Raw genomic sequence first — 115,343 nt, forward strand, 5'->3', positions numbered from 1 at the left:
CCTTCCTGGAGCCGAGGCCGCAGCAGGCCTTGAAGCCCTGGCCGCCGGTGGTACTGCCGGACGTGAAGACGGCGCGGCCTTCCTCTGCCCACCGGTACTGGCTACCGCACGCCCCAGCTTGAAGAAGGCCACTTCCTGGCGAAGCTCCTCGGCCTGCTCTTCAAGTGTTCGGCTCGCAGCCGCCGCTTCTTCAACAAGCGCGGCATTTTGCTGCGTGCCCTGGTCCATCTGTGAAACAGCCTGATTCACCTGGTCGATACCGGTCGACTGTTCCTGACTTGCATGGGTAATCTCGGCCACGATGCCGCTGACCTGCTTGACGCTGGCGACGATGTCCGCCAGCGTGTCGCCGGACAGGCTGACCAGTTTGGAGCCTGACTCGACACGCACCACACTTTCCTCGACCAGCCCTGTAATTTCCTTGGCGGCCTTGGCGCTGCGCTGCGCCAGATTCCGGACTTCCGAAGCCACTACTGCAAACCCACGACCCTGTTCGCCGGCCCGTGCTGCTTCAACGGCAGCATTCAGTGCCAACAGATTGGTCTGAAACGCAATTTCATCAATCAGACCGATAATATCGGCAATCTTCTTACTGGAGGCGTTGATCTCCTCCATCGCCTGAACGGCCTTGCCAACCACTTCACCGCCATGCACTGCCTTTTCACTGACACTGGCTGCCAGTTGATTGGCCTGCTGAGCGTTATCGGCGTTCTGACGTACCGTCGATGTCATCTCCTCCATGGAGGCCGCCGTCTGCTCAAGACTGGCAGCCTGCTCCTGGGTACGACGACTCAAATCGTCATTACCGGAGGCAATTTCCTTCGCTGCCACCTGCACGGACTCGGAGTTACTGTGCATGCGCGTTACTACCGCAGAAAGGCGCTGCTGCATCGCATGCAGGCCACGCAGCATGTCGCCAAACTCGTCAGCACGACGCGTATCAATGTCGTTGTCCAGCTCACCCTCGGCAATGGAGGCCGCCAGTTCGCGTGCTTTCAACAAGGGGGCAATGACCGAACGAATGGTCCAGAGACCGACGATTGCCGTGGAAACAGCCGCCACGACGATGGCCAGCCAGATAACCCACTGCTCAGTATTCGAACGTGCCATGGAATTGGCGTAAAAGGTGGCGGACTGATCGTTCTGAATGGCCAGAAGCTGGTTGCTGATGTCGCGGGCTTCATGAAAGCTGGCCCTCACGTCACTGACGTACAGATCTCGAGCCTGGTCATAATTGGAGGCGCGAATGGCCGCGAGCATCCGCTCAAGTCCTGCGGACATCGCATCATAGGTATTGATGAAGCGTATGGCGACCTCACGCTCCTCACCCGATGACACCATGGCCGGATAATATGCGGCCAGGCTGGTATTGACCGCATCCTGGGAGGCCTGCACCGCCTTGAGGATCTCCGCCGACTGAGCATCATCCCTGAGGGTGGTCATGCTCAGTGACTTGCCGCGAATTTCGGACAATTCACTCTTGATGGTGCCCAGAGACTGGGTGGCAATCAGGTTGTTCTTGTAGACCCGTTCAAGGTCACCGTTGGCTTCGTGAATGCCATAGGCACCAAAAAGGCCAAGAGCAACCACGACGACCACGCCACTGCCGAAGGCACCAATGAGACGATATCTTACGCTCTTGAATCGATCCGCAACTGTCATGTTCGTTTAATCCATGCTTGGGAGTTGTTGATACCCTGCAGGGATGCTGCCCCGATCCATGGGCGCCATCCGACAGTATTAACCGCCTTTCCGGTATCGGCACTCGCTTGAAAAAATTAAACGCCTGACAATAAAAAGGGGCCCTGTCAGGCCCCGATACCCATCAGATTCAGGAAATGGCACGTTATACGCGGCTTCCGGTCGGAACCACGACACGGCGCCCTGCAGTGGCAGCTCCCAGCCAGTACTCGGAAAACAGCCCGTAACACCCGGCCGCCAGCAACCCGCCAATGAAGACGGAAAAGTGACGAAGATCACCCAGTGCCGGTATGAAATTAATGATGATCGTAACGACTCCAGCGACCAGAAGAGCTTTAACCGCTTCGAAGTTGACCCCCCCCTGGAAGTAATAGGCGCCCTGACTGTCATCAATGAACAACGCGTTCACATCGACCTTCTGACGCTTCAGCAGGTAGTAATCCAGCAATACAATGCCGTAGATCGGGCCAATGAGGGCCGCCAGCAGATCGACGGTGTAATGGATGATGTCCGGATTATTGAACAGGTTCCAGGGCGTAATGAATATCGAGCCGATGGCCGCAATCATGCCCCCGGTCCGCCAGCTGATACGCTGCGGTGCGACGTGAGCAAAGTCGAATGCCGGTGACACGAAGTTGGCCACGATATTAATGCCAACGGTGGCAATGATGAATGTCAGCACACCCAGTGCCGCAGCCGTTGCATTATCGATGCGAGCCACCGTCTCTACCGGATCGCTGATCATCTCGCCAAACACGGCGGGGGTTCCGGATACCACCACGATCGTAATGACCGAGAACAGCAGGAAATTGACTGGCAGGCCCCAGAAATTGCCGCGCCGAACGTCTGCCTCACTGCGGCAATACCGCGAAAAGTCGCCAAAATTGAGGGTTGGTCCTGAAAAGTAACCTGCTACCAGCGCCGCAGCGACCACCATCTGCCACACCGCATCCATTCCGCTCAACTCTTTGCTGCCGATCGAAAAGCTGATGTTGCTCCAGCCAGCCTTGTACACAATCCAGCCAGCCAGCAGAAACATGACCGCATAGACCGCAGGCCCGGCCCAGTCGATAAACCGCTTGATGGCATGCATGCCATGCCAGAACACCAGCGCCTGAAGCACCCACATGATTGAAAACCCGATCCAGCCCAGCAGCGACAGCCCCAGAAAATACTGCCCGGCCAGAGGTTCAAGCGATGGAACCCAACGCAACAACACCAGAACCAGTGCGCTGGAGGCCAGGTAGGTCTGAATGCCATACCACACGACAGCAATCAGGCCACGGATGACAGCTGGCACATTGGCACCCCTGATGCCAAAGGACAGGCGACATACCACAGGAAAGGGCACACCGGTACGCTGACTGGGACGCGCCATCAGATTGGCAACCACCTGGACGATGCCGATGCCTACCAGCAGGGATACGAGCACCTGCCAGCCGGCCAGACCCAGCGCGAACAGACTGGCGGCGAACACGTAGCCCCCCACGCTGTGCACATCAGACATCCAGAAGGCGAAAATATTATAGGCCGTCCACTTCTGCCGAACCGGCCCCAGATCGTCGTTGTAAAGCGTCGGACTCCAGTCACGCGTGTTGTAATTGTTATCCATGCTGCGGCTCCAAAGCGGTGAGAACACAAGGTGTGGTCCTTTTGTATACAAAAGGCGTGCCAACCCGATGCTCAAGGCGCTATTTCCGCATCATTCAAATACACCAGGGGCCATGTCAGTCTTGTCGATGCCCCTGAACAGCGCATGAATGCCACGCCCTGCACTTATCGTGTGCAGGAAATGACATTTATTGTATACAAAACAGCGCGCACTCTGTCGACACACACCTGGCACGCTTCCTGCTTAAATAACAGCATGGCTTACTAAAAGAGCGCATCACATGACCCAGGCACACCAACGTCATCTATTCGACTCCACTCGAATACAGCAGCTACTCCCTGACGACACCGTCTATGTCAGCCTGTGGCAGGCCATCATCGGTCAACGACTCCGGCCCGGCGCCCGGCTGCCGGAAGATGCGCTGGCACGGGCACTTTCAACCAGTCGGACCGGCATTCGCCGTGCCCTGCAGCGCCTGAGTCTGGAAGGACTCATCGTACTGGCGCCACACCGAGGTGCTCGCGTGGCCAGCCCTACCCCGGCAGAAGCCAGAGAGATATTCGAAGCGCGGCGCATCATTGAATGCGGCCTGATACCGGCCGTGGTTCGTCATACCACCGCCACCGATACCCAGCGCCTTGAAGCCCTAGTCCACCAGGAAAAGCGCGCCATTGCTACGGGGAATCGCATGGAGGCCATTCGCCTGTCCGGAGAATTTCATATTCGATTGTTCACACCGGCCGACAACACCCTCTTACTGGAATCACTGGCACAGCTTGTGTCGCGCACATCCCTGTTGATCGCACTTTACCCTCCAGCCAATACCCATCCCTGCCACTGTCAGCATGATGAATTGATCACGCTGATCACTGAGGGCGAAGCAGACCAGGCGACCCGATGGATGCAGCATCACCTTGAAGCACTTGAGCAGGGGCTCGAAATGACACCCCGCGATACCGACCTGCCCGACTTCGAAACGCTCTTCAGTACGAAACCATCATCAAGGAACGCATCATGAACTGGCATATTGCCAACCCCAACACCGGCCAGGCGATGAGCGACCTGCTGGTCACCACCCTCACTCACCGCTTTCCTGCGCTGGATATCGAGGTCACAACCTCGCCCTGCGGCCCGGCTTCACTTGAAGGGCATGCAGATGAAGCCCTTGCCGTGCCAGGTCTTTTAACCCGCATCATCGAAGCCGAACACCACCACCCAGGGTGTCGTGGTCATGTCATTGCCTGCTTCGGTGATCCCGGTATTGCCGCCGCCCGAGAGGTTGCCCGGCGGCCGGTCATCGGCATGGCAGAAGCCGCCATGGCCAGCGCCCGGCTGATCGGCGAACGCTTCTCAATCATTACCACACTGGCACGCACTGTACCGCTGGCACGACGGCTGGTACGTGAATATGGCCATGCGCAACACTGTGGTGGCATCCATGCCAGCGGCATCAACGTGCTGGACCTGGATAGCGATTCGGCCTTTCAACGCGTACTGGAAGATAGTGAACAGTTATTGAGCGCCGACCAGAGCGATGTCCTGATTCTGGGCTGTGCCGGCATGGCTCCCTGGGCGCCCGGATTACAGGAACGACTTGGCCGCCCTGTCGTTGATGGCGTAAGCGCCGGTCTACAGCTGCTGGTTCACCTTGATCAACTGGACCTTTCACCTGCCAAGCAGCACGATCGCGCCCTGCCGATCGACAAGCCGGTCATCGGCCCGCATTCACACCTTTATGCCAGACTTCACGAGGACACCCGTTCATGAATACCCACTACCCGCGCGACCTCAGGGGATATGGCGAGCACCCCATTGATCCGCAGTGGCCGGGCAACGCCCGTATCGCAGTCCAGTTCGTGCTCAATCATGAGGAAGGCGGAGAAAACAATGTCCTGCATGGTGATGATGCCAGCGAAGTCTTTCTGTCGGACATCATTGGCGCCACCGCCTATCCCGATCGCCACATGAGCATGGAATCACTGTATGAATATGGCACCCGGGCCGGAGTATGGCGCGTATTGCGGGAATTTGACCGTCGGGGCTGGCCTTTGACCGTCTTTGGTGTGGCCATGGCACTTGAACGCTATCCGGAAATGGCCGACGCCTTTTTAAGCCGCGGCCACGAAATCGCCTGTCATGGCTGGCGCTGGATTCATTATCAGGACATGCCCATCGACCAGGAACGGGAACACATGGCACGCGCGGTCGAGATTTTCAGACGATTGACCGGGGCCGCGCCAGCCGGCTGGTATACCGGCCGCGACAGTCCTCGTACCCGCCAGCTGGTGGTCGAGCACGGCGGCTTTACCTACGACTCGGATTATTACGGTGACGACCTGCCCTTCTGGACCCGCGTACAATGCCACGATGGTACGACCAAACCTCACCTCGTAGTGCCTTATACCCTCGATACCAATGACATGCGCTTTGCCACGCCGCAGGGGTTTCATAATGGCGATCAGTTCTTTCATTACCTGAAGGATGCGTTCGATGTTCTGTACGAGGAAGGTAAACAGCATCCAAAAATGCTGTCCATCGGGCTTCACAGCCGCCTGATCGGCCGACCTGGCCGCTTCCGCGGTCTGCAGCGCTTCATGGATCATGTGGCCGCTCATGACAGGGTCTGGGTAACGCGCCGCATCGATATTGCAGAGCACTGGAAGACCCATCACCCGGTCGGTGAATAGCACTCAAGCCTCTCATTAAAAACGCCGCAACTGCGGCGTTTTTAATGATAAAACGAGATGGCAGCGCAGACCGTCACCCCGTTGTTTCTTCAAATGCTGCCAACAGTGCCCGATCATGCCCGGGAGGCGCCAGCATAGAAACGCCCCACGGGCAGCCGTCATCCTCAAGCCAGGGCTGCGCCAGTACCGGTGCCCCCCATAATCCGCCCAGCGCAGTCATGCCCATCAATCGCTCGCGATAATCGGCCAGCGATTCGGCAGGTGTAGTCAGGCGGGGCGCAGCGCCCGGTGCCGAGGGCAGGCAGATCAGCCTGCGCCCTCCGTCATTCCAGCGAATCAACCGGCGTATGATGGCCAGACGCTGATGCTCGGCTTCAGCCTCGGCAGTAGCGTCCAGCTCGGCGCTCCAGTCAAAACGTGCCTGAATATCCGGGGCAAAGGTGGGCCGGGTCCGGGTAATCCAGTCACCATGCTCACGCCACAGCGACCGCCCCTGCAGTATTCTGAACGTGGCACTGGCTGATTTCACAACCGACAGGGGCAGTGTTTCCACACTCACGTTTTCCACATGCCGTGTCAGCCGGGAAGTTATCCGGTCAAATGCCCCCGCCGGCATTCCCTCGGGACGCAGCACGGTCACACCGCTGAATGTCACATCAGCCTGCGCCGGCAGCAGCACATCCGCGACCGCAGCGAGGGTTTTCATATCCCGCGTCAGCCATCCCACCGTGTCAAACCGGGGCGCAAGGCGGACCATCCCGGCAGTGCTGATGGCGCCCCAGCTGGGGCGCAGGCCATAAAGACCGCAATAGCTGGCCGGCACGCGAATGGAGCCTCCTGTATCGGTTCCCAGTCCGATATCGGCCTCCCCCCGGGCCACAGCCACTGCAGATCCCGAGCTTGAGCCGCCGGGCAATCGGTCCGGAGCTGACGGATTGGTAGGCGTGCCGTAATGGATATTGGCCCCGTTCAGGCTATAGGCCAGCTCATCGGTCAGGGTCTTGCCGGTGAGATGACACCCGGCGTTCAAAAGCGTCGCGATTACCGGAGAACTGGACTGCGGTACAGGGTGCGTGGCCAGCCAGTCCGGATTGCCGGCACCGGTAGGCAGCCCCTTTACATCAAACAGGTCCTTGACCGCCAAACGCTGGTAGTCGAGCGGACCGCTACCGGTGGGCGGACGAATGCTGCGGGGGGTAACCCAGAAGGAAGACGTTGTCATGCACTACATCCTGATCATGTTGTTGTTATTGATAACAGGGAGGCTACGGCCGACACTGAGCCTCCGGTGAGGCTATGACAATTCGTCAAGCTGTTCGAAATGATGCGATAACCGTGCCATTCGCTGGCGGCCGGATTTCAAATGTTCATGCAGCACGGCACTGGCCAGGATATTGACCAGACTCATCGCTGCGGCATAGCTGTCAAAGGCGGAGATACTGTCCAGCGGACAAATGACAGACCAGTCCGCATGCTGTCGGGCTGATGTGGCCGTACCATCGGCGATCAGCAGAACCGAACAGGGCAGCGTATGCAGATGCGCCATCAGCCGATCAAATGACGTGACCCGGCGTCTGAATCCCACGACCACGACCACATCGCGGTCGCCAAGCGAGGCCAGCTCCTCGGCCAGCGTCTGACCCGGCTGGGGTAACACATGGACCTGACCGCGCACCTGCAGCAACTGCTGCCGCAGGTGCAGGGCCACCGGGTAGCTGTTGCGGAACCCCATGACCACCACGTTATCCGCGGTCGACACGGCCTGAGCAATCGCTCCCAGGGTGTCCGGATCAAGAGCATCCAGCATGGCCTTCACATTGGCCTGCTCACGTTCGAAATGACGATGGAAGGCCTGCGCAGTGTGTCCGGGCTCGGTCACCAGTGGCACCCCCAGATTACGCAATTCACGCGCGTGCTCGCGCACCTCCTGAAAATGGGCGAATCCCAGCCGCTTGAACAGTCTCGTCACCGTGGCCTTTGACACACCGGTCAGGCGTGCCAGGTCTGCTGCACTGTAGATGGCGAAGTCATCAAAGTGGGCCAGAATAAAATCTGCAACACGCCGCTCGTGGGAGGGCAAATCCTGGTAGTAGGCCTCAATGCGTTGTCCGATATGCTGCGTCATAGTCGAGAAATCAAGGGTCTGAGCGCAGCCGGAACATCGTCTATCGGCGCCGGCTGCCGGCTGCTCAACTGGGCACGAATGCCTTCAATGTGATCACGACCGAGCTGGTAAACCCTATCGGCGTCATCGACAATCAGCGCCTCCAGCAGAAGTTGATGATCTTCCTCCATATAGCATGACGCCGGCCCGTGTGTCCGAAACAATACGACCAGTGCCGATACATGCACCAGTACGCGCATCAATGCATCGCCCAGCGGCCGATTCGGGCAGCGACGCGCCAGCATTTCGTGAAACTCTCTGGAGCACTGGGTCCGAATCATGTCGTGCCCCTGATAATGGGCGCGACGCTCGGTGTCCAGCAGGTCCTTCAGGACCTGGCGGTTTACAGGTGTCAGCGTGCCACTCAGCAGGGCAAGGGCTTCCCTGTCGAGCGTTGACCAGATGGTAAAGACATCATCCAGCTCCTCTTCGGTGGTCGTACGCACCTGAGCGCTGCGATGCGCCGCCCGCGTGACCAGCGCCAGCTCTTCCAGATGGATCAATACCTGCTGAATCACCGTACGCGAACAGCCATACAGCATGGCCAGCTCCTTTTCCCGCAGCACTGTGCCCGGGGTCAGACGGTGCCGCGCCATCGCATCCCTTAAATGCTCGGCGATGCGATCAACCTCGGTCATTTGCGTCGTTATCAACGGGGTCATGTATGCACTCCCTGAGCCGCCAGCATGGGCAGGTGATCCGTAATGGTTCCAGACGGCGGGATCAAATCACAACCTCGCAGGATCATCGCACACAGAAAATCCGCGGCCGCATCAAAATCTTCGGCACTCTGGGCCTCCTTGCCGGTGACGCCCAGAATCTGAACTTCAAAATCCGCATAGTGCTGTGTCGAGGCCCAGATCAGAAAGATCAATCGAACAGGATCCATGCGACGCAACCGCCCCTGATCCATCCAGACCGCCAGCACCTCAGCCTTGTCTGCCATCCAGGCACGGCCGACGCTGCCGAGGTAATCCTGCAGGAACGGAGCCCCCTGAAGCATTTCCGTGGCAAAAAGCCGTGAGGCCTGTGGGTGCAGCCTGGCCTGTTCGATCTTGGCTCTAATGAACCGACTCAGCACCTCGGCCGGGTCATCCTCGACACGTATATCGTCAATCTGCTCGTTCCAGCGTTGCATGGTGCGTGCCAAAAGGGCCTTGTACAGCACCAGCTTGGATGAAAAATAATAAAGAATGTTGGATTTCGGCAACCCGGCCTCTTCGGCGATCAGCCGCACACTGGTGCCACGAAAGCCGTGGCGGGCAAAGCAGCCCTCGGCCACGTCAAGAATCAGTTGTTCATTGGCAAGGCGCGTTTTCGCCCTGGATGTTCCCTGCTCATCGGACCCTGCTGTCATGCGCATGTCGCCTGAAATAATGATGCATCGGTCAGTATGCATACCGTGTCGTCAGTTATTTTCATGTACTACCAGAAAATATCGATATATTAAACTCTGTACAGTTGGTCAGCTTTTTGCATTGTAATGTCTATACCAATGTCGCGGGCTTGCAGATCAGTGCACCACGACCGATAGCTGAGGGCACGCCATGCTGAGTTTCACACTGAATGATCACCCGGTGCAGTGCAAGTCACCTGCACCGGAAACGAGCGCACTCACTTTACTGCGCACCACACTGGGGCAATGTGGCACCAAGGAAGGATGTGCCAGCGGCGATTGTGGCGCCTGCACCATTACCATTACCTCTCCGGAAGCACCCAGGCGATATAAAAGTGTCAATGCCTGCATTCTGCCTGCCCACCAGCTGGCCGGCTGTCACGTCACGACAGTGGAAGGACTGGCGAAAGAAACACAGTTGCACCCGGTTCAACAGGCCATGGTCGAACACCACGCCAGCCAGTGCGGCTTCTGTACGCCGGGTATCGTCATGTCACTTTATGCCCTGTACGAAAATCGGCAGGAAGTGGATATGGTGGACGACTCGCATCTGGACCATCACATTGAACAGGCTTTATCCGGCAATCTGTGTCGCTGCACCGGGTATCGTCCCATTCGTGACGCCGCGCGCGCCGTCATGACCACGCCATCAGGACCGCGTCCTGCACAGGACAAGGCCCCTGTCCCGCCCGCCGTGTCCACGGCACGGGACTACCTGCTGCCGACCAGCCTGAGTGACCTGCACGCCTGCCTGGCACGCCACCCGGACGCGCCGCTTGTTGCCGGGGGCACTGACCTGATGGTGGAAGCCAATGCCCGACTACGCACGTTCGACACCCTGATCGACCTGACCCGCCTTCCCGAGCTGAAACAAATCATGCCCCTCCAGGAAGGCTGGTATATCGGCGGGGGCGTCACCTTCGAGGCCCTGTTGCCGCTGGCGGAGAAGCACTACCCGGCACTGGCCGAGCTTCTGTATCGCCTGGGGTCGCGACAGATTCGGGAACAGGCCACCGTCGGTGGCAATATCGCCAATGCCTCCCCGATTGGCGATACGCCCCCCATCTGGCTTGCACTGAATGCCGAGCTGATTCTGGATGGCTTGTCCGGGGAACGGCGCCTGCCGCTGGATGAGTTCTTTACCGGCTACCGCACGACCGTGCTGGGCGCCGGAAACTACATCAAGGCACTGATTTTACCCAGCCTTGCCAGGCATCAGGCCCTGTGGGTCTGGAAACTGTCAAAACGACGCGATGACGATATTTCTGCGGTACTGATGGCCGCCAGCGCCACCGTTACGGGTGACCGCCTTGATCATGTACGCATTGCCTTTGGTGGCATGGCCGCCACCCCAGCCCGCGCGCCGGCACTCGAACAGGTTCTGGAAGGTCACCAACTGACAGCCGCGCGGCTGGCAATGGCCAGAAAGGCTCTGGCAGAGGAATTCACGCCACTGGATGATGTACGCGCCTCCAGTACCTATCGCCGTATCGCCGCAGGCAACCTGATCGAACGACTTTACTGGCACCTGAACGCCGTGCCCGGCCACAAGGAGCTGACTCATGCGTAAACTGATCCCGGCACCCGCGCCGCTTCCCTCCGACGCTGCCACACGACACAGCGCCCCCCACGACAGCGCCGTGGCGCATGTTACCGGGCGCGCCATTTACGTGGATGACCTGCCCGCCCATGCTCGCATGGGGTATCTGGCCGTTGGATTGAGTCCGCATGCTCATGCGCGACTGGATGGACTGACCCTTGACGCGGTGCGCCAGAGCCCGGGGGTCATCGACGTCATCACCGCCGCTGACATCCCGGGCCGCAACGAAGTCGGTGCCGTATACCCCGGCGATCCGCTGCTGGCCGAGAGGGAGCTGCGTTACGCCGGACAGCCGGTCTTTGCCGTGGTCGCAACGGATCTGGTCAGTGCACGCCGAGCTGTCGACAAGGCCGTGATCCATGCCACGCCCCTTCCAGCCTCGCTGGATGCCGTCGAGGCCATTGCTCAGGGACTGACTGTTCTGCCGGTACACCATCACGAGCGTGCCACGCCTCTGGACCGCGGTAGCGCGATGAAAAACAACACCCAGACTCGTGAAGCCCCCGGGGAAGCGCCCGCCGCCAGTCACTGTGTCAGTGGCACTCTTTCCATCGGTGGTCAGGAGCACTTTTATCTGGAAGGTCAGATCGCTCAGGCAGAAGCACTTGATGATGATGGCATTCGCATCCTGACCTCCAGCCAGCACCCCAGCGAAGTACAAAAGCTGGTCGCCGAAGTGCTGGACCGGCCACTTCACAGCATTGTTGCAGAAGTGCGCCGCATGGGCGGTGGCTTTGGTGGCAAGGAAAGCCAGGCCGCAGCCCTCGGCGCCATGGCCGCGCTGGCCGCCGCTCGCAATCACTGCACGGTGCGCTTTCGCCTGCCCCGGCGCGACGACATGCTGATGACCGGCAAGCGTCACCCCTTCGAAACGCACTACGAGGTCACTACCGACGACCGCGGGATTCTACGAGACACCACCATTTCATTGATTGGCAACTGCGGTCACTCGCCGGACCTGTCCGAAGGAGTGGTCGATCGGGCCATGTTCCACGCCGACAATGCCTATTACCTGGGAAATGCCAGGGTGACCGGGCACCGGGCCATGACACACACGGCGTCCAATACGGCCTTTCGAGGATTTGGTGGCCCGCAGGGCATGATGCCGATCGAAGCCGCCATGGATGATATTGCCCGGCGGCTCGGGCTTGATCCTCTGGATGTTCGCAAGCGCAACCTTTATACCGACCAGAAAGACGAGACCCACTACGGCCAGAGACTGGACCAGCACCTGATCGGCCCGCTGATTGATCAACTGGAGAAACAAAGCGACTACCGACACAGACGCCAGGCCATTACGGCCTTTAACCAAGAAAACCCGATCATCAAACGGGGGCTGGCGCTGACCCCCGTCAAGTTCGGCATTTCGTTTACCGCTCAGCACCTGAACCAGGCCGGAGCACTACTGGCGATCTATACCGATGGCAGTGTACTGATCAACCACGGCGGCACCGAAATGGGCCAGGGCCTGCATACCAAGGTATGCCAGATCGTGGCGCGGGTATTTGATATCCCACTGGGACGGGTACGCATCAGCGCGACGCGTACCGACAAGGTTCCCAATACGTCGCCGACCGCTGCGTCATCAGGGGCAGACCTCAATGGCATGGCCGCCCGGGACGCCGCACTCACCCTGCGAGCACGGTTACTGGATCTGGCCGCCGAACAATACCGCCAGCCCCGCGACAGCCTGACCTTCAGCGACGGCCAGCTGATCGCCGATGGCTGGTCGATGCCCTGGGAAGAACTGATTCAGGCGGCCTATCTCAAACGAGTTCCCCTGTCCGCGACCGGATTCTACTCCACCCCGACCATTCACTATGACAAGACCACCGGCAAGGGCCATCCCTTTTTCTACTATGCCTATGGTGCGGCCGTATCAGAGGTGGAAATCGATACCCTGACCGGTGAGCACCGGCTGCGGCGCGTCGATATCCTGCATGATGTGGGAGACAGCCTGAACCCGGCCATTGATCGCGGCCAGATCGAAGGCGGCTTCATTCAGGGGGCCGGCTGGCTGACCACGGAAGAACTCAAGTGGGATGACAAGGGCACCCTGCTGACCACCGGGCCGGCCACCTACAAGATCCCGGCCTACAGTGATGCCCCGCCGGTATTCAATGTGGCGCTACTGGAAGGCCATCCGTGTTCGCAGGCCACCATCTACCGCTCCAAGGCAGTCGGTGAGCCGCCCTTCATGCTGGCCCTGTCGGTGTGGTCCGCCCTGCGAGATGCCCTGTCGAGCCTGACCAATTACACCACCAGCCCGGCCCTGGATGTCCCCGCCACGCCGGAAAGAATCCTGCTGGCCGTCGAGGCCATCAAGTCCGCCAGCACACCGGCCGCGTGCCCGGAAGGGGCCGACCATGGATGAGCTTGCAACCATGACCACCTGGTACGATGCCCTCGCCTGGTGCAAGCGCACCGGCGTACCGCACGTGCTGTGCACGCTGGTCTCGAGTGCCGGCTCGACACCGCGCGAACCCGGTGCCGGTATGCTCGTGACACACGACCAGATCATCGACACACTGGGCGGGGGGCAGTTTGAGCATCAGTTGATCGCTCTGGCGCGAAAGCAACTGGTCACGGGCGATGCCCACATGCAGCTTGAGCGCTTTCCCCTGGGCGTACGCTCGGGCCAGTGCTGTGGCGGCCATGTCAGCGTTCTGGTCACGACAGACCCGGGGGCCACATCGCGACTGGCCCTGTTCGGCGCCGGTCATGTGGCCACGGCACTTGAACGCCTGCTGGCCCCCCTGGACTGGCGCATCGACTGGTATGATAGCCGCCCGCTGCCCGGACATGTCGGCAGCTCGCCTCGAACCCGTTGTCATTTCGAGCACGACACCCTGGCCACCGCCGAGTGCCTGCAGCCCGGCACTCATGCACTGGTCATGACCCATGACCATCATGAGGATGAAGCGCTGATCCAGCGGCTGGCGACGCATGGCACCCTGGCTTCCGTTGGCATGATTGGCTCGGCAACCAAATGGGCCAGGTTTCGTCATCGACTTCTGGCAGGCGGCACCACCGAGCAGCAGCTGAATCAGGTAAGGTGCCCGATCGGTCTGCCCGGCATCGGAGGCAAGCGGCCTCATGAAATTGCCATCGCTGTCGCAGCAGAGCTTCTGACGCTTGCTCCGGTAGCGGCGCCCTCCGTGCTGCGAGGCCTGGACGGGCCGGCATTGACACATCTTGAACAGATTACCGAACCATCATGATCACGGCCTGCCGAAGCGGGCCCTTATGTGGACCACCATCATGACCCATGAAGCACCTGTTGTTTTACGCGGCCCTGTATTGCACTTTACCGCCGACCCGGGCGAGGATATTACCCCTGCACCTGGCAGTGTCGAGTATCTGGATGATGGCGTACTCGTCATCGAAAACGGCCGCGTAACCCGCCTCGGGGCGGCAGAGGCCCTGTTAAGCGAGCTTCCGGAAAACATTACTCTTTACCACTATCCGGACAAGTTGATCATGCCGGGGTTCATCGACCCCCACCTGCATTTCAGCCAGCTCGATATCATTGCCTCCTACGGCCGGCAGTTGCTGGACTGGCTTAACGAGTACACCTTCCCGGAAGAGATGCGCTTCAGCGACCCTGCCTATGCCACGCACATGGCAGAGGATTTCATGGACGAAATGCTGCGGTATGGCACCACTACGGCGCTGGTCTTCTGTACCAGCCACCCCCATTCGGCTGACGCCCTGTTTGAAGCGGCTCGCCGACGGGGCTGCCGGATGCTGGCCGGCAAGGTCATGATGGACCGCAATGCACCAGCGGCCCTGTGCGATACACCAGCGCGAGCCGATCATGAAAGCCGGGCGCTGATTGAACGATGGCATGGCGTCGATCGGCTGGAATATGCCATTACGCCTCGCTTTGCGCCGACATCCAGCCCAGAGCAGCTCAATATTGCCGGGCGGCTGGCACAGGATTTCCCGGACATGATCGTTCAAACCCACCTGAGCGAAAATCAGGGCGAGATCGACTGGGTGGCATCCCTTTACCCCCTGGCCCGGGACTACCTTGATGTCTACGATCAGGTCGGCCTGCTGAGAGACCGCTCGGTATTTGCTCACTGCATTCACATCGATGACGACATCCGTCAGCGCCTGGCCCGCGCCGGGGGCCGAATTGCCTATTGCCCCACGTCCAACCTGTTTCTGGGCAGTGGCCTGTTTGATGCCAGACGTGCCCGCGAGCAACAGGTAATGACGGGGATTGCCAGTGACATCGGGGCCGGCACCAGCCTGTCTCAGTTGGCAACTCTGGCGGCGGCCTATCAGATCAGTCAGCTTCAGGGCCATCCGATGACGCCCTGGCAGGGGTTCTATCAACTGACCCGCGGCAATGCACGCATGCTGTCGCTGGACAGCCGCATTGGAAGCTTCGTCCCGGGGATGGAAGCTGACGTGGTGGTTCTGGATCCGGCCGGTTCACCAGCCCTGTCACGCAAGGCCGCTCGCTCGAAAAACCTGTTCGAGACGCTCTTCAACCTCATGATGCTGGGTGATGATCGCGCCATTCACGCAGTACACGTACAGGGCCGCCCGATGACCACAAGTGCGGTCAGCAGGTAGCACCACCCGTACACGGACCGCCAGACGATGCCCGCCTGCCGGTCCGCGTTCGATGCCGTAATCACACGGTTACTACAACAACAAAGACTCACCAACACGACATCAGGATACTTTCCCATGACATCCAACGATCTTGTTTATCAACACGGCGACCGCCCGCCCCCCGTGACTGCGGCACTGGTGGCCTTTCAGCATGTACTGGCGAGCTTCGTCGGCATCATCGCACCGACCATCATTGTCACCAATGCACTGGGACTTGGTGCTGAAGCGCCTTATCTGATCAGCCTCTCCCTGTTGATTTCAGGTATCAGTACCTTCATACAGACCCGGCGCTTCGGGCCCGTTGGCTCGGGACTACTGAGCGTTCAGGGCACCAGCTTTTCGTTCGTGGCCGCCCTGATCTCGGCGGGGATGATTGCCCGACAACAGGGTGCCGATGATCAGCAGGTTCTCGCCACGCTGTTTGGTATCTGCATGGCAGGAAGCCTGATCGAGGTCGTACTCGGGGGCTTTTTGAACCGGCTCAGACGCCTGATCACACCGACCGTTACCGGAATTGTCGTCACCTTGATCGGCCTGAGCCTGATCCATGTGGGGATGACCGATATCGGCGGCGGTTTTGGAGCCGAGACCTTTGGTGCACCGGCCAATCTGCTTCTGGCCCTGGCCGTGATTGTTACGGTACTGGCCTGTCAGCTGAGCCGCTGGCCACTTCTCAGGGTGGGATCGGTCTTTGCAGGGCTGGTCATTGGCTGCATTCTGGCGGCCATGTTTGGCATGTTTACCCCGCCCACCGATGACAGCCCTCTCTTTCGCCTGCCAATGCCGTTGCACTACGGTCTTGATTTCAATCTGGCGGCCTTTATACCGGTTGCCTTTGTATTCCTGATCACGGCCATCGAAACCGTAGGAGATCTGACTGGCTCATCCCGAGCGTCCTTCATGCCCACTCACGGGCCGGACTATCAACGCCGCATCCGAGGCGGCGTCATTGCCGATGGCCTTAACTCCCTGCTTGCCGGCTTTTTCAACACCTTCCCCAATACGACATTCAGCCAGAATACCGGCGTCATTCACCTCACCGGCGTAGCCAGCCGACATGTCGGGCTTTATGTCGGGGTCATTCTGATGGCGCTGGGGCTGCTGCCCTCACTGGGTGGGTGGCTTCAACAGATTCCGAAGCCGGTACTTGGTGCCACCACCACCCTGATGTTCGGCCTGATCGCGGTATCCGGCATTCGCATTCTTGCCGAGCAGCACATGACTCGAAAACGCATCATGTTGATTGCGCTGTCCCTTGGGGCGGGGCTTGGCGTGCAGGTGGTACCCGATATCACGGCGCAATTGCCGGACGCTCTGAAGGCGGTGTTCAGCTCATCGATCACCACCGGTGGGCTGGTGGCCATTATTGGCCACCTTTTGATGCCGGAGCGCGAGCTACAGGAAAAGGACGAGAAGAACGAGGCAGAAACCACCGAGCCGGTAGCGGAGACCTCATCGACGGTAAATCAGGCAGGTTGATACCACGGGGGCAGCTCAGCTGCCCCTGTAAACACTGTAGGCCCAGGGCGTGACCAGCAGAGGGACGTGATAATGCGCCTCGTCCGCCAGGGTAAAGGCCACCGGAACGTCGTCCAGAAAACGAGCCTGATGCTGGCCATTGGCGGCAAAATAATCACCGACCGAAAAGACCAGCACGTAGCGCCCGGCCACATCACTGCCTTCCAGCAATGGTTGATCTACACGGCCATCGGCGTTGGTGAAGGTATCCGCCAGCGCGTCTGTTTCGCCCTCACGGTACAGGCGAAGGCGAACCCCTGCTGCAGGCCTGCCGGCAGCTTGATCAAGTACATGAGTGGTAAGTCGAGTCACAGGCCACCTCGTGAATTAACAGGATAATGAATATGACGGTAACACTTGCCGAACTGAACGCCCTGCCAGCGGACCAGTTTGTAAAGGCACTGGAAGGGCTGTATGAACATTCGAACTGGATTGTTCGCGATGCGGCAGCCCGGCGTCCGTTTGAAACACCCGAGGCATTGATCCAGGTCACCCAGGGCGTAGTGTGCAACGCCTCGGAGGCACAGCAGAAGGCGTTGATCTGCGCACACCCCGAGCTTGGAGAAGCCCAGCTTCATCGGCTGACTACCGCGTCACAGCAGGAGCAGCGCGGTGCGGGCCTGGTCGCCGCCCCCCCGGAGCAGTTGACCCGCCTCAGGCAACTGAATGCGGCCTATCGACAACGGCACGGATTTCCGTTTGTGGTGGCCGTCAAGGGTATGACGGCCACCATGATACTGGACGCACTTGCCGTTCGCCTTGAGCGCCCCGGCGATGTTGAGCTGGCCGAGGCGCTCGAGCAAATCGGACGAATCGCAGCGATCAGGCTGGCAGCCCTGCTTGACGTGCCGCCCGAATAACCGCAATTTCAAAGGCGTCGAGGGCCATCGCGACATCATCGGCACGCACCGACTCATCCGGATGGTGGCTTACGCCTCCACCACAGCGAATGAACAGCATGCCAACATCGGTCAGTGATGCCATGGCCATGGCATCATGGCCAGCACCACTGAACAGATGCAGGGCTTCATCACCCTGAACCTGCGTTACCGCCCTGCTGACACAATCCTGTAACCAGTCAGCGCAGGCAACCGCGCTGGCGCTGTGCGTATCCTCCCAGTGCATCGTCAGCTCACGAGCAGTACAGATACGCTCGAGTGACTCCACGATAGCCGCTACGGTCCGGTCACGCACGGCATCTTCCTGCGCCCGCACATCCAGACTGAAACTCACGTCGCCCGGAATAACGTTCACGGCTCCGGGCGTCACATTCATCTCACCGACCGTAGCGACTGCCCCACTGGCGCGTGCAAGTGCCTCAATGGCCAGTACCGCTTCAGAGGCGCCACACAGCGCGTCCCGGCGCAGATCAAACGGCGTGGTGCCCGCATGACCAGCGCAACCGGTCAGCGTAATTCTGGCCCGCCGTGCGCCGGCAATCGCCGTAACGACCCCCAGGGCAAGATCACGATCTTCCAGTACCGGGCCCTGTTCGATATGGGCTTCAAGATACCCCACGATCTGCGACGACTCACGACGAGCGGTATCAATTCGACCCGGAACAAGCCCGGCTGCTTCAAAGGCCTGCTCAAGACAGATCCCTGTCGGGTCGGTCAGCGCCCACCATTCAGGCTCCCAGGTACCGGCCACCGCACGGCTGCCCAGCAGGGTCGTGCCGAAGCGCGTACCTTCCTCATCCCCGAAGGCCACTACCTCGATGGCACAGGGCAGGCGCCGTCCACTGCGCTGAAGCCGCTGCACTACGCCAATGGCCAGCATGACCCCCAGGATGCCGTCATAACGGCCGGCATCAGGCACCGTATCAAGATGAGACCCGATCACCAGCGCCGGCGCATCCGCCTCAAGTCCCTCGTAACGGCCCCACTGGTTGCCGGCTGCATCCTGATGAACTGCCATGCCCGCCTCATGCATCCACTGTGCCACCCTGGCATTGGCGTCATGATGCACAGGAGTCAGATAACGGCGCATGATGCCAGTATCGGTTTCACTGAGCCGTGCCAGTTCATCACAGGCGGCCAGTATTTGATCGGCATCATGCATGGGGGGTGTCCTGTAATGTTGAGGTAGAGTAAATCCGGTGTGCTGCACGCACCGCCTCGCCGGCGGGCACGGTTACATCAAACAGCCCAAGCACCTGCTCAAGCGCCGCCAGGGTTGTGAACACGCAGTCCCGGCGCGCGTTGTAGCCCATGGTCCCAATGCGCCATATCCGCCCGTGCAAAGGGCCGAAGGAAGTGCCAATCTCGATGGCGAAATCTTCCAGCAGGCAGCGTCGCACCGCTTCGCCATCCAGCCCCTCGGGGATATACACCCCGACCACGTTATGCATGCGATGCTGCTGATCACCGAACAGTTCAAGGCCCATGGCCGTCAGCCCAGCGGCCATGGCCTGCCCGTGCAATTGATGACGTGCGATGGCCTGATCCATGCCCTCTTCCACCAGCAGCGCCGCACACATGCGTGCGCCATAGAGCATGGCCGTCGCCTCGGTATGGTGATTGAGCCGTTCCGGCCCCCAGTATTTGAGAATCTGGCTGAGGTCCAGGTAATTGGAGCGAATCGGCTGAGCATGACCCGCCTCATCCGAGGACTGGCGAAGCCCTGCTTCAATGTGAGCGCGCTGCATGATCTTGTCGACCGCCCGTGCTGACAGGGTTATCGGTGAGCTGCCGGAGGGCCCGGCCAGACACTTCTGAAGTCCGGCGGTTGCGGCATCAATCTGCCAGTCATCCACACGAAGCTCATTACCCGCCAGCGAGGCGGTCACATCGGTATAAAACAGTGCGCCGTGACGGCGACACAACGCCCCGATCCCCTCCAGTGGCTGACACATGGTGGTTGATGTATCGCCCTGTACCAGCGCCAGTACATGAGGTTTTACCCGTGCCAGTGCCTGTTCGATCTGTTCTGGTGTGAACACCTCTCCCCAGGGAGCTTCGATGGTGTGCACTTCCGCGCCACAGCGTTCGGCAATTTCCTTGAGCAGCAACCCGAAACGACCAAACATCGGCACCAGCACTCGCTCGCCAGGTGCCACCAAAGATACCAGTGCCGCCTCGATGCCGGCTCGCGATGTTCCATCCACGAGAAGCGTTGCTTCGTTATGGGTACGAAAGACCTGTCGATACAGTTGCTGGGTCTCATTCATGTAACCCGTCATCGCCGGGTCATACTGACCAACGAGGGCGGCCGACATGGCTCGGGAAACGCGCGGGTCGGCATTGATAGGGCCTGGGCCCATCAGCAGGCGGCAAGGCGGCTGGAAGGTGGTGGTCATGGGAAGAAGGCCTTTATTATTGTTTCTTTGAACGTGGATATGAAACTAAAGTTTCATCCCTACGATAGCGCGCTCTATCGCAAAAAAAAAGCCGGCCATGAAGGCCGGCCAGACATGAAATACAGGATTACCCGATATTCATGCAGAGGTACTTGGTTTCCAGATATTCTTCCAGCCCATACTTTGACCCTTCACGCCCAAGGCCGGAGGCCTTGACGCCACCAAAGGGTGCGGCAGCATTGGAAATCAGACCTTCATTGATGCCAACCATGCCGTACTCGAGCCTTTCAGCCACACGCCAGACCCGACCAATATCCCGGCTGTAAAAATAGGCCGCCAGACCATATTCCGTGTCATTGGCCATGGTGAGCGCCTCATCCTCGGTATCAAAGGAAAAGACGGCGGCCAGCGGGCCGAAGGTTTCTTCACTGGCTACCTTCATCTCGGACGTAGCGCCATTGATCAGGGTTGGCATATAAAAGCGCCCACCCTTTGAATGAGGCTGTCCGCCCAGCATCAGCTCACCGCCCTTGTCGATGGCATCCTGCACGTGCTCGGACATCTTCTCGACCGCATTTTCATCGATCATGGGCCCTACGGTCACGCCCTCCTTCATGCCATCGCCCACCACCAGCTCACGATTCATGGCCGCAGCAAGTTTTTCACAGAACGCATTGATGACACCCGACTGCACCAGGAACCGATTGGTGCAGACACAGGTCTGTCCGGCATTACGGAACTTGGAAGCCAGTGCACCTTCCACGGCTGCATCAAGGTCTGCGTCCTCGAACACGATAAAGGGCGCATTACCTCCAAGCTCCAGTGAAATCTTCTGGATATTCTCGGCGGCATTGGCCATCAGGGTGCTGCCTACGCCGGTAGAACCGGTGAAGGTAATCTTCCTGACCATCGGCGAGGACGTCATGGCACCCGCAATTTCCCCGGCACTGCCCGGCAGTACGTTAAAGACGCCGCGCGGTACACCGGCACGTTCGGCCAGTACTGCCAGTGCCGTCGCCGACAGCGGCGTCTGGCTGGCCGGCTTGATGACGATCGGGCAACCGGCCGCCAGGGCAGCAGCGGCCTTGCGGGTAATCATTGATGACGGAAAGTTCCAGGGCGTAATGGCTCCTACCACGCCAACAGGCTGCTTCAGCACGACAATGCGCTGATTGCCCTTGGCCCCCGGAATGGTATCGCCATATACACGACGCGCCTCTTCGGCATACCAGCGCATGAAGCTTGCAGCGTAGGCAATTTCACCTTCTGCTTCCTTTTTGGGCTTGCCTTGCTCAAGGGTCATCAGACGGCCCAGATCTTCCTGATGCTCCATCATCAGCTCGTACCAGCGGTTGAGAATATCGGCCCGCTCAAGCGCGGTACGCGCCGACCATGCCGGAAACGCTGCGTGGGCTGCCTCGATGGCACGCAGGGTTTCCTTCTCCCCCATCCGCGGCACGCGGGCGATGGTTTCGCCGGTGGCCGGGTTATCCACCTCGATCTGCTCACCGCTGTCGGCGGCTACCCAGTTGCCATCAATAAAGGCAAAGGGCCGAAACAGGGCCTTGTCCTTGAGGTTATCCATAACATGCTCCCTTCTGGTGTCTTTTCCGACTTCATTGCTCACTGAAGACCGGCACCCTTCGAGTCTCGGACTAACGACGAAGCAGCGCCAGAAATTCCTGCCGTGTTTCAACGTGACTGCGGAAATTACCCAGCATCACGGACGTTGTCATGCTGGAATTCTGTTTTTCCACGCCTCGCATCATCATGCACATGTGCTTGGCTTCAATAATCACTCCCACCCCACGTGCACCGGTGACATCACGTACCGCCTCGGCAATCTGGCGTGTCAGGTTTTCCTGAATCTGCAGACGTCGCGCGAACATGTCGACGATCCGTGCAAACTTGGACAACCCCAGCACCTTGCCATCCGGCAGATATCCGATGTGACATTTGCCGATAAACGGTAGCATATGGTGCTCACACATCGAGTAAAGCTCGATGTCCTTGACCAGAACGATCTCATCGGTATCCGAGGAAAAGACAGCATTATTGACCAGCTCATCAAGTGACTTGCTGTAGCCATTGGTCAAGAACTGCATGGCCTTGGCTGCACGAACCGGTGTATCGCGCAGCCCTTCCCGCTCAGGATCCTCCCCCAGACCCTTGATGATTTCGTGATAATGGTGGGAAAGCTCGTCGCACATGGGCTTTATTCATCTCTGACAGGTAAGGGACGGGCAGCCCGCATGGCTGCCCGATTCAGCCCTATCTTATCGCAAGCGCAGGAAATACGCAGTTCAGGTTGTCCCTGCAACAATCAGTGGCCTGAAACGCGTACGAGCCTCCTTGACCTTTTTGACGTAACGGCGCGTTTCATCGGCGGGATGGTGGGTACGCAGCCGGTTATAGACCTGCTGTGAACTGAGTGAATTGATTCTGGCCAGCGCCTTTTTCTTTCCACCCCCGAAGGTCTTGTACACATTGCCGGCTCCGCCGTTATAGGCAGCAATGACACACAAGCGGCGACTTACCGGATCGTTGATGCCCTTGAGATAAACATGATTGAGCAGCCCGAGATACGCCGTGCCCACATCAATGTTGCGCCCGGCATTGAATAAATAGTCCCTGTCGGGCTTTCCGGCCTTCCGGTAGACCCGATTGAAGACATCATGGCCGGCAGTACGCGGAACAATCTGCATCAGCCCGAAAGCCGGGATATGACTGACGGCGTAGGGGTTGAAGCTCGATTCTGTCGCGATGATGGCCATGACCAGTGCCGGGTCTACCTTATGGCGGTGACTCGCCTTCTCGATGGCCGGTACAAACTGTTGAGCTCTTACTCTGAGGTGATTGGAAGATAACGGTATATTTATTCGTAATATATCACTTCCATCTGCCTGCTGGCTGCGTTCCACACGGTGGGTGGCCAACCAGCGCGCATAGCGTTTGGCCCGCCATGCGTATTCAACCGATTTACCTTCCTGGTCCCTGACCTGGCCCGCCAGCACCCCCTGTATGCCATCCGTCGGTGTATCACTAAGCCGCCCGCTATCCAGCGCACTGTCATCGACAGGCGATGCCAGCGTCTTTTCGATCAGGCGGGTCAGCTCTTCCGTGGTAGCCCCGCTCCTGAGCGTTTCAATAGTGACTCGGCCATGCTCGAAATCGATCTCGGAGCGGCTTTGCCAGTTATCATCGTAGGCCACCAGGGTCCTGGTCTGAGAAAGTCTGACATCCTGCCAGTAGGCACTGGCATGTCGTTGCACGGCTTCAAACAGGGGATCGTAATCAGCCAGTGTCTCACTGGCACTGCCCGTCCATGCGTTGACAACGCTCATCACACTATCAACACGGGCTTCCAGAGCCGGAAATTTCGAAATCCAGGGAGGGTCCTGGTCGGCACCGGCGAGCGTTACGGCCGGCAGCAGCAACCCGACCGCGAGCAGCACAGCCCGCGATCGACAAGCCGCATTACGCCAGCCAGTGAGGGGAAGATAGCGCATGGCGTTGCTGCTCCAGCGTGCGCAGGTGGGTTTCCCAGTAACCGGGGCGTTCAAGCCAGCTGAAGGCTGAGGGAAAGGCAGGGTCGTTCCAGCGCTCGATAATCCAGGCCGTATGACGCACCAGACGCAAGGTACGCAACCGCTCGATCCATTCCAGTTCACGGCTGTCGAAGGCACGATACTGCTCGTACCCTTCGATGATTTCAGACCACTGTCGCTGCCACTGCTGGGCATCTTCTCCGCTCAACCACATCCAGAGATCGTTGATGGCGGGAGCAGTAATGGCATCATCAAAGTCCACCAGTGAAAACTCGTCATCCCGGCCCAACAGGTTTCCGATATGACAATCACCATGAGTGGGCAGAAGGCGCAGCCCTGATAATGACCACTGTTCTGCCTGGGTAAGCAGTTCACTTGTCAGACGCTCATAGGTACGGCGCTGCCCCTTGTCGAGACGGCCGCACAAAAGTACCTGCTCACGACTTCGCTCCAGAAGGGGCATCGGTTCAAGTGTCGGTCGATGAACAAAGGAAAAATCGGCTGCCGCCGCGTGCATCCTGCCCATCAGCTCGCCCAGTGCAAACAGGTGTGCAGGATTATCAAGCTCGGGCGCCTGCCCGGGAACGGCGTGAAACAGGGCGTAATGAAACCCCTTGAACTCATGGCGACGGACACCCTCCGGCGATGTCCACACTCGCCCAGCGGGCACCTGGTGTTGTTCCAGCCAGTCAAGAAATGAAAGCTCTTCATCAATCTGCTGGGCTGTCCAGCGCCCCGGCCGGTACACCTTCAATACAAACCGCGGCCCACTTTCCGCACGCCAGGCATAGACCCGGTTCTCATAACTGTTAAGTGCAAAGGGCTCGCCCTGAAGCTCAAAGCCCAGAGCTTCAATCATATCCAGCACGGTTACAGGCGTCAGGGTGTCATAGGGGTGAGTCATGGCGTTCTCCTTGGCGGGGCGGCCATGCTAGCAGATTCATGGGAGGCCGGTGTGCGTGCCAGCGTCAGCGCATTGACACGACAGGCCCCCCTCGCTCGGCAGGCTTGAGCAAGAGAGCCAAGCGTAGCCCCCGTGGTCATCACATCATCAAATAACCAGACGGTTTTTCCTGTCATGTCAGGCACTTCAAATACCTGCCGCTGGTTTTTCACCCTGCCCGCCCGAGTCAGCTGCTGCTGACGGGGTGTTGCTCGGCGCTTGTGCGCTTCAAGAAGTGGCCACGCCAACCGTCTCGCTACCCGCTGCGCCAACCAACACACCGGATCGAACCCGCGCTCCCTGCAGCGGGATACATGAGACGGAACGGGCAACAGCGCGGGTGAGTCGGCATCAGAAACCTTATAAAGATGACCTTCCAGTAGACGAAAAAGATTGTGGCCGGCACGAAAATCGGCGTGGTGTTTGAATCGAACTATCAACCAGGCAATATCTTCGTCATAAAGAAAGGGAGAAAATACATGATCCATGGGAAGCGGCTGCTTCATACAGCCACCACAGCTGCTCGAGGTGGCCGGCAGAGGATGAGCGCATCTCGGACAGGCTGAGTGATTGACGGGCAAATGTTCGAAACATCGCCGACACCATTCCTTGCCCGGCATTGCCAGAGCAAGGCACCCCTGGCAACGAAGTGCCCACAATGATGTTATATCAACCCGCCCCCACACCACGGCAAGCTCCTGAACAATGGCTTTTGCCTGATAACGGCAAACAGGCCAACCGCTTGAACTTCAAGGATAAAACCATCAGGACTTGCGCCAGACCAGACATCATGTATAATGCGATTCGCTGTTGCGGGAGTGGTGGAATTGGTAGACACGCTGGATTTAGGTTCCAGTGCCGAAAGGTGTGAGAGTTCGAGTCTCTCCTTCCGCACCAACAGCTTTAATTACCTTCTCTGGATATTCCTTCAAGCCCGCCAGCGGCCTCCCTCAGAAAGAATACTGCATACCCATACATGATGGCTTAACCCCTCTTTCTTGCATTGTCTGTGCTGTATGCCCAGTTGTATGCTCGCCTATAAATGGCATACATGAAGTGGCCGCAGATCAAACGAAGGTCTCTCAGATACAACATTGGCTAACCCTGAACCTGAACGCGCATCTATCATAAGCTCGACGGTAATGGCCTCTACATTCGAGTGAAGCCCAGCGACACCAAATCCTGTAGTCAGGATATAACAAGCCCCATGACACGTAGCTCCGAATGGGACCAGATGGTTATCCAAACGTGTCTACGACATCTGCGCGAGCAAGAGCCGAACGCCCTCGTAGAATGACTGCAGATGGTAGATATATCGGCAAGTGATCAGAAACAGGCGAAGCAACGCTAAAGGAAGCTGGAGAAAAGTAATATCAGTGCAGCATCGATACTGGTTGAGCACATGGAGTCATCCCATAAACGCGCATGCAGCCTGGCCGAAACATTCTTCCCACCATTTGCGACAAACCACTGGATGAAATAACCCGTAAAGACTGTGCAGGAATAGAGCAGACACTAGAGAGCAGAGGCGCTTTCAATATCGCCGGAAAAGTCTGCGACTGGATCAGCATTATCCTTTCGATGGCGACAGCACAAGGAAAATGCGAGCTCAATCCGGCATCCGAGCACAACGCCACGGGGAACAGCACATCGCAATTACCCTCACCTTTCCGAAAGTGAACTACCGGATGCATTACGGGTTTTCAAGAGCATCGCCCACCAGTGTAATAAATGGCAGCCTTGACCTGAAGTAGTTATCGAATCTCGTTAGTACTTTTCATATTAATGAACATGGAAAACCACTCCACTTACATTCATCTTTTAACATAAAAAGATTAATCATAAAAAATTTACAACCATGCTCATAGCTGCCAAAAACATTATCATTGCAGCCGTCCTGAATACTATACGCTGCGCATTCACGCTTCCTAGTATGTTACGCGCTCTGGCCGCACCCAGAATAAAAATACTTCCCACCAAACCAAGCACCCCGGCCGTAACAGGAACCAAAACAACGCCCCAGGTAAAAACTGTTACATCTTCAAGAGAAATCACGATAGGCACAAGTGCCAGATAAAATGCTATAGTCTTGGGATTCCCGATAGTAATACCCAACCCAGCCACCCATGAAGCTCCCAGCGATTTTAGATTCATGGATGGGTTAGCGTCCAACACTTCCGGCTCGTACTTCCAAAACTGCCATGCCAACCATAATAGATAAGCCGAGGAAGCTATACGAACCATCAGGAAAAAAGAAGCAAAATTGTTGACCATGACCGCCAGGCCAAATACAGCTAACGTCAAATACAGAATATCGCCACAAACAATTCCCAAAAGCAATGCAAAACCAGGAAGAATCCCGCCACCAACACTTCTAGCGACTAAAGCCGTCATTCCTGGTCCCGGTATGGCTGCAGCTATTGCCAGTGCCGACATATATGAAAATAACTGTGCGATATTTAACATGCGTATAAAATTACAACCTCATTTTTGAAGCAGCTCTTCCAGGAACCGAGCCTCAGGCAATCAGGCCCGCAGCGTTTAAAACTGTTATTTTTTACGAACATCATTTTCAGTCAAACACCCTACCCCACTACATAAGAAATGCAAAACATGAGCATTTTTCTGGAGAAGGTGGACCTGACAGAAAAGTCCGAAAAATACTCAATCGCCGACCTTGTCTATACTCATGGAATGATATAAGCAGTCATTTCTTCAATTTCTGGCTACCAACTCGGCTATCGGTGCCTTCTTGCTAGCCAGAATGACCGGCGAACGTGCAATGCCCCCCATACCGACTAGCGCAGGGCCGGCGACACCATCGACCGCCTTGGCCGCAACATTAGCGAAGGGAGCGCCGAGAGCGGCAGTCAGTCAGGCCACGGCGTTCTGACTACCATCCTGCAGGGCCTGAAGGGCTTTTTCATAGCCACCGATCAAGCCACCCCATGGTAAACCGCGCAGGGAGTCAGGCTATAAACCAACACTGACGCGCCCTCCCCGTCGCTCAAGTATGATTTTCTGATTGTAACCGAGCGTCCGCAGCGCAAGATCACGTTGATCGATATTCGATTACGATAGCCAGCGATGATACAGGTCCGCGCAGGACGAATACTCCTGCGTATTCTGGACGCAGATCAGCATGGCATGCGCCAGATTCAATATCCTGGCTATCATGCCCGACATCCAGTGGCGATGCAGTTTGTCGTCAAGACAATAAAAAACGCCGTGGCAAAAACCATGGCGTTTGTATACTTGACTCACAACAGTCCCGTATCCAGGAATCAACGATGCGGAAACACCTCTTTTCCACATTCATCAATCACGCTCTGAGGCCATTCGGGCAAACGACAGTATCTACAAAAGAAGTAATGCCCCACAACCTGCACACTGAAAGGAATCAAAAAAATCACGCGCACTGCCGAATAAATAAAATGAGCTTTCTTGCCGTCAGATCTCTTTGAGCGGGGCTGAAAACGGTGCGCCGCCTCAGACAGGCTTGGCCGCAAGTCAAGATGCCCCGAAACAGGCTCCACCGAATCAGGACCTTCTTCCATGAAGCGCCGTACATATTCGAAACGAGCCGAAAGGTCATCGATCATTGCTTGGCGAGCATTATCACTATTGGAGATCATGTAATGATAGTCATCGAACGAGAAACTGTCTTTAACGCTACCATCATCATGGAACAAGTACCCCTTGAGCTCATAATAGTAGCCCTCGATACTTCCAGCAGAATAGGCAAGACAAAACGTGCATTCATCCCAGCGACAGGTTTTTGGTTGAAAGTCGACATCACTGACAAAATAAACTCTTTTAGAGTCATGGTTAAATATTATGTACTGAAGGCCTTGGATCTTTAGCTCGCTTTTCGCAGCAAATAAAAGGGGGTAAGAAAACAAAAAACCAAGAAACGCCATAAAAGACAATGCAACGACTCCACCAGCATCAACTTCAACGTCGTAAATCCATGGCATTGCCAAAGGGAAAGATAGAAAAAAAACTAGCAATACAATTCCGCCTAGTGTGCCCCAGGAAACATACAGCCCTCTTTCACGGAACCAAGACTCTGATAACACCAAACAGTTATTTTTCCGAGCACAAACAAAGTCAGGCACTTTGACTTCTCTGCCACCCTCCTTTATGTCGAAAATATGCGATTTTGAAAACACTGAAAAACTGTTTCTGTTTTTACCAAAAACACCGACTGCCTCAAGTATCTTTTGCTGAGCTTTGTTCATGATCAGTTTTCCAATACCTTCTGTAGTTCTTTGTCACTTATCTTGACACTAGGCCAGCGATTTTCGCTACCGTAGAAGCAATGTTTCAACCAATTTTGCGCGTCACTATCTTTAACTGCCTCTATCAGCAGAGCGACACCTAGTGCGATCATAAATATCAGCCCAGCCCAACCAGACAGAAATTTAACAAAAATAGACATTATACCCAATATGGCGTTTAAGCCAGCTGAAACGCCATATAGAATCATCATTATCCAATTACCTTTTTTAGCATTTTCAATTGCATTTTTGGCGTCATAATACGCAAACCCCCAAGCGGCTCCGGCACCAAGGAAACGCCCAAAACGTCCATACCATTTTGCCCGTGCCAACGCACTTTCTTGACTAGTCGTGCTGATGCTATTAACAGCAACTGCCCGCTGTATACCTGTTTCAGCAGTATTCAAGACGCCACCGATCAACCCAACGCCGCTGGCATAATAGCGCCCCGCGGCTTCTTCATCAGCAAACACATCAGCGTCTTGCATGGCGTCTCGCGCAAACAATGTAGATACTGTACTAAACAGTAGCCCCACAGCCGCTATACGAGCGTCACTATTGACGAACGCTTGAAACTTAGGCAATGCAGTCTCGCGAATGTTCTCGGCAGTGAGAATAATAGGTTGACTCGAATTTAGCAGCCTGGCTTGCGCAGCTCGGCCTCCACCACTGCCATCTGCCACCTGTCGAAGCGCTTTGTCATCCAGTAGAATGATGTTAGGGACACGAATCATCGGTTCAGAGCCGCCAGCCTTAAGCCAAGCGCGAGCCACGCGACGCATTTGGTTAGCGCTAGGACGCTTATTGCGAGGAATACGGTCTCTCATCTGAGCAGTAAGCCAGTTGAGATGCTGTTCAGGCGTACCTGCCAATGGACGCTGCAGCATCAGTCGTCCTGTGGCCAGCATTGACGCGGCAACGTAAACATTCATGGCTGCCGAATCGAGTTGACGGGAAAGAAACTTGGCCACCGGCGCGCCTGTCTGATATAGCAGCTGCGAGAAAATATTTTTAGCAGCTTCCTCGGAAGCTTCCGGGTTGAACATATATTTCCGGCTAGCCGCCCAGGCGCTATTTATCTTGTCCATTGCTGTTTGCGCGTTGCTGGCAGTGATTACCGTGTTTTCTAGATCCTTGACGATGGCAACATGCGCAACCTGGTTCCACACTAGGCTACGCATCAACAGGTTAGAGGTATCGTCCAAATCGGGCTGCTCGACCCATTCCTGAATCAACTTCTCGCATTCGGCCCGGTCTGCTGCATCATGTAGGCACTCAATAAAATGCTCGACATAATGCGTACCAGAGTCCAGATCATCATCCTTATAGTCAAACTCGAAGCAGTTTTTAAGTGAAATGGAGCCCAGCCATTTGGCATGGTCTTCAGAGATCGGAGTATGAACCGTTTCTTGTTCGTTATATAAAGCAGTAGATACCTGCGATTTAAAGTCCTGCGCGATTTCCTCATCTGACATCTTCAAGTATTCGTCATTATCCTCGAAGATACCAAACCAGACATCATTTCGTGTACTACGCCAAGCCCGCTTGCGGTGAGCCTGAATAGTACCCTGACTGAGATATTGCTGCTGGTTACTCGCCATAGTACTCGCCAGCAGTTCCTGCATCTCCAAAACCGTCTGCCTGTCGGCATCTGTAGCCGTACCATTATCAATCTTTCTCTGTGCCTCACGTAGTCTTGTTTCAGGCACATTCAGTATCATCGACTGATTTTCGGCGATACCGTTTCTATAGACAGACTCCGCTGTGATCTCGACCGTATTCTTAATGGCCTGTATGCCCTCCCACGAGGCAATACGCCAGCTATGGCGCTGCAGCGATGCTGCCACGGCCTGAATCTGCTCGGCGTTAAGCTCGACGGTAATGCCCCGCGGGTCATGGGTTGCAAACACGATAGCGCGCCCGTTTGACTTTCTTTCGGCCGTCTCGACCAAATCGTCGGCTTCGAAGGCGCGCCAGTGGAACGGATAGACGGATTCAAAGGTGGCTGTGTTCTGATCATCGTCCAGATCGGCCACCGTACTGTTAAAGGAACGTGATGCAAGAGAACGATATTCGCTGACCCAATTGGTCAGTTCTGACAGCGGTGCGGTATGAGGCTGCCCCGCGCCTCCACCAATGCACTGGGCGGGAGACAGGAATTGCATACGCTTTGATGGATCCTGCGCCACCCGGTTGCGAATGCTTTCATCCCAGTTTGTATCTGAAAAGGCCAGCCAGGCTTCCGAGACGTCTTCCGGTGTGCTGATGGTGACACAGCGCGCCATCTGCCAGTCACTTGAACGACGACAGGCCTGATTTTTTTCAATATCGGGAAGAGGCGCATCAAGAGGCAGCGGAATAAAGTTGCTGTCGCTGGTGACCGAATATTTTCGCCAGGTGGCGCCTTCGGCGTCGCCACTCGGGAAATGCAGATAAAAATAGCCCTGACGCATGCAGCGCAGGATGTACCTGGCACGCTGCATGGATTTATCCAGCACGCCCTCTCCAAACGGGTCGCCCTGTGAAATCGGTGTCAAACCATGAATTCCATGGGCATGGCTCTCGGCAATGGCCGAGTAACGTACAGGCAGAATCACCAGGCCGGGTGATTTCTCGCACATTGTACAATCATCACAGCCACCTGAGCCGGTAGCAGCCGATGGGGTCGTCGCAACCTGACTGCTGGCGCCCCCCACAATGGCACTGATATCGGGTGTAGAACTCATGTGACCCTGCCCTCTGCATTCAACTGTTTCTGAATGGTCTGCCAGTCTTCCGGCGACCAGTGTGCTGTCGTTCTCTGATAGGAAGCGCCTTCCTTTACCGCGCTGATGACAGAAGCGACTTTTGGGTGGTCCGTAACCCTGGGATGCACCAGCACCTCATGGAGCACCAGTGCCAGACAGTCCTTCATATCCCCCAGACCCAGTGCCTGGGCACGATCAAACCGATGGGCAAGATGGGGGCCCGCCTCGGCATCATCCCGCAGCTTGTCTGGATACATGGCGCGCCAATGCTTCAGACATTCACGAATGGCGGGCAGTAGTTCAAGGTAACGACGCTGCTGTTCATCCAGTATCAGGCGTATCATCCGCCCTGCACTCGACTCGGGTGGAGACGTCACAATCCACTGGCCGTTCGAGTCCATCAGCTCCCAGTGCTGAATATGTCCTAACAGGGAATGAAGCTGACCATTGGTCAAAATCCATCGAAGATGGGTCATGACTCGTGGGTCAAAATAGCGGCAATACCTTGTCTGCCCTTTCTGAACTCCAAACAGGCAAAAACGGCTCAACTGCTCGCGCAGTATCCGGGCGTCAGTATCCGCGTGCAGGATGGCGCAGACCACGGGGGGCAGCTTGTGCTGCCATCTCCGATTGGTCTGCTCCCTTATTGCGTCTAAAGCATGCTCATCGAGTCGATAAAGATGTGGAGTCAGCGCGTGCAGATCACTGCGCTGACGAGGCGCAAGCGCACCAGCGAATTCGACCCCTTCCTTTATATCCAGTGAGCCATTGAGATGATCATGCAGTAACCACGTGGTCATGTTTTAAGCCTGTCATCCGACAAAGGATGATCCCTTGCTGGCGGCCCCTGCATGTTTGGTCTGGCAGTCACTACCTTCCGGCAGCTCCGGCATCGCCATATCCATGCTCGCTGGGCCATCAAACACGTGCTGCGCGCCCTTCACATCAATATTGCCGGGGCCGTGGATTTCGACGTTACCGCCCTCGATGCGGATATACCCACCACCACTGCTGAGCAGAATGCCGTTGGCGGCATTGATCTGTACCCGCCCTTCGGTAGAGGTAATCTTTACATCCTTCTGTGCGGTGAGCGCCATGTCATCACTCTGAGCCTGCACTTCCACCTTGCCCTTTGCCGCAAAGAGTTTGATGCCGGCGCGATAGACAAACAGCGAGAGTTTCTCGGAGATGGAGGCGATCAGGCTGCGCCCGGTGGCGATGCTCATGTCTTCGCCGGTCGAGACGCTCAGCGAGCGCCCTTGTGCCAGGTGGGTAGATTCAGGCGTGCTCATGGTGATGCCGGCCGGCGAGGCCATATGCAGCCACGGCGCCTTCATGCGGGCGGATTCGCCTCGCCCGCCGGACTCGCTGGCACCACGGGCACTATTCTGATCGGCATCAGCGATCTGTTCGCTGTTGCCGTAGCGGTCATCGGCGTCATCTCCGGCCTGCTTCAGGCCTTCCAAGGTGTCGAAAGGTTCGGCGTTGTGATCCGCCGCGCTCTGGCTGAGCGTGTCGGACAGGTTCCAGGCGCTCTGGATCTGATCTCGCGCAGGGGAGAGATCAAGCTGATCGCCGCTGGCACCGAGCTGACCCCAGCTGGAAAGATAGAGGCCTTCGTTGGCGCGGATGGCGCCATAGGCATCGGTGCGCAGCTCAAAGCCGGTGCCGCGGAAGGTGCCCCGGTGGTTGCCGTTCTGGTGGATCAGGTAGCCCAGGTTGAGCTGGCTTTTCGAGTGCTCGGAGTTGAGCCGCACCCGCTCCTGATCGGTGGCGTCATCGAAGACCAGTTCGTTGTACTTGCTGCCACGGTAGGTCTTGCTCTTGATGCCGGAGAGCAGGCCGTTGCTGTGCCAGTCGGGGGTCTGCTCGCCGTTGTAGATGCGCCCGGTGATCAGGGGCCGATCGGCGTCGCCTTCGAGGAAATCGACCAGTACTTCCTGGCCGACGCGGGGCACGAACACCCCACCCCAGCCGCCGCCGGCGCTGGGCTGGGCGACCCGCAGCCATACGCCGGCCTGTTCGTTGCGCTGGCCCTGGCGATCCCAGTGGAACTGGACACGTACCCGGTTGAGGTGGTCGGTGTGGATCTCCTCACCAGCCGGGCCGACCACGGTGGCGGTCTGTGGGCCGCCGAGCACCGGGCGGCGATGGGTCAGCGGGTGGCGGTAGGGCTGGCTGCGGCGCTGGGCCTCGATATCAACCAGGAAGTGGCCGGTGCCGGCGCTGCGGTAGTTGTCCAGCACCTCGAGGTTGTCGTCCTGATCCTCATCAAGCCCGTGGGCGCGGCGGGCGGCGTCCATTTCGGCCTGCAGGCTGCCGGGCAGGCGTTTGAGATGGGCCGAGACCGGCAGGGCATTTTCGGCATGCGTGGTGATGCCCAGCAGCAGGAACTGCCGTTCGGCCTCGCCGCCGGTGTCGTGCAGCGGGTGCTGGGTGAGTTCGAACCAGTGGCCGGCCTGCAGCTGACGGGCACCGCCGGCACCGTGGAAGCGTCTGGCCAGCGATTCGTGGGCCTCGAGGCGGTTCTCGGTCAGCCGTTCGCCGCGCTCAAAGCCGTGATAATAGTACTCGCCGGCGTAGTCGTAGACTTCACTGGCCGGCAGGTTGCCCTGCTCATCGAGGGTGTCGAGTCCGGTGCGTTTGGTGAGCGCGGGCTGCTTGTAGTCAAAGGTGCCGACGCTGACGCGGGTGGGCTGGGCGCGGCGCGCGGCGCCCCACTGGTTCAGGGCGTCCTCGGTCTCGGTGGCGGCCTGGCGATGAAAGCGGATCGCCTGCGGGCTGACCGGCGGACAGGTGTCGACGTCGTCGGTGATGACCAGCCGGTGGCCGTCGAAGGCGACACTGTTGTCGCCACCGTCGTCATCACTGACGCCGTCCCCGGCGTGTTCGAAGTAATACCACAGGCCTTCTTCCTCACACAGCCGGCTGATGAAGTTGAAGTCGCTCTCGCGATACTGGACGCAGTAGCTGCGCGGCGGGTACTCGCGACGCAGGTCGAAGCGATAGCCGCCGCGGGCGATGGGGTGGCCGTCAAACACCTCGGTGAGAATATCGACCGCACTGCGGCCCTGAAACAGGCGACTGTCGCGGCCCAGTTTGAGCATCGCAAGCCAGGGTACCAGAGTGAGCTGGTAGTAGTAGACGCCGCCGTCCTCGCCCAGCAGCGCGGCCTCCTCGACCAGCGCGTGGCGGGTGCGAGTGCTGCCGTCAGCCTGCAGAACGCTCAGCTGCGCGGGCTGGGCCATCAGCGACGTGAGTTCGATATCGCCCTGCTGGGCCACGCAGTCGAGGCGATAGCGAAACGGCGTGCTGACGCGCTCCTCGCCCACCAGCCTATGCGGCAGCAGCGCTGTCCCGGGCAGCGCCAGCCGCAGCAGACGCTGCGACTGAGACAGCGTGATATCGAACTGTTCCAGTAAACTATCCAGTAGCGAATCTGACATCTTCCTGTACCCTTTCCTGCAACCTGAGGCTCGTTATCTCGCGCAGCAACGCTCATGGGCCAGGCAAATGTTCTTCCAGGCCCTGTCGCAACACGGCTAATTTAACATATGCAGTATGGAAGGTCGGCATTCAAGGCACGTTATTGCACACTAATGCCATACTTTTTGGCTTCTCAACCAGCACTACGGCACAACTGGTTTGTGACAGGATTATTGTTCCGAGAGTATGTGAGGAGATTCATGATGTTGCACAGTAAAACCGTCTTTGTCTCGCTACTGACACTGGGCCTGACCGCCTGCAATGGCAGCCAGGCTGACAGCGAAGAAAACTCACAAGCCGTCAAGGATCTGATCCAGAAGACGAAAGACAACATGATCCTTGTCGAAGGTGGCTCTTTCCAGATGGGGGACTTCGGGCCAATTGATCCCAATTTGACAGGCAGCGACAAGGGCCTGCCCTACAGTGCTGACGAAGATAACAAGCCACTGCACAAGGTCACACTCGATACCTTTTACATGTCGCCGACCAAGGTCACCTATGCCGATTACGATGTCTTCACGGCGGCAACCGGTCGGGAAAGGATCAACACGACGAATGAGTTCGAAATGCAGTTCCGTCAGGACAATGTTCCTGCCGGTGTCGATTGGCAACAGGCCCATGATTACTGCAGCTGGCTGGCCGACGAAACGTCCTTGCCTTTTGCATTACCTACCGAAGCTCAGTGGGAATACGCGGCACGGTCAGGAGGACAGTTCATACCTTACGGTACCAGCACCGGCACGCTTGAAAAGGGTAAAAGTATTCCAACCAGGTATGATGTAGACAAGGCAACACATACGGGCATAAGAAGTAATCTAGCGCCTTACCCTGTGACGCTTTATCCACCTAACAAGCTTGGTTTTTATCAAATGGGAGATAACGGTAGAGAGTGGGTATCTGATTGGTATCAGGCTTCTCCTGAAAAAAATCCTCAAGGGCCTGAAAGTGGAAATGAAAAGGTCGTAAGAGGTTTACCGCGCGGAGAGGGCTGGGGAGGCGCTCTAACGATAGAGCGTTATCATGTGCGTCCCGACATAGGTGAATATTCTCTACATACAGAGTATTCCTTTCGCTGCGTCGTAAGTTCCGAAGCCATGGAAAAATAAATATCAGTGGGTAGATGAACATGAAAAACACCCCTTCTTTTTATATTCAGGCCACCATAGTGGTAGTTTTGCCAGGCAAGCAGATAACTTCTGCCGAATTATTACAAGGCTTGTAAAATCCCGGTGCAACTCGCTGTTGAACCTGCGTAAAGTATTATTCCACTCGATTACTTACCATGCGATCTCCCTTGGGAGCCACCTCCGGGAGGTCCTGATATATTCTTCGAAGGTCGTTGCCGTAATCGCTAGTGTAAATTTTCGAAAGTCCAGGCAAACTTTCGATTCGATCCTTTTCCCCATACCGAGAAAGCCATATACTTTCCCCTCTCCTTCCTTTTGGCGGACTTTTTGTCCGCCGCAGATAGCTCAGTCACTGTACATCTTCCTGCCCCCTTTCCTGCAACCTGACCTGAGGTTTGTTATCTCGCGCAGCAACGCTCATGGGCCAGACCAAGGTTCCTCCAGGCCCTGTCGCAACACGGCTAATTTAAACATATGCAACATGGCAGGTCGGCACTCAAGGCACGTTATTGCACACCAAATTCTGCTTGAAAAGTCAGCTCGCATGCAGCGCTCGATACAGGACAGCATCACCATGGCCCTGAAGCTGCTGGCCAGGCTTGTAATAACGGGTATTCAACCGCTGAAGATAAAATTGTTTCCGCACTTATCTCGAGATCTACATTAGCGGAGCTTTTTGGAGTTTACGATATGACCATCCGCCAGTGATGCAACCAGGATATTAGTCACGATCGCAGCGCCCCCAATTAAATTAATAACACATTGACTAAAAATTAAATCAGGACGCCAAAAGGAGTCTGATAATCGATTTATATAACTATATTTATAAAAAAGAACCCAATATTTAAATAACAATAATTAGATATCAATCGCCTTTCCAGCCTACTGGATCGCTGGAAAATAAATATCTTTTTTTACTATGGACTTTACGCCCATGAGCCTTTATTAATGTCACCTCGCCTAATAAAGAGCGGCAATGCAAACAGACCAGAAGATCTTCGGACTGAACATCTATACCCACTGTGTTAGCCGCGATACTGCTACGAGGCAGCTGGTACTGCATCTTTGCCTGGATGACTGCCAGTGGGTTGCCTGGCGAGTACGCCACTGTTTAACCATTGCAAAGTATCCCATTAACCGAGGCTTTCAGGAGTTCTACCTTGCCACCTTCCAGCCTACATCGGCGCCCTATCAAGAGCCGTGAAAATTGCCTTGCGCAGCGTACCGCGGCCTGGCTTAATCAACGTGGTTTCACGCCTAACCAGATCTCGCTTGCAAGTATCGGCTTCGCCGCTGCTGCTGCACTAATACTGGTATTCTGGCGTCATGCATCCGGCGGAATGCAGTGGCTTCTACCCCTGCTCGTCATCCTGGGTATCCAGGGTCGGCTTTTGTGTAATCTCTTCGACGGTATGGTCGCCGTGGAGGGGGGACGTTCGACCCTGGCCGGGGAACTCTACAATGACATGCCGGACCGAGCGGCAGATGCACTTTTACTCGTAGCTGCCGGCTACGCCTCAGGAGCCTTCTGGAGCCTTGGCCCATGGATGGGCTGGCTGGCCGCGATTCTGGCCGTCATGACGGCATACGTTCGCGTACTTGGCGCCTCGATGGGGGCGCCGATGCGCTTCTCGGGCCCTATGGCAAAGCAACACCGCATGGCGCTGCTCAGTGGCGCCTGTTTGTTCAGCATGCTCGAACCCTATCTTTGGCAAAAAGGTATCGTACTACTGCTCGCAGTGGGTATCATCGCCGCCGGTAGTGCCTGGACCATTGTCCGTCGTACGCGGCAGATTCATGCACACTTCGAGGAGGCTAACGAAGGCTTATCCGAGGGCGGGCACGATGTTTGAGATTGCGCCGCACGTTGAAACCGTAGTTATCGCGATACTTGGGCTGCTCTGTCTCGCCAGCCTCACCCGTATATTTCTCGATCAACGCCGTCCAGCACAAGATAACCTCGAGCTCAAACAACGTATTAGGTCCTGGTGGTGGATGCTTGGTCTGTTGTTTGTGGTCCTGCTTTCAAGTCGAAATGCAGGTATTGTCTTTTTCGCCTGTCTCAGTTATCTAGCGCTCAAGGAATTTTTCTCGATCGTGCCAACACGGCTAGTGGATCGTCGCGTACTGTTCTGGGCCTACCTCGCAATTCCAATGCAGTACCTGTGGGTGTGGCATGATTGGTACGGAATGTTCAGCGTCTTCGTGCCGGTTTACGTCTTCTTGTTTCTACCGGTACGTATGCTGCTGTTGGGCGATAGCGTGGGCTTCATTCGCGCAGCGGGTGTAATACACTGGATGGTGATGCTGGCGATCTATTCAATCAGCCATCTCGCAGCGTTGCTGACGCTACCCGTGCTTAATCCCGCAGCAGGGTATCTGGGACCCGTACTATTTGTACTTTTCATAACACAGTTCAACGATGTGTGTCAGTACGTGTGGGGCAAGCAGATCGGTAAGCGAGCGATCCTTCCCAAAGTAAGCCCCAACAAAACCTGGGGTGGTTTTCTGGGTGGGGTGATGACAGTGACGCTCTGTGCTGGCATGGCCGGTCCCTACCTGACAGGAATGTCCTGGCCGCTGTCGCTGGCAGCGGGTGCGATCATCGCCGTATGCGGATTTTTCGGTGACGTTGTCATCTCTTCAGTCAAGCGCGATCTAAATATCAAGGATACCGGGCAGCTCATTCCGGGCCACGGCGGGATTCTCGATCGGCTCGATAGCATCATCTATACAGCACCAATTTTCTTTCATTTCTACCGCTACGTCGCTTATTAAGGTGTCGCCATGCAACGCTGGCTGAAAGTGCTCTTTTTCCTTCTGATCGTGAGGCCATTAATCATCTTCGTCATCGGTCTCAATGTATTCCATCGCGAACGACTCCCGCGAAGGGGGCCACACGTGCTGGTCGCAAACCACAATAGCCATCTAGACACACTGGTATTGATGAGTCTATTTCCCTTGCGGGACCTGGCTCGCGTGAGGCCGGTGGCGGCAGCGGACTATTTTCTTGCCAACCGCTGGCTGGCCTGGTTTTCGACTCGTGTACTTGACATCATTCCAATTCATCGTGACGGACATGTGGGGAGAGATCTAATGGCCGATTGTCATGAAGCTCTGGCGGCTGGTGACATCCTTATTCTCTTTCCAGAGGGTAGTCGGGGCATACCCGAAACCATGCAGCCGCTGAAAAAAGGAATCTTTCATTTGCTCAAGGAAAGCGCAGAGATCCCCCTGACCCCGGTTATGCTGAGAGGTTTGGGTCGGGCGCTCCCCAAAGGCGAGGCGCTGCTGGTGCCCCGCAATTGCGATGTGGCCGTGGGTGAGCAGATGCACGTTGATAACGACTGCGCTGTCTTCATGAGCTCACTTGAAGCCGCTTTTGAAGCGCTTGTTGAGCAGTGCCGAGCTAGTGCCTGGTTTGATAAATGGTAGTAGTGTGAATACCGACTCGTAAGTGGAAGCGATGCAAATAAAAAAGCTGTGCAAAAAATTGCTACAGAATCACTCATCCTGCGCTTTATTCGCTTGAATTTTTTCTCCCCATACCCGAAGAAAAGCCTTTAGGCCGGCGCTCTGTACGAACATTGAGAGTCTCTCTACAACCGAGGCAATCATGCTCAAATCCTCTCTCGCGTCACGCCCAGCAAGTGCCCCTGGGCCAGATGGGTGGATTCCGGGGTGCTCAGGGTCATGCCGGTTGGGGCACGAACACTCCATCCCAGCCGCCGGCACTAGGGTTGAGGGCCAACTGCTCTTTCCAGGTAAAATTCTGATAGTGAAACAATCACTAAATGAGAATTTCTGTGGCAGGATTGTCGTTTCTAGTAAAAGATGCGAGGGAATTTCTAATGTTGCGCAGTAGAACCGCTTTTATATCACTACTGGCACTGGGCATGACAGCTTGCAATGGCAGCCAGGCTGACAGCGAAGAAAACTCACAGGCCGTCAAGGATCTAATTCAAAAGACGAAAGACAACATGATTCTTGTGGAAGGCGGTTCCTTTCAGATGGGAGACTTCGGGCCAATCGATCCCAACCTGACCGGTAGCGACAAGGGCCTGCCCTACAGTGCTGACGAAGACAACAAACCGCTGCACAAGGTCACACTCGATACCTTTTACATGTCGCCGACCAAGGTCACCTATGCGGATTATGACGTCTTCACGGCGGCGACCGATCGAGAAAAAATCAATAATACCAGTAAAGTTGAGATGCAGTTCAGGCACCCTAACGTACCTGCTGGCGTCAATTGGCAACAGGCCCGTGATTACTGCAGTTGGCTAGCCGCCGAAACTTCATTGCCTTTTGCATTACCTACCGAGGCTCAATGGGAATATGCAGCGAGGTCAGGTGGCAAGTTCATAGCCTATGGCACAAATACAGGTACACTTGAAAAAGGAAAAAGCATACCAACTACAAATGAAGTAGCGAAAACTACCAACGCAGGTGACTTTAGTAATCTCGCACCCTATCCCGTCGACATGTACCCACCGAACCCGCTCGGACTATACCAGATGAGTGACAATGGATACGAATGGGTCTCTGACTGGTACCAAGCTGACTATTACCAAAGCTCTCCCGAAAAAAATCCCAAGGGGCCTAAAAATGGTAAAGAAAAAGTTGTAAGAGGATTACCCCATGGTGATGGACAGGGAGGAGCATTAACTATTGAGCGTTATCGTGCCGATCCAAAACTGGAATCCAAAAATACGCCTATAACTTTTTCATTCCGGTGCACATCTAATTCCAAAGATATAGAAAAATAAAAATGCGGGTGGGCAAATAACTTGCCCACCCGCATTTGATACCTAAGACACCATCATCTTATTAGGTAAAAATATAATATCAGTAGAATTGTTGCAGGGCGTATAGAAATTTGGCGTAACCTTTTGTTCTATCTGCGTAAAATATTCCTCTACTCGATTACTCACCATACGATCCCCTTTGGGAGCCACTTCTGGAAGGTCCTCATATATTCTTCGGAGGTCATTACCGTAATCACTAGTGTAAAGTTTCGAAAATTCAGGCAAGCTTTCAATTCGCTCTCTTTCTCCCATACCGAGAAAGCCGTATATTTTCTCTTCCCCTTCCTTTTTGCGGACTTTTTTGTCTCCCGAAGATAGCTCGGTTACTGTAATGGCCGGTGCCACTCTCTCCATCACACAATCAAACTCAGCTTTTGATTGCACCCACTCGAAAACCCGAATAATAGCTCTTTTTCTGTTAGGTAAAGCGCCAAAACGCCAAGCATCACGGTCGAAAGGAGATGCTGCATTACGCCAATCCATTTCATCGACAATAGTGCTAGTTGTTAGTAGATAAAGAAGGGCACCTTTAGCTTCTGGTGAAGCATATTTCAAGACATCTGGGTCTGCATTAATTCGGGATGTCAACTCCCCTCTTTCGATACCTCTTTCTATACTGGCTTTTATTTCCTCATATTTTTCTTGAGCCGTTATAGATATAGCCGCCGCAGTTTCATCCAAGAAATTTTCGACTTGTTCTCCTGTAATTATAACCAAATAGACCAAATTAGATATGGCTTGAAATGCTTCTGCACCTATAAAATCTAAGCGTTGAAAATTGACATGTCTGAGTTGATAAGCTGTCCACTTGATAAATTCCAGCACCAGATCCTTGTCGACTTCTCCCGAAACCTTTCCCTTGGCACCTACGCCCCAACAAAAACCTGCCTTGGCCATAAAGGTAAACTTGCCTTGCCTATAACCAATCTGCAGCCCCCCTTCAAATCCCCCGCCGGCCTGTGCGGTCAACTGCGGCGCCAATTTTCCGAAAGGTCGAAACTCATCGACCTCCGGGTTTTTCCATTCGATCTGACCGGTCACCGTGCACTCCAGTTCGGCGCCTGCGAAGGCCCGAATCTGATTGCCGTCGGCATCGTCTTCGTCATCACTTGTCGACATGTCGACTCGCTGCATACCAGGCAAGCCATTGGGGTCCAGTGTGCCTCTGATGCCCGCTGTTCTGCCGTTGGGACTGCTGAGATCGGCCTCGATATTCAATTCGGCAGCAAGACTGGCGCCCACACGTCCCTCGGAGGCCAGAATGACATGAGAGCGCAGCATGCCCAGATCAATCAGCTGCATTGCTGATGAGTCATCGTCTTCTCTGCTAGGGAGCTGAAACTGCATCATGTAGCCGCCGGGTGGCTCATAGCAGTGAATTTCGCTTTTGGCCTGTGCCAGCATCAGTGAGGCATGCCCGCTGGCCTTGATAGTGCCCTTGCCCTCAAAAGGGCTCGCGTTGATGGAGATACCGCTGGCACCGTGGGTCCAGCGCATCAGTTGCGCCTCATTATTGAGCGCCACCTTTATGGCGCCTGACTCATGATCGCCACCGGACTGGGTTTCAGCGTTCAATTCAAGGTTTCTGTTGATTGCTTCGCTCCAGTGGAACAGCTCCTTTTCCTGGTCTTCCAGCGCCAGCCAGCCGTCGACCCAGTCATTACGTCCTTCCATCTTGCCCGGTAGCGCCTTGAGCTGAGCATCCAGCGTTGCCCAGTCCACTCGGCCATGCTCATTCAACACTTCATCGTCGGATGCCGACGCTAAAGGGTATCTTTCCCAGTCGGGAGAAATTTTGCTGGCTCTGACGTATCCCATCCGAAATCCGGCCGAAGATTCACTGGCCCCTCGGCGCTGAAGCGCGACAAGCTCTACAATATTGTTGCTCTCATCATCCGGGGCAGTCAGTGAATCGATCACGTCATTGAATTGTGCGTTGGCCTGATTGAGCGCCCTGCGTGCCAGTTGAACCTGAATCGCGACCGAGCCCTGGTTCCCAACGCCTCCGGCACGATCGATATCCAGCCGCTCTCCGGGCTTGAAATAGCTGCCATGGATATAGGCGATGTATCTATTTTGCCAATATTTCAGATTTGCCATCGCTTCCTGTTGTGCATCGACCAGAGCCTCCAGTGTTCTCAATTCATTGCTGAACGAACACATGGCTTCCTGAGGCACCAATAGAATGGTGTTTTTGCCTGTCATGTAGAACATCTGAGCAGCAGGCTCATTCGATGCCCGAGCCCCATCGGCACATATTCTTGTTTGAGATTGTCCATGGGCAGTAGCGGTAGAACTGGTCATGACAGGCTGCCTTCTGCATCATCGAAACGATCCAGGATCGTCACTTTTAGCTGTTGTGAGGTACGGGTCATTATCTTGCCGGTTTTTCCTTCACCGTCAGCCCGCCCTTCAAATACCCTGCCTTCGGCAGTTTCAATCCGGTAAGAAGCATAGGGCAGTGCCTCGCCCGATTGTTTATCGGTCAGGAAAAAGTACTGCTCGTAGGGGCCCTCCTGCTCTGGAAGCTTGTCAAAAGCCATGGGTTGGCTCGTCCCCCCCGTAAAGCTCTTGCTCGCGCCCTTGATGTCCACCTTGCCTGGCGCATGAATCTCGATATTGCCACCCTTGAGGCGTACGTAGGCGCCGCCGCTGACCAGCAGGATCTCCTCGGCGGCGGCGAGATCGATCTTCTGATCGCTGGAGGTGGCGTCGACGTTGTGGCGGGCGGTGGCTTCCAGATTGTCGGACTGGGCCTGCAGGTCGATTTTGCCGCGGGCGGCAAGCAGCTTGATGCCGGCGTTTTGTACGAACAGCGAGAGTTTCTCTGCAGCTGACGCGATCAGGCTGCGGCCGGTGGCGATGCTCACATCCTCGCCCGAGGTCACGCCCAGCGAGTGCCCCTGGGCCAGGTGCGTGGATTCCGGGGTGCTCAGGGTCATGCCGGCCGAGGCGGCGGCGTGCAGCCAGGGAGCCTTGAGGCCAGGACTCTGACCGCGCCCGCCGCTATCGATGGCGCCGCGGGCAGTGCCTTGATCCCCACCGAGCATTTCACTGTTACCGTAGTGAGCCTGGGTATCGTCTCCGGCCTTTTCAAGGGATTCGTTGCTCTCGAGTGGCTCGGCGTTGTGGCCGGCGGCGCTCTGACTCAGGGATTCGGCCATCTCGTGGGCGGTGCTGAGCTGCTGAAAGGCCGGTCGCAGATCAAGCTGATCGCCACTGGCGCCGAGCTGGCCCCAGCTGGAGAGATACAGCCCTTCATTGGCGCGGATGGCGCCATAGGCGTCGGTGCGCAGCTCAAAGCCGGTACCCCGGAAGGCGCCGCGGTGATTGCCGTGCTGGTGAATCAGGTAGCCGAGGTTGAGCTGGCTTTTCGAGTGCTCGGAGTTGAGCCGCACCCGCTCCTGATCGGTAGCGTCATCGAAGACCAGTTCGTTGTACTTGCTGCCACGGTAGGTCTTGCTCTTGATACCGGAGAGCAGGCCGTTGCTGTGCCAGTCGGGGGTCTGCTCGCCGTTGTAGATGCGCCCGGTGATCAGGGGCCGATCGGCGTCGCCTTCGAGGAAATCGACCAGCACTTCCTGACCGATACGGGGCACGAACACTCCACCCCAGCCGCCGCCGGCACTGGGCTGGGCGACCCGCAGCCATACACCGGCCTGTTCGTTGCGCTGACCCGTACGGTCCCAGTGGAACTGGACGCGCACCCGGTTGAGGTGATCGGTGTGGATCTCCTCGCCTTCAGGCCCCACCACAGTGGCGGTCTGCGGGCCGCCGAGCACCGGGCGGCGATGGGTCAGCGGGTGGCGGTAGGGCTGGCTGCGGCGCTGGGCCTCGATATCAACCAGGAAGTGGCCGGTGCCGGCGCTGCGGTAGTTGTCCAGCAGCTCGGCGCTCTGATCACCGTCTTCCTTTTGATCTTCATCCAGACCATGGGCGCGGCGGGCGGCGTCCATTTCGGCCTGCAGGCTGCCGGGCAGGCGTTTGAGATGGGCCGAGACCGGCAGGGCGTTTTCGGCATACGTGGTGATGCCCAGCAGCAGGAACTGCCGTTCGGCCTCGCCGCCGGTGTCGTGCAGCGGGTGCTGGGTGAGTTCGAACCAGTGGCCGGCCTGCAGCTGACGGGCGCCGCCGGCACCGTGGAAGCGCCTGGCCAGCGATTCGTGGGCCTCGAGGCGGTTCTCGGTCAGTCGTTCGCCGCGCTCAAAGCCGTGGTAATAGTACTCGCCGGCGTAGTCGTAGACTTCACTGGCCGGCAGGTTGCCCTGCTCATCGAGGGTGTCGAGTCCGGTGCGTTTGGTGAGCGCGGGCTGCTTGTAGTCAAAGGTGCCGACGCTGACGCGGGTGGGCTGGGCGCGGCGCGCGGCGCCCCACTGGTTCAGGGCGTCCTCGGTCTCGGTGGCGGCCTGGCGATGAAAGCGGATCGCCTGCGGGCTGACCGGCGGACAGGTGTCGACGTCGTCGGTGATGACCAGCCGGTGGCCGTCGAAGGCGACACTGTTGTCGCCACCGTCGTCATCACTGACGCCGTCCCCGGCGTGTTCGAAGTAATACCACAGGCCTTCTTCCTCACACAGCCGGCTGATGAAGTTGAAGTCGCTCTCGCGGTACTGGACACAGTAGCTGCGCGGCGGGTACTCGCGACGCAGGTCGAAGCGATAGCCGCCGCGGGCAATGAGGTGGCCGTCAAACACCTCGGTGAGGATATCGACCGCGCTGCGATCCTGAAACAGGCGACTGTCGCGGCCCAGTTTGAGCATCGCAAGCCAGGGTACCAGAGTGAGCTGGTAGTAGTAGACGCCGCCGTCCTCGCCCAGCAGCGCGGCCTCCTCGACCAGTGCATGGCGGGTGCGAGTGCTGCCGTCAGCCTGCAGAACGCTCAGCTGCGCGGGCTGGGCCATCAGCGACGTGAGTTCGATATCGCCCTGCTGGGCCACGCAGTCGAGGCGATAGCGAAACGGCGTGCTGACGCGTTCCTCGCCCACCAGCCTATGCGGCAGCAGCGCTGTCCCGGGCAGCGCCAGCCGCAGCAGACGCTGCGACTGAGACAACGTGATATCGAACGCGTCCTGAATGCGCTCCATCAATGAAGTTGCTGCCATCTCTCCCTCCCTCGCACTGACCGCTTGTGCCATGCCGCTGGCAGTGGCTAAATTAACCTTCATTAACGCTCCCGGGCCGGGGCGTTTTCCTTCATTCCTTTCGGGGAGTTGCGACCATATGAAAGGCATCGTTGTACTGGGTGACGCTACCAGCCATGGCGGCAAGGTGATTACCGCGCAAAGCAACTATCTGCTCAACGGCAAGCCGGTGGCCTGTGTGGGCGACAAGGTGACCTGCCCGAAAAGCGGCCACAGCACCAGTGCCATTGTCGAAGGGCACCCGACCATGACCGTCAACGGCAAGCCGGTGGCCATGCATGGCCACAAGACGGCCTGTGGCGCCACGCTGATCTCCTCGCATAATGGTGATCACGGTCATAATTGATCCGCCATAACTGTCGGGCCGATACAGGCCCGTAATACCAGCGCTCGGCTCTGCATTTCATCGGCAATGTTCAGTACCAGTGCGCAGTCGTGCTGTTTGAGCCGCGCCGTGGCCAGTACCAGCTGCAGGGCGCTCATCGCCTCGCCCGGCCATCCGCCGTGAATATCTACCCCGATACCATCGTCAATCAGATCCAGCATTTCCCAGCGGGCCATCAGCGCTCCTCCGGCTTCTACCGCACGTCCCGGCAGTGTCAGGCTGTCTACCACCAGCCATGCCGGTGCGACAGGCAAGGCCTGGTTTTTTTCTGTGGTATCGGGCGGCGTGCCGGTATTATCGGGCCAGACCTGACCGAGCAGAGCGAAAAGCTGCTCACGGCGATAATAGTCACGCTGTTCGGAGCGCTTTTCATGGCGGCAGGTTGTGGCCTTCTCGATCATCCAGCCCTGATCAAAGGCGTCATGATCCGGCAGCACACGCTGAAGCAGCAATGCACTCACTGCCTCCCCGGGGTGCAGGCCTGGCCCTTTTGACGAGCGCCCCAATACACCTCGTGCCTCAAGGCGTGCCACATCATCGTCATTGAGCAGGCTGTCAGCGCTCAGCCAGAGCGCCCAGGCTGCGCCGCCCTCTTCCGGCACCGCCATTTGATCGTGCAGCTCCCCCTGACAGGGCGCCAGGCGAGCACTTTCGAGACGATCTCCATACTGGGTCTCCATGATGGCCTCGCGCGCCTGTGCCAGTATGATATCGCCAGCCTGAGATGACCTGATCGGCAGTGTGAGTATCAGATCGAACCCCGCCCCTTCCGGCAGGGCTTCCAGCATGATCAAGGCTTCGACCATCAGGGTCTGAACCAGCGCATTCAGCCGATGTGCCTTGTGCTCCAGCCGCTTGAGGCGGTTGTCCTCCAACGGCATGACATCCTTAATGGGATGCACCAGCAGACGATAACCATCCGGGCCATGGAGGGATTCGGAAAGCTCCGGCGGGATGGCATCAGGCAGCACGCCACGTGCCACGAAACCTGCGGGTGTCAGCGCCACACCATCGACCAGATGAAGACGATCGGGCAGGTAATCACTGCGCGCAGTCGTCTCAACGACAGGTACAGCCTCCTGATGGCGCTGATGAAGCAGATCAAAGATCGAAGAGCGAGACATGATCAGTCGTCATCCCGTTGCTGAGTACCCAGGGTATCACGAATATTGTCGATCACACCGTCATCCTTGATGACGTCCTTGAGCCACTCTTCAAGCGGCATCCGCCCCCATTTGATGGCACGCTCAACCAGATAGGGAACCGGGCTGTGCGGTTCGCGTTCCTTGAAGTAGCGGGCCACACCGTTGAGCATTTCAAAGGCTTCGTCACGGCTTTGCGGATGCTTGCGAAGGCTCCCGGTCGGCGCAGTACCAACCGACGTTGATGGCGCTTCATTCAAAGGGGCAACAGCGCCCGCTTCCGATATGACGATGGGCGCGTCGAGCGACGTCTCATCGCTTTCGCTGGTAAAACTCGCGCCGCGGTCACGCAGCAGACGCTCGGTGAGATCTCGGCACTGATCCATGACCTTTTGCAACGCGCCATAGCTGGGGGCATCGCGTCCGAATCTCTGATCACAGATGCTGCCCAATTGGTGCAGACCGGTCAGTGCTTCGACGATATTGGCATGGCGGTCCTTCAGGAAGTCGGTACTGCTGAGTACAACGGAACGCTGGAAAATTTCATCGTTGATCTTGCCTTCTCTCAGGGCGATGTCCATGGCATCAGGATCATTGCGCGCCTGGTTTTCGACCTGACGAGACTCCTCATGATCGGCAAGACCGTATCCCTCGCCAGCCACCAGCGGCAGAGTACGAACAACGCCTGTCAGCGTGTCACTCAACCAGCCCAATCGAGCAGAGCGCTCTTCGAGGTCATCCTCATCAAGCTCGGGGTAAAGGCTTTCCCAGTACTCGTCGAGCAGCCGCCCCATCAGATGGAGGCCAAAGCGAACGCCGGCAAATCCTTCTTGATGGGCAAGCCCTTCACACAGCCAGCCGGCCAGCTGAATATCCTTGCTTTGCTCGGCCAGTGCCTGACCGGCCAGACGAATAACCAACCCCCAATCAGCCTGTTTGAGCTCGGTCTGCCACTCCCCCTGTGGGAGATAGTCCGGGTCGGCACGACGTGCTTCCTTGATGTCGTCAAAAAGCAGGGAAAAGGTGAGGTCTTCGCCACTGCTGCCATCGATTGGCGCCAGCAGCGCTTCGACGGAAAGCTCACCGAGTTCATTCATTGCCCCTCTCCTGATCCCTTGTACCTGATGGATATATCATCCTTCAGGTCACACTGTATTAAAACCATGAAGTATACAGGCTGATAAAACGCAATACGCCCACCAGAGCCATCATTGATGCCAACTGGCGGGCGCAAAGGGAACGATCAGGCAGCCCTCATGGCAAGTGCCGCCCTGTCATTCTCAACGAACAGCGCTCGAACTCAGGAATAGACCTTGTTGCGAGTGCGATCCCAGCCGCCAGCGACGTTGCCGCCGCCCTGACCATCAGAGCGTTTCTGCTGGGTGTAGGTGATCTTGATGCGCGCATAGTTGAACTTAATGGTTTCATGCGGCAGATCGTGACGGTCTTCGTTCTGATCCTGCTCGAAGCCGGTCGATACGGAAGTACCTTCCATGTTGGTCGAGGAGACAATGACCTCTTCCATTTTTACTTCCATGTAACGCACCTTGTCGCCACCGGCACGGTTGACGTTCATGGTGATTTCCTTGATGTGCTGGCCCTTGCAGCAGGCTTCAAACAGCTTGGCAGAAGCCTTGTCGATGAACTTCTGAACACGGAATTCGCTCAGGTTCACACGTTCGGCAGATGCACCACCGGCGGAGCTTGCCGTCGCCGATGTGGATTGACTGGCACCGAAATCAAAGCTCAGCAGCTCGATCCAGTCCTTGTGCTTGTCATCCAGGCTTTCACCCGGGATACCATCGATCTTGAGATACGTATCAAATGCCATGTTATCCAGTTCTCCTATATTTTCAGTGTCTGAAAAAGCGCTGCCGACATGTCGACGTCTTCTTCTCTCACTACCGTGTATGCGGCAGTGAGGTGCTGCGCACCTCGGGACTGACTACTCCAGCACCAGGGCCGCCTGCCCGTGGCCAACCAATGATCGGCTTCACATCGGTTGACTCGAATTATATATAAAACGACTTTTGCAGTGAACGCTAACATATAGGTTTTCAAGCTGAATTCTTGACTGTTTCAGCCTTCAACAATTTATTTTCATCTCATGATTGCTTGCGCACCTCGATTTCAACACGCCGATTGGGTGCCATGCACTCGATCAAATCAGCGCGCGATTGTTGTCTCTCACAGCTCACCAGAGGTCGATCACTACCGGCACCAATGGCTTCAATCAGCTCTGCAGGGACACCCTTGCCCACCAGATACTGACGAACCGTACGAGCCCGCTGCAGGGATAGCTTCCGATTGGTTTCGGCATTGCCAATGGGATCGGCGTGTCCGGTGATCTTGATCTCGCCCAAATCACGCGTATTGAGCAACCTCTGGGCCAACGCATCGAGTTCCTGCTGCCCGGCCTTCTGCAGCCCGGCATAGTCGCCACGGCCAAAGGCAAAAAGCGTATCCGACTCCAGCACAATGGTTTCCGCCGAGGAAAGCGTCTGCTCCAGCAGGCTGTCGATATAGTTTCGACTGCTCGACATCAAAAACGCATTGGAAGCAATGCGTGGCACATCGGCTTCAGGCAACTGGCTGGCATAGAAGTCGATCTGACGGCCCGCTTCCCTATAGTCCTCACCGGCCTGGGTATCGCTATCAGCATTACGGGCAATATCGGGGTACCAGAACGCCGGAAGCTGATTGCGCAGGCGTGCAGAGTCAATGTCACCACGGTCGGCTTCCGAGAGCATCAGGTAGGTATCCAGCGTGGCTCGACCGAATGTCGCCAGCGACTGGGCACTGTTGTTGTCAGGACGTGCAAACGGTGCCACCGTTTCCGGACCATTCACCTTGTGCAGCTCGTCGGTGCTGCGTCGGTAAACATCAATGGTGGTCAGCGCGTAGAGTGAACGGGTCAGATTATGCTCGACCGGCGCAAGCATGATGGGCTTCAACGCTTCAAAGTAGGTCTGACGCAGAGCCGGCTCGATCTCATCACCCTGATAAAGCCCCCAGCGCATGCCAAGCGGCGCGCCCCCTTCAAGGCGCCGATCATAGTAATGCTGACTCCAGCTCCTGAGCGCGTCAAGACTGTGCCAGCGAGCATACTGCTCCGGCCGGCGATCATCCTGATGACCTGCCTCGACCAGAGACTGCGACAGCATGTCGATCTCATCGTGATTGCGCAGCGCAGAATGGACCCACAGACCGCAGATCAAAAGCCCCACCAGTGCCAGTGCCGCCAGTCCACCCAATCGCTGATGTCGCTCACGGGTATTATTGACATGGCGACCGGCCAGGTGCTGATCGGCGATGATGACATCGCGAAATAGATTGGCGATGAAATACGGCCGATGCGCTCGTTCTGTAGAGGTCACAGGCGCTCGATCAAGAGCGAAGTGCCGACTGACGCTATGAGCGTGTTCCCCTTCGATCGCCTCGCCCTCCTGCAGGGCACTGATGAAATAGAACCCGCGCAGTAACGGCGCGCTTTGATAGGGATTGGCATTGGTCAATGTGCCAACAAAGTCGCTCAGAGGGCCTCGCAGGGCTTCAAATTCCAGCGGAAACTGAAACGCAGCGATCTCCCGGCGCGTATCGGTGATATCCCGTTGCGTGATTTCGTCATCCCCGACCTGCTGCCAGTGGCGACAGAGATCACCCAGGGCCCTGTCGAACTGCTCGCCCCAGTTGACGTTGTGGGGCTGCTGATGAGGAAAGGTATGGCCCAGCACGTCACTGCACCGAGCCGGATCAAGCCGTTCGAAAAAAGAGGCGAACCCCTCGATCAGATCACATTTTGTAAAGACCAGATAGATGGGCACCCGTGACTGCAGCTGCTCACGGGCCTCCTGAATGCGCTCACGCAAGCGCCGTGCCAGAAGGCCGCGCTGATGCTCATCCGCACGCATGACATCGCTGATGTTGACGGCCACAATCAGGCCATTGAGCGGACAGCGTCGTCGCTGCTCACTCAGCATGCCCATGAAGGCCTTCCATTTACCGGCCTCCTCCTCACTGTCCATATAGCGCCCGGCGGTATCCAGCAGGATGGCATCAGCACTGAAAAACCAGTCACAGTGACGCGTCCCTCCCATACCGGCCACCCGTGCATTCTCACGCTCGGCAAAGGGGAAATTGAGGCCTGACTGATAAACCATGGTGCTCTTGCCCGCGGCAGGCTGTCCAACGACCATGTACCAGGGCAGTGAATACAGTGCATCGCGTGAACGTTTTCCACGTCCACTGCCGGTACTTTTCAACCGCTCGATCGACTTGAGCAACCGCTCTCGCAGCAGGCTGATTTCTTCACGGTCCTGTGGGCTGGCACCCAGCACGGCCGCATCGGCATCATCCATCAACAACCGCTCAAGGTTGCGCTTTTGTCCTACGCCGCGATAAAGCAGCAGAACATAGAGGGCCGAGGCCAGCAAAAATACCAGGATGCCGATGAGCAGGCTGGTCAACGAAGACAGCCCCAGCGCCACCCCCAGGCGCCACACCAAAAAAATCGCGATAAAGAACAATATGCCCAGGATATAAGGCTGATACTTGAAAAATGCGTATTTCAGATAAGCTGGCTTAAAACGTTTCATCGCTGTTATCCGCTCAATGCTCACCGCCGTCAGGCGTGACTTGGAAAACGTGCCATGGCCTGTGCCAGGCTTGAATGCATATCAGGTAATGAGAGTGTTCCAGGATGCGCTTCATCCGGATGGAATGACGCCATTACATCGATGCAGCGGCGAGGATTGCCCGGCTCGGACAGCACTTCATAAAACTGCTCCGCACTTGACCAGGAGGGCATGATCAGCAGACAGGGCTGCATGAAATCATCGATCAAAAGGCTCATTACCGGCAGACCGCCGGGACAGGCACGGCCCAGCCACTGTTGCCAGAGATCCGCCACCGGGCGCTTGAGTCCGCGCTCTGCCGGTAATGGAAGCAGCGCTGCCACGGTGCTTCCCGCCTGCCAGCGCTGCATGACGTAATAAAGCCGATGCAGACAGGCTGACAAAACGAACTCGGGCCGATTCCACATCATTGCCGCCGTGATATCGGACAGACTGTAATTCTCCAGAAAGCGCTCATTAACCCGCTGATAGAGCACAAGGTCCTGATCGGTCCAGTTGCGCAACTCGGACAGTGCCCGAATCGGATCAATCAGCGCATCGCCGTGGACCGCATCGGTAAGAATCTGTCTGATCTGGCTGGCAGAAATCTCGGCCAAAGTATGCTGACAGGTCAGCGTTCGGATCCGCTCACCATTGAGCATTTGATAAATAAAAAAGGGATAGCGACGTTGCGAGGCATCCGACGAGCTGATCATCGCCCCAATCACATTTCCTCCCGCCCGGGCGTGATAGCTGAAATAACAGATGGGCAGAGCATCGAAACGCTGCTGCCAGTCCGAGTGATCCAGAAAACGTAACAAGGCCTGCTGAAACCACTGATCCAGCTCTCTAATGACCTCTCCGGAGGCATTAACACCTACAAAGTCAGCTCTGCAGGGAATCTTGCCAAAGCAACCAATCATGATGCTCGTTCCTGTTGCTCATTGGCCCATTCCGGGAATGCTGAGCGCCTTGATACGCTTGAGATCCGAAACCCTTACACCACCAAAGTTGCGCACATCAAAGCTGACTGCACCCATCCAGGTCCGCCATTCAAAGCGCTGTCGCGCTCGATCAAGAGAAGTAATGTGCGCACTATCGATCATCCGCAAAAATCCCCAACGACCGGGATAGTCAAAGACTGTATGCCGTTCGCCATTACGATTGATGATATCCATGCGGGCACCAGAGGATCGGCCACCACCAGGCCAGATCATCCGCTCCCAGTGCTGACTGTTATTGCGATAGCGAACCGTTTGACCATCAAGGGTCAGCACGATTTCCGTTAGACCCGAGGTCGGATTTATCTGCAGTTCGAAGCCGTTTTGCAGATCGGAAAGGCTGTCGATCACACGCCCAAGCTCGGTGGCATTATCGATACTCTTGAGCATGCGAGGATCGACCATATTCGAACGCTGACCGCTACCGGAACCTGCCAGGTCACCAATCTCGTCATGACGAAACTTCGACAGCAGCCCATCATCAGGATCAATGAAATGAGAGAGGTCACGGACCGAGGCTTCATTGATCGAATCAGCTACCGGATAGCGACCCGCGATCATCTGCTGCCAGGGCGTATGAACCTGATCATTCCAGGCACCATTGAGCTGAGCACGAGCCGGTCCGTCGAGGGCCTTCCTGGTATTGTCCACTGGTGTACGAAACAGGGGTTGCAGGGACGCAACCAGTGGCATTCGAGACGTGTCCACGCGCGCTGCAATAAAATTGTGCAGCGTATTGATCTCGGAAGATTGCCCCGCCAGTGTTTCCATGATCAGTAACTTACTGCTGCGCCCCGTATCCTGAGCGCCACGGATGTTATCGATGCGGTTCTTGAGCTGGCGTAGATCCAGCAGGTACTGATTGATCACGGAATCATCGCTGCCTGTGGCTTCATCAGCCGCCAGTAGCCGTGAGACAGGGCGAAAATGGCGCGCCAGCGTGCCGTCGTTGATGCGCGGAAGCGACGTCAGGTCGATCGAGTGGTCATTGGCATCGTCGTCACCGAAGACCCGGGTGACACGTGCCCAGAACCCTTGATCCTGCTCGTGGCCACGTTGATCACCTTGTTCATCACGGGTACGCGGAGAATCCCAGCGGGTGTTTTCATCCACGGCCCTCAGAACCTGGCGCAGCGGCGAGGTCTGCAGATCACTGTATTGAGCCAGCCTATTACTGGCCTGATCCAGCGTATCGAACTGCGAGACGTGAGTGCTGCCCAGAAAGCGCTCCCATGCTTTGGCATAGTCACGCTTGTAGCGAGCCATCAACTGGCTGACAAAGCGGGCCTTTGACTGTACGGCATCGTCGGTATTTTCATCATCGAGCACCCAGTCAGACTCGCGATCGAGATCGCCAGATACCGTTTTGATGATTTCCGGGCGCAGATATTGCTCCCACACTTCATGGGTATAAAGGGCCGGCACAGCGCGGCTGGCATACAACAGCCGGCCGGACATGTCAGGCACCATTCGCGACAGCGTAAGCGGATCAAAGCGCTTTTCAGCTTCAAGTTGATAGCGCAGGTACTCACGATCCACCAGGCTGCTATCGATCAGAAAGGCATTGAGATTGGCGCGCGTATCGGCCACCAGCAGCTTATTGCGCTCAAGCGCCGGCGCCTCCCCCAATTGAAGAAAGTGCACATACAGCGCCGCACTGTCCACGATGCTTTCCCTGGACAGAGCGATCTCCTTCCTCTCTGCCATGTCGGTTAACAGACGTGGTAACGCTGTGGCCACGAAGTCTGCCTGGTCCTCATGAGCGTCCGGATCCGTCAGAATCAGATAGAGCTGCAGTGAGGAGTAACCCTCTATCAGACGCTCAATGTCCGCCTGATCAAGTCGCGTCAACATTTCTTCGGAAAGCGATGGCCCGCGCTGCTGGCCTGACGTTAATGCAACACCCGATGCCTCCGCCTTATTTCCATTCAGCTCTCCTGAAACATGTCCGCCCTGGCGTATACCTTCTTCTACCTCGGTGCGCAGATCGCTGCGCGCCGAATACCAGGCATCCCGAGCACTGTCGGTAGTACGTGAACGAGCCTCACTACGCACTCGGCTCCCTACCTCGGACAGGCTGGTAGGCACGCTACCCAGCGCAGCGCGTTCGGTGGAGCTCTCCTCCATGCGGGATACGGCAGAGTTGCCGATGGCCTGACCACGAGCGCTCAGCACCTGCGCCGGACGTTCATCAGCGCCAGACTCTTCCTGCATGGATTCATTGGCAGAGAGTTCATTACGAGTAGTCTCTGCACGGGTATCGAGCCCATCATGACGACCGGCCAGAACGTCCAGGTCACGCAGCTGTCGTGCCAGACGAATCTGCAGAGGTGCCAGCGCCTCGGCCTTCAGTAGCGCCCCCCAGGCCTGCATCAGGGCATCACGCATGGCATCGCCCTGATAAAGCCCCATGTCAAGCTGCAACGGCACCCCCTGCTGCCGATACTGCTCGATGGTGGTCAACTGGCGCTGCATGTCCTCCAGCAGGGCAAGACGCTGGTCCCGATCCATGTTCATGATCGGCCCACGCTCCTTCTGCTCAAGCGTGTGTGAGATACCATCAATCCATTGGTGATTGTGCCAGGCAGACCAGCCCTGCGCTGCTATAGCGGCCACGCCCAGCAGCCCTGCCGCACCGATCAGGAGCGGCGGTAGAGCGCGGCGATTACCGTGCCTTGAGTAGTAGAGGCTCAGATTACGATCAGCGAAGATGACGTCACGAAAGGTACCGGCAATAAAATAGCTTTTTTCGCCCTGTGACTCACGATCGTTGGCCACACCAATGCTTTGCTCCAGAGCAAAGTCATGGCGCGTTTGTTCATCCAGCAGCGCTGGCAGGGCCGGACCGCCTTGCAGGGCACTGGTAAAATAAAGACCGCGCAGTACGGGGGCACGCTCACCGTGAAGCTGGCTGTCAAACTGTTCAAGAAAGTCGCTGAGCACGCCCGAGAGTTCGGCAAAGTAGTCACAAAAGCGCAGAAGCTCGCTGTCTGCCTTGAGCCCCTCCTCCATTACGCGCCGATCCACCGTGGTACGAAGCTGATCGACAAGGTGCGGAAAGCGCTGCTGAAAGGCAGCAATCACGCCCTGCTGACGAAGCTCTTCAAGAGAGAAGGTAATACCCCAGGGACGCTGGCGCTCGGCGGCATCAAGTGATTCAAAGGTACGCGTAAAACCGGGTAACAGATCTGCCTTGCTGAAAAAGAGATAAATCGGTGGATTGAGCCTCAGGCAGTCACGGTACTCATCAACCCGGCTCACCAGCTGCTCTGCCAGTGCGTGGGCCTGTTGCCGGGAGTCCTTTAACAGATCCGGCAGACTGACAACCAGCACCAGGCCGTTAATGGCGGGACGACTGCGCTGCTTGCGAAGCGTTTTCAGAAAGTCGGCAAACTCACTGGCAGGACGATCATCGGTGAGATACCGTCCAGCCGTATCGATCATTACCGCCTCACGGCTGAAGTACCAGTCACAGTGCTGGGTGCCGCTGACAGCTGAAATCTGGCTGCCGCCGGCCATGGTGGCCGAGAGTGGGGAACGGGTCAGTAATGAAGTCTTGCCAGCCGAAGACATGCCCACGACCAGATACCACGGAAGTGCATAAAGGGACGCTCTGCCACCTTCAACCGAGCGAGAGGCACGCTGCATGGACAAGGCATGCTTGAGCCGCTCTCTCAAGACCTGGTAGTCACCCGGCTCGCTGTCGGCCGCTTCACGATGCACTTCGAGTTCAACCAGGTTTTCGATGTTGCGCTCGGAGCGAATACGATGGTACTGGCGAAGAACCACGGCCAACAGCCAGACGGCGGTTACAAGGGCCATGGCAATGAAAACCTGCTCCCGCTCCTGGGTTATCAGTGGCAGCAGTAAAACACACATGACAAGCCCAGCCAGCCACAGCACGATGGCCAGTGCCCAGAACCCCTTGAGCAAGCGCAGAAATCGTAGAAATCGCATCATGTCTTACTCACTCTTGCCCGGGGTAGTAAACAGTTGATGGACCTGTTCGGTCAGCGCCCCCGTCGCACTATCCAACCACCAGTGCAGACCGCCGTACACCGCCAGGCAGATCACGGCAATGGCCAGCAGATAAACCCAGAAAGGAATTTCATAGCGCAACAACTGCCCGACCTGATCAGGCAGCTTCCAGCTTTCGCTAATGCCGGCATCATGGTGACGGTAGCGGGCAATGTCCTGACCCAGCGTGTTGGCGATATAGCGAAGCTGCTCCCGATTCTCCAGGCTGTATTTGCCCTCGAAACCAAGCGCCAGGCATAAATGGTAGACCTCCAGCACATCAAGATTGCCTGGCACATCCGCGCGCAGCGCATCCAGACGGTCATAGAATCCTTCGCCAGCCAGATGTACACCAAAATAGCGGTATTGAAACGGATGCAGCTCAACATGTTCGCGAATGTTGCCCACACCGCCCTTGAGCACGCTTTCGTCAAGGAAGGCGCACAGTGCATACTGAGCATCCTTCACGGCGTCAGCGCTGTAATTTTCTCCTCGAGCATGCTCTTCAAAGTCCTTGAGCCATCGATCAACGCTCTCCAGAAATTTCTCGACACTTTCTGCCTGCTGACCGCGCCGCACCATGAGGACCATGGAGATGAAATCGCGCGAGAGATATTTCAGGGTTCGTGGAGCGGCCTCGTCTACCGGCCGGGCAAGGGCTTCATTCATTTCATTACCGCCATCAGTTCAATGCTGAGGTTGGTGAACCCGCTGGGTACGTAAAAGGCAATGGCCTGCGCCTTCATCATGCGTTCGTAAACACTTCCATGGGGCTCAAGAGCAAAATAGTGGTTGTCCAGCCTGGCCGGGATGGCGCTGGGTAGTCGAGGAGCATGGGTCAGTGTGCCGCCGGGCATCGCTGTATTAACGACGACTTCAATGTCTTCAGGAGATCCCACCTTGAAGGCCCTGGGGACCAGCTCCAGAATACGGGCACCGGGCATGTCGGCATGAACACTGATATAAAAGTCAGCGTCCTTGAGACGAGCATCATTGAGCCGCCCCATATAGTATGAGGGTCGGGTCTGTTCGAGCGGGATAGGGATGTATTGATTGGGAACCACAACATCCAACAGCTCTCGCACGACCTGCTCGAGCTTCAGCAGCGAAGGAGCCGGATTGTGATGGTCATACTCAGGAATATCAGCCAGTGCATGCGACATCGAAAATGTCATCAGACTGGCAGCGAGCTCCGCCAGAAAACGATAGAGCCTTTCAGGATGACATCCCGTATGAGCAATAAGGTGGGAGAGCTGAGGGTAGGCCCGGTTGATGGTATAAAGCAGCCAGAAAAGCGTGACGTCACTGGAGCCGAATTCAGCCACCTGGTCGGCGCGCTCGCGTCGACGTCCTGAAAGAGCCTCGCTGCGCGCCTGAAGCATGCCGACCAGACGGTTACCAATCTCGAGCGGCAATGAAGAAGAAGACAGATGAAGCGAAGGCGGCATGAATTCGCGCGTCTCGAGGCTGAATCCTCCAGCAGCATTGCGCTTGAGCAGGGCTATCGGACAACTGGTGTATCCGTCCAGGCTGTCACCTTCCATCAAAAGCGTAACATTAAGCTCCAGCATCCCAAGTTCGTTTTCAAGCGAGCCTTCATTGAGGTCAACCATAGTGTCGAAACGCTGGATAAAACGACGATTGCCATTGCGGGGTACGTTCTCGTTCAGGTAGCTGGGCGCCCAGGGTTCCACCACTTTCAATGCCGCATGGATGAGCACTTCGGTATTGCGAGATAACTCATTGAGATCACGACCGAGAGGCAGCGGGTCGTGTTGCGGGGCATCCATTAGTGTGCCATCGGGAAATACCATTTTGAGGCGAGTCAGTCGAAGAGTCCCCTGCTCCAGGGCCCCCTCATCAACGGTCAGTTGCTGAACGCCCCAGTGAAACGGCGTCTGAGACTGTCGCGCCGCAGCCTGCTGACGCTGATGAAACTCATCCTGATACTGAAAGTGTTGCGGCAAAAGGAACATGCCTTCTGACCACATGATGCGATTATGCTTGCTCACTTGAATTCATCCCGAACGCCGCCGCGTTTACCTTTATGCTGTCAGCACACTGATGTATAAGCATCAGCGCCCTCCTTCGATGTCTCGTCAATAACCGGTCGCTTGCCGACTAACGGTTGATCAGGTCATCGCCTCTTTCAAGCTCCATCCGGTCCCCCGCGAGTTTCACCCGAATGCCCTCGGAGGCGCTTATCAGACCGTCACGACGCAACTCATTGGCATTCAATGCCACATGCCATGCATTACCCCCTGTGTGACGAAAGAAAGCTGCAATGCCCACATAGCGGGTTCTTTCATCGAGAGGCGCCACGTCAATTCTTTCAGCGCCAGGCAATAATGTGAGCTCACGCTGGGAAATCAACGAGTCACCCAGCACACCCTCCGCATCATCCCATAGCCGGTCAGGGGCAGCCGTTGCAAAGGGTGGCAGCTCTCCAAGCTGATAGAGTCGCACTACTACCGATAAAGGCTCACCCTGAACATCCGGATTAAGCGAAGCGTCGCTTGTGATCACTACTCTCACGCGTTCCTGGTTGCCAAATAGATCACCCGCCCAGGAATTGCTCATACGATTACCAACCCGATCAGCAACGCCGCAACCGCCAACCAGGAAAACCGCGCAAAATATTAGTACGTACCGCATTGGTGACATTGACGACGCCTCGGATTGAACAGGCTTCTGATCGAGAAAAAGGCATGTTTGACATAGCCTTTATGAAATACATCACATACTTTATCAGATTAAATCGTTATAATCCGCACAAAAACTCACCTCAAGTTACGAAAATACACTTTATGGCGATTCAAAGGACCATGAAAAAACCGATTCTGACCCTATCAATGATGACAGTTCTGGCATGGTTAACAGGCTGTGCCTCACCCTCTCCCGAAGTTCATGCCATCAGGGCAGTGGAGCGATTTGAAGGGACCCTGCCATGCCCTGACTGTCGAGGTATCACCACCGAACTGGTAATCAGTCGCGACCCCATTACCGGCGCCTCGGAAAGCTTCTATATGCACGAAATCAGAGTCGATGCGCCGGGAGGCCAGCGCGTTAATACAAGCTGGGGCCAGTGGCGAATCGAACATGACCTTATTGACGACAACACCCGCTGCTACCGGCTGATACCAGAGATTGGAGACGAGCAACTTATGCTGATTCGCTCGGATGGCGCCCTTCAGCCCATGAACAATGAAGGCCAGGCTATTACCGATGATGAGGGTAAAGAGGCCCTTTTGAAGCCCGTGACACCTGACCTTTCAATATCCACAACGTCCTCTTCCTGAGGCGCAGAAGACCTGAATACGGACAGACGAAAAGCGAACGGAAGTGGAACATCAGCTTAAAGACATGTCAAAATTAGCCACGAAAAATAACAGAACCTTTAATACAGAAGCATATTGATTAATTATATTAATATACTCGAAAACAGGGCGTCGCCTGCCAGCGGCTGAATGAAGCGGTTCACACACAAGGTATCTGCAACCATGTCCAGGAAAACGTGATGACTCAGCCCCTCGATGTTGAAACGTTCATTCAGGCAAGAAAACGCACACGAATGATCTCGGACCTGCTGAAGGCGCGGGCCAGCGATCACCTATCTACTCTGGCGCCACTGGTCAGACCCCAGCCCTTGTTCGGGGAATATCTACAGGGCGCACCGCGAGGTAGCGGTCGGGAAAGCCAGCATCATTTCAAGGAGTTTCGCTCCCTGTTTGACAAGCATGCCGGTGCAGCGCCCTTCAACCTGATGAATGAACTGGATATCCCACTGAATATCATCAGTTCGACACCTGCGCTTTTTGCACTCGAATACGATATCGACCTGACCGCCGAGGAACGTATACGTGTTATCAGCCCGGTGCGCTGGGTGGTGGGGTATTCATCCTTTGAGTTGAGTCGTTTTCGAAAGGTGATCAACGATCCCAATCGCAGCAGCTCGGAACTGCAACGCTTTGTGGTGCACTATCTGATGCTGTTTCATTGTTTCAGCAAGGCTGATGGACTGGGAAGGCTGCTACGGGACCTCCGTTTTCCCATCAGCTTTCAACGACTCAAGGGGTTTGGTGATCTTCCCTTTTGCATCATGGGCTCGCCCATTAATGCCACACTGCCCGGTGAAGATATCATCCGTCAAAGCACCGACATTTCCGGCACCCACAGCTTCGAGGAGTTGATTGATGACACCGCCATCGACATCATGCAGGACGATCTGCGTGAGCAGCTTCTCACGGCCGTACACGACATGCCGGTCAGAACATGACTTTTGCCGCACTGAGCTGCGGTCATCCTCCAACAAGCCCGCCATAACGAAACAGGAAACCTTTCATGGCCAGAAATGATAGTACCCAGCACAAACTCTCACGTGTACGTGCGCCCCGTGTTCATCTGACCTATGACGTTGAGATTGGCGACAGCATCGAAAAGAAGGAACTGCCATTCGTGGTCGGGGTGGCGGGCGACTACTCGGGCAATCCGCTCGAGCCATTGCCGCGCCTCAAGGATCGCAAGTTCGTCAACGTTGATCGTGACAACTTCGACAGTGTCATGAAGGGCATCAAGCCACGCCTGAGCTATAGAGTCGACAACACGCTGGCCAACGATGGCACTCAGCTGCCGGTCGAACTTAATTTCAACCGGATGGAAGATTTCGAGCCGCAGGAAGTCGTACGCCAGGTCGAGCCGCTTCGCAAGCTGCTGGAAGTGCGCAGCAAGCTGGCAGACCTTCGCAACAAGATGGGAGGCAATGATCGGCTGGAGGAACTCCTGATGGACGTTCTGCAAAATACCGACAAACTCAAGACCCTGGGTGAAGAACTGGGTCGAGAAGCTGCCGCCAGACCGCACGAAGACAAGGAATAACAGGAGCAACCATGGCCGAGAATCAGATAGACCAGCAAATGCAAGGAGAGACCCAGGACACCTTTGCCCCGGAAGCCTCGCTACTGGACAGCATCATCTCCGAAAGCCGTGTGGCACGCTCGGAATCAGAGCGCAGCCGTACACGTGACCTGATCGATGAACTGGTCCATCAGGTACTTGATGGTGAAGTAACGCCCAGCAAGGACCTGATTGCCGTACTTGACTCGCGAATTGCAGAGATCGACTCGCTATTGTCCGAACAGCTCAACGAAATCATGCATGCCGGAGAATTTCAGCAGCTCGAATCCTCCTGGCGCGGGCTCAAGTACCTGACCGACCAGACTGAAACCAGCACCAACATGAAAATTCATGTGCTGAACGCATCCAAAAAGGATCTGGTCAAGGATCTCAAGTCGGCTTCTGAATTTGATCAGAGCGCGCTGTTCAAGAAAGTCTACGAAGAAGAATATGGCACCTTCGGTGGAGCGCCTTACGGCATGCTCATTGGTGACTATGAGTTCGGGCGTCATCCTCAGGACATGTACCTGCTCGAGCAGATCTCCCATGTGGCCGCCGCGGCGCATGCGCCGTTTATTTCATCGGCCTCTCCCGAGCTCTTTGGCTGGGACTCCTTTACGGACATGTCAGGCCCCCGCGACCTGTCAAGAATCTTCGACACGGTCGAATACGCCAAGTGGAAATCCTTTCGCAACTCGGAAGATGCCCGCTACGTGGGCCTCACCCTGCCCCATGTTCTTGGCCGGCTGCCCTATGGCGAAGAAACCACGCCGGTTGAAGAATTCAACTTCACCGAAAACGTCGATGGACGAGACCACAACCGCTATCTCTGGATGAATGCGGCCTATACCATGGGCGCACGTGTCAACGATGCCTTTTCAAAATATGGCTGGTGTGTCGCCATTCGGGGCGTCGAGGGCGGCGGCCTGGTAGAGGACCTTCCGACACATAACTTCCAGACCGATGATGGTGAAGTGGCCCTCAAGTGCCCAACCGAAATTTCGATCACCGATCGTCGCGAGAAGGAGCTTTCGGATCTGGGCTTCATCCCGCTGGTTCATTGCAAGGGCACCGATTATGCGGCCTTTTTCGGCACGCAATCGGCGCAGCTGCCCAAGCACTACAATACCGACGTTGCCAACGCCAACGCTCGACTCTCTTCGCAACTGCAGTACATCTTCGCCACATCGCGTATCGCTCATTTCATGAAGGCCATCATGCGCGACAAGGTGGGGAGCTTTGCATCACGCCAAAGCGTCGAGGACTACCTCAACGAATGGTTGTCTCAATACGTTTTGCTCGATGACAACGCTGGTCAGGAAGCGAAGGCGCAATATCCACTGCGTGAAGCCCGTGTAGAGGTTGCTGAAGTCCCCGGGAAACCCGGCGTCTACAAGGCGGTCACCTTCCTGCGTCCGCACTATCAGCTTGATGAGCTGACCGCATCGCTGCGATTGGTATCCGAACTGCCGCAATCCACGCGCAGTTCCTGATCAGGCACAGGCAGGCATCAGAAATATCTCCTGATCCCTGCCTGTGAAAGATCCCTGCCATGCTGAAGGAGCGCCCCGCTGATGAGTGACCACCTGCAAATGGTACCGACTCTGCTGGACAGGCTACTCGATGATGACCCTGCCAGGTCAAGCGAACCACGCCCTGGACACCTGTGCTCGCTGATCGAGTACAAGGCAAGCGTCGTGCGTGATCTCGAGCTGCTGGTCAACACTCGTCGCGAACTCATTGCCCGTGAACTGGACGACTGGCCAGCCCTGCAAGGCACCCTGCTTGACTATGGCCTGCCCGACTTCATCAGCCGCGGATTACACAGCAGCGTGGATCGGCGACTGATCCAGCGCCAGCTCGAACGTACCATAGAGCATGGAGATAGACGCTTCAGTAATGTCCGGGTACGCCTGCTCAACCAGGAGCATCATGACCGGGTGCTACAGTTCCGTGTTGAAGCCGTCCTGTCACTCAGCGAAGCCTCCCAGCGAGTCGCCTTCGATGCCGTGCTCCAGGTGACCACCCGCCAATACAAGGTTTCGAATCTTACCTGATGCTCGACGATCTGCTCCCCTACTACGAAAAGGAACTCTCGCACCTGCGTTTTCTGGGGCAGGAGTTCGCCGGACGCTATCCCAAGATCGCCTCTCGCCTGCTACTGGAAGGCGATCGCTGTGAGGATCCTCATGCCGAGCGCATGATCGAATCCTTTGCTTTCCTGAGCGCGCGCGTCCACAAAAAGCTTGATGACGACTTTCCGGAAATCGTCGAGTCCTTTCTGGACGTGCTGTATCCCCACTATCTGCGCCCCACGCCATCAATGTCGATTGTCGAGTTTGAACCAGGCAGACAGACCTCGCTGACCGGGTGTTACCACGTCCCGCGTCACAGCCTGTTGCATTCGCGTCCGGTAGGCGATGCCTTCTGTCGTTTTCGCACCTGTTATCCGGTCGATATCTGGCCCATTGCCGTGACAAACGCCAGCATGAAGCGCCTGGAGCGATCGGGCTTCAATGCCCACGGCAGTGAGCATGTCGCGCGCCTAAGCCTCTCTCTTGAAAGTCTTGGCAACACCGACTTTTCCAGGATGGCCGTTGATCGCCTGCGCTTTTTTCTGGATGGGGAAGGCGGCCTGATGCACACACTGCACGAATTACTGTTCAATAACGTGGCGCGCGTCAGTCTGAGCTTTATCGACAAGGGTCAGCGCCGGGAAGTGGCACTTGATCATGATGCCATCACGCCGGTTGGCTTTGATGCCGAAGAAGGACTGATCGATTATTCATCCCGTTCCTTCATGGGCTATAGGCTTCTGCATGAATACTTTGTCTTTCCCGAAAAGTTTCTTTTTTTTGATCTCAGCGGCCTGTCCCGGCGGCTGGCCGATCATTCCGTAACCGCTGTGCAGGTCAATATTTCGTTTCATCAATATGATCAGATGGATCAGCTGGCACGTCTGGAGCAGACGCTTGGCCGGCACAATTTTCGTCTGGGCTGCACACCGATCGTCAATCTTTTCACTCAGCAGGCCGAGCCCATTCGCCTGACCCATACCCGTCACGAGTACCCCGTGGTACCCGACGTGCGTCACGCCCATTCGACGGAAATTGTCTCCATCGATGAGGTAACCCGCGTCGTACGCAGCGCAACACGCGATGAAATTACGCCCTGCCTGCCCTTTTTCGAACCTCGCGACAGTGATCATGGAAAGCATCAGAGCTACTGGATCGGACGTAGGGTGGCAGGAACCAGCAGGCAGGACCCGGGGACGGACATGCGACTTCGAATAGTGGATCGAGAGCTGGAGCTTGTTGAGAGCAGCAGCGACACTCTGAGCCTGCGCCTTACCTGCAGCAACCGTGAACTGCCAGGGCTGATGGCCATTGGCCACCCTCAGGGAGATTTCACCATGGAGCAGGAACAGGTAGTGCAACGTATTCGAGCCTTGAGAAAACCGACTGCACCGGTACGCCCACCACTGGGCAAGGGTCGAGTCTGGCGCCTTGTCTCACACTTGTCTCTCAATCACATGTCGCTGGTCAATGACGGGCGCGAAGCATTGATGGAGCTTTTAACGCTTTACAACTATCGCGAAACGTCAGCGACCCGAAAACAGATCAACGGCATTACCGCCGTCGAAAGTGCGCCGGTCATGACCCGTATCGGCCATCCCAGACCATCCTTCGTACGTGGCACGGGTATTACGCTGACTCTGGATGAGAGCCAGTTCACCGGTAGCGGTATCTACCTCTTTGCCATGGTGCTGGATCGCTTTTTCGGCATGTACTGCTCTCTGAACAGCTTCACCCAATTGACCCTGCGCTCGCCCCAGCGCGAACAACGAGTTGCCCAATGGCCTCCAAGAACCGGTACTCAGCCCCTGGTCTGATCGATCAGGCGCGTGCGGAGCCCTGGCGTTTCGGCTTTTTCCAGTTGGTCCGACTGTTACGTCTGCACTACAGCCGTAACGGTCGTATTGATCCTGAAAATCGTCCTCATCAGGACCCGTTGAGATTTCGTAGCCTGCTGTCGCTGAACTTCCCACCCAGCGAGATCAGCGACCTGCGCTTTGAAAGCGTGCCTTCCGGCCCGGCCGGTGATGCCCCGCTCAGCGAGGTTCAGGTCACGTTCATGGGGCTGGTCGGCCCGTCCGGCGTACTGCCTCGCCCCTATACCGAACTGCTGATCAACCGTCATATGGAAAAGCGTGACGATGCAGCTCACGCCTTCATGGACTTTTTCTCCCATCGAATGACGGCGCTCTTCTATGAGGCATGGCAAAAGTACCGCTTTCATATCGAGTACGAGCGCAAGGGCAGCGCTGCCTTTGAAGATGCCCTTCTGCATCTGACCGGCCTGACCCGGCACACCATGGACAAAACGTTCGCCGAAGACGATCCGGCAACACTGCGCCGTGAACTGTTTGACTGGTTTTCAGGACTCTGGACGCAACGGCCGCGCAATGCCGGCAACCTGCAGGCAATGCTTGAGTACACCTTCCGCCAGCCCTGCCATGTCAGCTCTTTTGCCGGGCGCTGGATCACTCTTGAACGTGATCAATACACCTGCCTGGGCCAGTCCAACGCCCGGCTTGGGGAAAGTGCCATCGCCGGCACCCGGGTCAAGGACTACCAATCCACTTTTCGCATTACTTTCGGACCATTATCCCTTGAAGCCTATGAGGCTCTGCTACCCGGCACCGATCAGTATCGAAAGCTCGTACGCATGGTGCGCTTTTATGTTGGCATCGAACTGGATTTCCAGATCGAATTGATACTTGATCGTGATGCCATTCCAGAACCACAGCTTGGTGCGGCCGGCAATGTTCGCCCGGGGCATCTGGGTTGGCTTAAATCCGGCAATCGTCAGTCCCGGGCACACGGGCATGCAATCTTTGACATTTTCTACAATGGAGCCACGGCGTGAGTCTCAAATCTTTGTTCGATAAGCTCAATGACCCCACCCGCACCGCTACCGAGGGTGCAGCAGCACTCTGTCTTGCGGAACGTCAGTATGACGTCGACGTCGAACATTTGCTGTTAAAGCTGCTCGACAGCGATGATAACGACGTATTGCGCATTGCGCGCCATTATGATGTGGCACTTGATCGCCTGGCCGGTCAGCTGGAAGAGACCATTTCAACCTTCAAGACCGGCAACACCCGAACGCCCGCCCTGTCCCCGCGCATCACGAAATTAATCGAACGCGCCTGGGTCATTGCCTCCATCGACCAGGGCGACACTCTGATACGCAGTGGCCATCTGCTGCTCGCGCTTTTAAAGGATGACGAGCTGCGCCGTGTGGTGATTGATGGTGCTCGCGCACTCGAGCGTATCAATGTAGATGACCTGCAGGCCCATTTCAGTGATCTGGTAACCGGCAGCAGCGAGGAGCATCATGCCAGTCCTCCCTCCGAAGGCGCTTTTAACGCAAGCGGGGCATCGGGGGCGGCCGCTGGCACTCGCAGTCAAAAGACACCGGCGCTGGATCAATACACCGTTGACCTGACAGGCAATGCCCGAGCCGGTCGCATTGACCCTGTACTGGGACGAGAGCAGGAAGTACGCCAGATGGTCGATATTCTGACACGCCGGCGTCAGAACAATCCGATCCTTACCGGCGAAGCCGGGGTGGGAAAGACTGCGGTGGTCGAGGGCCTGGCACTCCGCATCGTCAACGGTGACGTACCGCCCCCCCTGAAAAATGTCGAACTGCGCACACTGGATCTCGGCCTTTTACAGGCAGGTGCCGGCGTCAAGGGTGAGTTCGAAAACCGTCTTAAAAACGTGATCGAAGAGACGCGCAAGAGCCTCCAGCCAATCATTCTTTTCATTGATGAGGCTCATACGCTGATCGGCACCGGTGGTCAGGCCGGCCAGGGTGATGCCGCCAACCTGCTCAAGCCTGCACTGGCACGAGGCGAGCTTCGCACCATCGCTGCTACAACCTGGGCCGAGTACAAGAAGTACTTTGAAAAGGACGCCGCCCTCGCCCGCCGTTTTCAGGTGGTCAAGGTCGAGGAGCCCGAAGAGCCGGTAGCCATTAACATGCTGCGCGGCCTGTCCAGCCGCATGCAGGAGCATCATGGCGTGACCATCATGGACGACGCCATTGTTCAGGCCGTCCGTCTGTCCCATCGCTACATTACCGGTCGTCAGCTGCCTGACAAGGCCGTTAGCGTGCTGGATACCGCCTGTGCGCGGGTAGCACTGGCGCAATCCTCACAACCTGCTGCACTGGAGGATGCCCATCGCCGCGTTGATAACATTCAGACCGAGATTCAGGTGCTCGAACGCGAGCAGTTCGAGGGTAGTGATCACGGTGACGCGCTGGTGACACTGAATGAGACACTTGAGAACACTCGACATGAGATCGAGTCACTCGAGTCCCGCTGGCAGCGCGAGATGGCAATTGTCGAGCGTCTGAAAACGCTGGAAGCCCGGCGTAATGAGCTGACCAGTAATACGGCGACAGTGGATAGCGAAAAAGATTCTGAAGCGCTGGGCCGGCAGATCGGCGATACACGACGTGAACTTTTACAGGTTCAGGAGGCGCAGTCGCTGGTACATGGGCATGTTGATGGCAACGTGATCGGGGAAGTCATTTCCGGCTGGACAGGTATCCCACTGGGCAAGATGGTACGAGACGAGATCACGACTGTTCAGCAACTGCCCGAGTTGCTGGGCGAGCGTGTGCTGGGACAGGATCATGCCCTTGCGGAAATCGGCAAGCGTATCGCCATTTCACGCGCACGTATGGAAGATCCCAACAAGCCGATCGGTGTCTTCCTGCTGCTAGGCCCCAGTGGCGTAGGCAAAACCGAAACTGCCCTGTCGCTGGCGGATACACTCTATGGCGGCGAGCGCAATGTCATCACCATCAACATGTCGGAATACCAGGAGGCCCACACCGTCTCGAGCCTCAAAGGCTCCCCCCCCGGATATGTGGGTTACGGTGAAGGCGGTGTGCTGACCGAGGCCGTCAGACGCAAGCCCTATAGTGTGGTGCTTCTTGACGAAGTTGAAAAAGCGCACCCCGATGTTCTGGAACTCTTTTTCCAGGTCTTCGACAAGGGTGTACTTGATGACGGTGAAGGACGCGAGATCAACTTCCGCAATACCGTCATTTTATTGACCTCCAACGTGGGCACCGAAGAGATAATGCGGCGCTGCCTGGGCGCCGAGACACTACCGGCGCCTGATGACATCGTTAACGGTCTTCGGAACCAACTCAACACCGTATTCAAGCCTGCGTTCCTCGGGCGGCTCAATATCATCCCTTACTACCCGGTACAAAAGGAGATTCTGGCCAACATCGTGCGTCTCAAGCTTGACCGCATCAAAAGTCGTTTCGAATACAACCATCGCGCAATGCTGGCCTATGACCCGGCCATTATAGAGACGATTGCCGAGCGCTGTACCGATACCGATAGCGGCGCACGTAGTATCGACAATATTCTTTCCGGGTCACTCATGCCCTCGCTGGCAGCACAGGTACTGGATCGCATGGCACGAGGTGAAGCAATCGAACGGCTCGATATCATGCTTGATGAGCAGGGTGAGTTTGCTTACGAACTCCACTGATGACTCACTCAGGAATGCTCATTAAATTACCTTTCATAAAAGCAATGATGGCCATGCGAATTATTTTGAGTTGACAAGGTATGCGCTATTACTCTGTCAATAATTCTTATTGAGCCAACTTATTATTACTGGCTTACAGGAACAAATGGATCGGTGAGCTCTCCGAGACTGGAGGCTCACCGTATATCGAGTGGTATCCACAGCTCACGGTAATCCTGAAGCCTCGGCCTTGCATGCTGATGCATACGGTTATACGGATATGGGCAAATACATCATTGAGTTACCTTCGATATATCACATGGAAACCCTTTTCCAGTCCCAAATATATCGATGCTAATGTGGTTAGTATTGCTCTCACATTCCTTGCAAGTTCTGTCGGCACCCATAACACTACTTGTACTTCTACTATCAGTAGCCACAGCTTTATTACTTAAGCCTCCCCTGAACAGGCGCAACTCTACCTGCATTGAATAACCACAGCTACTTGCTTGAGTTGAAAGCGAGTGTTGCTGCCTGGAGGCCCATCGGCAGCTGACCTTACAGATGCGACCTGATAGACATATACAGCCAGCCCTTCTTTCAACCCGGAAAAAACTCTGACTTGAAAGTATGTCCCGTCGATATACCCCTTATAGCAGACTCACGTTAATCCGAGCGGGCTGCTGGAAATGCCTTATCGAACATGCTGCTCATCAGATAGCGTATAAATGGCGCCCCACCCCGGCGCAGCCTGGTAGACAGGAGCATTGTTTCTCGGCTTTTCTGGTTCGTTCATGAAACAGTCGCCAGAGCGTTAGCGCAATTTTTCATGTTAAAAGACTCAGACTTTCCAATCCGGACATTCAAGGCTCATTGCAGGGCTTCGGATGTTCAGACGCACTCCGGTCGGTCAGTAATGGATGCAAAGCATTATCCACCGCCTGATCGACAAGGCCCTGTTCAAGATACAAAGAAGCTTGAACTGTCTCCGGTAGAACACACTACACCACATGCAATATCCATTGGGCCGATAACACCTCGCATTTGGAAACCGGCATCAAACGTTTATAACCCGGTGTCCCACTTAATAGGACACTCCCTGTTCCGTGATATAGCCGACTCACAAGCCCATGCTGAGCACTGCAAGGTAGCGAATTGTAAATATTCCAATACAACGAGGTGACTCATGGATTATTCCACTTATGCAGGCGTTATCAACAGCACTCATGTTCGCCGTTATCCGGATCGAATCGGGGCGTTTGGCGCATCCATCATGTGGATGACAGGAAACGGAAGTGAGGATGCCGATGAGATGCAATTTCGCCTTACACAGGTAGGTCTGCCGGCATCAACGCGCTGGGCTACAGGCATGGCTGTTTCCGGGCGGGCCGTTGATGGATATGTGCGCTATCTGGATAACATGCTTGCCCCCATGAAAGGTGCAGAAAAGGGGCTGATACTGGTTCATGGACCGGGCAATTCAGTCACTGCCAAAGGTCCTTACCCCGGAGGTGCCGAGGAAATTTACACGGGCATGCGCACCGTATTGCAGGGCATTGCCGATAGAGGCTACACCCCTCTTTATCTCGGGCTGACCTATCGTCGCCCCCAGAAATCAAAACCCCGTGAAACCGCCACTTACAATCGAGAAATATGCTGGCCGTTGATCAAGGAATTTTCACCGGCAATCTGGGATTGGGACAATGACAGGCCAGCCTGGGACTTTTATCGACTCACACAGGAGCTGGGCCCATGGCTACAGGACGATAATGTACATCCCTCTCCCCCCATGCGCTGTGCCATGAGAACCTGGTGGGCCATGAAACTTGGTGAGCTACTGCACTCACGTCCGGCAGTCAGTGCCGCAGACTTCAAGGGAAAACGTATCGTTTTTTCCTTCAGCCCGGATCAAAAGTCGGCCTTCAATAACATCAACGTCATGATTGCCAGCAATGAGTCAGGTTCGAGCACCGGGCAAAATTCTGCCGCAGGCTGCTCTCGCGTCCTGACTACCGAAGGTCGGCCGCTCGATGGCGTATGGGCCACCTCGATGGGCTATAGCGGGCACAATAACAAGGGGCGAACGACGGGCACAGGCGATACCAGCGCCAGTATCCAGAATGAGACCCTGATTGCACACAATCTATACAGCGGACATGACGATGTATTTGAAGCCTTGACCATTCGAGGCTTGCCGCAGGGGCTCTATGGCACATTGACGCTTATTGCGAGCAGAAAGGCGGACGATGAAAAACGACGGGGAGATTTTTGGCTTGAAGGCCATGAGCATACAAAATATCAGGTAGATGCCTCCCTCAACCCTCCCAAACCCATCAAAATGCGATTCGAAGTACAGGGAAACCACTTGGTACTGCTAGGCCAGAAACAGCCAGACAGCGAGTATTGTTACCTTGCAGGAGCTCAACTGGATTTCGATATCTAATCCTCAATTCCACATGATGGATTCAAAAACCATTAAAAAAAGCCCTGGTACAGTGTACCGGGGCTAATACAGCAAGGAATATCCATATGCGTACTTCAGACATCGACATGACCACCAGAATTGAACCAAGGGCTATTGCACTCCTTCCTGTTGAAGACGTTTCTTCTCGGCCGCTTTCCTGGTCTTGCCTGCACGAGAAGGAGGCTGACAAATACCGCATACAAAATTATGTTCAAGGCTGTGCGCGTGAGCCACGAACTGGCCGCCACAGCGAGTACAAGGTGACAGCTGCAGCATGTCGCTTTCGAAAAAACGAATCAGCGTCCAGGCCCGTGTCAGTCCGAGTACCGCTTCATCTTCCTCAAGCAGTGAAATCTGCTCCAGATACAGTTTGTAGCTTTTAATGAGCGCATCCATCCGTGAGCAATCACTGCTCTCACTGACATAGCGATAAATATTGTAAAAAAGCGATGAGTGGATATTCGGTGACCAGGTAACAAACCAGTCAGTCGAAAATGGCAGCATCCCCTTGGGTGGCGACATGCCCCGTATTTCCTTATAGAGCTTGATAAGGCGGCCACGACTCAGATCTGTTTCGGATTCAAGCACTTGAAGCCGGGCACCGAGTTCAATCAGCTCGATGGCCATCTGAACCTGTTTAACCTCATTGAGAACGCTTTTATCAGCCACGACGCTTACCTCCTGCTACTGCTTCGCCACCAGAGCGCCCTGCCAGCAAAATGGCTTCATGGGTACGTTGAAGATCGTTAGTGCGGTTGCTGCCGGTGAGTGCCTCAAGCGCTGGCACGCTATCAAGAGAGAAATGGCACAGCAACTGGCTTGAGCTGGCAAGCTTGGCAAGCTCGGAAATCGGCAAACCACTCAGCACGTTAGCCATCTCTGCGCTGATCTTCAGCCGAAACATGGCCTGATCACGGTCTTCGTTCAACAGTCGCTGAACCAGCAACAGGTAGGACAGGTTAACGTTACGGATATCTTCGAGCAGGCTGGATGCAGAGTTCATGGGTGAGATCCTCGAATGTCGCTTGAATATGGTTTTTTTGTAATCCAGTTTTCTTCTTAAAGGTCTTTTGAAATTTTTTGTTACCTTTTGCAGCTAGATTACACATCACACAAAAAGATTACAAACACTAATCTCAAAAAAATCAGTCTAATACTCCCAAAAATAACTATCGGCTCACCTTCCTAAATTAAATTTGGCTATCAAAAAAAACCCTTAAAAAACATGAGTTTATAAAACAACTCTCCCTATCTCATTAAAAAACAACCTTTTTTAAAGCAGCTACCCACCCCCTATTTGTAGTACAGTAGTGGAAAAGACACCAACCTATAAGATTAGAAAATTACTACTTTTCATGAAATTTTTGCGACTCAGCGTATGCTGACAACGAAACATCTGGTTACAAAAAGGGCGAACATACAAAAAAAGCGCCCTTCCGGGCGCCTTATCAATTGTTACCTGTATCAACAGGTCTCGGTGGGTACGGTTTCTGCATCCCAGCGGAGATAGGCGGTATAGGCATTATTCAGAAACAGGAGGATATGAGAGAGCGTATTGGCGTTGGCAACCGTCAGATCATGGCAAAGTGCATTGACATAGTTCTGCTCCTGAAGCTGTTCACAGTCGAGATCTGGAGCAATAAAGGGGTAGACGATAAAGCGAAGCAGCACTTGCTGATGATGCTTCAGGCAACCCTGCCAGTGCAGCATCTCGAAAAGTTCGGCCGATGAGGCGCCTCGCTCCAAATGCATGGATATTACGCGCTGATTACTGGCTACAGCCCGTTTGTACCTCCCCAGCAATTCAATCATTGTCATGGCCGACTCCACTTGTGCTTCTGATCTTTCCAATAGTCTACAAACACTTTTCCAGGAATGGTCTCTTGAAAAAAAGGGTTTCCATGCGTTATTTACGTGCAAGAAAAGCATGCAGACTCAACAAGATACGCTTGAAACATATCATAAACATCAATTACGTCTGGTTACAATAAAACTTGATGCCAAAAAAGTATGGGACGTCAATATCTTACTGCAGACGCAGGCCGACCTTCAGCACCTGATTGCCTTGCACTTCATGTACAACCCAGTGGATGCCATGCCAGTCCACATCGTCACCTACTACCGGATTTCCACCCACACGACGGGCAATGAACTCACCCAACAGCTTGTCCTTTTCTCCGGCACTAAGCGTTAACCCATAAGCCTGTGCCAATTCCAGCATTGGCGCATTGCCATCAATGATGAAGGCACCGTAGAAGTCACGAGCCACCTTGAGGCGTGCTTCACCATCAAACATGCGATTCAGCGCCGCTACATCGCCGGAACGCCCAATCGCACATACAAGGTCGTGCTTTTCAAGCTCGGTGCTGCCCTTCGGATAAATCATTTCGTGATCACGAAATACCGCCGCAAGTGAGGTGCCGGATGGAAAACGAAGATACCGCAACGGTATTTTTTCCACACCTCGGTTATCGACATGGTACATCAGCATTTCATAATCATTTTCGTGTAACACTCCCATGGTGCGCCGTCGTGAGGGTGATGCGCTTGGGGGTACGACAACCTTCATCCATCGAGCCATGGGCGCCAATGACATGCCTTGCACGATCAGTGACATCAGCACCACCACAAAGGCAACATTAAAGTAGATATCCGACTCTTCAACACCGCTGATCACTGGCAAAATGGCCAGCACGATAGGGACAGCACCTCGAAGGCCTACCCAGGATATAAAAATCAACTCCTTCCAGCGAAAGCCGAAAAAGGGCTTCAGACTAAGCATGACGGCGATGGGGCGAGCGACCAGTACCAGCGAAGCAGACACCAGCAGGGAAGGCCACAGGTAATCCAGTACCTGACTTGGAGTCACCAGCATTCCCAGAACAAGAAACAGCGCAATCAAACTGAGCCAGGCCATGCCATCATGCACGGGCAAAATGTGTTCGATATGTTGACCGCGCACATTGCCAACCATAAGCCCCATCAGATAGATGGCAAGAAAACCACTCCCATTCACCATATTGGTCAAGGCAAACAGCGTCAGGCCCAGCGCCATGGTCAACAGGGCATACAGCCCGGAAGCCAGATCCAGCCACTTGAGAAGCCTGCCAATGCACCATCCTCCACCAAGGCCGAAAGCAAGCCCCCAGCCAAACTGTTCAACGAACAGCATGACAGTTTCAAAGACACCACTTACCTGCCCCACCAGCATCTGGGACAAAATCAGAGTCAGGAAAATAGCCATCGGGTCGTTGGTACCGGACTCGATTTCAAGGGTGGCGCCAACGCGCTCGTTGAGCTTGATCCCCTGACCGTTGAGCATTGAAAATACAGCTGCCGCGTCGGTAGACCCTACAATCGCTCCTACCAGTAACCCCTGAAGCAGGGACAGGTCGAATACCCACATGGCGACGACGCCAACCAGACCACTGGTAATGAAGACCCCGAGTGTTGCCAGCGACAAAGCGGGTTTAAGCCCCACGCGGAAGGTCGACATCCGTGTCTGCAACCCCCCATCAAGCAAAATCATCGCCAGAGCCAGCTGACCGATCACATAAGCTCTGGAGTAATCATCAAAATGGATGCCCAGCACACCCTCTTCACCGGCCATCATGCCGATAAAGAGAAACAGGGGGAGTAATGGCATACCAATACGGGCTGACACGCGGCTGGCCAGGATACTGAGCACGACCAGCAGGCCGGCCACCACATACACACTATTAAAATCCGTCAAGGCATATTCCACTCGATTGTATTCACTGGTCACTACCCTATTTCATACCACGTTTTCACGATGACAGAAGGTCTATCCAGACTGACGCCTCTTCCACGCGTGCATACTCACACGGGCCGGTGACCTGCATGGCATGAAGTATCCGACGATACCATGCGCGATGCCCCCTGATAGAGGGCACTGGCATATGTTGCTGATAAGCGGCAATAAAGGCCTGCCTTGCCATCCCCGAAGGCACCATCAATTCCAGAAGGGTCCAGTCAAATTCGATCGGCGCCCGCACCAGCGCCTCCCAGTCACACCAGATCAGCCGCTGCGCTCCCTGCAGAAACTGATCAGGACGCATATCAGGTAACGCCATTACCGTACCCACGGAGGGCGGTAATGGCGTTACCGGCAAGGGCGAGCCATCCATTGCCTTCAAAAAATCGATAACCCGGGCCGACCATGTTGAAAGACTTGTCTGACGATCGGCTGATACAGGATCCCCTACACACTCCCCTTGGGTCGCAACATGAATCTGTCCCAGGGTATGCCCCAGAGTTTGCGCCGTGAGTGATGTCCATTCGACCCGGTCACCCTCGACCCAAGGCAACGCCCATAACGGGCGCTCCGCCACCACACCGAGGTAGCGCATCGCAAGCACCTCGAGCGGCAGAGGCGGCAGCCATGCCTTCAACTCGGGGCGACTCGGAGCGTCTCTCCAGCGATTTACCTGAAAAAGCGCATGCATGCCCTGCCAGAAGCTGCCATCACATGTCGGCGTACGCGGCATTTTGATGATTGCATCGAGTTCATGGCTTCGCCACAGCCAGTTGGCGCTGTCATCAAAGGCAATCGGCAGCACCACCAGTCGGCTGTCCTTCAAAAAGGATGCCACAGCGCGAGTCAGCGTCGCGGGAGGGGAATCTGAAGGCTCTGACATTTCGCTGGTCGCTCTGATCGATAACACGTTACACTTTCTTGAAGGATGGGGGTGCCTACGGGCTGAGAGTGCTTGCCACAACCCATTGAACCTGATCCGGATTATACCGGCGGAGGGATATCCATGCGCGCAATCGCAACTTATCTCTGCGCTACCAGCGGAGAAAGTAAATGACATCTGTACCTGGCCTGCAGGTGGCCAACGCTACCCTGTCCTATCAGCAACGCCCGCTGTTTAAAGATCTGTCATTCACATTTGCTCCTGCCACCTGGACCTGTCTGCTGGGCCGAAGCGGCTGTGGCAAAAGCTCACTGCTGCGATTGATTGCCGGGCTGGAGGCGCCAGACAGGCCAACGCTTATGGTCACGGATCACCGTGGCAATCCGCTGCCCCCTCAGGGCATTGCCTGGATGGCTCAACAGGATGCACTACTGCCCTGGCTCAATGTCATGGATAATATAACCATTGGCGCCAGACTTCGAAACACGCTGGATGATACGCATCGTGACCAGGCGCACGCCCTGCTTGAACGATTGCAACTCGCCGATCGGGCAAAAAGCCGACCAAATCAGCTTTCCGGTGGGCAGCGCCAGCGAGTAGCCCTGGCACGCACATTGATGCAACCCGCGCCCATCGTACTGATGGATGAGCCCTTTTCCGCTGTGGATGCCATTACCCGCAGCGAGCTGCACGCCCTGTCGATCGAACTTCTTGCCGAACGAACCGTATTGATGGTCACTCACGATCCTCGCGAGGCACTACGGCTGAGTGATGATATTTACATTCTTGCCAGTGGCCAACTGGAACACCTTTCCACGCGAAAAGGACAACGTCCTGCCGAACTCTCACTGGAGGAGCGTGATGCCCTTGAGCGCCACATCATGAGCCAGCTCGGAGGTATAGCGCCATGACCGCCCTTGCAACCGGTAGCCGAAAACTGATCGCATTGGCACTCACACTGACAGTGCTGATTATTGCCTGGCAGGCGATCGTCAGTCTTGCCGACCTGCCCCGCTACATCCTGCCAGGCCCCTTGTCGGTGATTCAGGCACTGGAGCGATTTGCTCCCCTACTAATCACCCACGGGCTTTACACTGCACTGGAAATTCTCCTAGGTTTTGTGGGAGGCGTTCTGCTGGGCATTCTGACAGCACTGCTGCTGGCGGCCTTTCTGCCGGTACGCCGCATCCTGCTTCCGCTACTACTGGCCTCACAGACCATCCCCATTTTTGCCATCGCGCCCCTGTTGATGCTGTGGCTGGGATACGGACTGCTTTCCAAGGTCGTCATGGCCATGCTGATCATCTATTTCCCGGTCGCCTCTACCTGCTTTGACGGCCTGCGCCACACGCCTGCCGCGTGGCTCGACATGGCCACCACACTCGGTGCAACACGGCGTCAGCGCCTGTTTCGCATCCAGCTACCTGCCGCCCTGCCTTCACTGTGCTCAGGACTTCGCATGGCAGCCACCGCGGCACCAATAGGTGCCGTCATTGGGGAATGGGTAGGTTCGAGCCAGGGGCTCGGTTACCTGATGCTGCAGGCCAATGGGCGAATGCAGACTGATCTGATGTTTGCTGCTCTGTTCATGCTGATCATCATCGCGGTAGGCCTTTATCAACTGGTGGACTGGCTAAGCCGCTGGCTGGTGCCATGGCAACAACGCACGACAACCCTCTGAGCATGTTTCGACAAGGATATCCATCATGACAACCACCAATCACTCACGCCGCTGGCTGCTCAAGACCGCAACCTTTATGACGGCAGCAGCCACGCTGCCATCACTTGCACGTGCAGATGATTCAGCCATTGCCCCCGCGGCACCGGCAGAAGCCGACCCGATCGCTCCACCACCGGTCACATCGCTATCCATCATGCTCGACTGGTACGTCAATCCGACTCATGGGCCAATCGTGATTGCCCATCAGAAGGGGTTCTTCAAGGAACACGGCCTGGACGTCACCCTTCGTACCCCAGCAGACCCCAGCGCTCCGCCGAAACTGGTAGCCGCCGGCCAGATCGATCTGGCACTGAGCTATCAGCCTCAGCTACACCTGCAGGTGGGCCAGGGCCTGCCGCTGGTACGCGTCGGTACGCTGATCGGCACGCCACTGAATGTTCTGGTGGTTCGCAAGGACAGCAACATCAAGTCGCTTTCGGACCTGAAGGGAAAATCAGTCGGCTACTCGGTCGGTGGTGTCGAGCGTGTCCTGCTGGATGGCATGCTCAAGCACAGCGGGCTCAGTGAACATGACATTGATCTGGTCAACGTGAACTTTTCACTGACACCTGCCTTGATCAGCGGCAAGGTGGATGCCGTTACTGGCGCCTTCCGCAACTTTGAACTGGCACAAATGGCCCAGGAAGGCGTCGAGGGGCGGCCCTTTTACATCGAGGAACATGGTGTTCCCGCCTATGAAGAACTGGTATTCATTGCCAATACCGAAACCATCGCCAGCCATCAACGCGCCTTCTCCAGCTTCATGAAAGCCATCGAGGAAGCGGCGCTCTGGACCATCAACCACCCCAACGAAGGCTGGGAGTTGTTCAAGGCCTATGACCCGGTCCTTGACAATGAACTAAACCATCAGGCCTGGCAGCAAAGCGTGAGCCGATTTGCCCTTCGCCCGGCCGCAACCGACGCTGGCCGCTATCTGCGGTTTCAACAGTTTCTACTGGACAATCATGCCATTGAACAGAAGGTTCCTGTAGACAGGCTCACGCTGGATATCAATAACCTGCCCCCTGCACCAAAATAACGATCCATAAAGGCCTTTAGGTGCTGACAGGGCAGCGTGCTATCATGAAGGCATTGCGCTGGAACCGTATATAGCCGCTCTTTCTTGATATCCTGGCCTGGCCAGGCTACGGAGCCGGCGGTTTTTGTGTTATTTTGTGCGTTTTGGCGAGTGACAAGAGAGAGTCATGACTGTAACCCCACATCACGAGCATTTCGAACGCGTTCGCCAGGATCACCAGCGCGAACTCGTTGAGGATTATGTGGAAGAGATCGCCCACCTTCACCACCATCTGGGTGAAGCGCGTGCCAGCGACTTGGCAGAGCGTTTTGGCGTCAGTCCGGCTGCGGTTTCCAAGGTCGTCACTCGCCTCAAGCGGGATGGCCTGGTCAATGCACGCCCCTACCGTGGCATCTTTCTGACCGAGCAGGGAGAAAACCTTGCCGTCAAGGTTGCTCAGCGCCATGAGGTCGTGCTTAACACGCTACTGGCCCTTGGCGTACCGGATGCCATAGCCCGCGCCGATTCCGAAGGCATAGAGCATCATTGCAGCCACGAAACGGTTGAAGCCATGCGTGCATTTATTCAGCGTTACCATGGTGACCTTGAAACAACCTCACGCTGAGACTGTCTCGTTACCCGGGGAGACACGCCATTCATCCGCCCTCTCTGCAGGCCTGTCATCCTGATGCACTGGTCTTCATCGAACCGACTGCTACCGGGCCTCGCCCCTCACATGACAGCCTGACCCGCCTTCACCTTGTTGAGTATCGCAATAACAGCATCACACGGGCCGACACATGGCAGGTTCCCTCGCCCCCGAACGCGGAGTTTTTCGACAGGCTGGCTAACTGGGTTGGTGAGGCATTACCCATCATTGATAATGCCCGCTACTGGCTGGCCTTTTTTCATCACTATACTCGCAAGGCAGGACAGGTTCTGCCACTGAAGCCGGTATGCCTTCGTCGTCTGGAATTCGGTATTGATCCCGATGGTACACATCAGGATACCTCCGACGACCTGATGACCCGCTGGAGAATACTGGCCGATCAACACGACCATGAAACGCTGGTGGCTCGCCTTTTGACCCAACTCCGCCTGCGCGCCCTGCCGGCTCGAGTATCGCCGGAAGAACTGACAAGCCTGCCTCACGCCCCGGGCGTTTACCTGTTTTACGGGGCCAACCAGGCACTGCTTTATGTAGGCAAGAGTATTGATCTCAGAAGCCGCGTGGCGAGCCACTTCACAAATGCCCTGCACGATGACAGGGAACTGCGTATCAGTCAGCAGACCGAACGCATCGAGTATGAACAGACCGATGGCGACTTCAGCGCGCAATTACGAGAAATAGAACTGATCAAGGCCCGCCAGCCGCTGTTCAACAGGAAGCTTCGACGCCAAAAGAACCTGCTGACCTGGCAATGGCCGAAGCACGCTGCCACACCGGTACTGACATCACAGTGGCTGCATGACGAAAGCGCCTGCTACGGGCTTTTCAAGAATCGGCGCGAAGGACTCGAGACCCTCAAAAAAACAGCGACGGAGCACAGACTCTGCCCTGAAACACTTGGATTGGAACCAGCGCACGGCCGGTGCTTTGCATACCAGCTCGGGCGCTGTGCAGGCGCCTGTCAGGGCATCGAATCCCGGGAGGCCCATGAAGATCGGGCCCGCCAGGCCATGGCGCCATGGCGCCTTGCCAACTGGAGCTGGCACGGGCCAATTCTGGTCATGGAAGGTGAGCAGAACGAGCGGGGGCATCTTTTTGACCAATGGTGCTATCTAGGGGCAGTAGACAGCATCGGCGATGCCTACCGCACGCGTCATGACAGGCCACGGTTTGATGCCGACATCTACCGGCTGCTGAAGCGATATATCGGCGTCTCAGCGCCGCCCGGTACCGTGAACGTTCTTCCGCTGGACCCTGCCCTGATGGAGTGGCGGCGCTGAGACCAGGGCGCATGAGCCACCACACACGCCTTGGTCTCAGCGTGTCAGAAAGGCCTCGACACACTGCCTGAAGCGCTCCGGCATTTCGGCATGTATCCAGTGACCTGCACCTTCCAGTGTTTCAACGTCCAGCGCTGTCATCAGCGCATTCGCTGCCGCCAGCCCCTCATCGTTTACATACGGCGACGCACCACCTCGGATCAGCAGCGAAGGCATATCTATCGGCCCATCACCGTCGGGGGCCGCAATTATCCGTGGATAATCGGTTTCAATGTTATCAAGCCCCACCCGCCAGACCAGCTGCCCTGCCTCACGAACCAGATTAGTCGCCAGAAACTGGCGCGTCATACGCTGATCCACATGGTGCGCCATCAGCTCGTCGGCTTCCTGCCGGGTTTTAACGGTAGCCCTTTCAACCTCACGCATCGCGCTGAAGACATCATCGTGACCATGCTGATACGCCAGTGGCGCAATATCTGCCACTACCAGTCGCTCAACTGTTTCGGGAGACAACCGGGCCACTGTCATCGCCACCTTGCCACCCATGGAATGTCCCAGCAGATAGCAGCGCTTGACCTCCAGGCGCTCAAGCGTAGCCAGCACATCCTGCGCCATGGCTTTATAGCTCATGCCCTCTGCATGCGGCGACTGGCCATGATTACGTAAATCAAGTGCAATGACTCGACCATGCGCCTGCCAATGCTTGACGTGAGAACGCCAGTTATCAGCACTCCCCATCAACCCATGAAGAATAACCAGCGGCGGGTGAAGAGATGTGTCCCGGCCCTCATCCAGGGCGTGAAGTACAATGCTCATGAGGTTAGCTCCCGGCAGTATAAGGCGGTGAAAAAGGCGCGCGACCGGCGTGGTCAATCTCGTCAAGATGTACCTTGAAGGCCTGCCACACCGGACTACGATAGCGGCTGGCATGCCATACCATATAGAAATGGCGTTTCAGTGACAGTCCGTCAAGACACAGCTCCACCAGCGTGCCCTGCTCAAGCTCCTCCCTGACAGCCAGCTCCGATAGGCATCCCAGCCCCAGACCGGCACGTACCGCCTGCTTGATTGCTTCGTGCTGGCCCAGCTCGAGACGAATATTGAGTCGACCAAGCCGGTCATGAATGGCTGCTTCAAAAACCGCTCTGGTCCCGGAACCTTCCTCACGCAAAACCCAGTCGGCATCAGAAAGGGCCTGAGCACTGACGTTGGGAGTAGCAGCAAGCGGGTGATCCGGGGCGGCAATAATAACCAGCCTGTCTTCCTGCCAGGGCACACTGATCAGTTCGCGATGATGACAAATGCCCTCAATGAGCCCCAGATCGGCTTCAAAGCGACGGACGCTATCAATGACCTCATACGTATTGCGCAGTTTTAGATCGAGCCGAACATCAGGATAGCGCGCTGTGAATCCACCGATGATACTCGGCATCAGATAGCTGCCCACCGTCGCACTGGCCGATAGACGCAACTCACCGCTCAAGGGGCCATCCGGCTCACGTGCCTCGCTTTCAAACAGATCCACGTCATCCAGTAACTGTTCAGCGCGGGACAGAAGACGCTGCCCCACCGCATTCAACTCGAGACGTCGACCCAACCGTTCGGCAACGCTTACCCCCAGCTGACGCTCGAATTCAGTCAGTGCCTGGCTTGTTGCCGACTGTGACAGACCCAGTTCGCGCGCGGCTGCACTGACGGACCCGGAGCGCGCCACAGCCACGAACACATGCAGCTGGCGAAGCGTAATACGACTAGACATTCAATAATCCTTGAAGGGAGCATCAGCCATCATGCGGTGTCAGGCATACCGGGCCTGACAAGGCGCGTAAGCAGCATTAAACAAATACCATACAACGGCAGAAACAACAGGCCGCTGATCACCAGCTTGATGACGTAGTCCACCCAGGCAATTTCAACCCAGTGTGTCGCCATGAACGGATCGCTGCTGCCCCAAAAGGCAATGGTAAAGAATACGAAGGTATCAAGCAGATTCCCGAATACCGTCGACAGCAAAGGCGCCAGCATGGCATGCCCTCGCCGCCGGAGCCGGCCAAACAGCCCGGCATCCAGCATCTGACCGCACACGTAAGCACCAAAGCTTGCAAAGGCGACCCGAATACTGACCCATGAAATATCAAGCAGCCGTTCCGGAGTCCAGTGCCCTGGCTGAAACAGGGTGGACAGCAGGCAGGACAGAAACAATGCCGGCAGCATGGCGCGCCAGATAACCCTATAGGCCAGCCGCTGCCCGGTCAGCCGAACGGTCAGATCCGTTAGAACAAAAATCAGCGGGAAGCTGAAAGCACCCCAGGTAGTATGCCACCCCATTAACGTTACCGGGTGCTGAACAAGGACGTTACTAAGGCAGATAACTGCAAGATGAGCCAGAACCAATCCGTTTAAAAGTCGTGTTCCCGGCGTTGAAGACACCAGCATTTCATATCCTTTTTTGACATAAAGGGGGTGAGGGAACCCCTGAAAGTAGCGAAAGTCTAACGTTTAGAGTGGTCAGGTGACAAACACAAGCCGCACTGTAGAGCCTTTGTACAAGCACTTCCGTTGAAAACGATGAAAAAACGTTTAATTCGGCATTTGAACAATGAGGCAGTTTTAAATGATCATCCTCTTATTGATTTTATAAACAGACTAAGGATGTCTCATGAGCTTATACGATACCGCCAATACCAATACTGCCGAATATGAAATGGTCATCACCGAAGCCACGCCGATTCTCAAGGCCATGGCCAACGAAAATCGCCTTCGTATTCTCTGCCTGCTGAAAGAAGGTGAGCAATCCGTTTCCGAACTCAATACGCGACTGGAACTCAGTCAGTCCGCGCTGTCACAGCACCTTGCCGTGCTCCGTCGCGAAGGACTGGTCAGCACCCGTCGTGCGTCACAGACCATCTTTTACTCACTGAAGGGCGAGCATGCCAAGGCCGTACTGAGCACGCTCGGTACCCTGCAGCGTTAACATATTGATGGCACTGGGTCACTGAACGTAAAAAAGCCGGCACTGGCCGGCTTTTTCGTACAGGTCAATTTTCCTGCCTGTTAAATGGACTACATGCGATTCCAGCGTTGTTCCATATCCTGCTGCACACGACGATCCATCCCCTTGTCGACCAATATACTGGCACTTTTACCCAGCCGTGCCAGCGCTGATTTCCTGGTGACCAGCTGCACTTCAAGAATCCTTGCCTCCTCGGCGCGGCGCTGCAGGTAATCGTCACTGGTCAATACTTCATCTACCAGACCAAGTTTGACTGCCTGGGTTCCATACCAGACATCCCCTTCAGCCACCTGGTCCATGTCCAGCCGAGGTCGACGGGCGGCAACGTGCGTCTTGAACAACTCATGCGTCTTGCTCAGGTCTTCAAGAAACTTCTCTCGACCCTCTTCGGTATTTTCGCCCAGAAGCGTCAAGGTTCGCTTGTGCCGGCCCGCGGTCAACACCTCGACATCCACATCATTTTTCTTGAGCAGACGATGAAAATTGGGAATCTGTGCCACTACACCGATCGAGCCAATCACGGCAAAGGGCGCTGCCATGAGATGATCCGCACAGCAGGCCATCATATACCCGCCACTGGCAGCCACCTTGTCAACGCTGACCGTCAGCCTGGCCCCGGAAGCCTTTAGCCGATCCATCTGGGCCGACGCCAGCCCATAGGAATGTACCAACCCTCCTCCAGACTCAAGCCTTACCAGCACCTCATCATCAGGAGTCAGCAGTGGAAGCAGCGCCGTAATTTCCTGGCTGAAGGCCGACTCGCGCGATGCCCGGATGTCACCATGAAAATCCAGCACCCAGAGTGTCGGGCCTGTCGGCTCTGAACCGGATTTTCTGGCCGCCTTGCGACTTTTTTTCAACGTCTGAGCGCGCGTTTTTTCTCTGGCCTTGCGAACAGCCGCACGTGCGCCCTTTTCGAGACGAGCGTCCTCCAGTTGTTCACGATACTGGCGATAATACTCCTGTCGATCACGAATCTTCATGCTTTGGCGTGATGGCGCAGCCTGGCCACGTGCCCGAACGACAAGGGCAATGACAGCACCAATGGCAGCCACAATAGTGAGCGCCTCGGCAACAAATAAACCAAATTCGGATAACCAGTTCATGTTTTGTCCCATGCTGATCGGGGTGCGTTCTGAAACGCATTGAAAAAATGAGCCGGCTTGACGGACCCATCTGTCGGGATACCAAAGGATACACGCATGCATTCACTGATCGAAAGCATCCGCGAAAGACTGGAAAACCATTTCAACCCCCGAGCGGCCAGGGGTATTCGCAACGTGTTTGTGTTCGATCTCACTGATGAGAAGACCTACACCCTGCTCATTGACGACGGCACAATGCAGTTTGATCAGTACCGTCATCCCGAACCCGACATCACCTTCATTACGGACAGCGCCACGTTAGAGCGTATTTTCAACGGCGAGGTCAGTGGCACCACTGCCATGATGATGGGCGATATCAAGGCAGAAGGTGACTGGATGGTAGCCACGCGCCTGAAGCGGCTGTTCAAAACCATCAAGTAATCAGACCTTAACCGGAGGGCGCGACCCCCTTCAGGAAATTGTCGATCAGGGAATGAGCAATGGAAAACGACGGTGGCAGTCCGGGAAGGTATTCCGGACTGAACCAGTCCGCCGCCTCGATTTCCACGCCATCGATGGTAATGTCCCTGGAAGCCGCCTCCGCATAAAACCCCATCATCAGTGAGTGAGGAAAGGGCCAGGACTGGCTTTTGAAGTAGCGGACGCGACCGATGCTCACACCGACTTCTTCCATTACCTCACGCCGCACCGCAGCTTCAACGGATTCGCCGGCTTCAATGAAACCCGCCAGGGTACTGAAGCGTCCGGGAGCAAAGCGCGGGCTTCGGGCCAGCAGCAGATCCCGGCCGTGTGTTACCAGAGTGATGATACAGGGTGATATACGCGGAAAGCTCGTCAGCCGACAGCTCGGACACACCATGGCAAATTCAGTCTGCTTGCGGCGCATTGCGCTACCGCAGCGGCCGCAGTATCGGTGGTCACGACGCCAGGTCATGACCTGAAGCGCCGTGGACAGTACCTCAGTCTGTACTACAGGCAACTGCCCCAGCCATTCACGCGCTGACATCCACGCTGCCGCCTCGGGCTGATCATCCATGGCAACGGCAATCGGCTCACCGTTCCAGTACCCCAGAGCCACTGCACCATCAGGCCACCGCACATCGTAACTGATGACACCATCATCACCCGGTGCCACCCCCTGGTCATTCATGCGAATCAATTGACCCCTGCGTACGCGGTCAATACCCACCAGTGTTCGCTCAAACATCCCCGGCTCCCTGACCGGATTCAGTCAATGCGTCCCACAGGCATTGGCCCGAGGCACCACGAATCCTGGCAAGTTTTTCCGCGTGGGCCTGCCACTCATCCTCGCTTGGCCGCACTACCCGCAACGCCGCTCGATCCTGCTGAATCCGACCCGCGTCCTGAACTGTACTACCGGGCTGGGTATTACTGCTTTCCGCTTCCTGATCTGCCAACAGAAGTGCTGTCTGCCCACCGGTCATGGCCAGATAAACATCTGCCAGTATTTCAGCATCAAGAAGAGCACCGTGAAGTTCTCGGTGCGCATTGTTCACGTCATAGCGCTTGCACAATGCATCAAGGTTATTGCGCTGACCGGGATGACGATCACGCGCCATCTTCAGAGTATCAAGAATCGTGCAGTGATCCTTTACCGGCCCCAGCTCCGGCGCACCGCGCTCCTGATTGAGAAGGCTGAATTCATGATCGATGAAACCTACGTCAAACGCCGCATTATGGATAATCAGCTCGGCGCCCTTGATAAACTCCCAGAACTCATCTGCAATGCCACGAAAGGCCGGCTCATTGGCTACACGTGCATTATCAATACCGTGGATGGCAATGACCTCGTCATCGATATGACGCTCGGGATTGATGTACTGGTGATAGACCCGCCCGGTAAAACGACGGTTAACCACTTCAACCGCACCGATCTCGACCAGCCGGTGCCCTTCCCTTGGATCAATACCGGTCGTCTCGGTATCAAGCACAATACTTCTACCCGCCATGGCGCGCCTCCATGAATTACAGCATTTTCAATACAAACGGGGATGCGCCCCTGTCAGGAACTGCGATCCTCAAGATTATCCATGGCCTCATTGGCCAGCGAATCGGCTCGCTCATTACCGGGGTGGCCACTGTGTCCCTTGACCCAGTGCCACTCGACCTCATGACGCTCGCATTCGGCCAGCAGCGCCTGCCAGAGCTCGGCGTTCTTGACCGGCTGTCTGGCCGCGGTTTTCCACCCCTTTTTGATCCAGCCATGAATCCACTCGGTGATGCCCTTTCGAACGTACTGGGAGTCAGTCCATAGATCGATTCGGCACGGCCGATTCAGTGCCTTGAGCGCCATGATGGCCGCCGTAAGCTCCATGCGGTTATTGGTCGTCATCAGCTCGCCGCCCTTAAGACATTTCTGATGCTCTCCGGCCTGCAGTACGGCACCCCAGCCGCCTGGGCCGGGGTTACCCCGGCAACCACCGTCGGTATAAATCACTACTCGAGACTGCTGACTCACTATCATGTTTCCTGCTGTACTGCGGCCCAGGGGGCCAGATAAAAACGGCGAAAAGTCTAACACGTTGAAACCGGTTCAGCGTGGTCATCGCTCCCGGACAATACGGCGCTGATCATTACGCGCCAGCCGGGTACCCGCGCCGGAAAGAGATGATGGCAACCAGGTGCGCATCCGGTCACGTACCGGAATCGGCCGTACGGGAACGCTCTGTCGGCACGCTTCAATGATGAGCGTATCGGCGCCCAGCGGGCAATTATAGCGTCGCCCGACCGTTTCAAGGCGGCCGCGCTGTCTTAGCGAAGGGGAAAAGTTGCAGTAATGCACCTGCTCCACCCTGAAGTCGACGAATGCCAGCCAGTCAGTCAGTTGCTGCACACTGCGCCCACGTGCAGGACTCATGACCGCACGCTGGCGTCCCTTCAATCGTGCCTTCCACCACCGCACACCAGAGGGACACCAGCCCAGTAGAAAAAGGCGACCGGAATCGGAAGTGACTCGAGTGGCTTCACGCAACACGGCATGCGGCTCATCAGTCATCTCAAGTAGATGGTGCACCACGACAAGGTCCATGGCTTCATCTTCAAGGGGGAGTGCCGACGGCGAACAGACCAGGGTTGACAGTGATGATGCCTGAGAAACGGAAGGAGCCCAGTGGATCACTTGATTCATGACATGGGCAGCAGGAAAGATGGGCACGCAGGACAGCTCAAGGGCCCGCTGTCCACGCAGGGATTCAAGTCGTGGACCAAGAACTGCACGCTGATTCTTCAACAGGTGCTGCCCGGTGACGCCGGCCCAGAACGACCTCGCTTCAATGGTACCCTCAGGCCAGGGGCCTGAAGGACGTACCAGATACTCAAGATTTGACATATGACGCGCTCCACCGCAAGGTTGACGCTCATTTCAGGTAGTTATTTCCACTGTTATCAACGCGCATAACCACTATTGAGGCTTTCATGTTGACCGTGAAACCGCTTCCCGCTTTCCAGGATAATTATATCTGGATTTTACAGCAGGATAATGACGCCCGCATCGCCGTGGTCGACCCGGGCGACGCCGACCCGGTAATCGAGTATATAGAAGCCCACGGCCTGGTGCTTGATACGATCCTGGTAACACACCATCACAAGGATCACACCGGCGGACTGGCCACACTGGCCGACCGCTATGGCCCGAACATCATCGGCCCGGCCGATTCCAGCATTACCCACCTGACAAGAACGGTAAGCGACGGTGATACCGTCCGCCTTCTGGGACGGGTATTCGACGTCATGGCCACGCCTGGCCATACCCTTGACCACCTCAGTTTTCTGGCGGCGGGCACGCCCGGCCTTCTTTTTTGTGGCGACACTCTGTTCTGTGCCGGGTGTGGGCGACTGTTTGAAGGCAGCCCGGAGCAGATGCACAAGGCTCTTCAGCGGCTGGCCGCTCTGGATGACGATACCCTGGTATTTGCCGGGCATGAGTACACCCGTGCCAACGTGGCATTCGCCCGGGCAGCAGACCCGGACAATGCCGCGCTTGAAGCCTATCAGGCAACCTGTGAGCGGGAGCGGGAGCACGGTCGCCCGACACTACCCAGCACGATCGGACGGGAAAAGGCCATCAATCCATTTTTAAGGGTTCACCGCCCGGAAGTACAACGCGCTGTCGCTACTCAGGGCACTGCCACAGATTCATTGACCACCTTTGCCACCATGCGGCAATGGAAAAATAATTTTTGATCGCCGGCACGGTTTTATAACCACAAATGGCTCGTAACGTGGAGCCGTGCTGCAGCAAGGAAAACATACAACATGATCACCCCGCGACCGCACCGATTTGTGCGCTGCCTGACGGGGGCACTGGTTCTGGCCACATCCCTTGGCGGTGTGTGCCTTCAGGCGCGTGCAGATGCGCCTGCCGCCCGCTCCTTTTATAACAGCCTGACGCTGCAGAAAACCGCATATCACTCCGTCTGGGAACGTCTCCGATCAGGCATGACACTGGCGCATGACACCAGCAACCCACGTGTTCGCGCCTGGATTGAATGGTACCAGGCTCACCCAAGGCATCTGGAGCACACCGTCGAGCAGGCCCGCCCATGGCTTCGTTTTGTGACCCTTCAGGTAGAAAATCGAAATATTCCCGCCGAAATTGCCCTGCTGCCCTTTATCGAAAGCGCCTATAACCCGACAGCCAGGCACCCTTACAGCGGGGCAACCGGGATGTGGCAATTCATGCCGGTAACCGGCGATGAAATGGGCCTCGACCGCACCTGGTGGTATGACGGCCGCAAGGATGTAGTCAGCGCCACCAGCGCCGCCCTGGGCTATCTCGACAAACAGCGCACCCGCTGGTATGACGGTGACTGGCTACTGGCTCTGGCGGCATATAACGCAGGTGCCGGAACCGTCAATCGGGCCCAGGCCCTGGCAGCCGCCAGAAGCCGGCCTACTGACTACTGGCATCTGCATCTGCCGGCAGAAACCATGGATTACGTGCCAAAACTGCTGGCGCTTTCGGCCATCATTGCCCATCCAGCAAGATATGGCATGTCGATCAATACCATCCCGGACAAGAAGACCTTTGCCGAGGTTCGAACGCATGGCCAACTGGATCTGGAACTGGCCGCGCGCCTGGCAGGCACCTCACTGGAAGAGATTCGCGCCCTCAATCCGGGATATCGCCGCTGGGCTACTCGGCCGGCAAACAATGGTCCGCTACTTATACCGGTTCATCGCAAGGCTGCATTTGAACAGGCTCTGGCCAGCCTTCCGGCCTCGGAGCGTGATACCTGGCAGCGCTACACCGTAAAACCCGGGGACGCGCTGTCGGTCATCGCCCGACGCTACAATGCACCCCTGCATATCATCAAGGCGCGCAACAATCTTACCTCCAGCCGCCTGAGGGCCGGCCAGACCCTGCTGGTCCCCGGTCATGTTGATCAGATGCTGGCAAGCGCCGCTCCGACAACTCCACAAGCCCGAGTCATCGTCAGCCGTGGGGACACCCTGTCTTCGATCGCGTCACAGCATGGCCTGACTACTCGCCAGCTGGCCACCATCAACAACCTGTCTACCGCCGACGTATTGCATCCCGGCCAGACACTGTCACTTCGCTGAGCGTTTTTTAACGGGCCGAAAGGCCCGTTATTCGTCCTATAACCCTGTTGAATGCATGCTAGATTAGCGGCAGAACAGTGCCGGTGGTCACCTGTTGAACGGGGACGATATGACGCAAACCTTCGCTACCGGAAAGGATAGCGCGCTTGAGCAGGCCATCGCATCAATGCAGCAGGCCCTCCGGTCTCTCGGGTTCGCCGTGGAGGAAACTCACTGGCTGAACCCCATACCACATGCCTGGTCGGTCAGGATTCAGGATGCCCACTGCCCGCAGATAGCAGCCAGTGGGCGCGGCAGCACGCGCAATGCTGCCCTGGCCAGTGCCTGTGGCGAACTGCTGGAGCGGCTTTCTACCCGTTACCTGTGGGCTCATACCTACCTGACCCCTGTCCTTGAGCACTTCGATTATATTCATCAACCGGATGAACGGTGGCTTTCGGTAGACCGCGATGATCAGACATGGCCCGAGCAACTGATGGACCCACCCTGCCGGGCAACGTATAACCCGCATCGCCACATTAGCCTGATGGCACTAGTGGATAGCCACGGTGATATTGGCCGAGGCATCTGCATGCTGCCCTTCATTCGCCAGCGCGATGGCCACAGGATCTGGTTCCCTGTCAGCCTTCTTGCACATCAGTTCGAATCGATCGGCATGGCATCCGGTAACAGCCGTGAAGAAGCCCAGATTCAGGCAATGTCGGAAATACTGGAGCACACCATCAAGGCACGCATTCTTCGCGAGTCAATGACCCTGCCCGCAGTGCCCGATGAGGTTATCAATCGCTACCCGAATATCAGCGCCGGTATTGATGCACTGAGAGCTGCCGGATTAACGCCCCGAGTACTGGATGGCTCACTGGGCGGTCGGTATCCCGTCATGTGTCTCGCTCTGCAAAACCCCAATGACGGAGGACTGTGCGCTGCCTTTGCAGCCCACCCCTGCATGGAGATTGCGCTGGAACGAACCCTGACCGGCCTGCTTGAGGGCCGAAGAATCGAACAGCTCGATGGCTTTCCTGCACCCGGTTCCGTTTCGGATCAGAGCATCCTGACAGACAATATGAAACGGCACGTTATACCGGCCGATGGCCACCTGAGCTGGGCACTTCTGTCTGACACACCGGATACCCCCTTTGTAGACTGGAACGACGATCGTGATGATTCAGCACGGTGCCGCGACCTGATGACACTGATTCATCAGGAAGGCACCGATGTGTATATTCTTGAAAGTACCCATCTTGGCATATATACCTGTCGCATCATTGCACCGGGCATATCGGACGTTGAACCACCAGACCATGTCGCGAAAGGACATCATCGCCTTATCCTTGCTCATCGGGCAACGCTGTTCAACCTGCCAGGCGCCCCCCGATCGGCATGGCATGCCTTTCTTGAGGATCTTGAAACTGCCGATATCAGCGATCAGCGGCCGGTTCTTGACTGGGCCGGCATCATTGCAGACCCCGGTACTGCCTGGGAAAGACTCAGGACAGGAGAGCTCAAGCTATGGCTGGCACTGGCACTGGGTTACCAGAAGGAAGGACTGAAATATATTCGCGATATCCTTGCTACCTCGGCGCTTATGCCGACAGACAAGGGGCGACTGCGCGCGCTGCAGGATGTGCTGGAACTGAATCTGAATGCCGGCTCTCTGGAGGCTTACCGCGCGGCACTGAACAGCTATCACGGCGAAGCGCTGGTGGAAGAGGCTGAAGAACTTCTTGATGGCGTCACTGTATTTCCTGACCTTGACGTCATGGATCCCTGCCGACCTACCGAGGCCCATGGTCGCTTCCTGGACGCCTACGCAAGGGTACTGCTGAGCCAGGCCGTCAAATAGCGACCATCCCATTAAAAAAAGCGATGCACGCACCGCTTTTCCGCACAAGGCCAACTGCACTATATCTTACATCGAGAAGGTATCCGCGTCCTGCCAGGCAGGAAAGCCTGCACGAAAGGCTTCAAGCTCATCACGCCTGAACGTGATCGATTCGACAAAGGCCTGATGCTGAGGCGGGTCCAGCAGCAACTCGCCCTTGAAGTCAATGGCCAGCGAATCCCCACTGTATGCCTGCCCCTTTGCATCATCACCCACGCGGTTCACGCCCACCACATAGCTCAGGTTTTCAATGGCACGGGCCTGCAACAATGTGCGCCAGGCATGACGGCGAACGGCCGGCCAGTTGGCCACACACAGCAGCAGGTCATAATGCACCGGATTATTACGAAGCCAGACAGGAAAGCGCAGGTCATAACACACGCTCAGCATGATTCGAAAACCATTACGCTCAACAATGACAGGCGCCCTGCCCATGCCATAACGCTCGTGTTCACCAGCCATACGGAATAAATGACGCTTGTCATACCAGACAAGCTCACCCTCGGGCGTGGCCCATATCATGCGATTAAAGCATTCACCATCATCCTCGATAGCCACGCTCCCTGTAATGACAGCCCCCAGTCGACGGGCCTGGTCCTGCATCCAGGATACCGTAGTGCTCTCGGCCATGGGCTCGGCCATTTCCCTTGAATTCATGGTGAACCCGGTGGCAAACATCTCCGGCAGTACAACGATGTCGGTAGTTTCCACGCTGGAAAGAAGTTTCCCCAGACTCGCTCGATTGGCCGCCGGATCTTCCCAGTGCAAATCAGGCTGCACCAGCGTCACATTCAATTGGCTCACATCACACTCCAGAAAAGACAGATCAGGAAAGCCCTGACAGATGAAGAACAAAGGGCAGCACGAAAGCAGTCATCAGGCCGGTAAGCCCCATGGCCAGACCAGCAAAGGCCCCTGCCAATGGTCCGAGTGTAGCAAAGCTGTGGGCAGTGCCGAAGCCATGCGCCGACAGTCCCATGGTAAACCCCTGCACCGTAGGGTCCTTCATGCCGGCCAGCCTGAACAGCAGTGGACCTGTCGCCGACCCGATGGCGCCGGTGATAAGTACCAGCCCTGCCGCCAGAGAAGGTATCCCCCCCAGTTCATTGGCAATGCCCATTGCAATGGGGGTAGTCACGGAGCGCGGCGCCAGCGTCATCAGTATTTCGTGCGGCGCCCCCATCAAAAAGGCGATACCGAGGGTCGTCATGGCAGATACCAGAATCCCCACCAGACAGGCTCCAAGAATGGGCAACAACATGGCACGCACCTTGGCCAGGTGATCATAAAGCGGGATCGCCAGTGCCACCGTAGCAGGCCCCAGAAGAAAATGAATGAACTGGGCACCTTCAAAATAACGCGCGTAGGAAGTTTGCGTATAAAGCAGCACACTGACAATCAGGGTTGTCGCCACAATCACGGGGTGAAAAAGAACAAACCCCTTTGACCAGCGATTGGCATACACCCCCACCATATAGGCCAGTAGCGTCAGTAACAGGTTCAACAAGGGTTCGGAGGTAAGATATACCCATAGCTGGTCAAGTGCGCCGAGGGTCATGCCTCTTCCTCCTGCTGAAACTGCTGCCCGTTGCGACGTTTCATCCAGGCCAGGCAATAAAGCGTGGCCAGCTGGGTCACAATGGTCGAAACAACCAGCGTTGCAGCGATGGCCGCGAAGTTGTTGCCAATCAGGCCAAAGTGCACCATCACTCCTACCCCGGCCGGCACATACAATAATGTCAGATACTTCAACAGCCCTTCCGACGCCAGTCTGACGCTGTCCGGCACGCGTCCGATGATCATCAGCGCCACCAGCATGATCACCATGCCGGCGACGGGCCCAGGCACCGGAAGATGTGTAGTCTTGACAAGCAGCTCTCCCAGGAACTGACATACAAGCAGTCCGGAAAAGCCAAACAATAGCGGCATATCCACCCTCTCCTGTTTCTGTCATGACGTTGTTGTTATTTTCCTACGTCATTGATTATGGGACAAGCTGCAAAAGGACAACGACACCTCTTTTCTTTTTTTAAACAGTGGTGTAGGATACGCTCCGTTCTCAAGGCATTACGCCTGACAACATTCGGAGCGTGGCGCAGCTTGGTAGCGCGCTGCAATGGGGTTGCAGAGGTCGCAGGTTCGAATCCTGTCGCTCCGACCATGAATATCAAAACGCCTCAAGGCTCGCCTTGAGGCGTTTTTTTATGCCTCCACCAGGCACCAAAGATATTCCGATCGCGTAAAAAAAGCCCGCCTTGTGGCGGGCTTTTGAACATGAAGTCGGCGAGCTTACTTCACCTTTTCCCCATGTGCCTGCTTGTCGGCATGGTAGCTTGAGCGAACCAGCGGACCGGAAGCCACATGCACAAATCCCATTTCATGGCCCTTTTCGGCGAACCAGTCAAAGGTATCCGGGTGAACCCAGCGATCCACCGGCAAATGGTTACGCGATGGCTGCATATACTGACCCAGCGTGAGCATATCAACATTATGGGCGCGAAGGTCCTTCATGACCTCGATAACCTGCTCATCGGTTTCACCGACACCCAGCATCAGGCCTGACTTGGTCATCACTTCCGGGCGAGCTTCCTTGTAACGCTTCAGCAGATCCAGTGACCACTGATAATCTGCCCCCGGACGCACTTTCCGATAGAGTGTCGGGACAGTTTCCAGATTGTGGTTAAACACATCCGGTGGCTCCTGGCGCATGATATCAATGGCGACATCCATCCGACCGCGGAAATCAGGAACCAGCACCTCGATTTCAATGGATGGGCTGGAAGCCCGAATCTCGCGGATGCAGTTATTGAAGTGCATGGCCCCTCCATCACGCAGGTCATCACGATCCACGGATGTAATGACCACGTACTTGAGACGCATTTCAGCGATGGCATCGGCAAGTTCACGTGGCTCGTCTTCATTCAATGCGTTGGGACGGCCATGAGCCACGTCGCAGAAGGGGCAACGACGAGTGCAAATGTCACCCATGATCATGAAGGTAGCCGTACCCCCATTGAAGCACTCACCAAGGTTGGGGCATGATGCCTCCTCGCACACGGTATGCAGCTTGTGGCGACGCAGGGTTTCCTTGATACGGGTAACTTCTTGGGATACCGGCATGCGAACCCGCAGCCAGTCCGGCTTTTTAGGCAGGGTTTCTGTCGGGATAACCTTGACCGGGATGCGCGCGACCTTTTCAGCGCCACGCAGTTTTACACCGCGTTCTGCGCGTTGTTTTTTCGGAGTTGCATGAGTTTCGGTCATTAACGCTGTCCTGTGTCGAAAAAAGTGTCGGCCAGAGCGGCAGGTAAATCAGGCCGCATGACCCATGAAGCGTCGTTGAGATGATGTGCCAGATGCCCCAGCACACGGTGCATTTCGGCAGACTGATCAACGGCTTTCGTAATCAGATCAGCCAGCTGAGTCATTTGCAGACCGGCATAACCGCAAGGATTGATAGCGGAAAACGGTGTCAGATCCATATCCAGGTTATAGGCAACGCCATGATAGCTGGCTCCCTTGCGCACCCTCAAACCCAGAGAGGCAATCTTGCACTGGTTTACATAAACACCTGGTGCATCGGGTCGGGCTGCTGCAGAAATGCCATGATCGGCGAGACTCTCCACCACGCACTGCTCCAGCGCGCTCACCATGTCACGTACCCCCACACCGCGACGCCGCAGATTGATCAGGGGATACATTACCAGCTGACCCGGCCCATGATAGGTGACCTGGCCACCACGGTCTGTCTGAACCAGAGGGATGCCCGTAGACGCCAGGATATGCTCGGCCTTGCCGGACTGCCCCTGAGTAAAGACCGGGTCATGTTCGACAACCCATATCTGATCCGGGTCATCGTCTCCCCGGGTATCAGTGTAGGCCTTCATCGCCGCCCAGACAGGCTCATAGGATCGGCGACCCAGACAGAATACCTCAATGGCGTCCAGGGCGCTCAAAGCACCATCCGCACGCGCTTGTTGGCCTGAAGCGCTCTGAACAGCAGTGACAGATGCTGCGGGCTTTCAGCGCGAAACGACACACGTACCGACATGTAAGTGCCATTACTGCTGGGCTGTGTGGTCACCTTGTCAGGATCAAAGCTGTCACCACAGTGTTCTTCCATAAGAGCGATAACGTCCAGCTCGAGCTGGTCAACGTTGTCACCCACTACGCGCAGACCATAGTCGCGCGGATAATCAACAAGCTCATCAGATGCAGACATGATATGTCGCTCCACGTCCAGGGGAATGCCGGGTATTTTACGCAAAAAAAGGCGGCCCGTCAGCCGGGCCGCCTTCATTGCATCACTTCATCGCTGAATCAGCATGCCTGTCAGAACAGGTTCATGACAAACTGAACAACCTTGTCCCAGATGCGCTTGAAGAAGCTGCCTTCATCAATGTCGTTCAGGGCCACCAGCGGTTCCTGATGGATAACGCTACCGTTCTGGACAATATCGATCGTACCAACCTGCTGCCCTTTCGTGATGGGCGCATCGATATCCTTGTTGATATTGATTCGGGCGTTAAGCGCCGTATTGCCCTGACTGCTCAGCGTCAGGAAAACATCATGATCCACGCCGGCAGACAGCTCATTGCTGGCCCCGCCCCAGACGCGAACCTTTTTCAGCACCGCCCCCTGATCGTAAACCTTCTGGGTCTTGAAATAGCGGAACCCGTAGCTCAACAGCTTCTCTGATTCCTGAGCACGCGCATTTTCCGACCCCGTGCCCATGACAACGGAAATCAGTCGGGTACCGTTTTCCTTGCCCGAAGCCACCAGGCAAAAGCCCGCAGCATCGGTATGGCCGGTCTTCAGCCCATCAACCCGGGCATCACGCCACAACAGCAGGTTGCGGTTCGGCTGGCGAATACCATTCCAGGTGAAATACTTCTCGGAATACAGCTTATAGTGATCAGGAAAGTCCTTGATGATGTGTTGAGCAATCGTGGCCAGATCAGCCGCGGTTGAATAGTGCTCATCATCCGGCAGACCGGTAGGGTTCTTGAAATGCGTATTCTGAAGCCCCATGCGCTGTGCATGCTGATTCATGAGATCAGCAAAGGAAGAAGTACTACCGGCGATATGCTCCGCCATGGCGACGGTCGCATCGTTGCCCGACTGCACCACGATCCCCTGCATCAGGTCCTTGACCGGCACCTGTGAGCCTACCTTGACAAACATCCGCGACCCGCCGGTCCGCCAGGCATTCTCACTGATACGTACGGTATCATTCGGCGACAGACGGCCGTGATCCATCTCGTATTCAGCAATATAGGCAGTCATCATCTTGGTAAGGCTGGCTGGCGGCAGCCGGGTTTCTGCATCGTGCTGCACCAGAATCTTGCCGTTACGTGCATCCATCAATACCCACGACTTGGCATTGAGCTCCGGGGGAGATGGCACGAAATTGGCTACATTGGGTCGCGGATCAGCGACCGGATCTTCATCGGCGGCCAGCACCGGAGCCGCTGCCAGAAAGGCAGTACTTATCACTGCGGCCATGGAACAACGCCGCAAAAGGGTAAAGGATGCTGCTAAAAAAGTCATAGAGCTTGCTCTCGTTTAAACTGCTATTCACTCCGAGGGAGAGACCGTAAACGCCTGAGGATAACCAGCACGCCCCAGGGCAGATTTTGTTGATTGTACGACAATCCTGTCGGCCAGTGGTCCAACCTGCACCTTGTACACCCCCTGCTCATGAATCACACGGACAGGGTGCGCTACCCGTGCAGCAAGTTGTTGTCTCATCTGCTCAGCCTGTGCAGCCTGCTTCAAGGCTGCCACCTGAACGAAATAATTGCCGGCCGCAGCGGCCTGACGGTTGTTCGATACCGCGGCAGGCACAGCACCTGCAGCCTGTTTGACTGGCGCTGCCTGTTTCCATGTATCGGGATCAATGGCATCCACCCGAACCCGCCCGGTGCCGTGGTGCAGAATATCCAGTCGATAGGCAGCAGCGTAGGAAAGATCGATCAGACGGTCATCATGAAATGGACCACGGTCATTGACCTTCACGATCACGCTTTTGCCATTATCAAGGTTGGTGACGCGCGCATAGGTAGGCAGTGGCAGGGTCTTGTGGGCTGCCGTCATCTGATACATGTCATAAAGCTCGCCACTGGCCGTGGCATACCCCTGAAACTTGGTACCATAAAATGAAGCCAGCCCGGTGGCACTGTACCCGTTACTGTTGGGCAGAACATGGTAGGTCTTGCCCCATACGGAATAGGTCGGTCGGTTGCCGCTGGCGGACCGCGGCTCCTTGCGAGGTACCGCGTCCTTGACATGGGACATGTCCAGCATGTCCTCGGGATACCCATCCTTGTCCAGGTGATAGCGACCACCGGAAGAGGAACTACCGGCGCCTCCTCCACTGCTGGCGCAGCCCGTCAGGGCCAGCGCCAGTGCCAGAATGCAGCAAAACTGTCTCGACACCTTATTTCTCCTGTGCCATGACGTCCTTGATGTGCTCTGCCAGGGTCGTGACTGCCATGGCGTAAAGGTGGCTATGGTTGTAGCGCGTAATGACATAGAAGTTGGGCATTCCGAGAACATACCGGGTATGGCCATCTTCGAAATCAAGCGCTACCGGCAGCACCGAGGTATTACTCGGCAATGCGCCGTCAGCCTTGATACCAGCCTGTTCAAGCGCTGCGATGGTGGTCGAGGTTCCCTTGCTCACCTGGTTGAAGGCGATGGCACCGGGCGGTGTCATGGGACCGGTTGCATCAATGTAAATCGGTTCGCCGCTCTGCCAGTGATGACGTGAAAAATAGCTCGCGACACTGCCAATGGCATCTTCCGGCTCGTTCCACAGGTCCTTGATTCCGTCGCCATTGAAATCGACAGCGTAGGCCTGATAACTGGTGGGCATGAACTGCGGATACCCCATGGCACCGGCATAGGACCCTTTCAGCGCCAGCGGATCAAGCCCCTGATTCAGGGTAATATCCAGGTAGGCTTCGAGTTCCTTGCGGAAGAAATCGGCACGACGCGGAAACTCGAAAGCCAGCGTCGACAGTGCATCAATGACGCGATAAGAGCCCTTGTTACCACCATAGGAGGTTTCGACCCCGATGATGGCCGCGATGATCTCGGGCGGTACGCCGTATTCCTGCTGGGCACGCATCATGGCATCGTGATATTTTTCGATAAAGGCCGCACCGGCCTGCGCACGCTTGGGCTGAATGAAGATATTACGGTATTCATCCCAGCGAAGGTGGCGCTCGGCAGGCCGTGTCATGGCCTTGATGATGCTCTGCTTGAGCTCGGCGTTCTGCATGACCTGGATCAGCTTGCTGCGGTCCAGCCCCTTGGCATCAAGGCTATCGATCATCGCCCTGACCTCGGGATGGTCGACCGGGTCAAACTCCCCTGCTGCCATCGCTCCAGAAGAGAAGATGCCCAGCGATATTGCCAGACAGCCAGTAACCAGTCCCTTTCCTTTTACAGCATGTAGCGCCATGCAGAACTCCCTTTTCACGACGATGACTTGCGATGGGTATAAACGCTCATCAGGATACCGAAGCCGGCCATCAAGGTCACGCTGGCCGTACCGCCGTAGCTGACAAGAGGCAGTGGCACACCGACGACCGGCAATAAACCACTGACCATACCGATGTTGACGAACACATACACGAAAAACGTCAGGATCAAACTGCCCGCCAGCAAGCGACCATAGGTATCACCAGCCCTGCTGGCCATGAACAGCCCCCGACAGATAATAAGCAGATAACACAGCAGCAGCAGTAGCATACCGATCAGCCCGAACTCCTCACCCAGAACCGCGACAATGAAATCGGTATGGCGCTCGGGCAGAAACTCGAGCTGGGACTGCGTTCCCTCCATCCACCCCTTGCCGGATATCCCTCCGGAGCCGATCGCGGTCTTGGACTGAATGATGTTCCAGCCGGCGCCCAGAGGATCACTTTCAGGATTCAGAAAGGTCAGAACACGCTGCTTTTGATAGCCATGCATGTTAAGCCATAAAAGCGGCAGCGCCGCGAGTGCCAGCACGGCAAAAAAACCGACCAGTCGCCACGACAGACCACCCAGCAGCACCACGAATACGGCCGAGGAAGCCACCAGCAGCGAGGTCCCCAGATCAGGCTGCTTGGCAATCAGGGCTACCGGCAATCCCATGATGAACAGGCAGATACCCAGATCGGTCCAATTGGGAGGCAGGTCACGCTTGGAAAGATAGGCAGCAATCGTCATTGGCATCACTATCTTCATGAGCTCTGACGGCTGAAACCGTACAACGCCGGGTATCTCAAGCCACCGCGTCGCCCCCATGGCGTGAGAACCGATCACATCCACAGCAACCAGCATGGCTACAATCGACAGGTAAAACAGAGGGACCATTCGCATCAGCAAATGCGGCGGGATCTGAGCCACCACAGCCATGACCGCGAAGGCTGCGACAAACCGCATGGTTTGCGCTTCCACCAGATAACGGGACTCGCCACTGGCACTATAAAGCACCACCAGCCCACTGCAGACCAGCACCAACAGCCCCAGCGTCAACCAGGGATCGATTCGCCAGCTGCGCCAATGAAATCTTTTTTTATGACGCCGGCGAGAACGTGATGCTACATGCTGCATAAGCCTTCCTTAATGATCAGACGCACCACTGGCAAGCTCTTCAATATCGGGAGCCGCAGCCACTGCTGCCTCCTTTTTCATTCGAGGCAGCAACCAGGCATCCAGCATCTTGCGGCCGATGGGCGCTGCCAGATGATCACCACCCCCATTTTCGATGATAAGGGCAATGGCTATCTGGGGTTCATCAACCGGGGCAAAGGCCATGAACAGCGCATGATCCCGCAATCGTTCACGCAGCTCGGAGGCGTTGTACTTCTGGTTCTGGCCCAGCGTAAAGACCTGCGCCGTCCCGGTCTTGCCTGCCATCGTGTATTCAAGTCCTCGCTTGAGCGACCTGGCCGTCCCTTCATTGCTCTGAATGACGTCTTCAAGCCCCTGGTCGACCAGATGCCACCACTGGCTGTTTTTCAGCTCGACATCCGGCGGCGTTTCCGCGAAGGGAGGAGCGATCGGAGTATCACCCACCTTCATCGCCAGATGCGGACGCACCCATTTGCCCTTGTTGGCCAGCACTGCGGCAGCTGTCGCCATCTGTAGCGGCGTCGCCAGCCAGTATCCCTGCCCGATGCCCACCGAAAGGGTCTCGCCGGGATACCAGGGCTTGTTGAACCGGCCGCGCTTCCAGTCCGGCGATGGCATGATGCCACTCTGGGCCCCCCATACATCCATGCTGTAATCCGTGCCAAAGCCGAAGCGTTTCATGAAATCCGACAGACGGGTAATGCCCATGTCATGGGCAACAGTATAGAAGTAGGTATCGTTGGAAACCCTGAGCGCCCGCCGCATATTGACGCGCCCATGCCCCCAGCGCAGCCAGTTTCGGTAACGGCGCGAGTCATTCGGCAGCCTGTAATAGCCCGGGTCATAGACGGTTGTCTGTGGCGTAACCACCCCGTTCTCCAGACCGGCAAGGGCCATGTAGGGCTTGACGGTCGAGGCAGGCGGATACTGCCCCCGTACCGCCCGGTTATACAGTGGCAAATCATGATCTTCCTGCAGGGCCCGATAGTCCTTGGTCCCGATGCCGGTCACGAACTTGTTGATGTCATAACCAGGTGTCGAGACCATGGCCAGAATGCCACCGGTAGCAGGATTGATGGCCACGATGGCACCACGCTTGCCCTCCAGCAACCTGTAACCCAGTGACTGGAGGTCACTGTCGATGGTCAACGTCAGGTTTTTCCCGGACATCGGCGGAGTGCGATCCAGTTCACGAAGCGCACGGCCGCGGGCGTTGGTTTCCACCGTGCGGTAGCCAACCTTGCCGTGCAGTTCGTCCTCATAAAATCGTTCGATGCCCAGCTTGCCGGCAAAGTGCGTACCAGCGTAGTTCCCCGCATCCAGCCGTTTCAGGTCCTTTTCACTGATCCGCCCTACATACCCCAGCACATGCGACATGACGTAGCCGTTGGGGTAATAGCGCAGTAGCTGAGCCTCTACGTCGACACCGGGCAGTCGGTAACGGTTCACAGCCAGATTGGCGATCTGCGCTTCCGTCAAATCACTCATCAGCAGGGCGGACTGGTAGGGACGCTGGCGCTGACGTGAACGACGCTCGAAAAGCGCTATATCATCCTTTGGCAGATTGAGAATATCCACCAGCAACCTGAGCGTCTCATCAGCATCATCAGCCCGCTCACGCACGATGGTCAGGTTATAAGTGGGACGATTTTCCGCCAAAACGCGATGATTACGATCAAAGATGAGGCCACGATTGGGCGGCAGGGGTTCAACGCGCATCCGATTGTTGTCGGAACGCGTGATAAAAACGTCGTGCTTGATGACCTGCAGATAGACCAGACGGCCTATAAGTGTCGACATCAGCAGAACAACGACCAGAAGCGCCACAATGCTGCGGCGCCTGAACAGACTGATTTCCTGCTGGGTATTGTTAAGCGTTGCGCGGCGGCGTGGACGCATGTCGCACTTTGACCCAAGTTGGAATTAGCGGTGGTAAGGATGTCCCGCGAGTAGTGTCCACGCACGGTAAAGCTGCTCGGCCAGAATAATTCGAACCAGCGGGTGCGGCAGCGTCAGCGGTGACAGTGACCAGGACTGATTGGCACGGGCAAGGCAGCGAGCGTCAAGCCCGTCCGGCCCCCCGATCAACAGCGCAATATCCTGTCCCAGCGATCGCCACTGCTCCATGTGCCCCGATAATGCCGGCGTATCCCACCGTTTCCCCGGGACATCAAGCGCAACCACATGATCCTGTTCACGCAGCTTTGACAACATGCGATCACCCTCCTGGGCAATCGCCTTGTCTACGGAGCTGCTTTTCTGTCGCGGCCCCGGTGCCAGCTCAATGAACTCGACCGGCATGTCGCGTGGCATGCGTTTGACATATTCATTGACGCCGCGTTCCACCCAGTCCGGCATTTTTGTGCCGACGGCCAGAATCTTCAGCTTCAATGGCGGACCCTGGACTCGCGATCCGTATCGGAGGGCAAATCACTCCAGAGACGCTCAAGGTCATAAAGCGCACGGGTATCCGGTGTCATGACATGAACAACGACGTCACCCAGATCTACCAGGACCCATTCGCTGCCCTGCTTGCCTTCTACTCCAATGGGCTGAAGGCCATTGGCCTTGACATCAACAACGACGGCATTGGCAAGCGCGTTGATATGACGGCTCGAAGTGCCGCTGACTACAATCATGACATCCGTAACGTTGGTCAGTTCGGAAACGTCCATCGTCGTAATGTCACGCCCCTTGAGCCCCTCAAGGGCTTCGACGACCAAAGAGGTCAGGGTTTCTGTTTGCATGGTGTCTCGACGGTTGATTAAAAGAGGTGGCATTGTACTGACACAGTCAGCTTTCGCCAGCATTTATTGATCATAAAGGCCATGGTCCCGAATGTAACGCTCCACGGCGCGAGGAACCAGAAAACGTATGGAATCTCCCGCACACAGACGAGCCCGAATATCGGTGGAGGAAATGGCCATGGGCGACGGAAGCGAGAGGCGAAGCCAGCGACCGGCCGGCGCGTCATCAAACAGCGCTGCGGGATCGGCGGCATGACGCGCCTTCAGCCATTCGCCAAGCTCTTCTGGCAGGGACAGCTTATGGCCCGGCCGTGCGATCACCACCAGGTGGGCATAATCAAAAAGCGCGGCAGGCGCTCGCCACTGATCCAGCCGTTCGAACGCATCATCGCCAATGGCCATGACCAGACGGACATCGGGACCATACTCCTCTCGAAGGGAGCGCAATGTATCCAGTGACCAGGAAGGTCCGTCTCGTTTCAACTCTCGATCGTCCGCCAGCAGCCCCGAGGCGCCATCAATGCCGGCCTTCAGCATGGCCAGCCGGTCCACCGCGGAAGTAGCCGGCTCATCGCGGTGCGGTGGCACATGGCACGGAACCATATGCACCCGGTCAAGCGCCAGCGCCTCACCAAGCTCAACCGCACTGCGAAGATGCGCCAGATGAACCGGGTTGAACGTTCCCCCCAGCATGGCAATTCGCTCAGCCACGGCACTGCCCCTGACCGATCACGATGTATTTCTGGGTCGTCAGGCCTTCAAGCCCTACCGGTCCACGTGCATGCAGCTTGTCGGTAGAGATACCGATTTCAGCGCCCAGACCATATTCACCGCCATCAGCAAAGCAGGTCGGCGCATTGACCATGACAGAGCTTGAGTCGACCTCGGCCATAAAGCGTTCGCTGGCCGTCAGACTGTCTGTCACGATGGCGTCACTGTGATGGGATCCGTAATGGTTGATGTGTGCAATAGCCTCATCCAGATCATTTACCACCCTGACGGCCAGCACCGGCCCGAGATACTCGGTGGACCAGTCATCAACCGTCGCAGGATGCACGGCAACCAGCGACTGCACCGTGTCACATCCCCGAACCTCGACACCATGCTCCACCAGACGCGACACCAGCGCAGGCAGTATCGCTGCTGCCCGGTCCCGATGGACCAGCAATGTCTCCATGGCGCCACAGATGCCATACCGATAACACTTGGCATTGAAGGCAATATCCATGGCCATGGCATCACTTTGCGCCTGGGCATCAATATATACATGACACAACCCTTCCAGATGCTTGAGCACTGGAATCGTTGCCTCGTTCGAAATGCGCGTAATCAGCGACTTGCCACCCCGCGGAATGATCAGGTCAACCAGTTTGCTGGCCGTGATCAGTGCTCCGACCGCCGCGCGATCCGTGGTACCTATGACACTGACGGAACCGTCAGGCAATCCGGCAACCGCAAGGCCATCCTTTACGCAGCCAGCAATGGCGGCATTGGAATGACGAGCCTCTGATCCTCCGCGAAGCACCGCGGCATTACCTGCCTTGAGGCACAGGGCTGCCGCATCGATGGTCACATTGGGACGAGACTCATAAATGATGCCAATGACACCGATCGGCGTTCGCCGTTTGCCGATGCGCAGGCCATTGGCCTGTTCGCGCACCTGGTCAAGCGCCCCCACCGGATCAGCCAGCGAGGCAACCGTGCTCAGCCCCTTGATCATGCCATCGATGCGCTCATCGGTCAGTGCCAGCCGGTCAATGAGAGCCTTGTCCAGCCCCTGCGCTCTGGCCAGATCAAGATCAAGCTGATTGGCCTGTTTCAGTGCCTCACGGCGCGAATCCAGCGCCTCGGCCATGGCCAGCAGCGCCTTGTTCTTGTCGTGTGCCGGTGTACTTCGCAGCACCTGGCTGGCTTCACGAGCCGCCTGACACAATGCGTAAACGTGTTCCTCGACCGATACTGATTCGGCCTGCCCCTGATTCATGCCTCTCTCCCTGTACCGGTGTATAACGCATTCACGTCACTATAAGTCAGCCGCCCGGGCAAGTAAAAATCAAGGCCACCCACAACCCGCTTATGGCACACTGCGTTAGTGGGCAGGATACCCACAGATACATGGACGAAGGAAATAATGGTCAATGGAAGCTTCCACGTGGATAGACCCCATCGCACATTCACCCACCCTGTTGATCATCGCGCTGGGCGTGGTGGCGGCGCTGGAATCCCTGGCAGTGGTTGGACTGGCCTTTCCGGGCGTCATCATCATCACTGCCATTGCTTCTCTGGCCGGCCATGACAATTTGTCCATCGTACTGCTACTGATCAGCGCCACCCTCGGTGCCATCGTTGGCGACGGGCTGAGCTACTGGCTGGGATACAGCAACCGAGAGCGGCTGCCGCGGATGTGGCCCTTTCACCGTTATCCGGAGGCCCTGGCCCGCGGGACATCCTTTTTTCATCGCTATGGCGTGATGTCGGTGCTGCTGGGCCGTTTCATAGGCCCGATTCGCCCCTTCATTCCGCTGGTCGCCGGCATGTGTCACATGCCGTCAGGCCGTTTTTTTACCGTCAATATCATGTCGGCCCTGTTATGGGCGCCGGCCTATGTGTTGCCGGGGTATTATCTGGGCAGAACCTGGAAAACCACGCTCAGCCATTATCAGGACAGTTTTGGCTGGTTATTGCTGCTGGGACTGGTAGTCATTACTGCCTCCTGGCTTTTTTCATTTATCAGGCGCCATACCGAGCGCACAGGCTCGCTGTACCGCCTTGTGCTTCAGTGGGCACGCCGTGCCGCATGGCGCCGACGTTTATGGTTAAGCTTTCGAATGAATAAAACTGCAGGCGCCCCACCCTTGCCATCACTGTTGCTGCTGATTGGCGCACTTATCGGTTTTACCGGATGGAGCCTTTTCATTGCCCATCATCCCGACCCCTTGCCCTTTGATCACCGGGCCAACGCCTTTTTTACTACCCTTGAGAGCCCTGCCGCCAATGCGGTAGCCCTGATGCTTGCCAAGGCCGGCGATAAGCTGGGGATTCTGGTACTGATGGCACCATGGATGCTATGGCTTGTCATTCAGCGCTACTGGGTCACCCTGTTGCACTGGTTTGGGGCCCTGGGTGGCATTGCGCTGGCCAATATCTGGTTCAAGCATATGGTAGGCCGCGCTCGACCCATGACACCGGATTACCTGACCGGCTCCTTCTCCTACCCAAGCGCACATACTTCAGGCGCAGTAGTTGTCTATGGGCTGGCGGCGGCATTCATTGCCGATGGCGTAGTGCGACCACAACGACGTCATTGGGTCTACTGGGCAGCAACCCTGCTGATTGCATTGATGGCATGGTCGCGCTTGATGATGGGCGTACACTGGGTCAGCGATCTGATTGGCGGGGCGCTTCTGGGATTGTGCGTCTGTGCGGTCACTCGGATCAGCTACCACCGATTTTCGCATCGACCGGTAGCACGTCTGCCCTGGGGGCACCTGCTGTGGGTAACGGCGGTTCTCATGGCCGGGCGCATCATGCTGTTCCCGGCCGTGTAAGTCAGCGTCAGTTCACGAGCGCCGCCAGCAGGCGCTCGTGAACGCCTTCAAAGCTGCCGTTGCTCATGACCACCACCAGATCATGTGCTGATGCCATCCCCGCCACACTGTCCACCAGTTCATCGATATGATGGAAAACATGGGATGGCACCGAACTGGTGGAGACCACCTCATCCAGTGACCAGTCGAGTCCAGCCGGCTGGAACCACCAGACACCATCGGCCTGTGCGACACTACTACTCAGCCGAGCCTTCATGGTACCCAGCCGCATGGTGTTGGAGCGGGGTTCGATCACTGCCCACAGGCGGCCACCACGTTGACGTGCCAGGGAAGAAAGCCCTTCCAGGGTGGCCTCGATAGCGGTCGGGTGATGCGCAAAATCGTCCATGACCATGACACCCCGCACCTCGCCGCGCACCTGCTGACGGCGCCTCGGTGGATTAAACCGGCACAGCGCAGCGGCGGCACACTCGGGATCGACACCCACCGACTCGGCAGCCGCCATTGCCGCCAGAGCGTTCAAGGCATTGTGCCGCCCGGTCATGCCCCATTCGATGGTGTACTCCGCCTCACCGTGACTGACACGCACCTGCTGACCACCGGAGGCCAGACGTGCCTGCCAGCCGCTATCGCTTCCCCCGAACCGAACAACCGTCGACCATACACCTCTTTCGAGCACTCGCTCGAGTGCCGCAGTATCATCGGCAACAATAACGCTGCCCGACCCAGGCACCGTTCGCACGAGGTGATGAAACTGACGTTCAATGGCGGCCAGATCATCAAAGATATCGGCATGATCGAACTCCAGATTGTTCAACACTGCGATATCCGGCCGGTAATGAACAAACTTGGAACGCTTGTCAAAAAAGGCCGTGTCGTACTCATCCGCTTCGACCACAAACAGTGGTGCCTTGCCGCTGGCCGGGCGCGCCGATACGTCAAAGTTGCCGGGCACACCCCCGATCAAAAATCCGGGCGCCAGACCCGCCCACTCGAGAATCCACGCCAGCATGCTCGCCGTTGTCGTTTTCCCGTGTGTTCCTGCTACTGCCAGCACACGATGCCCCGGCAGCACATGCTCGGAAAGCCACTGTGGGCCGGAGGTGTAAGGCAGCTTTCGATCAAGAACTGCTTCCACCTCAGGGTTACCACGCGACAGCGCGTTTCCGATCACCACCAGATCCGGAGTATCGGTCAGGTTATCAGGATGAAAGCCGGACATCAGTCTGATGCCCTGCTCTTCAAGCTGAGTACTCATCGGCGGATAGACATTGGCATCGCTGCCGGTCACCCGATGCCCGCACTCCCGCGCCAGCAGCGCAAGGCTGCCCATGAACGTACCGCATATACCTAGAATATGAACGTGCATAAATCCTGACTCATCAATAAAGCCGGATCAGACTAGCACGCAGATCAACAAGTCGTCAGTCTCTGCCTCGCAGCGGTCATCTCTTTTCGCTAAGATGGCCGGCGCAAGTGTTCGGTTAGCGCAAGTAGGCAACCCGGCATTTCAGAGAGAGAAGAGAGAAGAACCCCAAAAAACAGCAGGAAGTTTCCATGGCAAAACATAATGCCTTCTATGCGCAATCCGGCGGTGTCTCGTCGGTCATCAACGCCAGTGCCTGTGGCGTGATCGAAACCTGTCGACAGCACAGTGACCGTATCGGTCACCTGTATGCCGGCCATAACGGCATCATTGGTGCCCTGACAGAAGACCTGATTGACGTGGGCCAGGAAAGTGATGAGGCCATCGCTGCACTGCGTCATACCCCCGGCGGCGCGTTCGGCTCCTGCCGTTACAAGCTCAAGGGCATCGACACTCACAGGGTTCAGTACGAGCGCCTGATCGAAGTATTCCAGGCCCATGACATTCGCTACTTTTTCTATAATGGCGGTGGTGACAGTGCCGATACCTGCCTGAAGGTGTCACAGCTTTCCGAGCGCATGGGTTATCCGCTCCAGGCAATTCACGTTGCCAAGACCGTCGACAACGATCTACCGCTGACCGACAACTCGCCCGGTTTTGGCTCCGTGGCCAAGTACATCGCGACATCCATTCGTGAAGCCGCGCTTGATGTGGCCTCCATGTGCGCCACCTCTACCAAGGTCTTCGTGATGGAAGCCATGGGACGTCATGCCGGCTGGATTGCCGCCGCCGGCGCGCTGGCTGGCGGAGAAGGCGCCGCGCCTCCTCACATGGTCATTTTCCCGGAAGTCCCCTTTGACCGCCGGCGCGTGATGCGCAAGGTCGATGAAACCGTCAAGCAATACGGTTACTGCGTCATTGTGGTCTCGGAAGGCGCCCGCTACGAAGATGGCTCCTTTCTTGCTGATGCAGGTAATACCGATGCCTTCGGCCACCGTCAGCTCGGAGGTGTCGCACCGACACTGGCCGGCATGGTGAAACAGGACCTGGGCTACAAGTATCACTGGTCAGTCCCGGATTACCTGCAACGCTCTGCACGCCATCTCGCATCACGGGTAGATGTCGAGCAGGCCTACGCCGTCGGCGTGCGCGCCGTCGAATGTGCTCTGGAAGGCAAGAACGCCATCATGCCTGCCATTCGCCGTGACAGTCAGTCGCCCTACAGCTGGTCGATCTTTGATGCGCCGCTGGCCGACATCGCCAACCAGGAAAAATTCATGCCGGCTGACTTCATTCGTGAAGATGGCTTCGGCATCACCCAGCCCTGCCGCGATTACCTGGAGCCACTGATCCAGGGCGAGGATTTCCCGCCGTTCGTCAACGGCATGCCGGACTATGCCAAACTGAAACTGGCTACCGTACCGAAAAAGCTGGCACCGTTTGAAATCTGAAGCAGCCTGATGGGGCTCAGGGGCAGCGACCGATGTCGCTGCCTTTTTTTGCCCGGCGTCCCACCAGAGGCGGCAATCCGCTCAAAACCACCACGAAATGATCAGAGCCAGCAATGAAATCCCTGCCACGATCTTCCAGCGGGTTTCTGTCCTGCGACCGGCAGGAACATGCTGTGGCGGCGGCTCCATGAGCTCCTGCCCGGCATGCCAGGCCTGGCGCGCCAGCTTGAGTCCATACACAAGTTCAGAGAGGCGTCGATACCGCAGAGCCTTCTGAGGCATCAATGCTCGCCGAAGGGTGTCATCCAGTACCGGTGGCAATGATGGCTGCTGCAGTGCAAGCGGCCTGTAGGCGAGACCATCCAGTTCACTTCGACCCGCAAGGCCATTCAGACTCTCTCCGTAAGGCAGGCCACCGCTGACCAGCCAGTAAATGACAGAGGCCAGCGCAAATTGATCGCTGCGTCGACTGACATTATCCTTCAACGCATATTCAGGCGAATGATGAGGGTTCATCCCGATGTCATACACCAGTGCGCGGGCACCCTCCTGATCATCGTGCTCCATGAAGTAGCAGGCTCCGAAATCAATCAGCACCACGCCCTCATGGCGGTCCAGCATGATGTTCTCGGGGCAGATCCCCTGATGGAGAATATTCTTGCGGTGCAGGGCATGCACGGCCTTGCAAATCTGCTGGGCAATATCCAGACGTTGCTCGAGGCTGGCTTCCGGGTGGCGCGCCATCCACTGATCAAGCGGCTCCCCCTCTACATCCTCCATGAGGTAATAAAGATGGCGGCGCGGGCGTGCCGGCGAGACAGAGCGTACGATAAACGGTGAACTGACCCGCTCGGCTACCCACTGCTGCAGCATGAAATGAGCCAGATATGCATCATCCAGCGCCAGCCCGGGGCTGGGTGACTTGAAGATGAAGCGACGGTCGGTATCAACATCGCGAACACGATATACACGCGCTTTCCCGCCAGGAGAAAGTGCCGCCTCGATATCATAACCCTCGAACTGCTCCCCCGGCACCAGCTCCGGTGGCACAGGCAGCTTGCCAAAGCGTAAGTCCGGCCCTTCACTGCCTGACTCGGGCAGCCGATCCACCCGGACAAGCTGAAAGCAGAACGACTGCCCATCATACCCCCGCTCCCCTGCACGGGCAGCCGCGGCTCTGGCCAGCTGCTGACAGGCCCCATCCAGAGAATCGGCAGAAAGACGGATCTGCTGGACGTAATCGGAGGGCAGCAACGTTCCCCTGACGGCCTGGGTTGTGAACAGGAAGATATCGCCCTGTTTCATCGGCAGTGTCATGTAATCGATATCGATATTGGCGTCCATTCCGAGAGCTCGGGAAGGATACCGATAGCCGCCGATATCGGTCACGTGATCCCGGGAAATCTGCTCGAACTCCGCGCCGCGCAGGCGAAAGACCAGCGTATCACCCATGTGAAACAGGTGGGCATCCGTGCCCTGAAACACCATCGCTGACAGGGAGCTCACATACCCCCCGCCCTTGACGAAACGGCTCTGGCTATAGCACCACCCATTCAGCGCACGCAGTACTCGTGTTGCCGCCGTCTTGACGTCCCAGTGCTCGGGCGTTGAATAATAGTCAGCAAGAAAGCCACGAGCCGACAGGTCGCCAGCCTGGCGGGCAATGGCATTGCGTGATGTCGAGTCCGAAATCAGCGCGCACGCACCCTGACTGGCCATCATTTCGCCGTCGGGAATCTGTACCACCATCGAGGAACGATGGTAGCGCTTGTCCGCAGCCACAAACGCCTGACCAAAACTCAATCGAGCGGCATCTTCCATTCACGCGCCTCGCTTTCAGTTCTTTTTAAAGCTGAAAACATATGATAAAGCATTCTGCCGCCAGGGTTGAGCACTCCGCATGGTGCATCGCACAAAATTGTGCCAAAGCGTAACTCTAAAAACCTGGCATTGGTAATCGGACGAGCCTGTTCGTATAATTCGTCCACTTTACGTTATGTTTTACTGACCCAAGCAAGGACTCACCATGAGTTTCGACAAGATTCCGGCCGGAAAGGATATTCCCAACGACATTTATGTCGCCATCGAGATCCCGGCCAATCACGCGCCGATCAAGTACGAAATCGACAAGGACATGGACGCGCTGCTCGTGGATCGCTTCATGGCCACCCCCATGTTCTACCCTGCCAACTATGGCTTCATCCCGAACACTCTGGCAGATGACGGCGACCCGCTCGACGCACTTGTTGTAACTCCCTACCCGGTACAGCCAGGTGCTGTCATTCGGGCCCGGCCGGTCGGCGTACTCAACATGACCGATGAAGCCGGCGAAGATGCCAAACTGGTCTGCGTACCGCACGAGAAACTGTCAGCGCTTTACGATGACGTTCAGGAAGTCACCGACCTGCCTGAGCTGCTTCGCCAGCAGATCGCGCACTTCTTCGAGAACTACAAGGATCTCGAAAAGGGCAAATGGGTCAAGATCGAGTCCTGGGACAATGCTGATGCCGCTCGCAAGGCTATCGAAAAGTCCATCGCGGCCTACCAGAACGAGTCCAACTAGTTCTGTCGCACCGTGACACGGGCCACCTTCGGGTGGCCTTTTTGATGGTGCGTACTGTCCTACGCATTCTACAGCGCCGCGCTGATACCGGCGTGCCTGCACCGAGCCCTGTCATGACCCAGATTCTGGCCTCCTGCCTCCTGCTGCTGACCCTTCTTTCGAGCCTTTCGGCCCAGGCCGGCCTGTTCGATGGCAACACCACTCGCAGCCCTCTTCCCGGCCAACACAGTGAAGCCACGGCCTTCCTGCCGGTGGATCAGGCCTTTTCGCCCAGCGCATGGGTAGACCAGGGCCGGCTTTTTGTACGCTTTACCAATGCCGACGGCTATTACCTTTACAAGCGTCAGTTCGCTTTTGACAGCAAGACTGATGGCGTAACGCTTGGCTCGCTTGATCTGCCTGCAGGCACGCCAAAACACGACGACTATCTCGGCGACATTGTGGCGTACTATCACGACGTCACGGTATCTGCTCCCATTCGAAGCATTGACGGCCCCCTGCCTGAAACCCTGAGCCTTGTGGTTCACTATCAGGGATGTGCCGATGCCGGGCTGTGCTACCCGCCTGAAACACGCACCCTGACTGTCGATACCGGTGGCGACAGCCCTCTCAATGCATCACCTCAAGCCAGCACCGACAGATATACCGTCAGGTCCGAGCCGGCCACACAAGGTATCGAGCCGCCGGATAATGCCCCACGACTCTGGTCATTCGGCCTGTATTTCCTGGCAGGACTGGGGCTGACATTCACTCCCTGCGTGTTACCCATGCTGCCGATACTGGCGTCGCTGATTGCCGGCCGCCAAAGCACCCGACGCCGAGCCCTGAGTCTTTCCAGCAGTTACGTTACCGGCATGGTGCTGACATATACCGTACTCGGAATTCTACTTGGCCTGTTCGGTGCGTCGCTGAATCTGCAGGCACGCCTGCAGTCTCCCTGGGTACTGGGCACCTTTTCGCTGCTGTTTGTGATATTTGCGCTGTGGTTGCTCGACCTGGTACGGGTCAGACTGCCCGGACGCTGGCAGCAGCGAACGGATCAGTGGCAGACGCGATTGCATGCCGGCGGGCCACTGGGCCTTGCCGGCGCCGGCGCCCTGTCAACGCTGGTAGTCTCTCCCTGCATTTCAGCGCCTCTGGCCGGCATCATGCTTTACCTGTCAGCCACCGCCGATGTCTGGCAGGGTGCCCTGGCGCTGGGCCTGCTGGGCGCGGGAATGGGGCTACCGCTGATTATTGCCACCACACTGGGCGCGCACCTGCTGCCACGCTCCGGCGCCTGGATGCAAACAGTCAAGCACGGCTTTGCCATACTGATGCTGGGCATGGCCATCTGGCTATCGGC

99 protein-coding genes, 2 tRNA genes, 1 pseudogene and 1 riboswitch (2 of these 103 cut by a window edge) are annotated in these 115,343 nt (G+C 56.4%); of the genes and pseudogenes, 41 read left to right on the forward strand and 61 right to left on the reverse strand.

The window, feature by feature from the left end; all coding sequences use genetic code 11:
- Together OQ287_RS04305 and OQ287_RS04310 are read right to left on the reverse strand one after the other, a co-directional pair.
- Window positions 1–1,662, reverse strand: partial view of a methyl-accepting chemotaxis protein gene (locus OQ287_RS04305; RefSeq protein WP_265895700.1) — the 5' portion only. Its footprint begins 75 nt before the window's first position; the window shows 1,662 of its 1,737 coding nt (coding positions 1–1,662); it begins with the start codon at window positions 1,660–1,662; its stop codon lies beyond the left edge, outside the window.
- Between the two features lie 184 nt (window positions 1,663–1,846).
- Window positions 1,847–3,313 carry an NCS1 family nucleobase:cation symporter-1 gene (locus OQ287_RS04310; protein WP_250936940.1) on the reverse strand — a complete coding sequence of 489 codons (1,467 nt, stop codon included), beginning with the start codon at window positions 3,311–3,313 and terminating at the stop codon, window positions 1,847–1,849.
- Between the two features lie 280 nt (window positions 3,314–3,593).
- On the opposite strand from OQ287_RS04310, the gene OQ287_RS04315 reads away from it, so the two are divergent.
- From OQ287_RS04315 to puuE, 3 genes are read left to right on the forward strand one after another with little or no spacing between them, the layout of a single operon-like run.
- A complete protein-coding gene (locus OQ287_RS04315; protein ID WP_265895701.1) occupies window positions 3,594–4,331 on the forward strand; it encodes a GntR family transcriptional regulator in 738 nt (245 codons plus the stop codon).
- Window positions 4,328–5,080: an aspartate/glutamate racemase family protein gene (locus tag OQ287_RS04320; RefSeq protein WP_265895702.1), complete on the forward strand. Its 753-nt coding sequence runs from the start codon at window positions 4,328–4,330 to the stop codon at window positions 5,078–5,080. Before OQ287_RS04315 ends, OQ287_RS04320 begins: the two co-directional genes overlap by 4 nt.
- Window positions 5,077–6,000, forward strand: a complete 924-nt coding sequence (puuE, locus tag OQ287_RS04325) for an allantoinase PuuE (protein WP_265895703.1) — start codon at window positions 5,077–5,079, stop codon at window positions 5,998–6,000. The genes OQ287_RS04320 and puuE overlap by 4 nt, the downstream gene beginning before the upstream one ends.
- A gap of 73 nt (window positions 6,001–6,073) precedes the next feature.
- On the opposite strand, the gene OQ287_RS04330 is transcribed toward puuE, so the two are convergent.
- The 4 genes from OQ287_RS04330 to OQ287_RS04345 form a co-directional block, all read right to left on the reverse strand.
- Window positions 6,074–7,222, reverse strand: a complete 1,149-nt coding sequence (locus OQ287_RS04330) for an amidase (RefSeq protein WP_265895704.1) — start codon at window positions 7,220–7,222, stop codon at window positions 6,074–6,076.
- A gap of 72 nt (window positions 7,223–7,294) precedes the next feature.
- Window positions 7,295–8,125, reverse strand: a complete 831-nt coding sequence (locus OQ287_RS04335) for a MurR/RpiR family transcriptional regulator (RefSeq protein WP_265895705.1) — start codon at window positions 8,123–8,125, stop codon at window positions 7,295–7,297.
- A complete protein-coding gene (locus OQ287_RS04340; RefSeq protein WP_265895706.1) occupies window positions 8,122–8,826 on the reverse strand; it encodes a GntR family transcriptional regulator in 705 nt (234 codons plus the stop codon). Before OQ287_RS04340 ends, OQ287_RS04335 begins: the two co-directional genes overlap by 4 nt.
- The gene (locus tag OQ287_RS04345; RefSeq protein ID WP_250936968.1) at window positions 8,823–9,521 is read right to left on the reverse strand and encodes a TetR/AcrR family transcriptional regulator; all 699 of its coding nucleotides are present in this window, start codon (window positions 9,519–9,521) and stop codon (window positions 8,823–8,825) included. Before OQ287_RS04345 ends, OQ287_RS04340 begins: the two co-directional genes overlap by 4 nt.
- A gap of 190 nt (window positions 9,522–9,711) precedes the next feature.
- Here OQ287_RS04345 and xdhA point away from each other — a divergent pair, with 190 nt between their 5' ends.
- The 5 genes from xdhA (at window position 9,712) to OQ287_RS04370 (ending at window position 17,268) form a co-directional block, all read left to right on the forward strand.
- On the forward strand, window positions 9,712–11,130 hold the full coding sequence (gene xdhA, locus OQ287_RS04350) for a xanthine dehydrogenase small subunit (RefSeq protein ID WP_265895707.1): 1,419 nt from the start codon (window positions 9,712–9,714) through the stop codon (window positions 11,128–11,130).
- Window positions 11,123–13,534: a xanthine dehydrogenase molybdopterin binding subunit gene (gene xdhB, locus OQ287_RS04355; protein WP_265895708.1), complete on the forward strand. Its 2,412-nt coding sequence runs from the start codon at window positions 11,123–11,125 to the stop codon at window positions 13,532–13,534. The genes xdhA and xdhB overlap by 8 nt, the downstream gene beginning before the upstream one ends.
- Complete coding sequence (gene xdhC, locus OQ287_RS04360) at window positions 13,527–14,381, forward strand: xanthine dehydrogenase accessory protein XdhC (RefSeq protein WP_265895709.1); 855 nt, start codon at window positions 13,527–13,529, stop codon at window positions 14,379–14,381. Before xdhB ends, xdhC begins: the two co-directional genes overlap by 8 nt.
- 40 nt (window positions 14,382–14,421) lie before the next feature.
- Window positions 14,422–15,747, forward strand: coding sequence for a guanine deaminase (gene guaD, locus OQ287_RS04365; RefSeq protein WP_265895710.1), 1,326 nt, complete (start codon window positions 14,422–14,424; stop codon window positions 15,745–15,747).
- Between the two features lie 117 nt (window positions 15,748–15,864).
- The gene (locus OQ287_RS04370) at window positions 15,865–17,268 is read left to right on the forward strand and encodes a uracil-xanthine permease family protein (RefSeq protein WP_250936981.1); all 1,404 of its coding nucleotides are present in this window, start codon (window positions 15,865–15,867) and stop codon (window positions 17,266–17,268) included.
- Window positions 17,269–17,283: 15 nt separating this feature from the next.
- Here the strand turns inward: OQ287_RS04370 and uraH are convergent, their stop codons facing one another.
- Window positions 17,284–17,619, reverse strand: coding sequence for a hydroxyisourate hydrolase (uraH, locus tag OQ287_RS04375; RefSeq protein WP_250936984.1), 336 nt, complete (start codon window positions 17,617–17,619; stop codon window positions 17,284–17,286).
- A 32-nt stretch (window positions 17,620–17,651) separates the two neighbouring features.
- On the opposite strand from uraH, the gene uraD reads away from it, so the two are divergent.
- The gene (gene uraD / locus OQ287_RS04380) at window positions 17,652–18,167 is read left to right on the forward strand and encodes a 2-oxo-4-hydroxy-4-carboxy-5-ureidoimidazoline decarboxylase (RefSeq protein WP_265895711.1); all 516 of its coding nucleotides are present in this window, start codon (window positions 17,652–17,654) and stop codon (window positions 18,165–18,167) included.
- On the opposite strand, the gene OQ287_RS04385 is transcribed toward uraD, so the two are convergent.
- From OQ287_RS04385 to OQ287_RS15330, 8 genes and pseudogenes are all read right to left on the reverse strand, one after another.
- Window positions 18,130–19,368 carry an allantoate amidohydrolase gene (locus OQ287_RS04385; RefSeq protein WP_265895712.1) on the reverse strand — a complete coding sequence of 413 codons (1,239 nt, stop codon included), beginning with the start codon at window positions 19,366–19,368 and terminating at the stop codon, window positions 18,130–18,132. The two genes, uraD and OQ287_RS04385, sit on opposite strands and share 38 nt — an antisense overlap.
- Window positions 19,361–20,605, reverse strand: a complete 1,245-nt coding sequence (locus OQ287_RS04390) for a pyridoxal-phosphate-dependent aminotransferase family protein (RefSeq protein WP_265895713.1) — start codon at window positions 20,603–20,605, stop codon at window positions 19,361–19,363. The genes OQ287_RS04385 and OQ287_RS04390 overlap by 8 nt, the downstream gene beginning before the upstream one ends.
- A 127-nt stretch (window positions 20,606–20,732) precedes the next feature.
- Window positions 20,733–22,190, reverse strand: a complete 1,458-nt coding sequence (locus OQ287_RS04395) for an NAD-dependent succinate-semialdehyde dehydrogenase (RefSeq protein ID WP_265895714.1) — start codon at window positions 22,188–22,190, stop codon at window positions 20,733–20,735.
- A 70-nt stretch (window positions 22,191–22,260) separates the two neighbouring features.
- Window positions 22,261–22,815, reverse strand: coding sequence for a GTP cyclohydrolase I FolE (gene folE / locus OQ287_RS04400; protein ID WP_250936995.1), 555 nt, complete (start codon window positions 22,813–22,815; stop codon window positions 22,261–22,263).
- Window positions 22,816–22,908: 93 nt separating this feature from the next.
- A complete protein-coding gene (locus OQ287_RS04405; protein ID WP_265895715.1) occupies window positions 22,909–24,114 on the reverse strand; it encodes a murein transglycosylase domain-containing protein in 1,206 nt (401 codons plus the stop codon).
- Entirely contained in the window at window positions 24,083–25,057 is a 975-nt protein-coding gene (locus OQ287_RS04410; protein WP_265895716.1) for a serine/threonine protein kinase, read from the reverse strand. The genes OQ287_RS04405 and OQ287_RS04410 overlap by 32 nt, the downstream gene beginning before the upstream one ends.
- On the reverse strand, window positions 25,054–25,602 hold the full coding sequence (locus OQ287_RS04415; protein ID WP_265895717.1) for a ComF family protein: 549 nt from the start codon (window positions 25,600–25,602) through the stop codon (window positions 25,054–25,056). The genes OQ287_RS04410 and OQ287_RS04415 overlap by 4 nt, the downstream gene beginning before the upstream one ends.
- 9 nt (window positions 25,603–25,611) lie before the next feature.
- Window positions 25,612–25,785: pseudogene (locus tag OQ287_RS15330) on the reverse strand (double zinc ribbon domain-containing protein); the annotation flags it as partial.
- 123 nt (window positions 25,786–25,908) lie between these two features.
- On the opposite strand from OQ287_RS15330, the gene OQ287_RS04420 reads away from it, so the two are divergent.
- Both OQ287_RS04420 and OQ287_RS15335 read left to right on the forward strand, forming a co-directional pair.
- Window positions 25,909–25,993: transfer RNA gene (locus OQ287_RS04420), tRNA-Leu, on the forward strand.
- A gap of 528 nt (window positions 25,994–26,521) precedes the next feature.
- Window positions 26,522–26,776 (forward strand): phage integrase central domain-containing protein, encoded by a 255-nt coding sequence (locus OQ287_RS15335; RefSeq protein WP_407658222.1) that lies wholly within the window; start codon window positions 26,522–26,524, stop codon window positions 26,774–26,776.
- Between the two features lie 159 nt (window positions 26,777–26,935).
- Here OQ287_RS15335 and OQ287_RS04425 read toward each other — a convergent pair whose 3' ends face one another.
- The 5 genes from OQ287_RS04425 to OQ287_RS04445 all read right to left on the reverse strand — a co-directional run bounded on the left by OQ287_RS04425 (window position 26,936) and on the right by OQ287_RS04445 (window position 35,569).
- Complete coding sequence (locus OQ287_RS04425; protein WP_250937004.1) at window positions 26,936–27,562, reverse strand: LysE family translocator; 627 nt, start codon at window positions 27,560–27,562, stop codon at window positions 26,936–26,938.
- Window positions 27,563–28,380: 818 nt separating this feature from the next.
- Entirely contained in the window at window positions 28,381–29,337 is a 957-nt protein-coding gene (locus tag OQ287_RS04430) for a DUF6708 domain-containing protein (protein ID WP_250937006.1), read from the reverse strand.
- A gap of 2 nt (window positions 29,338–29,339) precedes the next feature.
- Window positions 29,340–32,102 carry a T6SS effector BTH_I2691 family protein gene (locus tag OQ287_RS04435; protein ID WP_250937008.1) on the reverse strand — a complete coding sequence of 921 codons (2,763 nt, stop codon included), beginning with the start codon at window positions 32,100–32,102 and terminating at the stop codon, window positions 29,340–29,342.
- A complete protein-coding gene (locus tag OQ287_RS04440; protein ID WP_250937010.1) occupies window positions 32,099–32,923 on the reverse strand; it encodes a DUF4123 domain-containing protein in 825 nt (274 codons plus the stop codon). Before OQ287_RS04440 ends, OQ287_RS04435 begins: the two co-directional genes overlap by 4 nt.
- Before the next feature lie 12 nt (window positions 32,924–32,935).
- The gene (locus tag OQ287_RS04445) at window positions 32,936–35,569 is read right to left on the reverse strand and encodes a type VI secretion system Vgr family protein (RefSeq protein WP_250937012.1); all 2,634 of its coding nucleotides are present in this window, start codon (window positions 35,567–35,569) and stop codon (window positions 32,936–32,938) included.
- A 240-nt stretch (window positions 35,570–35,809) separates the two neighbouring features.
- Here OQ287_RS04445 and OQ287_RS04450 point away from each other — a divergent pair, with 240 nt between their 5' ends.
- From OQ287_RS04450 to OQ287_RS04470, 5 genes are all read left to right on the forward strand, one after another.
- Window positions 35,810–36,715 (forward strand): formylglycine-generating enzyme family protein, encoded by a 906-nt coding sequence (locus OQ287_RS04450; RefSeq protein WP_250937014.1) that lies wholly within the window; start codon window positions 35,810–35,812, stop codon window positions 36,713–36,715.
- A 1,181-nt stretch (window positions 36,716–37,896) separates the two neighbouring features.
- On the forward strand, window positions 37,897–38,589 hold the full coding sequence (locus OQ287_RS04455) for a CDP-alcohol phosphatidyltransferase family protein (RefSeq protein ID WP_250937017.1): 693 nt from the start codon (window positions 37,897–37,899) through the stop codon (window positions 38,587–38,589).
- A complete protein-coding gene (locus OQ287_RS04460; protein WP_250937019.1) occupies window positions 38,582–39,514 on the forward strand; it encodes a phosphatidate cytidylyltransferase in 933 nt (310 codons plus the stop codon). The genes OQ287_RS04455 and OQ287_RS04460 overlap by 8 nt, the downstream gene beginning before the upstream one ends.
- Window positions 39,515–39,523: 9 nt before the next feature.
- Window positions 39,524–40,171: a lysophospholipid acyltransferase family protein gene (locus OQ287_RS04465; RefSeq protein ID WP_250937020.1), complete on the forward strand. Its 648-nt coding sequence runs from the start codon at window positions 39,524–39,526 to the stop codon at window positions 40,169–40,171.
- Window positions 40,172–40,587: 416 nt separating this feature from the next.
- The gene (locus OQ287_RS04470) at window positions 40,588–41,505 is read left to right on the forward strand and encodes a formylglycine-generating enzyme family protein (RefSeq protein WP_250937021.1); all 918 of its coding nucleotides are present in this window, start codon (window positions 40,588–40,590) and stop codon (window positions 41,503–41,505) included.
- 42 nt (window positions 41,506–41,547) lie between these two features.
- Here OQ287_RS04470 and OQ287_RS04475 read toward each other — a convergent pair whose 3' ends face one another.
- Together OQ287_RS04475 and OQ287_RS04480 are read right to left on the reverse strand one after the other, a co-directional pair.
- Window positions 41,548–43,848, reverse strand: coding sequence for a hypothetical protein (locus tag OQ287_RS04475; protein ID WP_265895718.1), 2,301 nt, complete (start codon window positions 43,846–43,848; stop codon window positions 41,548–41,550).
- Window positions 43,845–46,646 carry a type VI secretion system Vgr family protein gene (locus tag OQ287_RS04480; protein WP_265895719.1) on the reverse strand — a complete coding sequence of 934 codons (2,802 nt, stop codon included), beginning with the start codon at window positions 46,644–46,646 and terminating at the stop codon, window positions 43,845–43,847. Before OQ287_RS04480 ends, OQ287_RS04475 begins: the two co-directional genes overlap by 4 nt.
- Before the next feature lie 118 nt (window positions 46,647–46,764).
- Here OQ287_RS04480 and OQ287_RS04485 point away from each other — a divergent pair, with 118 nt between their 5' ends.
- On the forward strand, window positions 46,765–47,031 hold the full coding sequence (locus OQ287_RS04485; RefSeq protein WP_250937024.1) for a PAAR domain-containing protein: 267 nt from the start codon (window positions 46,765–46,767) through the stop codon (window positions 47,029–47,031).
- Here OQ287_RS04485 and OQ287_RS04490 read toward each other — a convergent pair.
- From OQ287_RS04490 to tssJ, 9 genes are all read right to left on the reverse strand, one after another.
- On the reverse strand, window positions 47,022–48,194 hold the full coding sequence (locus OQ287_RS04490) for a hypothetical protein (RefSeq protein WP_250937026.1): 1,173 nt from the start codon (window positions 48,192–48,194) through the stop codon (window positions 47,022–47,024). The genes OQ287_RS04485 and OQ287_RS04490 overlap by 10 nt on opposite strands.
- 2 nt (window positions 48,195–48,196) lie before the next feature.
- On the reverse strand, window positions 48,197–49,309 hold the full coding sequence (tssA, locus tag OQ287_RS04495; RefSeq protein ID WP_250937028.1) for a type VI secretion system protein TssA: 1,113 nt from the start codon (window positions 49,307–49,309) through the stop codon (window positions 48,197–48,199).
- A 203-nt stretch (window positions 49,310–49,512) separates the two neighbouring features.
- Window positions 49,513–50,043, reverse strand: coding sequence for an Hcp family type VI secretion system effector (locus tag OQ287_RS04500; protein WP_250937031.1), 531 nt, complete (start codon window positions 50,041–50,043; stop codon window positions 49,513–49,515).
- Between the two features lie 274 nt (window positions 50,044–50,317).
- The gene (gene tssM / locus OQ287_RS04505) at window positions 50,318–52,807 is read right to left on the reverse strand and encodes a type VI secretion system membrane subunit TssM (protein ID WP_250937033.1); all 2,490 of its coding nucleotides are present in this window, start codon (window positions 52,805–52,807) and stop codon (window positions 50,318–50,320) included.
- Window positions 52,808–52,836: 29 nt separating this feature from the next.
- The gene (tagF, locus tag OQ287_RS04510; RefSeq protein ID WP_250937036.1) at window positions 52,837–53,748 is read right to left on the reverse strand and encodes a type VI secretion system-associated protein TagF; all 912 of its coding nucleotides are present in this window, start codon (window positions 53,746–53,748) and stop codon (window positions 52,837–52,839) included.
- Window positions 53,749–53,766: 18 nt separating this feature from the next.
- A complete protein-coding gene (locus OQ287_RS04515) occupies window positions 53,767–57,786 on the reverse strand; it encodes a type VI secretion protein IcmF/TssM N-terminal domain-containing protein (protein ID WP_250937039.1) in 4,020 nt (1,339 codons plus the stop codon).
- A gap of 3 nt (window positions 57,787–57,789) precedes the next feature.
- Window positions 57,790–58,512, reverse strand: a complete 723-nt coding sequence (gene icmH / locus OQ287_RS04520; RefSeq protein ID WP_250937041.1) for a type IVB secretion system protein IcmH/DotU — start codon at window positions 58,510–58,512, stop codon at window positions 57,790–57,792.
- Window positions 58,509–59,855 carry a type VI secretion system baseplate subunit TssK gene (gene tssK, locus OQ287_RS04525; RefSeq protein ID WP_250937049.1) on the reverse strand — a complete coding sequence of 449 codons (1,347 nt, stop codon included), beginning with the start codon at window positions 59,853–59,855 and terminating at the stop codon, window positions 58,509–58,511. Before tssK ends, icmH begins: the two co-directional genes overlap by 4 nt.
- 109 nt (window positions 59,856–59,964) lie before the next feature.
- Entirely contained in the window at window positions 59,965–60,507 is a 543-nt protein-coding gene (gene tssJ / locus OQ287_RS04530) for a type VI secretion system lipoprotein TssJ (protein ID WP_322974097.1), read from the reverse strand.
- Window positions 60,508–60,551: 44 nt separating this feature from the next.
- Here tssJ and OQ287_RS04535 point away from each other — a divergent pair, with 44 nt between their 5' ends.
- The 9 genes from OQ287_RS04535 to OQ287_RS04575 all read left to right on the forward strand — a co-directional run bounded on the left by OQ287_RS04535 (window position 60,552) and on the right by OQ287_RS04575 (window position 72,744).
- Window positions 60,552–61,142: a copper resistance protein NlpE N-terminal domain-containing protein gene (locus OQ287_RS04535; protein WP_250937051.1), complete on the forward strand. Its 591-nt coding sequence runs from the start codon at window positions 60,552–60,554 to the stop codon at window positions 61,140–61,142.
- Between the two features lie 218 nt (window positions 61,143–61,360).
- The gene (locus OQ287_RS04540) at window positions 61,361–62,119 is read left to right on the forward strand and encodes a hypothetical protein (protein WP_250937054.1); all 759 of its coding nucleotides are present in this window, start codon (window positions 61,361–61,363) and stop codon (window positions 62,117–62,119) included.
- Between the two features lie 65 nt (window positions 62,120–62,184).
- Window positions 62,185–62,718, forward strand: coding sequence for a type VI secretion system contractile sheath small subunit (gene tssB / locus OQ287_RS04545; protein ID WP_250937065.1), 534 nt, complete (start codon window positions 62,185–62,187; stop codon window positions 62,716–62,718).
- An 11-nt stretch (window positions 62,719–62,729) separates the two neighbouring features.
- Window positions 62,730–64,229, forward strand: a complete 1,500-nt coding sequence (gene tssC / locus OQ287_RS04550; RefSeq protein WP_250937067.1) for a type VI secretion system contractile sheath large subunit — start codon at window positions 62,730–62,732, stop codon at window positions 64,227–64,229.
- 81 nt (window positions 64,230–64,310) lie between these two features.
- On the forward strand, window positions 64,311–64,793 hold the full coding sequence (gene tssE, locus OQ287_RS04555) for a type VI secretion system baseplate subunit TssE (protein ID WP_250937070.1): 483 nt from the start codon (window positions 64,311–64,313) through the stop codon (window positions 64,791–64,793).
- A complete protein-coding gene (gene tssF / locus OQ287_RS04560) occupies window positions 64,793–66,628 on the forward strand; it encodes a type VI secretion system baseplate subunit TssF (RefSeq protein ID WP_250937072.1) in 1,836 nt (611 codons plus the stop codon). The genes tssE and tssF overlap by 1 nt, the downstream gene beginning before the upstream one ends.
- Window positions 66,592–67,665, forward strand: a complete 1,074-nt coding sequence (gene tssG / locus OQ287_RS04565) for a type VI secretion system baseplate subunit TssG (RefSeq protein ID WP_250937073.1) — start codon at window positions 66,592–66,594, stop codon at window positions 67,663–67,665. Before tssF ends, tssG begins: the two co-directional genes overlap by 37 nt.
- The gene (tssH, locus tag OQ287_RS04570; RefSeq protein ID WP_265895720.1) at window positions 67,662–70,322 is read left to right on the forward strand and encodes a type VI secretion system ATPase TssH; all 2,661 of its coding nucleotides are present in this window, start codon (window positions 67,662–67,664) and stop codon (window positions 70,320–70,322) included. Before tssG ends, tssH begins: the two co-directional genes overlap by 4 nt.
- 1,165 nt (window positions 70,323–71,487) lie before the next feature.
- Window positions 71,488–72,744: an SGNH/GDSL hydrolase family protein gene (locus OQ287_RS04575; protein WP_250937075.1), complete on the forward strand. Its 1,257-nt coding sequence runs from the start codon at window positions 71,488–71,490 to the stop codon at window positions 72,742–72,744.
- 132 nt (window positions 72,745–72,876) lie between these two features.
- On the opposite strand, the gene flhC is transcribed toward OQ287_RS04575, so the two are convergent.
- The 5 genes from flhC to OQ287_RS04600 form a co-directional block, all read right to left on the reverse strand.
- Window positions 72,877–73,434 (reverse strand): flagellar transcriptional regulator FlhC, encoded by a 558-nt coding sequence (gene flhC, locus OQ287_RS04580; protein WP_250937076.1) that lies wholly within the window; start codon window positions 73,432–73,434, stop codon window positions 72,877–72,879.
- Window positions 73,427–73,768, reverse strand: coding sequence for a flagellar transcriptional regulator FlhD (gene flhD / locus OQ287_RS04585; RefSeq protein WP_250937077.1), 342 nt, complete (start codon window positions 73,766–73,768; stop codon window positions 73,427–73,429). Before flhD ends, flhC begins: the two co-directional genes overlap by 8 nt.
- A 461-nt stretch (window positions 73,769–74,229) precedes the next feature.
- Window positions 74,230–74,583: a hypothetical protein gene (locus OQ287_RS04590; protein ID WP_250937079.1), complete on the reverse strand. Its 354-nt coding sequence runs from the start codon at window positions 74,581–74,583 to the stop codon at window positions 74,230–74,232.
- A 208-nt stretch (window positions 74,584–74,791) separates the two neighbouring features.
- A complete protein-coding gene (locus tag OQ287_RS04595) occupies window positions 74,792–76,498 on the reverse strand; it encodes a potassium/proton antiporter (protein ID WP_250937082.1) in 1,707 nt (568 codons plus the stop codon).
- Window positions 76,499–76,553: 55 nt separating this feature from the next.
- Complete coding sequence (locus OQ287_RS04600) at window positions 76,554–77,423, reverse strand: hypothetical protein (RefSeq protein ID WP_250937084.1); 870 nt, start codon at window positions 77,421–77,423, stop codon at window positions 76,554–76,556.
- Between the two features lie 37 nt (window positions 77,424–77,460).
- Window positions 77,461–77,559: riboswitch (TPP riboswitch) on the forward strand.
- Between the two features lie 34 nt (window positions 77,560–77,593).
- Here OQ287_RS04600 and OQ287_RS04605 point away from each other — a divergent pair.
- The 5 genes from OQ287_RS04605 (at window position 77,594) to OQ287_RS04625 (ending at window position 82,111) form a co-directional block, all read left to right on the forward strand.
- Entirely contained in the window at window positions 77,594–78,334 is a 741-nt protein-coding gene (locus tag OQ287_RS04605) for an ABC transporter ATP-binding protein (RefSeq protein WP_250937087.1), read from the forward strand.
- Complete coding sequence (locus OQ287_RS04610; RefSeq protein WP_250937089.1) at window positions 78,331–79,104, forward strand: ABC transporter permease; 774 nt, start codon at window positions 78,331–78,333, stop codon at window positions 79,102–79,104. The genes OQ287_RS04605 and OQ287_RS04610 overlap by 4 nt, the downstream gene beginning before the upstream one ends.
- A 25-nt stretch (window positions 79,105–79,129) precedes the next feature.
- On the forward strand, window positions 79,130–80,182 hold the full coding sequence (locus OQ287_RS04615; RefSeq protein ID WP_250937092.1) for an ABC transporter substrate-binding protein: 1,053 nt from the start codon (window positions 79,130–79,132) through the stop codon (window positions 80,180–80,182).
- Window positions 80,183–80,348: 166 nt separating this feature from the next.
- Window positions 80,349–80,786, forward strand: coding sequence for a manganese-binding transcriptional regulator MntR (gene mntR, locus OQ287_RS04620; RefSeq protein WP_250937094.1), 438 nt, complete (start codon window positions 80,349–80,351; stop codon window positions 80,784–80,786).
- 398 nt (window positions 80,787–81,184) lie between these two features.
- Window positions 81,185–82,111, forward strand: a complete 927-nt coding sequence (locus OQ287_RS04625) for a GIY-YIG nuclease family protein (protein ID WP_250937105.1) — start codon at window positions 81,185–81,187, stop codon at window positions 82,109–82,111.
- 36 nt (window positions 82,112–82,147) lie between these two features.
- On the opposite strand, the gene OQ287_RS04630 is transcribed toward OQ287_RS04625, so the two are convergent.
- From OQ287_RS04630 to OQ287_RS04640, 3 genes are read right to left on the reverse strand one after another with little or no spacing between them, the layout of a single operon-like run.
- The gene (locus OQ287_RS04630) at window positions 82,148–82,927 is read right to left on the reverse strand and encodes an alpha/beta fold hydrolase (protein WP_250937106.1); all 780 of its coding nucleotides are present in this window, start codon (window positions 82,925–82,927) and stop codon (window positions 82,148–82,150) included.
- Between the two features lie 4 nt (window positions 82,928–82,931).
- A complete protein-coding gene (locus OQ287_RS04635; protein ID WP_250937107.1) occupies window positions 82,932–83,870 on the reverse strand; it encodes a LysR family transcriptional regulator in 939 nt (312 codons plus the stop codon).
- A 29-nt stretch (window positions 83,871–83,899) separates the two neighbouring features.
- The gene (locus OQ287_RS04640; RefSeq protein WP_250937110.1) at window positions 83,900–84,547 is read right to left on the reverse strand and encodes a 7-cyano-7-deazaguanine/7-aminomethyl-7-deazaguanine transporter; all 648 of its coding nucleotides are present in this window, start codon (window positions 84,545–84,547) and stop codon (window positions 83,900–83,902) included.
- Window positions 84,548–84,770: 223 nt separating this feature from the next.
- On the opposite strand from OQ287_RS04640, the gene OQ287_RS04645 reads away from it, so the two are divergent.
- Window positions 84,771–85,085 carry an ArsR/SmtB family transcription factor gene (locus OQ287_RS04645; RefSeq protein WP_250937113.1) on the forward strand — a complete coding sequence of 105 codons (315 nt, stop codon included), beginning with the start codon at window positions 84,771–84,773 and terminating at the stop codon, window positions 85,083–85,085.
- Between the two features lie 89 nt (window positions 85,086–85,174).
- Here the strand turns inward: OQ287_RS04645 and sohB are convergent, their stop codons facing one another.
- The gene (gene sohB / locus OQ287_RS04650; protein ID WP_250937116.1) at window positions 85,175–86,230 is read right to left on the reverse strand and encodes a protease SohB; all 1,056 of its coding nucleotides are present in this window, start codon (window positions 86,228–86,230) and stop codon (window positions 85,175–85,177) included.
- Between the two features lie 96 nt (window positions 86,231–86,326).
- Between sohB and OQ287_RS04655 the strand changes: the two genes are divergently transcribed.
- Entirely contained in the window at window positions 86,327–86,650 is a 324-nt protein-coding gene (locus OQ287_RS04655) for an SCP2 sterol-binding domain-containing protein (RefSeq protein WP_250937118.1), read from the forward strand.
- 7 nt (window positions 86,651–86,657) lie between these two features.
- On the opposite strand, the gene nudC is transcribed toward OQ287_RS04655, so the two are convergent.
- The 4 genes from nudC to OQ287_RS04675 form a co-directional block, all read right to left on the reverse strand.
- Window positions 86,658–87,437: an NAD(+) diphosphatase gene (gene nudC, locus OQ287_RS04660; RefSeq protein WP_250937121.1), complete on the reverse strand. Its 780-nt coding sequence runs from the start codon at window positions 87,435–87,437 to the stop codon at window positions 86,658–86,660.
- Window positions 87,430–88,200 (reverse strand): DNA polymerase III subunit epsilon, encoded by a 771-nt coding sequence (gene dnaQ / locus OQ287_RS04665; RefSeq protein ID WP_250937123.1) that lies wholly within the window; start codon window positions 88,198–88,200, stop codon window positions 87,430–87,432. The genes nudC and dnaQ overlap by 8 nt, the downstream gene beginning before the upstream one ends.
- 53 nt (window positions 88,201–88,253) lie before the next feature.
- On the reverse strand, window positions 88,254–88,709 hold the full coding sequence (gene rnhA, locus OQ287_RS04670; RefSeq protein ID WP_250937132.1) for a ribonuclease HI: 456 nt from the start codon (window positions 88,707–88,709) through the stop codon (window positions 88,254–88,256).
- An 84-nt stretch (window positions 88,710–88,793) separates the two neighbouring features.
- Complete coding sequence (locus OQ287_RS04675) at window positions 88,794–89,579, reverse strand: methyltransferase domain-containing protein (RefSeq protein ID WP_250937133.1); 786 nt, start codon at window positions 89,577–89,579, stop codon at window positions 88,794–88,796.
- Between the two features lie 86 nt (window positions 89,580–89,665).
- Between OQ287_RS04675 and gloB the strand changes: the two genes are divergently transcribed.
- The 3 genes from gloB (at window position 89,666) to OQ287_RS04690 (ending at window position 93,656) form a co-directional block, all read left to right on the forward strand.
- Window positions 89,666–90,433, forward strand: coding sequence for a hydroxyacylglutathione hydrolase (gloB, locus tag OQ287_RS04680; RefSeq protein ID WP_250937144.1), 768 nt, complete (start codon window positions 89,666–89,668; stop codon window positions 90,431–90,433).
- 72 nt (window positions 90,434–90,505) lie between these two features.
- Entirely contained in the window at window positions 90,506–91,813 is a 1,308-nt protein-coding gene (locus OQ287_RS04685) for a LysM peptidoglycan-binding domain-containing protein (RefSeq protein ID WP_250937147.1), read from the forward strand.
- Window positions 91,814–91,922: 109 nt separating this feature from the next.
- Entirely contained in the window at window positions 91,923–93,656 is a 1,734-nt protein-coding gene (locus tag OQ287_RS04690) for a YcaO-like family protein (protein ID WP_250937150.1), read from the forward strand.
- 66 nt (window positions 93,657–93,722) lie between these two features.
- Here the strand turns inward: OQ287_RS04690 and OQ287_RS04695 are convergent, their stop codons facing one another.
- The 3 genes from OQ287_RS04695 to OQ287_RS04705 are packed head-to-tail and all read right to left on the reverse strand — an operon-like array spanning window position 93,723 to window position 95,624.
- Window positions 93,723–94,499 carry an amidohydrolase gene (locus OQ287_RS04695; protein WP_250937153.1) on the reverse strand — a complete coding sequence of 259 codons (777 nt, stop codon included), beginning with the start codon at window positions 94,497–94,499 and terminating at the stop codon, window positions 93,723–93,725.
- Between the two features lie 22 nt (window positions 94,500–94,521).
- On the reverse strand, window positions 94,522–95,253 hold the full coding sequence (locus OQ287_RS04700) for an LrgB family protein (RefSeq protein ID WP_250937154.1): 732 nt from the start codon (window positions 95,251–95,253) through the stop codon (window positions 94,522–94,524).
- Window positions 95,250–95,624 carry a CidA/LrgA family protein gene (locus OQ287_RS04705; protein WP_250937155.1) on the reverse strand — a complete coding sequence of 125 codons (375 nt, stop codon included), beginning with the start codon at window positions 95,622–95,624 and terminating at the stop codon, window positions 95,250–95,252. The genes OQ287_RS04700 and OQ287_RS04705 overlap by 4 nt, the downstream gene beginning before the upstream one ends.
- Window positions 95,625–95,779: 155 nt before the next feature.
- Between OQ287_RS04705 and OQ287_RS04710 the strand changes: the two genes are divergently transcribed.
- Window positions 95,780–95,856 (forward strand) — tRNA-Pro (locus tag OQ287_RS04710).
- Window positions 95,857–95,984: 128 nt separating this feature from the next.
- Here the strand turns inward: OQ287_RS04710 and lipA are convergent.
- From lipA to OQ287_RS04770, 12 genes are all read right to left on the reverse strand, one after another.
- The gene (gene lipA, locus OQ287_RS04715; RefSeq protein WP_250937156.1) at window positions 95,985–96,959 is read right to left on the reverse strand and encodes a lipoyl synthase; all 975 of its coding nucleotides are present in this window, start codon (window positions 96,957–96,959) and stop codon (window positions 95,985–95,987) included.
- A complete protein-coding gene (lipB, locus tag OQ287_RS04720; RefSeq protein WP_407658223.1) occupies window positions 96,959–97,651 on the reverse strand; it encodes a lipoyl(octanoyl) transferase LipB in 693 nt (230 codons plus the stop codon). The genes lipA and lipB overlap by 1 nt, the downstream gene beginning before the upstream one ends.
- Window positions 97,648–97,917 (reverse strand): YbeD family protein, encoded by a 270-nt coding sequence (locus OQ287_RS04725; RefSeq protein ID WP_250937157.1) that lies wholly within the window; start codon window positions 97,915–97,917, stop codon window positions 97,648–97,650. The genes lipB and OQ287_RS04725 overlap by 4 nt, the downstream gene beginning before the upstream one ends.
- Before the next feature lie 110 nt (window positions 97,918–98,027).
- Window positions 98,028–99,200: a D-alanyl-D-alanine carboxypeptidase family protein gene (locus OQ287_RS04730; RefSeq protein ID WP_250937158.1), complete on the reverse strand. Its 1,173-nt coding sequence runs from the start codon at window positions 99,198–99,200 to the stop codon at window positions 98,028–98,030.
- Between the two features lie 72 nt (window positions 99,201–99,272).
- Window positions 99,273–100,133, reverse strand: coding sequence for a septal ring lytic transglycosylase RlpA family protein (locus OQ287_RS04735; protein ID WP_250937160.1), 861 nt, complete (start codon window positions 100,131–100,133; stop codon window positions 99,273–99,275).
- A 1-nt stretch (window position 100,134) separates the two neighbouring features.
- Window positions 100,135–101,163, reverse strand: a complete 1,029-nt coding sequence (gene mltB, locus OQ287_RS04740) for a lytic murein transglycosylase B (RefSeq protein WP_265895721.1) — start codon at window positions 101,161–101,163, stop codon at window positions 100,135–100,137.
- Between the two features lie 14 nt (window positions 101,164–101,177).
- A complete protein-coding gene (gene rodA, locus OQ287_RS04745; RefSeq protein WP_250937166.1) occupies window positions 101,178–102,302 on the reverse strand; it encodes a rod shape-determining protein RodA in 1,125 nt (374 codons plus the stop codon).
- Window positions 102,303–102,311: 9 nt separating this feature from the next.
- Window positions 102,312–104,222 carry a penicillin-binding protein 2 gene (gene mrdA / locus OQ287_RS04750; protein ID WP_250937167.1) on the reverse strand — a complete coding sequence of 637 codons (1,911 nt, stop codon included), beginning with the start codon at window positions 104,220–104,222 and terminating at the stop codon, window positions 102,312–102,314.
- Window positions 104,223–104,246: 24 nt separating this feature from the next.
- A complete protein-coding gene (rlmH, locus tag OQ287_RS04755; protein WP_250937171.1) occupies window positions 104,247–104,714 on the reverse strand; it encodes a 23S rRNA (pseudouridine(1915)-N(3))-methyltransferase RlmH in 468 nt (155 codons plus the stop codon).
- The gene (rsfS, locus tag OQ287_RS04760; RefSeq protein ID WP_250937172.1) at window positions 104,711–105,070 is read right to left on the reverse strand and encodes a ribosome silencing factor; all 360 of its coding nucleotides are present in this window, start codon (window positions 105,068–105,070) and stop codon (window positions 104,711–104,713) included. Before rsfS ends, rlmH begins: the two co-directional genes overlap by 4 nt.
- 63 nt (window positions 105,071–105,133) lie before the next feature.
- Complete coding sequence (nadD, locus tag OQ287_RS04765; protein WP_322974098.1) at window positions 105,134–105,781, reverse strand: nicotinate-nucleotide adenylyltransferase; 648 nt, start codon at window positions 105,779–105,781, stop codon at window positions 105,134–105,136.
- Window positions 105,774–107,054 (reverse strand): glutamate-5-semialdehyde dehydrogenase, encoded by a 1,281-nt coding sequence (locus OQ287_RS04770; protein WP_250937175.1) that lies wholly within the window; start codon window positions 107,052–107,054, stop codon window positions 105,774–105,776. Before OQ287_RS04770 ends, nadD begins: the two co-directional genes overlap by 8 nt.
- 154 nt (window positions 107,055–107,208) lie before the next feature.
- On the opposite strand from OQ287_RS04770, the gene OQ287_RS04775 reads away from it, so the two are divergent.
- Entirely contained in the window at window positions 107,209–108,618 is a 1,410-nt protein-coding gene (locus tag OQ287_RS04775) for a bifunctional DedA family/phosphatase PAP2 family protein (RefSeq protein WP_265895722.1), read from the forward strand.
- Window positions 108,619–108,625: 7 nt separating this feature from the next.
- On the opposite strand, the gene mpl is transcribed toward OQ287_RS04775, so the two are convergent.
- Entirely contained in the window at window positions 108,626–109,987 is a 1,362-nt protein-coding gene (gene mpl / locus OQ287_RS04780) for a UDP-N-acetylmuramate:L-alanyl-gamma-D-glutamyl-meso-diaminopimelate ligase (protein WP_265895723.1), read from the reverse strand.
- Window positions 109,988–110,175: 188 nt separating this feature from the next.
- Here mpl and OQ287_RS04785 point away from each other — a divergent pair, with 188 nt between their 5' ends.
- The gene (locus tag OQ287_RS04785) at window positions 110,176–111,435 is read left to right on the forward strand and encodes a 6-phosphofructokinase (protein ID WP_250937183.1); all 1,260 of its coding nucleotides are present in this window, start codon (window positions 110,176–110,178) and stop codon (window positions 111,433–111,435) included.
- An 81-nt stretch (window positions 111,436–111,516) separates the two neighbouring features.
- Here OQ287_RS04785 and OQ287_RS04790 read toward each other — a convergent pair whose 3' ends face one another.
- Window positions 111,517–113,256: a bifunctional protein-serine/threonine kinase/phosphatase gene (locus tag OQ287_RS04790; RefSeq protein WP_265895724.1), complete on the reverse strand. Its 1,740-nt coding sequence runs from the start codon at window positions 113,254–113,256 to the stop codon at window positions 111,517–111,519.
- Between the two features lie 205 nt (window positions 113,257–113,461).
- Here OQ287_RS04790 and ppa point away from each other — a divergent pair, with 205 nt between their 5' ends.
- Together ppa and dsbD are read left to right on the forward strand one after the other, a co-directional pair.
- Window positions 113,462–113,998: an inorganic diphosphatase gene (ppa, locus tag OQ287_RS04795; RefSeq protein ID WP_250937185.1), complete on the forward strand. Its 537-nt coding sequence runs from the start codon at window positions 113,462–113,464 to the stop codon at window positions 113,996–113,998.
- Between the two features lie 44 nt (window positions 113,999–114,042).
- On the forward strand, window positions 114,043–115,343 hold the 5' portion of the coding sequence (gene dsbD, locus OQ287_RS04800) for a protein-disulfide reductase DsbD (RefSeq protein WP_265895725.1). It continues 622 nt past the right edge of the window; 1,301 of the gene's 1,923 nt are visible here — the first part of the coding sequence; the start codon lies at window positions 114,043–114,045; the stop codon falls past the right edge of the window.

It is taken from the genome of Larsenimonas rhizosphaerae (assembly GCF_026240105.1).
Lineage (GTDB): Bacteria > Pseudomonadota > Gammaproteobacteria > Pseudomonadales > Halomonadaceae > Larsenimonas > Larsenimonas rhizosphaerae.

Excerpts from the sequence above, each read along its gene's own strand:
- OQ287_RS04485 (WP_250937024.1), top strand. The coding sequence starts at position 46,765 with ATGAAAGGCATCGTTGTACTGGGTGACGCTACCAGCCATGGCGGCAAG.
- tssE (WP_250937070.1), top strand. The coding sequence starts at position 64,311 with ATGAGTGACCACCTGCAAATGGTACCGACTCTGCTGGACAGGCTACTC.
- OQ287_RS04575 (WP_250937075.1), top strand. The coding sequence starts at position 71,488 with ATGGATTATTCCACTTATGCAGGCGTTATCAACAGCACTCATGTTCGC.
- flhD (WP_250937077.1), bottom strand. The coding sequence starts at position 73,768 with ATGAACTCTGCATCCAGCCTGCTCGAAGATATCCGTAACGTTAACCTG.
- OQ287_RS04425 (WP_250937004.1), bottom strand. The coding sequence starts at position 27,562 with ATGTTAAATATCGCACAGTTATTTTCATATATGTCGGCACTGGCAATA.
- OQ287_RS04315 (WP_265895701.1), top strand. The coding sequence starts at position 3,594 with ATGACCCAGGCACACCAACGTCATCTATTCGACTCCACTCGAATACAG.
- puuE (WP_265895703.1), top strand. The coding sequence starts at position 5,077 with ATGAATACCCACTACCCGCGCGACCTCAGGGGATATGGCGAGCACCCC.
- OQ287_RS04705 (WP_250937155.1), bottom strand. The coding sequence starts at position 95,624 with ATGCCGCTATTGTTTGGCTTTTCCGGACTGCTTGTATGTCAGTTCCTG.
- rodA (WP_250937166.1), bottom strand. The coding sequence starts at position 102,302 with ATGCAGCATGTAGCATCACGTTCTCGCCGGCGTCATAAAAAAAGATTT.
- xdhA (WP_265895707.1), top strand. The coding sequence starts at position 9,712 with ATGCTGAGTTTCACACTGAATGATCACCCGGTGCAGTGCAAGTCACCT.
- OQ287_RS04685 (WP_250937147.1), top strand. The coding sequence starts at position 90,506 with ATGATCACCCCGCGACCGCACCGATTTGTGCGCTGCCTGACGGGGGCA.
- folE (WP_250936995.1), bottom strand. The coding sequence starts at position 22,815 with ATGTGCGACGAGCTTTCCCACCATTATCACGAAATCATCAAGGGTCTG.
- OQ287_RS04625 (WP_250937105.1), top strand. The coding sequence starts at position 81,185 with ATGACCCGCTGGAGAATACTGGCCGATCAACACGACCATGAAACGCTG.
- icmH (WP_250937041.1), bottom strand. The coding sequence starts at position 58,512 with ATGAATGAAGCCCTTGCCCGGCCGGTAGACGAGGCCGCTCCACGAACC.
- OQ287_RS04395 (WP_265895714.1), bottom strand. The coding sequence starts at position 22,190 with ATGGATAACCTCAAGGACAAGGCCCTGTTTCGGCCCTTTGCCTTTATT.
- OQ287_RS04370 (WP_250936981.1), top strand. The coding sequence starts at position 15,865 with ATGACATCCAACGATCTTGTTTATCAACACGGCGACCGCCCGCCCCCC.
- OQ287_RS04640 (WP_250937110.1), bottom strand. The coding sequence starts at position 84,547 with ATGCTGGTGTCTTCAACGCCGGGAACACGACTTTTAAACGGATTGGTT.
- OQ287_RS04385 (WP_265895712.1), bottom strand. The coding sequence starts at position 19,368 with ATGCATGATGCCGATCAAATACTGGCCGCCTGTGATGAACTGGCACGG.
- xdhB (WP_265895708.1), top strand. The coding sequence starts at position 11,123 with ATGCGTAAACTGATCCCGGCACCCGCGCCGCTTCCCTCCGACGCTGCC.
- OQ287_RS04700 (WP_250937154.1), bottom strand. The coding sequence starts at position 95,253 with ATGACCCTCGGCGCACTTGACCAGCTATGGGTATATCTTACCTCCGAA.
- OQ287_RS04630 (WP_250937106.1), bottom strand. The coding sequence starts at position 82,927 with ATGAGCATTGTACTTCACGCCCTGGATGAGGGCCGGGACACATCTCTT.
- OQ287_RS04345 (WP_250936968.1), bottom strand. The coding sequence starts at position 9,521 with ATGACAGCAGGGTCCGATGAGCAGGGAACATCCAGGGCGAAAACGCGC.
- uraD (WP_265895711.1), top strand. The coding sequence starts at position 17,652 with ATGACGGTAACACTTGCCGAACTGAACGCCCTGCCAGCGGACCAGTTT.
- OQ287_RS04475 (WP_265895718.1), bottom strand. The coding sequence starts at position 43,848 with ATGACCAGTTCTACCGCTACTGCCCATGGACAATCTCAAACAAGAATA.
- OQ287_RS04615 (WP_250937092.1), top strand. The coding sequence starts at position 79,130 with ATGACAACCACCAATCACTCACGCCGCTGGCTGCTCAAGACCGCAACC.
- OQ287_RS04415 (WP_265895717.1), bottom strand. The coding sequence starts at position 25,602 with ATGAAGCAGCCGCTTCCCATGGATCATGTATTTTCTCCCTTTCTTTAT.
- OQ287_RS04320 (WP_265895702.1), top strand. The coding sequence starts at position 4,328 with ATGAACTGGCATATTGCCAACCCCAACACCGGCCAGGCGATGAGCGAC.
- OQ287_RS04540 (WP_250937054.1), top strand. The coding sequence starts at position 61,361 with ATGACTCAGCCCCTCGATGTTGAAACGTTCATTCAGGCAAGAAAACGC.
- OQ287_RS04405 (WP_265895715.1), bottom strand. The coding sequence starts at position 24,114 with ATGCGCTATCTTCCCCTCACTGGCTGGCGTAATGCGGCTTGTCGATCG.
- OQ287_RS04410 (WP_265895716.1), bottom strand. The coding sequence starts at position 25,057 with ATGACTCACCCCTATGACACCCTGACGCCTGTAACCGTGCTGGATATG.
- OQ287_RS04480 (WP_265895719.1), bottom strand. The coding sequence starts at position 46,646 with ATGGCAGCAACTTCATTGATGGAGCGCATTCAGGACGCGTTCGATATC.
- tssB (WP_250937065.1), top strand. The coding sequence starts at position 62,185 with ATGGCCAGAAATGATAGTACCCAGCACAAACTCTCACGTGTACGTGCG.
- mrdA (WP_250937167.1), bottom strand. The coding sequence starts at position 104,222 with ATGCGTCCACGCCGCCGCGCAACGCTTAACAATACCCAGCAGGAAATC.
- tssM (WP_250937033.1), bottom strand. The coding sequence starts at position 52,807 with ATGAAACGTTTTAAGCCAGCTTATCTGAAATACGCATTTTTCAAGTAT.
- OQ287_RS04430 (WP_250937006.1), bottom strand. The coding sequence starts at position 29,337 with ATGAACAAAGCTCAGCAAAAGATACTTGAGGCAGTCGGTGTTTTTGGT.
- OQ287_RS04725 (WP_250937157.1), bottom strand. The coding sequence starts at position 97,917 with ATGTCTGCATCTGATGAGCTTGTTGATTATCCGCGCGACTATGGTCTG.
- OQ287_RS04470 (WP_250937021.1), top strand. The coding sequence starts at position 40,588 with ATGTTGCGCAGTAGAACCGCTTTTATATCACTACTGGCACTGGGCATG.
- OQ287_RS04435 (WP_250937008.1), bottom strand. The coding sequence starts at position 32,102 with ATGAGTTCTACACCCGATATCAGTGCCATTGTGGGGGGCGCCAGCAGT.
- OQ287_RS04440 (WP_250937010.1), bottom strand. The coding sequence starts at position 32,923 with ATGACCACGTGGTTACTGCATGATCATCTCAATGGCTCACTGGATATA.
- OQ287_RS04635 (WP_250937107.1), bottom strand. The coding sequence starts at position 83,870 with ATGTCTAGTCGTATTACGCTTCGCCAGCTGCATGTGTTCGTGGCTGTG.
- sohB (WP_250937116.1), bottom strand. The coding sequence starts at position 86,230 with ATGAACTGGTTATCCGAATTTGGTTTATTTGTTGCCGAGGCGCTCACT.
- OQ287_RS04590 (WP_250937079.1), bottom strand. The coding sequence starts at position 74,583 with ATGACAATGATTGAATTGCTGGGGAGGTACAAACGGGCTGTAGCCAGT.
- tssJ (WP_322974097.1), bottom strand. The coding sequence starts at position 60,507 with ATGTCACCAATGCGGTACGTACTAATATTTTGCGCGGTTTTCCTGGTT.
- mntR (WP_250937094.1), top strand. The coding sequence starts at position 80,349 with ATGACTGTAACCCCACATCACGAGCATTTCGAACGCGTTCGCCAGGAT.
- OQ287_RS04465 (WP_250937020.1), top strand. The coding sequence starts at position 39,524 with ATGCAACGCTGGCTGAAAGTGCTCTTTTTCCTTCTGATCGTGAGGCCA.
- rsfS (WP_250937172.1), bottom strand. The coding sequence starts at position 105,070 with ATGCAAACAGAAACCCTGACCTCTTTGGTCGTCGAAGCCCTTGAGGGG.
- OQ287_RS04500 (WP_250937031.1), bottom strand. The coding sequence starts at position 50,043 with ATGGCATTTGATACGTATCTCAAGATCGATGGTATCCCGGGTGAAAGC.
- OQ287_RS04605 (WP_250937087.1), top strand. The coding sequence starts at position 77,594 with ATGACATCTGTACCTGGCCTGCAGGTGGCCAACGCTACCCTGTCCTAT.
- OQ287_RS15335 (WP_407658222.1), top strand. The coding sequence starts at position 26,522 with ATGCAGCCTGGCCGAAACATTCTTCCCACCATTTGCGACAAACCACTG.
- OQ287_RS04390 (WP_265895713.1), bottom strand. The coding sequence starts at position 20,605 with ATGACCACCACCTTCCAGCCGCCTTGCCGCCTGCTGATGGGCCCAGGC.
- OQ287_RS04775 (WP_265895722.1), top strand. The coding sequence starts at position 107,209 with ATGGAAGCTTCCACGTGGATAGACCCCATCGCACATTCACCCACCCTG.
- OQ287_RS04340 (WP_265895706.1), bottom strand. The coding sequence starts at position 8,826 with ATGACCCCGTTGATAACGACGCAAATGACCGAGGTTGATCGCATCGCC.
- OQ287_RS04675 (WP_250937133.1), bottom strand. The coding sequence starts at position 89,579 with ATGTCAAATCTTGAGTATCTGGTACGTCCTTCAGGCCCCTGGCCTGAG.
- OQ287_RS04610 (WP_250937089.1), top strand. The coding sequence starts at position 78,331 with ATGACCGCCCTTGCAACCGGTAGCCGAAAACTGATCGCATTGGCACTC.
- OQ287_RS04730 (WP_250937158.1), bottom strand. The coding sequence starts at position 99,200 with ATGGCCGCAGTGATAAGTACTGCCTTTCTGGCAGCGGCTCCGGTGCTG.
- guaD (WP_265895710.1), top strand. The coding sequence starts at position 14,422 with ATGACCCATGAAGCACCTGTTGTTTTACGCGGCCCTGTATTGCACTTT.
- OQ287_RS04445 (WP_250937012.1), bottom strand. The coding sequence starts at position 35,569 with ATGTCAGATTCGCTACTGGATAGTTTACTGGAACAGTTCGATATCACG.
- OQ287_RS04785 (WP_250937183.1), top strand. The coding sequence starts at position 110,176 with ATGGCAAAACATAATGCCTTCTATGCGCAATCCGGCGGTGTCTCGTCG.
- OQ287_RS04690 (WP_250937150.1), top strand. The coding sequence starts at position 91,923 with ATGACGCAAACCTTCGCTACCGGAAAGGATAGCGCGCTTGAGCAGGCC.
- dnaQ (WP_250937123.1), bottom strand. The coding sequence starts at position 88,200 with ATGGCGGGTAGAAGTATTGTGCTTGATACCGAGACGACCGGTATTGAT.
- OQ287_RS04655 (WP_250937118.1), top strand. The coding sequence starts at position 86,327 with ATGCATTCACTGATCGAAAGCATCCGCGAAAGACTGGAAAACCATTTC.
- ppa (WP_250937185.1), top strand. The coding sequence starts at position 113,462 with ATGAGTTTCGACAAGATTCCGGCCGGAAAGGATATTCCCAACGACATT.
- OQ287_RS04450 (WP_250937014.1), top strand. The coding sequence starts at position 35,810 with ATGATGTTGCACAGTAAAACCGTCTTTGTCTCGCTACTGACACTGGGC.
- nudC (WP_250937121.1), bottom strand. The coding sequence starts at position 87,437 with ATGTTTGAGCGAACACTGGTGGGTATTGACCGCGTACGCAGGGGTCAA.
- OQ287_RS04460 (WP_250937019.1), top strand. The coding sequence starts at position 38,582 with ATGTTTGAGATTGCGCCGCACGTTGAAACCGTAGTTATCGCGATACTT.
- OQ287_RS04515 (WP_250937039.1), bottom strand. The coding sequence starts at position 57,786 with ATGATGCGATTTCTACGATTTCTGCGCTTGCTCAAGGGGTTCTGGGCA.
- OQ287_RS04535 (WP_250937051.1), top strand. The coding sequence starts at position 60,552 with ATGTTTGACATAGCCTTTATGAAATACATCACATACTTTATCAGATTA.
- OQ287_RS04645 (WP_250937113.1), top strand. The coding sequence starts at position 84,771 with ATGAGCTTATACGATACCGCCAATACCAATACTGCCGAATATGAAATG.
- tssC (WP_250937067.1), top strand. The coding sequence starts at position 62,730 with ATGGCCGAGAATCAGATAGACCAGCAAATGCAAGGAGAGACCCAGGAC.
- tssF (WP_250937072.1), top strand. The coding sequence starts at position 64,793 with ATGCTCGACGATCTGCTCCCCTACTACGAAAAGGAACTCTCGCACCTG.
- tssG (WP_250937073.1), top strand. The coding sequence starts at position 66,592 with ATGGCCTCCAAGAACCGGTACTCAGCCCCTGGTCTGATCGATCAGGCG.
- OQ287_RS04770 (WP_250937175.1), bottom strand. The coding sequence starts at position 107,054 with ATGAATCAGGGGCAGGCCGAATCAGTATCGGTCGAGGAACACGTTTAC.
- mpl (WP_265895723.1), bottom strand. The coding sequence starts at position 109,987 with ATGCACGTTCATATTCTAGGTATATGCGGTACGTTCATGGGCAGCCTT.
- OQ287_RS04490 (WP_250937026.1), bottom strand. The coding sequence starts at position 48,194 with ATGTCTCGCTCTTCGATCTTTGATCTGCTTCATCAGCGCCATCAGGAG.
- OQ287_RS04310 (WP_250936940.1), bottom strand. The coding sequence starts at position 3,313 with ATGGATAACAATTACAACACGCGTGACTGGAGTCCGACGCTTTACAAC.
- tagF (WP_250937036.1), bottom strand. The coding sequence starts at position 53,748 with ATGATTGGTTGCTTTGGCAAGATTCCCTGCAGAGCTGACTTTGTAGGT.
- OQ287_RS04335 (WP_265895705.1), bottom strand. The coding sequence starts at position 8,125 with ATGACGCAGCATATCGGACAACGCATTGAGGCCTACTACCAGGATTTG.
- OQ287_RS04600 (WP_250937084.1), bottom strand. The coding sequence starts at position 77,423 with ATGTCAGAGCCTTCAGATTCCCCTCCCGCGACGCTGACTCGCGCTGTG.
- gloB (WP_250937144.1), top strand. The coding sequence starts at position 89,666 with ATGTTGACCGTGAAACCGCTTCCCGCTTTCCAGGATAATTATATCTGG.
- OQ287_RS04330 (WP_265895704.1), bottom strand. The coding sequence starts at position 7,222 with ATGACAACGTCTTCCTTCTGGGTTACCCCCCGCAGCATTCGTCCGCCC.
- mltB (WP_265895721.1), bottom strand. The coding sequence starts at position 101,163 with ATGGCGCTACATGCTGTAAAAGGAAAGGGACTGGTTACTGGCTGTCTG.
- lipA (WP_250937156.1), bottom strand. The coding sequence starts at position 96,959 with ATGACCGAAACTCATGCAACTCCGAAAAAACAACGCGCAGAACGCGGT.
- xdhC (WP_265895709.1), top strand. The coding sequence starts at position 13,527 with ATGGATGAGCTTGCAACCATGACCACCTGGTACGATGCCCTCGCCTGG.
- OQ287_RS04790 (WP_265895724.1), bottom strand. The coding sequence starts at position 113,256 with ATGGAAGATGCCGCTCGATTGAGTTTTGGTCAGGCGTTTGTGGCTGCG.
- tssA (WP_250937028.1), bottom strand. The coding sequence starts at position 49,309 with ATGAATGAACTCGGTGAGCTTTCCGTCGAAGCGCTGCTGGCGCCAATC.